At 43.8% G+C, this 115,343-nt stretch carries 86 protein-coding genes, 1 tRNA gene and 14 pseudogenes (2 of these 101 only partly in view); 76 read left to right on the top strand and 25 right to left on the bottom strand.

Annotated elements, in window-relative coordinates:
* A protein-coding gene (locus AC5YB3_RS01345) for a LysR substrate-binding domain-containing protein (protein WP_494526399.1) crosses the window boundary here: on the top strand, positions 1-873 show its 3' portion. Its footprint begins 36 nt before the window's first position; only the last 873 of its 909 coding nucleotides appear in the window; its start codon lies off the left edge, out of view; the stop codon is at positions 871-873.
* A gap of 254 nt (positions 874-1,127) precedes the next feature.
* Here AC5YB3_RS01345 and rnhA read toward each other — a convergent pair whose 3' ends face one another.
* Positions 1,128-1,598 carry a ribonuclease HI gene (gene rnhA / locus AC5YB3_RS01340; RefSeq protein ID WP_006081489.1) on the bottom strand — a complete coding sequence of 157 codons (471 nt, stop codon included), beginning with the start codon at positions 1,596-1,598 and terminating at the stop codon, positions 1,128-1,130.
* 70 nt (positions 1,599-1,668) lie between these two features.
* On the opposite strand from rnhA, the gene dnaQ reads away from it, so the two are divergent.
* From dnaQ to AC5YB3_RS01325, 3 genes are all read left to right on the top strand, one after another.
* Positions 1,669-2,397, top strand: coding sequence for a DNA polymerase III subunit epsilon (gene dnaQ / locus AC5YB3_RS01335; RefSeq protein ID WP_063884330.1), 729 nt, complete (start codon positions 1,669-1,671; stop codon positions 2,395-2,397).
* A gap of 10 nt (positions 2,398-2,407) precedes the next feature.
* On the top strand, positions 2,408-3,781 hold the full coding sequence (locus tag AC5YB3_RS01330) for a TIGR03503 family protein (protein ID WP_494526398.1): 1,374 nt from the start codon (positions 2,408-2,410) through the stop codon (positions 3,779-3,781).
* Positions 3,782-4,108: 327 nt separating this feature from the next.
* A tRNA-Asp gene (locus tag AC5YB3_RS01325) sits at positions 4,109-4,185 on the top strand.
* Positions 4,186-4,390: 205 nt separating this feature from the next.
* Here the strand turns inward: AC5YB3_RS01325 and AC5YB3_RS01320 are convergent.
* The 3 genes and pseudogenes from AC5YB3_RS01320 to AC5YB3_RS01310 all read right to left on the bottom strand — a co-directional run.
* Positions 4,391-4,847: pseudogene (locus tag AC5YB3_RS01320) on the bottom strand (transposase family protein); the annotation flags it as partial.
* 27 nt (positions 4,848-4,874) lie between these two features.
* A pseudogene (locus AC5YB3_RS01315) lies at positions 4,875-6,074 on the bottom strand (IS4 family transposase).
* Positions 6,075-6,842: 768 nt separating this feature from the next.
* Positions 6,843-7,943 carry a hypothetical protein gene (locus AC5YB3_RS01310; protein WP_494526397.1) on the bottom strand — a complete coding sequence of 367 codons (1,101 nt, stop codon included), beginning with the start codon at positions 7,941-7,943 and terminating at the stop codon, positions 6,843-6,845.
* A gap of 301 nt (positions 7,944-8,244) precedes the next feature.
* On the opposite strand from AC5YB3_RS01310, the gene AC5YB3_RS01305 reads away from it, so the two are divergent.
* Together AC5YB3_RS01305 and AC5YB3_RS01300 are read left to right on the top strand one after the other, a co-directional pair.
* Entirely contained in the window at positions 8,245-9,753 is a 1,509-nt protein-coding gene (locus AC5YB3_RS01305; protein ID WP_494526396.1) for a WH2 domain-containing protein, read from the top strand.
* Positions 9,754-10,530: 777 nt separating this feature from the next.
* A complete protein-coding gene (locus AC5YB3_RS01300; protein WP_494526395.1) occupies positions 10,531-11,082 on the top strand; it encodes a winged helix-turn-helix domain-containing protein in 552 nt (183 codons plus the stop codon).
* 332 nt (positions 11,083-11,414) lie between these two features.
* Here AC5YB3_RS01300 and AC5YB3_RS01295 read toward each other — a convergent pair.
* Positions 11,415-11,588 (bottom strand): annotated as a pseudogene (locus AC5YB3_RS01295) (transposase family protein); the annotation flags it as partial.
* A gap of 365 nt (positions 11,589-11,953) precedes the next feature.
* Between AC5YB3_RS01295 and AC5YB3_RS01290 the strand changes: the two are divergent.
* The gene (locus AC5YB3_RS01290) at positions 11,954-13,336 is read left to right on the top strand and encodes a hypothetical protein (protein ID WP_494526394.1); all 1,383 of its coding nucleotides are present in this window, start codon (positions 11,954-11,956) and stop codon (positions 13,334-13,336) included.
* Between the two features lie 470 nt (positions 13,337-13,806).
* Here the strand turns inward: AC5YB3_RS01290 and AC5YB3_RS01285 are convergent, their stop codons facing one another.
* Positions 13,807-14,109 (bottom strand): hypothetical protein, encoded by a 303-nt coding sequence (locus AC5YB3_RS01285; RefSeq protein ID WP_494526393.1) that lies wholly within the window; start codon positions 14,107-14,109, stop codon positions 13,807-13,809.
* 68 nt (positions 14,110-14,177) lie between these two features.
* Between AC5YB3_RS01285 and AC5YB3_RS01280 the strand changes: the two genes are divergently transcribed.
* Both AC5YB3_RS01280 and AC5YB3_RS01275 read left to right on the top strand, forming a co-directional pair.
* Positions 14,178-14,759, top strand: coding sequence for a hypothetical protein (locus tag AC5YB3_RS01280; RefSeq protein WP_494526392.1), 582 nt, complete (start codon positions 14,178-14,180; stop codon positions 14,757-14,759).
* A 47-nt stretch (positions 14,760-14,806) separates the two neighbouring features.
* Entirely contained in the window at positions 14,807-20,983 is a 6,177-nt protein-coding gene (locus AC5YB3_RS01275; RefSeq protein WP_494526391.1) for a TcdA/TcdB pore-forming domain-containing protein, read from the top strand.
* Between the two features lie 120 nt (positions 20,984-21,103).
* On the opposite strand, the pseudogene AC5YB3_RS01270 reads toward AC5YB3_RS01275, so the two are convergent.
* Positions 21,104-21,841, bottom strand: a pseudogene (locus AC5YB3_RS01270) (IS3 family transposase); the annotation flags it as partial.
* A gap of 140 nt (positions 21,842-21,981) precedes the next feature.
* Between AC5YB3_RS01270 and AC5YB3_RS01265 the strand changes: the two are divergent.
* Positions 21,982-22,755 carry a RhoGAP domain-containing protein gene (locus tag AC5YB3_RS01265; protein WP_494526390.1) on the top strand — a complete coding sequence of 258 codons (774 nt, stop codon included), beginning with the start codon at positions 21,982-21,984 and terminating at the stop codon, positions 22,753-22,755.
* A 142-nt stretch (positions 22,756-22,897) separates the two neighbouring features.
* Complete coding sequence (locus AC5YB3_RS01260) at positions 22,898-23,194, top strand: hypothetical protein (protein WP_494526389.1); 297 nt, start codon at positions 22,898-22,900, stop codon at positions 23,192-23,194.
* Between the two features lie 358 nt (positions 23,195-23,552).
* Here the strand turns inward: AC5YB3_RS01260 and AC5YB3_RS01255 are convergent, their stop codons facing one another.
* Positions 23,553-24,272 (bottom strand): hypothetical protein, encoded by a 720-nt coding sequence (locus AC5YB3_RS01255; RefSeq protein ID WP_494526388.1) that lies wholly within the window; start codon positions 24,270-24,272, stop codon positions 23,553-23,555.
* 573 nt (positions 24,273-24,845) lie between these two features.
* On the opposite strand from AC5YB3_RS01255, the gene AC5YB3_RS01250 reads away from it, so the two are divergent.
* The 24 genes from AC5YB3_RS01250 (at position 24,846) to AC5YB3_RS01135 (ending at position 48,348) form a co-directional block, all read left to right on the top strand.
* Positions 24,846-25,121 carry a hypothetical protein gene (locus tag AC5YB3_RS01250; protein ID WP_494526387.1) on the top strand — a complete coding sequence of 92 codons (276 nt, stop codon included), beginning with the start codon at positions 24,846-24,848 and terminating at the stop codon, positions 25,119-25,121.
* Positions 25,122-25,168: 47 nt separating this feature from the next.
* Positions 25,169-25,864 carry an EscR/YscR/HrcR family type III secretion system export apparatus protein gene (locus tag AC5YB3_RS01245; protein WP_494526386.1) on the top strand — a complete coding sequence of 232 codons (696 nt, stop codon included), beginning with the start codon at positions 25,169-25,171 and terminating at the stop codon, positions 25,862-25,864.
* A 1-nt stretch (position 25,865) separates the two neighbouring features.
* Positions 25,866-26,549, top strand: coding sequence for a type III secretion system apparatus protein VscT2 (locus tag AC5YB3_RS01240; RefSeq protein ID WP_494526385.1), 684 nt, complete (start codon positions 25,866-25,868; stop codon positions 26,547-26,549).
* Positions 26,542-26,832 carry a hypothetical protein gene (locus tag AC5YB3_RS01235; protein WP_494526384.1) on the top strand — a complete coding sequence of 97 codons (291 nt, stop codon included), beginning with the start codon at positions 26,542-26,544 and terminating at the stop codon, positions 26,830-26,832. The genes AC5YB3_RS01240 and AC5YB3_RS01235 overlap by 8 nt, the downstream gene beginning before the upstream one ends.
* The gene (locus AC5YB3_RS01230; protein WP_494526383.1) at positions 26,822-28,288 is read left to right on the top strand and encodes a secretin GspD/PilQ domain-containing protein; all 1,467 of its coding nucleotides are present in this window, start codon (positions 26,822-26,824) and stop codon (positions 28,286-28,288) included. Before AC5YB3_RS01235 ends, AC5YB3_RS01230 begins: the two co-directional genes overlap by 11 nt.
* 2 nt (positions 28,289-28,290) lie before the next feature.
* Positions 28,291-29,553: a type III secretion system ATPase VscN2 gene (gene vscN2 / locus AC5YB3_RS01225; protein ID WP_494526382.1), complete on the top strand. Its 1,263-nt coding sequence runs from the start codon at positions 28,291-28,293 to the stop codon at positions 29,551-29,553.
* Positions 29,531-29,902: a hypothetical protein gene (locus tag AC5YB3_RS01220; RefSeq protein ID WP_494526381.1), complete on the top strand. Its 372-nt coding sequence runs from the start codon at positions 29,531-29,533 to the stop codon at positions 29,900-29,902. The genes vscN2 and AC5YB3_RS01220 overlap by 23 nt, the downstream gene beginning before the upstream one ends.
* A gap of 4 nt (positions 29,903-29,906) precedes the next feature.
* Positions 29,907-34,754: a hypothetical protein gene (locus AC5YB3_RS01215; protein WP_494526380.1), complete on the top strand. Its 4,848-nt coding sequence runs from the start codon at positions 29,907-29,909 to the stop codon at positions 34,752-34,754.
* Positions 34,741-34,974 carry a flagellar biosynthetic protein FliQ gene (locus AC5YB3_RS01210; RefSeq protein ID WP_494526379.1) on the top strand — a complete coding sequence of 78 codons (234 nt, stop codon included), beginning with the start codon at positions 34,741-34,743 and terminating at the stop codon, positions 34,972-34,974. Before AC5YB3_RS01215 ends, AC5YB3_RS01210 begins: the two co-directional genes overlap by 14 nt.
* A 55-nt stretch (positions 34,975-35,029) precedes the next feature.
* Entirely contained in the window at positions 35,030-35,404 is a 375-nt protein-coding gene (locus AC5YB3_RS01205) for a hypothetical protein (RefSeq protein WP_494526378.1), read from the top strand.
* Positions 35,405-35,502: 98 nt separating this feature from the next.
* Positions 35,503-36,402: a hypothetical protein gene (locus tag AC5YB3_RS01200; protein WP_494526377.1), complete on the top strand. Its 900-nt coding sequence runs from the start codon at positions 35,503-35,505 to the stop codon at positions 36,400-36,402.
* A 255-nt stretch (positions 36,403-36,657) separates the two neighbouring features.
* Positions 36,658-36,903 carry a type III secretion system inner rod subunit SctI gene (gene sctI, locus AC5YB3_RS01195; protein WP_494526376.1) on the top strand — a complete coding sequence of 82 codons (246 nt, stop codon included), beginning with the start codon at positions 36,658-36,660 and terminating at the stop codon, positions 36,901-36,903.
* Positions 36,903-37,448: a type III secretion protein gene (locus tag AC5YB3_RS01190; protein WP_494526375.1), complete on the top strand. Its 546-nt coding sequence runs from the start codon at positions 36,903-36,905 to the stop codon at positions 37,446-37,448. The genes sctI and AC5YB3_RS01190 overlap by 1 nt, the downstream gene beginning before the upstream one ends.
* The gene (locus tag AC5YB3_RS01185; protein WP_494526374.1) at positions 37,435-37,953 is read left to right on the top strand and encodes a regulator; all 519 of its coding nucleotides are present in this window, start codon (positions 37,435-37,437) and stop codon (positions 37,951-37,953) included. The genes AC5YB3_RS01190 and AC5YB3_RS01185 overlap by 14 nt, the downstream gene beginning before the upstream one ends.
* Positions 37,954-37,982: 29 nt before the next feature.
* On the top strand, positions 37,983-38,474 hold the full coding sequence (locus AC5YB3_RS01180; RefSeq protein WP_494526373.1) for a tetratricopeptide repeat protein: 492 nt from the start codon (positions 37,983-37,985) through the stop codon (positions 38,472-38,474).
* A gap of 31 nt (positions 38,475-38,505) precedes the next feature.
* Positions 38,506-39,693: a hypothetical protein gene (locus AC5YB3_RS01175; RefSeq protein ID WP_494526372.1), complete on the top strand. Its 1,188-nt coding sequence runs from the start codon at positions 38,506-38,508 to the stop codon at positions 39,691-39,693.
* A 19-nt stretch (positions 39,694-39,712) separates the two neighbouring features.
* Positions 39,713-40,894 (top strand): hypothetical protein, encoded by a 1,182-nt coding sequence (locus AC5YB3_RS01170; protein WP_494526371.1) that lies wholly within the window; start codon positions 39,713-39,715, stop codon positions 40,892-40,894.
* A 149-nt stretch (positions 40,895-41,043) separates the two neighbouring features.
* Positions 41,044-42,087 carry a VspD gene (locus AC5YB3_RS01165; RefSeq protein ID WP_494526370.1) on the top strand — a complete coding sequence of 348 codons (1,044 nt, stop codon included), beginning with the start codon at positions 41,044-41,046 and terminating at the stop codon, positions 42,085-42,087.
* A gap of 14 nt (positions 42,088-42,101) precedes the next feature.
* Positions 42,102-42,905 (top strand): type III secretion system protein, encoded by an 804-nt coding sequence (locus AC5YB3_RS01160; protein WP_494526369.1) that lies wholly within the window; start codon positions 42,102-42,104, stop codon positions 42,903-42,905.
* A gap of 37 nt (positions 42,906-42,942) precedes the next feature.
* The gene (locus AC5YB3_RS01155; protein ID WP_494526368.1) at positions 42,943-43,470 is read left to right on the top strand and encodes a hypothetical protein; all 528 of its coding nucleotides are present in this window, start codon (positions 42,943-42,945) and stop codon (positions 43,468-43,470) included.
* Positions 43,457-43,876 carry a hypothetical protein gene (locus AC5YB3_RS01150; protein WP_494526367.1) on the top strand — a complete coding sequence of 140 codons (420 nt, stop codon included), beginning with the start codon at positions 43,457-43,459 and terminating at the stop codon, positions 43,874-43,876. The genes AC5YB3_RS01155 and AC5YB3_RS01150 overlap by 14 nt, the downstream gene beginning before the upstream one ends.
* Before the next feature lie 7 nt (positions 43,877-43,883).
* Positions 43,884-44,450 (top strand): hypothetical protein, encoded by a 567-nt coding sequence (locus tag AC5YB3_RS01145; protein ID WP_494526366.1) that lies wholly within the window; start codon positions 43,884-43,886, stop codon positions 44,448-44,450.
* Positions 44,451-44,750 (top strand): hypothetical protein, encoded by a 300-nt coding sequence (locus tag AC5YB3_RS01140; RefSeq protein WP_494526365.1) that lies wholly within the window; start codon positions 44,451-44,453, stop codon positions 44,748-44,750.
* Position 44,751: 1 nt separating this feature from the next.
* Complete coding sequence (locus AC5YB3_RS01135; protein WP_494526364.1) at positions 44,752-48,348, top strand: hypothetical protein; 3,597 nt, start codon at positions 44,752-44,754, stop codon at positions 48,346-48,348.
* A gap of 87 nt (positions 48,349-48,435) precedes the next feature.
* On the opposite strand, the pseudogene AC5YB3_RS01130 reads toward AC5YB3_RS01135, so the two are convergent.
* Positions 48,436-49,104 (bottom strand): annotated as a pseudogene (locus AC5YB3_RS01130) (integrase core domain-containing protein).
* A gap of 224 nt (positions 49,105-49,328) precedes the next feature.
* Here AC5YB3_RS01130 and AC5YB3_RS01125 point away from each other — a divergent pair.
* The 9 genes from AC5YB3_RS01125 (at position 49,329) to AC5YB3_RS01085 (ending at position 57,971) form a co-directional block, all read left to right on the top strand.
* Positions 49,329-49,853: a hypothetical protein gene (locus AC5YB3_RS01125; protein ID WP_494526363.1), complete on the top strand. Its 525-nt coding sequence runs from the start codon at positions 49,329-49,331 to the stop codon at positions 49,851-49,853.
* Entirely contained in the window at positions 49,850-51,733 is a 1,884-nt protein-coding gene (locus tag AC5YB3_RS01120; protein ID WP_494526362.1) for an FHIPEP family type III secretion protein, read from the top strand. Before AC5YB3_RS01125 ends, AC5YB3_RS01120 begins: the two co-directional genes overlap by 4 nt.
* A gap of 4 nt (positions 51,734-51,737) precedes the next feature.
* Complete coding sequence (locus AC5YB3_RS01115; RefSeq protein ID WP_494526361.1) at positions 51,738-52,784, top strand: EscU/YscU/HrcU family type III secretion system export apparatus switch protein; 1,047 nt, start codon at positions 51,738-51,740, stop codon at positions 52,782-52,784.
* A gap of 139 nt (positions 52,785-52,923) precedes the next feature.
* Complete coding sequence (locus AC5YB3_RS01110) at positions 52,924-53,649, top strand: OmpA family protein (RefSeq protein ID WP_494526360.1); 726 nt, start codon at positions 52,924-52,926, stop codon at positions 53,647-53,649.
* On the top strand, positions 53,639-54,034 hold the full coding sequence (locus AC5YB3_RS01105) for a hypothetical protein (protein ID WP_494526359.1): 396 nt from the start codon (positions 53,639-53,641) through the stop codon (positions 54,032-54,034). The genes AC5YB3_RS01110 and AC5YB3_RS01105 overlap by 11 nt, the downstream gene beginning before the upstream one ends.
* Positions 54,021-55,025: a hypothetical protein gene (locus tag AC5YB3_RS01100; protein WP_494526358.1), complete on the top strand. Its 1,005-nt coding sequence runs from the start codon at positions 54,021-54,023 to the stop codon at positions 55,023-55,025. The genes AC5YB3_RS01105 and AC5YB3_RS01100 overlap by 14 nt, the downstream gene beginning before the upstream one ends.
* A gap of 13 nt (positions 55,026-55,038) precedes the next feature.
* Positions 55,039-55,674 carry a hypothetical protein gene (locus AC5YB3_RS01095; RefSeq protein WP_494526357.1) on the top strand — a complete coding sequence of 212 codons (636 nt, stop codon included), beginning with the start codon at positions 55,039-55,041 and terminating at the stop codon, positions 55,672-55,674.
* Between the two features lie 3 nt (positions 55,675-55,677).
* A complete protein-coding gene (locus tag AC5YB3_RS01090) occupies positions 55,678-55,890 on the top strand; it encodes a FliM/FliN family flagellar motor switch protein (protein ID WP_494526356.1) in 213 nt (70 codons plus the stop codon).
* Between the two features lie 428 nt (positions 55,891-56,318).
* Positions 56,319-57,971 carry a hypothetical protein gene (locus AC5YB3_RS01085; RefSeq protein WP_494526355.1) on the top strand — a complete coding sequence of 551 codons (1,653 nt, stop codon included), beginning with the start codon at positions 56,319-56,321 and terminating at the stop codon, positions 57,969-57,971.
* 115 nt (positions 57,972-58,086) lie between these two features.
* Here AC5YB3_RS01085 and AC5YB3_RS01080 read toward each other — a convergent pair whose 3' ends face one another.
* Positions 58,087-59,229: an SGNH/GDSL hydrolase family protein gene (locus AC5YB3_RS01080; RefSeq protein ID WP_494526354.1), complete on the bottom strand. Its 1,143-nt coding sequence runs from the start codon at positions 59,227-59,229 to the stop codon at positions 58,087-58,089.
* A 375-nt stretch (positions 59,230-59,604) separates the two neighbouring features.
* On the opposite strand from AC5YB3_RS01080, the gene AC5YB3_RS01075 reads away from it, so the two are divergent.
* A complete protein-coding gene (locus tag AC5YB3_RS01075; protein ID WP_494526353.1) occupies positions 59,605-60,624 on the top strand; it encodes a hypothetical protein in 1,020 nt (339 codons plus the stop codon).
* Positions 60,625-60,722: 98 nt separating this feature from the next.
* Here AC5YB3_RS01075 and AC5YB3_RS01070 read toward each other — a convergent pair.
* Positions 60,723-61,284, bottom strand: a pseudogene (locus AC5YB3_RS01070) (transposase).
* A 96-nt stretch (positions 61,285-61,380) separates the two neighbouring features.
* On the opposite strand from AC5YB3_RS01070, the pseudogene AC5YB3_RS01065 reads away from it, so the two are divergent.
* A pseudogene (locus tag AC5YB3_RS01065) lies at positions 61,381-61,760 on the top strand (IS4 family transposase); the annotation flags it as partial.
* A 491-nt stretch (positions 61,761-62,251) separates the two neighbouring features.
* Complete coding sequence (locus AC5YB3_RS01060; protein ID WP_494526352.1) at positions 62,252-63,766, top strand: EAL domain-containing protein; 1,515 nt, start codon at positions 62,252-62,254, stop codon at positions 63,764-63,766.
* A 404-nt stretch (positions 63,767-64,170) separates the two neighbouring features.
* Here the strand turns inward: AC5YB3_RS01060 and AC5YB3_RS01055 are convergent.
* Together AC5YB3_RS01055 and AC5YB3_RS01050 are read right to left on the bottom strand one after the other, a co-directional pair.
* Positions 64,171-64,951 (bottom strand): IS5 family transposase gene (locus tag AC5YB3_RS01055; RefSeq protein ID WP_494526351.1). Its coding sequence is split into 2 segments (ribosomal slippage): positions 64,171-64,866 and positions 64,868-64,951, totalling 780 coding nucleotides; the frame shifts between segments, so codons are not numbered across the junction.
* Between the two features lie 440 nt (positions 64,952-65,391).
* Positions 65,392-65,517, bottom strand: a pseudogene (locus tag AC5YB3_RS01050) (IS110 family RNA-guided transposase); the annotation flags it as partial.
* 100 nt (positions 65,518-65,617) lie between these two features.
* Between AC5YB3_RS01050 and AC5YB3_RS01045 the strand changes: the two are divergent.
* The 5 genes and pseudogenes from AC5YB3_RS01045 to AC5YB3_RS01025 form a co-directional block, all read left to right on the top strand.
* A pseudogene (locus AC5YB3_RS01045) lies at positions 65,618-66,131 on the top strand (integrase core domain-containing protein); the annotation flags it as partial.
* Positions 66,132-66,680: 549 nt separating this feature from the next.
* Complete coding sequence (locus AC5YB3_RS01040) at positions 66,681-67,142, top strand: hypothetical protein (protein WP_494526350.1); 462 nt, start codon at positions 66,681-66,683, stop codon at positions 67,140-67,142.
* Positions 67,143-67,211: 69 nt separating this feature from the next.
* Positions 67,212-67,451 (top strand): ATP-binding protein, encoded by a 240-nt coding sequence (locus AC5YB3_RS01035; protein WP_494526349.1) that lies wholly within the window; start codon positions 67,212-67,214, stop codon positions 67,449-67,451.
* 204 nt (positions 67,452-67,655) lie between these two features.
* The gene (locus AC5YB3_RS01030; protein WP_494526348.1) at positions 67,656-68,429 is read left to right on the top strand and encodes a substrate-binding periplasmic protein; all 774 of its coding nucleotides are present in this window, start codon (positions 67,656-67,658) and stop codon (positions 68,427-68,429) included.
* A gap of 219 nt (positions 68,430-68,648) precedes the next feature.
* Positions 68,649-70,589 (top strand): methyl-accepting chemotaxis protein, encoded by a 1,941-nt coding sequence (locus tag AC5YB3_RS01025; RefSeq protein ID WP_494526347.1) that lies wholly within the window; start codon positions 68,649-68,651, stop codon positions 70,587-70,589.
* Positions 70,590-70,677: 88 nt separating this feature from the next.
* Here the strand turns inward: AC5YB3_RS01025 and AC5YB3_RS01020 are convergent, their stop codons facing one another.
* Positions 70,678-71,880 carry an IS4-like element ISShes5 family transposase gene (locus tag AC5YB3_RS01020; RefSeq protein WP_494526346.1) on the bottom strand — a complete coding sequence of 401 codons (1,203 nt, stop codon included), beginning with the start codon at positions 71,878-71,880 and terminating at the stop codon, positions 70,678-70,680.
* Between the two features lie 1,759 nt (positions 71,881-73,639).
* On the opposite strand from AC5YB3_RS01020, the gene AC5YB3_RS01015 reads away from it, so the two are divergent.
* The 4 genes and pseudogenes from AC5YB3_RS01015 to AC5YB3_RS01000 all read left to right on the top strand — a co-directional run bounded on the left by AC5YB3_RS01015 (position 73,640) and on the right by AC5YB3_RS01000 (position 77,900).
* Positions 73,640-74,647 (top strand): DUF1214 domain-containing protein, encoded by a 1,008-nt coding sequence (locus AC5YB3_RS01015; RefSeq protein ID WP_494526345.1) that lies wholly within the window; start codon positions 73,640-73,642, stop codon positions 74,645-74,647.
* A gap of 66 nt (positions 74,648-74,713) precedes the next feature.
* Positions 74,714-75,499 carry a hypothetical protein gene (locus AC5YB3_RS01010; protein ID WP_494526344.1) on the top strand — a complete coding sequence of 262 codons (786 nt, stop codon included), beginning with the start codon at positions 74,714-74,716 and terminating at the stop codon, positions 75,497-75,499.
* Between the two features lie 531 nt (positions 75,500-76,030).
* A pseudogene (locus AC5YB3_RS01005) lies at positions 76,031-76,791 on the top strand (IS110 family RNA-guided transposase); the annotation flags it as partial.
* A gap of 80 nt (positions 76,792-76,871) precedes the next feature.
* Positions 76,872-77,900 carry an IS4 family transposase gene (locus tag AC5YB3_RS01000; protein WP_494526343.1) on the top strand — a complete coding sequence of 343 codons (1,029 nt, stop codon included), beginning with the start codon at positions 76,872-76,874 and terminating at the stop codon, positions 77,898-77,900.
* 242 nt (positions 77,901-78,142) lie between these two features.
* On the opposite strand, the gene AC5YB3_RS00995 is transcribed toward AC5YB3_RS01000, so the two are convergent.
* Positions 78,143-78,367 carry a helix-turn-helix domain-containing protein gene (locus AC5YB3_RS00995; RefSeq protein ID WP_494526342.1) on the bottom strand — a complete coding sequence of 75 codons (225 nt, stop codon included), beginning with the start codon at positions 78,365-78,367 and terminating at the stop codon, positions 78,143-78,145.
* Positions 78,368-78,495: 128 nt separating this feature from the next.
* On the opposite strand from AC5YB3_RS00995, the gene AC5YB3_RS00990 reads away from it, so the two are divergent.
* Genes AC5YB3_RS00990 through AC5YB3_RS00980 form a run of 3 tightly spaced genes read left to right on the top strand, consistent with a single transcriptional unit; the run spans position 78,496 to position 80,771 of the window.
* The gene (locus AC5YB3_RS00990) at positions 78,496-78,711 is read left to right on the top strand and encodes a hypothetical protein (protein WP_494526341.1); all 216 of its coding nucleotides are present in this window, start codon (positions 78,496-78,498) and stop codon (positions 78,709-78,711) included.
* A 9-nt stretch (positions 78,712-78,720) separates the two neighbouring features.
* Positions 78,721-79,899 carry a tyrosine-type recombinase/integrase gene (locus tag AC5YB3_RS00985; protein WP_494526340.1) on the top strand — a complete coding sequence of 393 codons (1,179 nt, stop codon included), beginning with the start codon at positions 78,721-78,723 and terminating at the stop codon, positions 79,897-79,899.
* Entirely contained in the window at positions 79,896-80,771 is an 876-nt protein-coding gene (locus AC5YB3_RS00980) for an HD domain-containing protein (protein WP_494526339.1), read from the top strand. The genes AC5YB3_RS00985 and AC5YB3_RS00980 overlap by 4 nt, the downstream gene beginning before the upstream one ends.
* A 12-nt stretch (positions 80,772-80,783) precedes the next feature.
* Here AC5YB3_RS00980 and AC5YB3_RS00975 read toward each other — a convergent pair whose 3' ends face one another.
* Genes AC5YB3_RS00975 through AC5YB3_RS00960 form a run of 4 tightly spaced genes read right to left on the bottom strand, consistent with a single transcriptional unit; the run spans position 80,784 to position 86,452 of the window.
* Positions 80,784-81,422 carry a hypothetical protein gene (locus AC5YB3_RS00975; protein ID WP_494526338.1) on the bottom strand — a complete coding sequence of 213 codons (639 nt, stop codon included), beginning with the start codon at positions 81,420-81,422 and terminating at the stop codon, positions 80,784-80,786.
* Positions 81,367-83,868 (bottom strand): tyrosine-type recombinase/integrase, encoded by a 2,502-nt coding sequence (locus AC5YB3_RS00970; RefSeq protein ID WP_494526337.1) that lies wholly within the window; start codon positions 83,866-83,868, stop codon positions 81,367-81,369. The genes AC5YB3_RS00975 and AC5YB3_RS00970 overlap by 56 nt, the downstream gene beginning before the upstream one ends.
* On the bottom strand, positions 83,853-86,123 hold the full coding sequence (locus tag AC5YB3_RS00965) for a hypothetical protein (protein ID WP_494526336.1): 2,271 nt from the start codon (positions 86,121-86,123) through the stop codon (positions 83,853-83,855). The genes AC5YB3_RS00970 and AC5YB3_RS00965 overlap by 16 nt, the downstream gene beginning before the upstream one ends.
* Entirely contained in the window at positions 86,123-86,452 is a 330-nt protein-coding gene (locus AC5YB3_RS00960) for a hypothetical protein (RefSeq protein ID WP_494526335.1), read from the bottom strand. Before AC5YB3_RS00960 ends, AC5YB3_RS00965 begins: the two co-directional genes overlap by 1 nt.
* A gap of 638 nt (positions 86,453-87,090) precedes the next feature.
* Here AC5YB3_RS00960 and AC5YB3_RS00955 point away from each other — a divergent pair.
* The 8 genes and pseudogenes from AC5YB3_RS00955 to AC5YB3_RS00920 all read left to right on the top strand — a co-directional run.
* A pseudogene (locus tag AC5YB3_RS00955) lies at positions 87,091-87,225 on the top strand (IS5/IS1182 family transposase); the annotation flags it as partial.
* A 359-nt stretch (positions 87,226-87,584) separates the two neighbouring features.
* Positions 87,585-90,122 (top strand): hypothetical protein, encoded by a 2,538-nt coding sequence (locus AC5YB3_RS00950; RefSeq protein ID WP_494526334.1) that lies wholly within the window; start codon positions 87,585-87,587, stop codon positions 90,120-90,122.
* A 231-nt stretch (positions 90,123-90,353) separates the two neighbouring features.
* A pseudogene (locus tag AC5YB3_RS00945) lies at positions 90,354-90,664 on the top strand (transposase); the annotation flags it as partial.
* Positions 90,631-91,250, top strand: a pseudogene (locus tag AC5YB3_RS00940) (ISAs1 family transposase); the annotation flags it as partial. The pseudogenes AC5YB3_RS00945 and AC5YB3_RS00940, both read left to right, overlap by 34 nt.
* Positions 91,251-91,277: 27 nt before the next feature.
* Positions 91,278-91,568 (top strand): hypothetical protein, encoded by a 291-nt coding sequence (locus AC5YB3_RS00935; RefSeq protein WP_494526333.1) that lies wholly within the window; start codon positions 91,278-91,280, stop codon positions 91,566-91,568.
* Positions 91,569-91,628: 60 nt separating this feature from the next.
* Positions 91,629-92,258, top strand: a pseudogene (locus tag AC5YB3_RS00930) (IS5 family transposase); the annotation flags it as partial.
* 1,027 nt (positions 92,259-93,285) lie between these two features.
* The gene (locus AC5YB3_RS00925) at positions 93,286-95,268 is read left to right on the top strand and encodes a cation:proton antiporter (protein WP_494526332.1); all 1,983 of its coding nucleotides are present in this window, start codon (positions 93,286-93,288) and stop codon (positions 95,266-95,268) included.
* A 92-nt stretch (positions 95,269-95,360) separates the two neighbouring features.
* Entirely contained in the window at positions 95,361-96,650 is a 1,290-nt protein-coding gene (locus AC5YB3_RS00920; RefSeq protein ID WP_494526331.1) for an acetamidase/formamidase family protein, read from the top strand.
* A 383-nt stretch (positions 96,651-97,033) separates the two neighbouring features.
* Here AC5YB3_RS00920 and fadE read toward each other — a convergent pair whose 3' ends face one another.
* Positions 97,034-99,481, bottom strand: a complete 2,448-nt coding sequence (fadE, locus tag AC5YB3_RS00915) for an acyl-CoA dehydrogenase FadE (RefSeq protein WP_012587755.1) — start codon at positions 99,479-99,481, stop codon at positions 97,034-97,036.
* A 243-nt stretch (positions 99,482-99,724) separates the two neighbouring features.
* On the opposite strand from fadE, the gene AC5YB3_RS00910 reads away from it, so the two are divergent.
* Positions 99,725-100,504: a class II glutamine amidotransferase gene (locus tag AC5YB3_RS00910; protein WP_006081496.1), complete on the top strand. Its 780-nt coding sequence runs from the start codon at positions 99,725-99,727 to the stop codon at positions 100,502-100,504.
* 432 nt (positions 100,505-100,936) lie between these two features.
* On the opposite strand, the gene AC5YB3_RS00905 is transcribed toward AC5YB3_RS00910, so the two are convergent.
* Positions 100,937-101,728: a DUF3108 domain-containing protein gene (locus AC5YB3_RS00905; RefSeq protein WP_259569819.1), complete on the bottom strand. Its 792-nt coding sequence runs from the start codon at positions 101,726-101,728 to the stop codon at positions 100,937-100,939.
* 216 nt (positions 101,729-101,944) lie between these two features.
* Entirely contained in the window at positions 101,945-102,382 is a 438-nt protein-coding gene (locus AC5YB3_RS00900; RefSeq protein ID WP_006087286.1) for an MGMT family protein, read from the bottom strand.
* 294 nt (positions 102,383-102,676) lie between these two features.
* On the opposite strand from AC5YB3_RS00900, the gene def reads away from it, so the two are divergent.
* From def to AC5YB3_RS00885, 3 genes are all read left to right on the top strand, one after another.
* Positions 102,677-103,168, top strand: a complete 492-nt coding sequence (gene def, locus AC5YB3_RS00895; protein ID WP_006081499.1) for a peptide deformylase — start codon at positions 102,677-102,679, stop codon at positions 103,166-103,168.
* 264 nt (positions 103,169-103,432) lie between these two features.
* A complete protein-coding gene (gene rhlP / locus AC5YB3_RS00890; protein WP_259504996.1) occupies positions 103,433-104,278 on the top strand; it encodes a rhombotarget lipoprotein in 846 nt (281 codons plus the stop codon).
* Between the two features lie 228 nt (positions 104,279-104,506).
* Entirely contained in the window at positions 104,507-105,133 is a 627-nt protein-coding gene (locus tag AC5YB3_RS00885; protein WP_259515624.1) for a LysE family translocator, read from the top strand.
* A gap of 165 nt (positions 105,134-105,298) precedes the next feature.
* Here AC5YB3_RS00885 and proX read toward each other — a convergent pair whose 3' ends face one another.
* From proX to proV, 3 genes are read right to left on the bottom strand one after another with little or no spacing between them, the layout of a single operon-like run.
* Positions 105,299-106,333 carry a glycine betaine/L-proline ABC transporter substrate-binding protein ProX gene (gene proX, locus AC5YB3_RS00880; protein WP_259585694.1) on the bottom strand — a complete coding sequence of 345 codons (1,035 nt, stop codon included), beginning with the start codon at positions 106,331-106,333 and terminating at the stop codon, positions 105,299-105,301.
* Positions 106,330-107,181: an ABC transporter permease gene (locus tag AC5YB3_RS00875; RefSeq protein ID WP_494526330.1), complete on the bottom strand. Its 852-nt coding sequence runs from the start codon at positions 107,179-107,181 to the stop codon at positions 106,330-106,332. Before AC5YB3_RS00875 ends, proX begins: the two co-directional genes overlap by 4 nt.
* Positions 107,182-107,207: 26 nt before the next feature.
* Positions 107,208-108,434 (bottom strand): glycine betaine/L-proline ABC transporter ATP-binding protein ProV, encoded by a 1,227-nt coding sequence (gene proV / locus AC5YB3_RS00870; RefSeq protein ID WP_494526329.1) that lies wholly within the window; start codon positions 108,432-108,434, stop codon positions 107,208-107,210.
* Positions 108,435-109,483: 1,049 nt separating this feature from the next.
* Here proV and AC5YB3_RS00865 point away from each other — a divergent pair.
* The 5 genes from AC5YB3_RS00865 to AC5YB3_RS00845 all read left to right on the top strand — a co-directional run.
* Positions 109,484-110,317 carry a PRC-barrel domain-containing protein gene (locus AC5YB3_RS00865; protein WP_494526328.1) on the top strand — a complete coding sequence of 278 codons (834 nt, stop codon included), beginning with the start codon at positions 109,484-109,486 and terminating at the stop codon, positions 110,315-110,317.
* Between the two features lie 32 nt (positions 110,318-110,349).
* Positions 110,350-112,086, top strand: a complete 1,737-nt coding sequence (locus AC5YB3_RS00860; protein ID WP_494526327.1) for an FAD-dependent oxidoreductase — start codon at positions 110,350-110,352, stop codon at positions 112,084-112,086.
* Positions 112,087-112,321: 235 nt separating this feature from the next.
* Positions 112,322-112,822 carry a thiamine pyrophosphate-binding protein gene (locus AC5YB3_RS00855; RefSeq protein ID WP_494526326.1) on the top strand — a complete coding sequence of 167 codons (501 nt, stop codon included), beginning with the start codon at positions 112,322-112,324 and terminating at the stop codon, positions 112,820-112,822.
* Between the two features lie 5 nt (positions 112,823-112,827).
* Positions 112,828-114,057 (top strand): thiamine pyrophosphate-dependent enzyme, encoded by a 1,230-nt coding sequence (locus tag AC5YB3_RS00850; RefSeq protein ID WP_494526325.1) that lies wholly within the window; start codon positions 112,828-112,830, stop codon positions 114,055-114,057.
* A gap of 9 nt (positions 114,058-114,066) precedes the next feature.
* Positions 114,067-115,343 carry the 5' portion of an FMN-binding glutamate synthase family protein gene (locus AC5YB3_RS00845; protein WP_494526324.1) on the top strand. Its footprint extends 223 nt past the window's final position, so the window shows 1,277 of its 1,500 coding nt (coding positions 1-1,277); it begins with the start codon at positions 114,067-114,069; the stop codon falls past the right edge of the window.

Below are 115,343 nucleotides of genomic sequence, written 5' to 3'. Positions count from 1 at the left end.
GCTGTAGCGCGTAGCGGCCAAGTCGCAAAGGCGGCGGAGCAGGTTAATTTATCACCACCGGCCACTTCTATGGCCTTGGCTGAGTTAGAAAAACAGCTCAATGCCCGCCTATTCGAGCGCATTGGTAATCGATTACAGCTGAACTCACAGGGCAATTTACTGTTGCCACTGGCGACGGATTTATTGCACCGCGTCGAGCAAATTGAGCAGGCATTTACCTACCATGGCGGCGATTTGGTTGGGCGGTTAAGTATCAGTGCCAGTTCGACCATTGGTAACTATCTGATGGCGAAAGCCGCAGTGGCATTTTGTCAGCAGCACACTCAAACCCATGTGGATGTGGCGATCACAAATACTCAAGATGTGATCCAAGCGGTTGCGCAGTTCCGATCTGAAATGGGCTTTATCGAAGGTCATTGCACCGATAATCGTTTGAGTGTTGAAGCTTGGCATAAGGATAGGCTGCTGGTGTTTTGTCATCCGGCGCATCCTCTGGCGGGGAAAGTGGTTAAACCGGCACAAGTGAGAGGCCAGCCATGGGTGTTACGTGAAGAAGGTTCGGGCACACGCGAATATTTTGTCAATGCTGCCAATGAGTTGGATATGCAGCCAGAAGCCAAATTCTGCTTTACTACGCCGGATGCAATAAAACTGGCGGTGAAACAAGGTGCTGGGCTTGGGGTGTTATCTGAGCTGGCGCTGGAGAAAGAAATCAGCCGCAAAGAGTTAGCGTTAGTCACGATTGAGGGATTAGTGCTGGAGCGGCAGTTTTATCGCATCACCCATAAGAGCCGTCAGGCGACATCCCTTGGCCAAGCTTTTGTGCAGTTCTGTGAGAATTTTTTCAATATCGCAGGCGTGGAACCCAAATAAGCCGTTTGATAGCAATGGCCATATGCAGTGAGCTTAAGCGATTAATTTGAACTGTGGGTTTACGGTGAGATGAATAGTGAAATGAATGGTGAAATGAATCATCACGCCTAAGTGTTTAGCTTAGGCGTGATGGCATCGAACTCAATTTTCGAACTTACTTTCGAATTAGTTTTGTACGAACTTAACTTTTCGAATTTAGCTTGTATGAACTTAGTTTGTTCTAACTTTGCTTGTATAAGCTAAGGGCCACAGAGTTAAGGCTGGTAGCCTAAGTCGGGTTGGGTCGGTTTTGATTCTGCCGCAGTGCGAGCTAATACGTCGCATCGTTCGTTTTCGGCGTGGCCCGCGTGGCCTTTAACCCATTGCCAGTCGATGGTGTGCATCTGTGAGGCTTTATCTAAACGTTTCCACAGGTCAACGTTTTTCACTGGGGTACGGTTTGATGTCATCCAACCTTTTTTCTTCCAGCCATGGATCCACGTCATTATGCCTTGGCGCATATATTGGCTGTCGCTGGTGAGCACGACTTGGCAAGGCTCTTTTAAGCTTTCTAACGCTATGATCGGGGCTAATAATTCCATGCGATTATTGGTCGTGAGCGCAAAACCGTCGGACATCTCCTTTGTATGGCCTTTATAATTCATTACAATGCCATAGCCGCCAGGACCGGGATTGCCTAAGCAAGAGCCATCGGTGAAGATGTGGATCAGTTTTAGTTCAGTCATCAAATTGTTACCATAGCCGGGAATTTCGGCCGAGTATAACCAAAAATTGTCATAAGAAGCGCATAAAAAAATGAATATTATCTCTAACGCTAGCCGTCAGGTTATTTTGGATACCGAAACCACAGGTATGAACCAGGGCAGCGGCGCCATCTATTTAGGCCATAGGATCATCGAGATTGGTTGTGTGGAAGTGGTGAACCGTCGTTTGACGGGGCGTTATTACCACCAATATATCAATCCAGGTCAAGCCATCGATCCCGAAGCCATCGCCGTTCACGGTATTACCGATGAGCGCGTTTCCAAAGAGCCGCGTTTTCATCAAGTTGCTCAAGAATTTATCAACTTTATCGACGGCGCTGAAATCGTCGCCCATAACGCCAACTTCGACGTGAGCTTCATGGATCATGAGTTTTCACTGTTGCAGCCGCGTGGACCGAAAACCGCTGATATTTGTCAGATCCTCGACACCTTAGTCATCGCTAAGTTCTTGCATCCTGGTCAGAAAAACAACCTTGACGCCCTCTGTAAGCGTTATGGCGTGGATACGTCGCGCCGCGAATATCACGGCGCTTTGCTCGATGCCGAGATCCTCGCCGATGTTTATCTGATCATGACCGGCGGGCAGACAAAGTTTAATTTGTCCAACGAGGAAGCGGGGCAGGAAGCGGGTGGTATTCAACGTTTTGATCCGCAATCACTTAACCTTAAAGTGATCGGCGCATCGGCCGATGAATTGACTATGCATGAACAACGCCTTGATTTAGTCGCAAAATCAGGCAAATGCCTCTGGAGAGGATAGAAAAAATACTATGCCGATGTCGCGCCATAAACCCATTTTAGCGCTTTGCCTTGTTGTCACTACGCTGTTTGCCAGTGTGACGTCTGTATTGGCCGCCGAGGCTGAAATCGCTAAAAAAGTCGTCAAGCCGCCCAAGGCCGCGCCGATTATAGGATTGGAGACGGCTTCTGAGCTTAAAAACCGTTTTCGCATCGACCATATGGTCGATAACATGACGCTGTTAGTGGAGCGCGAATACGGCTCTGCGCCTGTGGTGATAGTGTTGCCCGATGGCAGTAAATGGTACGCCAATCGCCATCCCGAAACCGTCAAGTGGGTCGATGGCATTACCGGCGATATTATTTACATTGAGTCGCCTATGCCTGGACCTTGGCAGTTGGTGGGTAAAGTCGTCCCAGGTTCGACCCTCAAAAAACTCTCTAAACTCGAAATCGAAGTGCAGCCTTTGCCGCAGCCGCTATTCCAAGGTGAGCAAGTTAAAATTGTCGCCCAGTTGATGGGTGATGCCCAGCGTGTGCGCATGCCGGGACTCGACTTTCTGGTGGAATGGACGGCTCATTTTGTGAGTAAGCACAGGGCCGGCGATGAGAATTTTGCCGCGGGTGACATTATTGTCGGTTCCTATAAAGACAATGGTGAAGATTATGATGAAAAACCCGATGATGGCGTATTTACCAGTAATCTCAATGTAAAGCAGCCTTGGGGTGATTATGAGTTTGTGGTACAGGCTCGCAACAACGTGTTTGAGCGGCAGATTTCATTTCCGTTTAGATTATCGCCGCGGCCAATTAATTTAGAAGTCATTACCCCAGACGATCCGTTAACGGGGCAATGGAAAATCATGTTGCACGTCGATAGTGCTGTGCTGCAGCTAGCGGAAACGCATTTTTCCTTTGAGCTAGTGGGTCCAGCAGGCTTACAACTGCCTTTGACCGTTAATGGCCTTACTGAGCCGGACTCTGAATTAGATTTACCGACTGTGACTGAGTTTGGCAGTTATCGAATTAAAAGTTTCGTGGCGACGACGACGATTACTGGTCGAGAAATCGTACTGGATTTGCCAGAACTGTTTTTCAACTTAATTCAGCCGCCAGAGCCGCCACCAAGCGCTGAAGAGTTGGCCGCCGTTGCTGCACAAAAAGCTGCAGAGGAAGAAGCACTTGCGAAGAAAGATGCCATGTTCTGGATCATCACGATCAACGCTATCTTATTAGTCTTGGGCGTCGTTGGATTAATTGTGTGGCGTAAACGCCAAAGTTTAGCGCAGGCATTAGCTGCCGCTGAGTTACGTTTATTGGAGGAAGCATCGGCGAATCCAGCAGCTGCGCCGTCATTAGATGAAATCGATCTCACTATGCCAGATGAGGCGGATAAAGACCGTTAGCCAAGTGTCGCTGATGTGTTTGAGTTATGACTTTGAACTAGGGCGTAGCAGCAATATTTGGCACATAAATCAAGGTCGGAAATTGATTTGGTTTTTTTTTAACCAAATGATAAATCTAAGTAAAAAAACGGTTGACGCCCGCAGGGCTCAACCGTATTATTCTTCGCATCTTAAGCAGAAGCCTTGATAAGTCAGTTGAATTATCGTTCAGTTTAAAGAATCTGAAGCGCGGTTTAATTTTATTAGACTATTGTTTTGACATCAGCGGCCTGTCACGCTGGAGTTAGCGGGTTTGAAACTCGTCAGATGTTGGATATGGAAGAATTTGGAGCGGTAGTTCAGTTGGTTAGAATACCGGCCTGTCACGCCGGGGGTCGCGGGTTCGAGTCCCGTCCGCTCCGCCAATTTTAATAAGTCCCATGCTATTAAATTGCATGGGCTTTTTGATTTACATACATCCAATATTGCTATTTCTCTCTTCGTGACCGTGACCAAAACGTGACCATTTCGTGACATCAACTCAATTTTAACCGAGGGTCAATTTTTAGAATTTTGACATGTAGTATCATTTACATCAGGTACTGTTGATCTTTGCTGTACAAATGTTGTTCAGCAATACACCGACAGCAACATTAACGTAAACGCCTGTGACACCATACTGGCGTAATTTCTTGCTAGCTTGTCATATCTTTTTGATATTGCTCGATAGTGTTTAATCCTTCCAAAAGCATTCTCCATTAAATGTCGATACCAATATAAACACCAATCGATTTTCTTCCGAAGTGTATTCTATAGCGGCGCTTTGGTGTAATGATGTCCCGTCTTTGTTGGCGATAAATTTACGAAAACTATCGCTGTCATAACCTATATTTGCAATTACGGTTTCAACCTGCTTCAGGTGCTCAATTAAGCTAGGACGTGTGTAATATCGTTTTTTGGCATTCTGATAATTCGAAATAAATCAGTAATCATCCGCTGTTGTCTGCTAAATGGATTTTGGTTGAATTACCGCCTCGACTTTTACAATACTTTAATTACTCAGAGAAGCTGCCCCCGCACTGTGTTCTGTAGGATCCCCTCATAATTCATAGCCCTAACAACCATGAGTTAATGAGAGTTCAGCTAGTTTCTTCGCAGCACGAAGCAAATCATCTGCTGATATGGGGTAATCATGCCGTCGCCGCAGCAGTTCTTTGCCCATTCTGATTGTTGATAGCACATTCATTTTCTTTACCGTGTTGGCTTGGAAGTGCCGCTGTAATTGCTGTGTTTCTCCATATAATCCTACCCACCAAAATGCTAGTTGCACCAATAACGCTATCAGTAGCAGTATGTCCATCCTCGCCGCATAACGTGTTCTGCTATGACGTAAACCAAAGCCATAAGCGGGACTTTTTAAGTCTCTAAAGGTTTCTTCTATTTACATCCGCTTTTGGTAGATATTGACCAGTTTTTGAGGCGACATGGCTTCCATGGTCAAGTTAGTCACCAGCGCCCAAGGCTCTTTGGCGGTCAACTCATACGTCCATTGTGCCGTATGGTGACAGTCTGTTGTCGTACTTCGCTGACCTTTTCTGCCTTTACTTGGGGCCCTGAACAATACCATCTCACATAACAAAGGTTTCTTTACCGATAACGCCACCCGCCCAACATGTTTTGCGCGACGACGGGCTTGGGGATAAAGCGCTTTTAGTGAAAATTGGCGACCGAAAGGATGCGGCCGATAGACACTCAATCCTCTAACGCGACCCAGCCAATACCAACCGAGCTGCTCAACTTTTCGAAACCATGGATTACGAAAGCCCGCGTCAGTGACTATCAGCGGGGTGATGTTGTCAGGTAACACTTTTCTGAGTTCATTAAGAAACTGATTATGGGCGGTTTGAGTGCCTTGCAGCACTAACGGAAATGTTCGTTCGTAGAGCGTGATAGAGCGACCTTTGATAGCGATAGAGGCACGTAGCGCAATAAGCTCACGACCTTCACGCATATCTGACCAATCCACCAATATTGTCGGCATCGTATGTGCTGTTAGCAGCCATTTTGCATGCCACTGATAAACAGCCATTCTTTCATGGTGAAGATGCGGATTGCCCAACAATCTATCCATGCGTTTTATTGAGTGCTTAGTATGAGTGCTGGTGCCATCAATGTGCCGCCCTAAATGCGTTAGGGTGAGGCAATCCGCATTGATAAGTGCTCGGCAAGCAACCATGAGGGTATTGAGTCGCTTTTGATGGATTTCTGGACAATGTTGATAGAGAGATTGATGTAAGATAGTTAACACTTGCACCTTGAAGCCCTGTGATTGATGTTTGTTCGCACTTCCATCTGATCACACTTCAAGGTGCAAGTTCACTCCAATCTAACGATTTATATGAAAATCATCAGGGGATTCTTCAGCACTGTGCTGGTGAGTCCACACTATTGAGTTATCAATTAATACTCATTCCATATCAGCAAGATTTGCCCCGAATTCAACTCCGAAGTGCGACACTCGCCAATTAACCTGAGATCGGTTTAAGCACCATAACTGCAATAACATTAAACTCCGCGTTAGCGAGGTTCAGTTGTGGCTTATTGTCTTTCAATTGATAGGCTATAAGCCCCGCAATCATATTCAGCATAAAACCATGCACGCTGCAGTGTCTGGAGTGCTCTACTTGGGTTAAGTTTTCTATAAAACGATATTTTTAAAATAGTTTTCATGATTTTACGTATGGCAGTAAATCCTATGTACCAGATCTCCAGTTGTACAACACTGAGAAAAAGATACATATGATCCCTAAAAGGGCCAAAATTAAATCGAGTTCTAAATGATTCATTTTATCGCCTAATGATCCTTGTTAACGTGTGCATCTTCGTTCCTCTTGAATCATGCTACTTGTATTTAACATTTGAATATATAGAATAAAAAATAGATCCATACTGTTTATGGCGTACTACTTTTACTATTAGCTCTTGAAACTATCGATGAACTTAGAACAGAAGTTAGTTTCATAACCATAAAAAGGAAGTTATGGGTCTGTATATGAAATAGAGCTCCAAGTGCTTGTTGCTATTAGCGACTTGAGGCTGTTGATTGCCAATTAATCATATTGAGCAAAGGCGTTGAATCGCTATGGGCTCCTGGTAGCTTAAGTAATGATTCGGCTCTCGATTGATATTCAGGCTCGATGTGTTCTTGGATCCAGCCTTGGGCTCTTATTAGATCTTTACCCAATAGCCCGAAAATACGTTTTGGACAACCCACTGAGGTATTCTGGAAAAAATCACCGCTTGTAGCTTCAATTATACTCAATAGAATGGCGTAGTTATCGTGGTTTTGGTCGGCGAGAGGATCGCCGTTTAAAATAGCATTCGTTAAATGAGCGGTCGTATATGCTTGCGTACAAACAATGCCATTATCCCCAAAGTTATAATCCGCGGCTATCAGATTTTCCACATCGATATGACGCACATTTGTGCCGTTATAGGTTAGATTTTCCGGTTTTATATCGTGTAAAAATATCTCATTCCGATGCAATGAGCATAAATCTTCTAAGAGTAATTTAAAGTGAATTAAGGGTATCTTTTCCCCTTGTTCAATTAATTGCGCGACTTCCATACCACCGTTATGAGCAATGATGGTTGAATCATTAACATAAATAGAGGGACAAATAGAAGGATGATGTTTAAGTTGATTCATCACGAACTGATTATACTTACTCTTATCTATATCAAGCGTGTCATTATAAATATGAAGTTGAACAAATTGACTATCTTGACGTACTAATTGTTTGAAATTCCCTTTTCCTGCAGGTTGGAATTTAGTCGGTGTTCTTGCGACAAACTCATCATGGGCATTATAAAAATAACTACACGAGCCTTTGGCATTCGTCAGGGATTTAATGCCGACGGTATTGACCTCTGCGGCTGCTTTTTGCTGTTGATAAGCGCGATAAGTCTGTTGTATGAGTTCAGCCGCTTTGATCTTAGCTAGGTGTGGAGAACTTTTCACAGTATGAACGTTTGTGAGTACATTTGTCGTTTTCGCAGGTCCTAACTCGCTCGCTTGGCGATGGGAAAGCTTTATGATATTGAGTTGGTTAGGTATGGCAGCAAATTGGTTGTAGCTTTTATAGTTGGGAAAAATAGAATGAACATTAGCATGAATAGGCATGGTAGTATCTCAAATTTGAATAATGTAGTTAAATTAAATGAAAAATACCGTGAATAGTTAATGGTAAATGATGAATAAATATTGATTATTTAAGTGGTACGGTGTTGATGTATGATTAATTAATGATTACAGGTGTTTGTTATGGATATACGGAGTTAACGGCCGCCGCCACTTTTACTCAGAATATTTCAAACAAAGTCTCGTGTGTTTCTCGGCGACTTATATATCTTAATAAAGAGTAAATAATTACTTATCCACATAGTGATAACACTAGTGGGCACATGATCCAGAGGAGTAACAGATGCCATTTTCTAAATTAAATACCCATCGACAATCATTCGATAACAAGACTGAGAGCCCCAGTAGCGCTGAAGGAGCTAAATCATCAGGGGAACAACTCGAGGTTAAACGGGTTAGTAGTCGACCAAGTCTAAAAAAGATTTTCTCATCACTGCTCAACTCAATTAGGATTAGGCATAAGTCGCACCATTCCAGTGATAAATTAGCGCGATCGGCGAAGAGACAGACGCAATCAGTAGGCTCTGCCGTACTATCTAAAGTAGACCCTGCAGCCCCATCTACAGTAGCAGCCGTTAACGTTAAAGCAGATCAACAAAACGTGAATCCTAGGCAGCAACTAATGCTCGCCATTGAAAAAGGCGTTGAATTGAGAAAAGTCCCGGATAATGAAAGAGGAAGATCGGTAGCGGTTAATGCCGAATCACAGTTATTGCAAGCGATAAGACTCAGTCCAGCACTTAAAAAAGTACAGGACAGTAAAGATAGCTTACAAACTCAAAGGCCTGAACAGACTGCAGTCTCGGCAGCGACATTGCCTGTAATATCACCTGCATCGGATAATGTGCCGCTACCACCACCGCCACCGCCATTACCGCCACCGGCCCCCATTCTGCCGTTTAATCTCGCGCCAAACACAAGTTCTACTCCAGCAGTAGGAGGGAAGAATGCCTTGTTTGCAGCCATTAATACATTCGATATAAGTAAGCTCAAGAAGACGGAAGTTGCAACAGACGCTCAGCCTATACCAGCAAAAAAAGAGCTTTTGGATGAGCTTCACTCAGATACATTACTTAAAACGGCGCCTAGCATGGATGAGTCCAACAGAGAAGTTCTCTGCCAACAAATTAGCGACTATGTAGTCAGTGCCATGGAGGTTGATTGGGAAGGCATTTTACTTGAGCAATATGGGCAGTATGCGGATATTGACGCGCTAGAGGCTGCAATGAAGGGCCAGGCTGAATCGATTTCAAGCTATTGGGCCGAAGTAAAACGTTTCCCTGACTTATGGAAACAAGCCGATGTGGTGTCTGATCTTCCTTTTCAGACTAAGTGTAAAGGGGTCGCAGCTGAAGCGATGAGCCGCCTCGATTCGGGCAAAAATCGGCTTTTCCGCTCGGATAATACCCGAGGCGCTAATGAGATGAAAAAAGGGGAGGCGATTCTAGAGAGTGCTCGTCGTACCGCGAACCAACGGATGACAAGTGAAGAGAAATTGACTTTATTGGGTAAAAATTACCACCAAGCTGCACTTAAGGTACTCACTGAAATGCCTTTCATGGAAGGGTTTGAAGCCAAGAATGGTAAAGATGCGTTCGCAAAGTTAGAAAGGCAATTCATGGCAAGCATCCACGGTGTAGAAAGTCTTAACGCTGATATTTCGACATTTTTAACGGCCCATATGAAAACGGGATTTGCCGATTTTAGTTTCCTAGGGCAGGAAGCTTTAGTTGTAGAGCAGGCAGCTTTAATTAATGAATTGCAATTAAAGTTGGCTTCATTAAACAGCTAATTATCTTCACTAAAATCCGAACTGACAGTTAACTATTCTAAACTAGTCTCTGTCAGATCGGTTTTAAACAGATCCTCTCTTTTTTGCTTCAGAGAACCTTCTTCTCCTCCGATGTTATCTGTAGCAATCACCATCATGCTATTAGCCAATTAAGTAATGTTAATAGGAATGAATTCAGACTTGAATAATTTGAATTGTATTATTCAAGTTTCGTATATTTTCTTATTGAGAAAATCGATATTTAAAATATCAATGCTCAGGTTAATATTAAAAAATGGCGGCTGGTTAAATGTGTTGGTATTGTGGTTAAATTTAATTAAAGGGTGACATAAAAGTGGGTTGAAAATTGTTGTAAGAGTACTTTCGTTTAATGGTAAGTGTGAGTTGGTTTTGATATGGGCTTGTGAAGATTCTTGTGCTTTTGCGTTTGAGGTTTGATGCGCTTTTGTGGGGCGGAAGTTGTAGCAGGCGTAATTTAGTAGTGTATATATGTAGCAAAATGGATTTAATATAACTAATGCCGATTTTATATTGATTTTTGTTCTTTCGGTAACATTTTGCATCATTTGTTTAACGATCTGAGCCTGCTGTGATGACAATGTTCCGGTGTTATTATTGTGTTTTATTTGTGAGGTTCGCGAGTAAAATATTGAAATACTAGCGATTTTTGTATTACTTTTTCATGAAAAAAAATTCATAATGGAAACGCTCACAATAGAATTGAGCCGTTTTCTATCTTGATGCTGCATCATGAAAAATGAATTTAGGAGATAATATATGACAAGACGCTATGCATTAGGAAATCAAATTATTTACGATGTTCTTAAAAGGGAAATTAGTACTGATGAGCACGTGGTGAGCATAGGTGGGCGTGAAGCGGTAATTCTTAAACTGCTGTGTGATAATGTCAACCGAGTGCTCAGTAAAGATGATATACAAGAGAAGGTTTGGGGCAATGTATTTGTCAGTGAAACATCCTTAACTAAAGCCATTTCTAATTTGCGTAAATCACTCGCACAATTTGATTGCTTAGCCTGCGAAATAAAAACGATTTCGAAAGAGGGTTACATGCTGATTTTGGATGAAAGCACTACGGACATATTTATGACCGAAGTGCCCCCCATACTTGAGGTGAAAAATATCGTCAAGAGTGATAAACGCTACTTTAATCATTTAGCAATATCCTCACCCTCCATTGATGGAACGGCACAAATGCGTGAGGAATTTCCCATGAAAAGTATGTTTTTTATCTTAGTGGGTTTCGCTTCAGCTTTGCTTGCCGCTATGCTGACAACGGGTGCTGTAATGGTTCTTACAAAACTTAGTTAACTGCTAATTTTTGATAAATACGGTATTTTAGCTTGTAATAAAGCTTAAGTCATCGAACAATTATAAATTGTCATCATTCACTCAATTTGGGGTTGGGTTCATGGTTTCATGTCTAATAAGTAGAACGTGTTGATGCCATTGAAAGCGTATCAGGACATTCAACACTAGCGCGCAGGGATGCGTCTAAAATTGCAATGTCCCCATTTTGGAGAAAGGTTTTCCATCAATGGCAATTACTTGGCCTTGAGTCAGTTGTTGGGTTGCTTGCATACATGAAATAAAAGCTTGTTGCAACGCTTCTGGAGCAACTTTGCTGAAATCACCATACCTCTTCAGTAATTCCAAGTGACAATGGCCGACGTCTTCAATATCTTTCCAGCCCTCAGAGCCCCCGATGACCGCACCACTGTTAAGAACAATACATCGAACAAGGGATAAGTCACTTTGGCGGCCTGCCGATGGTCTTCAATAAGTTCAGTGTGCTTGCTAAGGGGAAGAAGGCTCATAATCGTGTCTCGGCAAAAGAGAATATAAGAGCAAAAATCCGTCAAATTGAGAAGTATTGCCCGTTTGAATGGTGAAATTGTTCGCGTTCTCACCCTAAAGGCAGGAGCTCTCATTTTTTTTCATAAGATTTCATCGCGCTTATTGTTTCAAATCTGCAATAGAACTCTAGTGTTATTCTCTTTGTATCATATCGGTTAAAGTGTGCTTCGCACGGTAATAACGGTAATAGAAGCTATGCTTGATGCTACTAGGTATTAAACACAACATGACAATTTTTCGCAGTATATATCAGGAGTAATCTCGTGATGTTAAATATGATTGGTGCATAATTCTTATGTTTAACTTTAATACTTAGGGGATAATTATGCCTATAAATAGCGTTGTAAAGCCAATAGCAATAAGCGAATCATTAGTTGTTAAGATTAATACAGAAAAACAGCATTTCAATATCCACCGTGTTGCTCATACGACGCAGCAGCCCATCATCAGTCCAAATCTAAAACTGTTGACTCCTAAGCCTTACTTTAAGGATGTGCCAAAACTTAAAAGTGGCAGAGAACTATTCTCATCTTTAATTCGTGATAATTTGATAACGAGTAACCGTTCAGCCACTGAGCGTGCACTCGATGCGGTAGCTTCAAGCTTGAGTCGTGTTCTGAATACTGCGGCTAAAGATGTGGATCTAAGTGGAAAGAAGATTTTTGTAAAAAACTTCCTGCAGTGTGATCAAAATGAACCGATTAAGGTGACTGCGGATCAGTTTAGCCCTGTTCATCAAGCAGAAATTTTTTCTCGATTATCGATTTGTTTTGATGGCTTTATGAATAGTCGTCCTGATGAGTTAAGTGAAAATTTGAATGCTATTAAGGCTAAACTCTCTAAGAATGAAAAACTGAGTACAGCAGAGGAAAACCAATTACTTGAAAAACTTTCTCAAGATGCTTTAACTGATGCTAAGGGTAATAGCCTTTATACCAATAAATTGCTCAAGCCTGCGAATCTAGTACTGGAATTTCCGGGGGATGCTGCGGTTGTTAAGACTGACACTGAAGCAAGAAATAATATGATATTAGTGGAACAGTTAGGTTTTCCTAGCAGTCTTTTAGAACGACCAAGTGCGAACCTACATGAGACGTATGCATTAAAAGCATTTATGAGTGAAAAAGGTGAGCCCGTGACGTTAGGTCAGCTTTTTGGTGGTGGATTGCAGGGGATTATGCGCGCACCAGTTGATCCAGGGAGAGATACTCAGGGTTACTTTAATGAGGAAGTGCTTGCTTCCGGTGGATTACATTTTGATTTCATACCCAATGACAAAATGTATCAAAATAATCTTGATTCCCTCGGGCGAGATATACTCGATTTAGCTGTGAACCTAAATATGGATAACTTCAGCCGACAGGACATGGAAGGTTTTACGGCAGGTGTATCAGGGAATGCCCTACACTATACCATTCAGGCTGCGAAGCATAGTCGTGGCACAAATACAGCATTTAATTTTGAACAAGTTGTTGATGTGTGCTTAGAACACTTGGTCGGCGATAGCGTCATGCAGCCAGTGCATCACAGTTTACCTGAAGTGATACAAGGGGCTTATATAGGTAATATGCTCATTAATAAGGGTATATTGAATCCGCAGTCAGAAATCATGAGGCATGATGAAATGCTCGAGTGCTTAAAAAATACCCTCTTAGCTGCTGATCATAAAGTCACTGACCTAATGGCAACGACTTACCATAGACAATGAGATAGTCTTTTATCGAGAATAATGCTTACCTAGGTAATCTTGTATATAAAAACCACTTGTCAAGGTGGTTTTTATATCTGTGCTGATTATGGGGGGATCTGAAAATTAGACTGCAGATTAACTCTGGCAATTTGGTGAAAGAGCATAATGTTACGTAATATTTCAATAATAATCGTTTGTAAATATATTCTCTCGAAGATGATGATAGGGCTCCTAATCGGTGAAATTAGAGGTGTATATGTCAGTTATTATAAATCCAGCCCTGAGAGAACAGTTCGGGTTAAATATATCGTCGAGTGAACTAAAAAAACTCGAAAAACTGGATGTGAAATGTATTCGTAATGTGGATATTTTACGTTTAAAGCAAACATTAAAAACCAGTCATAATGAGCTTAAAAATAGCATCATAGCTAAAGTGTTAACTAAGCTAGAGCAACCGCAGGTAAAGAGGCCTGAATTTCATCGGCTACCTAGGCCATTACGGCAACGGCCACAACTAGACCAGCAGGCGCAACTTCGGCCATTACCGCAACGGCCACAACTAGACCAGCAGGCGCAACTTCGGCCATTACCGCAACGGCCACAACTAGACCAGCAGGCGCAAATTCGGCCATTACCGCAACGGCCACAACTAGACCAGCAGGCGCAACTTCGGCTATTATCGCAATCGCCTCGTGCGCGCCTACAGCCAGCTCCATTACCGAGTGATGCTCAAGCATTGCAACTTCGGCTATTATCGCAATCGCCTCGTGCGCGCCTACAGCCAGCCCCACTACCTAGTGATGCTCAACCATTACAACTCAAAGAACAGTGTCAAGTCGATGGAATGCAACCCAGAAATATGGCTCCCCTTCATCCAGAAAAAATATCTCAATTAATCAAAGGGGCTAGAACTGGGAAATATAAAAAATTTGAGGGAACTAATCGAGAAGTCTTTATCGATCAAAAGACAGGACAAGGGTATAAGATCTTTAAACAAGATAGTTCATGGAAACAGTCAACCAATGCCGACTTACGGGTTAATGATATATATCATGACTCCCATTTTTATGGTGGTAAATATTCACGTTTCGGTTCCAACGAAATCATTACTATGCGGGATGATAGAGTAAGAGGCGCTCCACAAGTAAAAGTATTTTCTTTTCAACAAATTCCAGAGGCTAAGAATCTAAGCTGCGATGAAAAAATTCCACATTCAGTCTTAGTCATGATGGAGCAAGCCGGTTTTCGCCCCTTTGATATAAAGCCTGGTAATTTTATCAAGATCGCCAATTCTCACGGGGGCTATGACTATCTACCTATCGATGCGAAACAAATAGGATTAAAGCGGAGTAATAGCGGACGTTCTAAAGAAGTTCGACATTTTAAGGAACAATACGGTCCTTATTATTATGGACAACGTTTTGTTGACTATAAAAGATAAGGTTGTAGAGAAAACATATGGATAAATATTTAGCCAAAGGGAAATGCATGAGAAAAACCTTACTATCTGTTCTGATTGCCTCATTGGTACCGGCGGAACCCGCTTTTGGTGGTGGCAATGGCGCGATAACATCTGTTATTAGTCATGATGCAGGGACCTTACCCATCCAGGGAATAAGCAAGATGGGTGAGATGAGATTGTCAACTGATCTCATGGCTAATACGACACCGGCTATGGCAGACTTTGTGGCAGATCCTCACTCTTTTCTTACTCAGTATACTGTCGATGTTATTGAGCTAATTAAACATGGCACTTTACCTGAACAGGGCTTTGCAAAGTTAGCTTCGAGTTTTGGGGGGTATCAACTGCACTTTTCGGCGGTAGCGGGAATTGATACTGCTCCTGCCTATTTCCTTGGTTTCAATGGGCGGGGGAATCCAGTCCCCGCTTACGTTGACATCCCTAAGCTTGACTTGGAAGGGCGTTTTTTATTAACAGGGTCATTGACTGGATGCTCAGTAATCGTAACTGAGCTTAATGCGACTCACTATCGTGTTTTCCATGATGGACGAGTGGGCAGTTCGGTTTTATATGACAATGTGGTGATGTCGGTGGATTACGATGATTATCAGGGGGCGGCGCTTGATGATCGGGTTGCCGCTGCCTATATGTTGTTTAAAGATGGCCGCTGGCAAATGATGCTACAGCGACAAGTGCAAAAAATAGTTCCGGGAGAAGTCGCGGGCGTTAAATGGCTTAAACGTGAGGGGAATGAGGGCGAGCCCTATATCCAAACACCTGATTCTGCATCGAATAATCAAAGAGAAAGCCAGTTTGCCAACAAACGACTTATGGCCCAAACAAAACTGCTAAAAAATGCAGCGGAACTCAGAGTCGAGCTAGCACAGCCCCCGAGCGATCAGCCTATTCATCCCGAAGAACCGCTTAAGGTGGATGAGAATTCGGCATTGATTCAATGGCAGGCTTTACGCAATCAGCTTAATCAGGCGGTAGAAGAGGAGTTACGTCCTTTACGTGAGCGCAAAACCGCATTGTTTAGCAAACTAAAGCACGCTAGTCGGGAAAGTGAAAAGCAATATCGAGCAGAACTTAATGCTATTAAGGTCACTGAGGCATTTTATAAAGACCGCTATGGGCTTGACATTGAACGTTCTATCGACATGGATCGTATGTGGCTGTGGTTAGAGAAGAAGCAACGGAACGGCACTCAGAGTGTGATTGCAATTGATAGCCAGCTTGCTGGGGGTGTCGATTTACGCTTGGTTGAACGATATAACAACTTTCAGACTGTGCTGAATAATTTATCTGGGGAGAAGGGCCTGAGTTATCAGCAAGGGTTAGCCCATTCTGCAGGTGTTGAAGTTCCCGGATGGCGAGTTGATATGACGACGTTGCAAATGATGGGATTGTTATTCGATGAATCAAAAGAACTCACCTATCTGCACAAAGGTGCTTTAGTTGCGCGCATTAAAGATAACTATAAGCAAGAAGTGTATCGAAATGCTCTGGATAAAACCCAGCAGGTCGCTACCTATATTCGAAGTCAAGGGGGAGAAGTTGCCCAACTCATGCCGCAAGACTTTATTTTGTTAGCCAATCCGGGTCGGTGCTTGCCTCTGTCGCGTATGATGGCCTCGGCCATTGCAGGTAAGGGACCCGAGGGCATCCGTGAGTTTGCACTTAACCTCTATGGTGCAGCTGCTAATCCAGAAGATGTCAGCTCCAGAAATATCTACCAAACGATAGGGTATCTACATTCCAATACCGATGCAGTCTTGGCTGAAACTCGGCTGGGGAAATGGCGCATTTCGCAAATTGTCTCAGAGCTTCAGGCTGAGAGCTTGGGGGCGAATGGGTCAGTGTTAATGCTGATGAATACGACTGAGCATACTATGTTGGTGGGGAAAACAACCACGGCAGAAAAAGAGGCGTTCTATTTTTATGATCCTAACTTTGCGGTATTCAGTTTTGATAATGCGGCAGCATTCAGTAAAGGACTGAATGAGCATCTGATTAAGAAATCTTATGCGAGTTTTTATTCCGCCTATGGTGATAATAAGCACTTACCTGAATTTGAAATGCGTCGTGTCAATACCACCGCTATGGCTCAAATCCGGCTTTCGAGCGGTTTATCTGTGTCTGATATTATTAGTCCCAATGATAGGGTTGCAAATCTTGTCGCTCATCAAACTGCCGCAGCAATAGAAAAAACTAAGGACAGTCTAGAAGCCGATCTTAAGTTAAAGTCGGGACTCTCTCTGCTAGAAAGTATCAATCTTGCCGAAGATTTTTTTACTGCGACAGAGAAACTTTTTAAACTCGAGGGCCTCGATCATAACTGGCTCCCAGTGTTTGAGAATATCACCGATAAGGGAGATGGCAGCTATCGTATTCCGGTTATCAATCGCAAAGATCCGGAACTAGTACGTGAACTCGTGACCAGAGATAAGCGAATTTGGGCGTTTAAACGCCATTATGAAAATGCCTTAGATACAATTAAGACCCGCTATACCTATAGCGATGGTGCATTGTTGCCTCGCCATGGCGTTGCAGAGGTCGAACATGTTGATGGTTTAAATTCAGCGTTTGCAGTACAGAGTATTATTACTTGGTTTCAAAATAAGAGTCGTAGCTCAGCGACGGGTGGGAATCTATCTCAAGGTCTGGGTCAGGCACTGGCGGTGCACACTTATATTAACCTCGCTCAAATCGCCTATGGCACCATATTAGATGCCGCAAAAATCGTAAAATTATATCAGGTAGCTATTCACCAAGGTGAAGCAGTTACCAGTACCACCCTATTGGCGGTGAGTCATAAGGTAAATGAAGGTATCAGTCTTGGATTAGGCTTTGCAAGTGTAGTGCTCGATAGTTATGAGTTAGCCCATGCACAAAACGAGGTGCAAAAGGCAGTTTATGGTACGCAGCTCGCTTTCGATTCTGCCAGTGTGATCACGAGTGCTGCTGGTATTGGGGCTGGATTGCTGGGGGCTTCAACTGCCGGAGCCGTTTTGGGCGGTGCAGGAGTGATTACGGGAGGATTGGCGATTGGCTTTACCGCTCTGGCGCAGGCATTTGGTGAAGTGGCAGATGATGCAAAGGCTGTGGGCAAATATTTTGCCGCGGTAGATACCGCTTATCAGCATGGAGGATATATTCAGGTTGATAAAATATTAGCAGATGGTGCTCATTATCACGGTATTGAGCCAAGGGATGGTGCGGTTATTGCCGAGTTGGACTTCAATTCGAATCAGCTTAAATTTGATAGCCAATATATTTACCGAACGCATCATGGTGTCACGGGGTCGGGTAAGATTAATTACTTCTTTTGGGCAGGCGATATGCCGCGTGAAATACGTGATAAATCACAAGCGATTAATGTGAGAGCCGGAATTGGATATGCTGATACTGCGGATTTTCATCCTGACAATCGCGTTCTGGTGTTGCCCGCGACCCCTAAGTCATATATCAGTTATGACTACCAAAATTTGCCCGGCTCAACTACTCGGCATGATTCGGGGTTTGATGTTATCCGCCGCCTAGAATCGGATTATCGATTCGATTATGATTTTTATGTTTTTCCATCGGAATATATTATCCGTAAAATCACTCAAGAATATGTGCATACGCCAATTCGAATTAATTTGGATGATCAAAATCGTCAGATTCAAATGCGCCAATTAGGCCCTGAATTGCAGGGTAAATTGAGCTATCAATTTACTGGACGTCGAGGGGAGTACCATATCGTCTTGCAGCCTGGCGCTGAATTGTCTTTAGAGGTGACTTCACGTCAAGTGCGTGGCACTCGCTGGGTGCTGGATGCGCGTCATTTAAGTTCGGACCACATCATTGTCCAGCCAGATCACATTAGCGTAGGGGGCGTTAGAGTGAACTTAGCGAGCTTGATGCTAGGTTCAATCACAGTGCTCAATAAGCGCAATGAAGTCTTTTATATCAATATGGAAGAGCAAAAAGCGGTATTGATCTTCGAAGATGGCAGTGCTTGGGACTCGAGTCTGGCTTTACAGACTCACTTACACTCTCTGGCAAACGATCAGCATTTAGAGAGTCAGTTTGTGGCAGTGGAGAATTACCAGCCACAAAAAGGCAGTTTTGTGGGCCAAGCCTTCTATCAAGTGAGTGAAAATCGCTTCATTTATACGAATAATCCTGCAAAGAGTGAGTTTTTGGCTCAAGCCAGATTAATCTCCGTTAAACAAGATAAGGCGTGGTTCAGCCATAGAGCCGAGTTATGGCAAGTTGATATCATGACAGGGCAAGTATTAAAACAATACCGTCCATTGCGTTTGGGCGTGGATCCGGAGCTGATCGAAAATAGTCGCGCCTGGGAGGAGGGTGAACATTTGTACTTCGCCATAGAGCAAAGACAGAGCTCTGGTCATAGCGTGATTTGGACTTATCGTGTAGACGATGACCAACTTAAACTCATCGCTGTGCAAGGTGATCTCGGTTTGGTCGCGGCGGTAAATAATCCAAGTGTCATGAATTTAATTGATATCGCTCAGATATTTCCTGCACTCGATCAATGGCTAACACCAACAGAAGATCTTGAGCCTCTAACTTGGGTCAATGCTAAGTTGGATCGGGTGATAACCTTGTCCGCTAAGCTGGGTGAGTTGAATAAACGCTATTGGATCCGGCCTGGCAATCTCGGTTTACATGGTGTCATAAGCGCCAATGTTGATACTGATATCCCTTCCGATTTGATGTTGGCTTTTGTGACTCCAACGGAAGACCCGAGTCAAAGTGCTTTCTACTTTTATAGTCACAGTGAACAGAGCCTGTATTTTCAAGCTGACAATGGAAGGCTAGGTACACAGGCAGTGAAGGTCGATATCAGTTCACTTAAGTCTGTGTTTACAAACAATAGCCAACTATTTGCTCTACGCTTGGATGGCAGCTTATTTCTGCTCGACAACTCAGGCACCGCGAGATTAGCCGGGGTCAATTCGGATTGGCTTAAAGCACACAGTTCATCGCTACTCTCTTCACTGAAAGATCTCACAACGCTGAATGATCTTAAATTGGAGAACTTAGCTTTACTGGGGTTAAAAGACACTGATAGTAAGGTAATTAATGCTTGGTTCGATGTAAAACAACAGCGATTGGTTATGGGGGGAGCAAATCTTGAACACCACACTTTATCCTACCTAGGCTTAAGCAAAGATGAAAAGTATGCTTGGATCTTCGATGCGAGTGAGCAAGCACTTTATAAACAACCTTTAGTGGATCCAACGCTGTCGTTACAGCTAAATGATACGTTGGAAGTCACCGTGAATGTTGAGGAGGCTGAGCGTTACCAACAATTAGGTCAAGGGATAGTTAGAGCCGAACGCCAAGGAAATCATCTGCAGTTGACTACCCCTGAAGGATTAATATTTAACCTAAGCAACCATGCTGAGTTGTTAGATGAACCGACGTTAGTAGCCGTAACTACCCGTTGGAGAGAAGAGCATCAATCTGATTTAAAAGGGAGTTTGGCCTTTCTAGATTACCCAATGGCAACGGCTGTGAAACTACAGGGGCAAGCGGTAAGCGCGCCTGCTTGGTATTTGAGTCAATCGAAGCAGGTTATTAGCTCGAATGCATTGAATGCAGCCCATTATCTTGAATATTTGGGACAAGATAATGTCGATGCAAATCGGTATTTTGTGTTTGATAAAACGACTAATCAGTTATTGCGCGTCAGTGGCAACAGTGCCGACTCAATTGGCTATTATAGTTTTGTACAGTTAGAACAGGCGAGCGTATTAATATTACAAGCGGACAAAAACCATCGACAGGCGCAACTGAATGTGCCACGTCTAGCAGGCGTGACGAGTCTGATGATTACAGCGGAGAAAGAAGGGCAAACATATGTGCTTACCGCTGCTGACTTGGCTCACTACCATCAAATCGTGATCGACGATCACGCCGAAAAGGCGCAGTTACAGCTGGATGTGACAGATGCAAGTTCAATTTTGGTGCAAAAAAGAGCGGGAGATCTCGTGTTGTATGATATTCGCAGCCAGACAGGGATCATCATACGTAACATAGAAGAGGCGAGCTTACGTAAATTTAAATTAGAGATTTCAGGGAGAACAGTGTCTTGCTATGCATTATTAGAAAAAATGAAGCATTTTAAACGCATGGATAATCAAGTTATTAATTTAGGAGAGTTAATGGCACCCAGCCAGCTTTAATCGCACTTATTTTCAGGATCTTTAGTGCAGTAAAAGAAAGATATAAATGGTTCTTGGTGTTGTGCTCTCGTAGTGCTCGAACCAATGACAGCAGCAAGAGCCATTATCAGTGTGTTTTGGTCAACTCAAACTGGACACTTTTACTTGAGAATTCTCAAACTCTACAGGCGACAGAGCGTCATTAGCAGAATGAAGCCGCTCCAATTTGTAATATTTCATATAAGCCGTCACATCTTGCTTCATAAACTCACTTGTTGGTTGATTTAGATTAAAAATCTAATCGTGTTTCAAGCTACCAAAGAAACGCTCAACAACGGCATTATCCTAACACGCACGCACATCATCCATGCTGGCTCGGATATCATAGCTCAATAGCGGCCTACCGAATTGTTTACTGGTATATTGCGAGCCTCGGTCACAGTGGAGTACCAGACCTCTGGCCGGTTGGCGCAGGTTGTAGGCTTTCATTAATGCCTCAGATATCAAATCCGTGGTCATGCGTTTGTCTATGTGCCATCCCACAATCCGGCGTGAATATAAATCCATCACCAGAGCTAAATACATCCAGTCCTCACCTGTCTTTAAATAGGTCACGTCACCCGCCCAAACTTGATTAGCCGATATTGGATTAAAGTTCATGTGCAACAGGTATCAGCCACTGCATCTGAGTGTTTCCGCTGTGTCGTCACCTCGTAAGCACATCGCTGGGTTGCTTACGAGTCGAAGGCGGTGCATAATTTTACGAACGAGATAGCGACCAACCTGGTAGCCTTCCTTGCGCAATTGCTTCACCATTTCACGATCCCCTAAGCTGCCTCGACTTTGCTTAAATAGCTGTCGAACAAGGCGATAAAGCTTCACTACATTGTCACGAAGCATGTGCATATCATAGCGGTTTAATTGCAAAGTATTCCTGAATATTTCAGGAATAGTCTCGTGAGCTTGAGCATTATTTAGAGATAATGATGTACCAATATTTTATAAAATAAGGATAGATTATGAATCTAATTAACAATTTTCGAGCTCATGTATTGCATCATTCAAGTGTTGCTGACAAGTTAGGTAAGCATGATCTCGCTCTGGATATAGTGCGAATAAAGCAAGAAAAAAATACTAAAAAGATTGCAAAAGTTATTTTAGGAGTGTCGAAGGATAAAGCCATATTTGTCAAAGCAAATAGTAAGCTGAATAAACTTCTAGATAAGGATACTAAATATCATGCAATTATCGCAAGAAATCCTCATTCTGAAACTGTGATGCAGCTGGTGGCTCTTTTGGAAAAGAGCCCTGATGCCCTGAAGCATGAAGGGATTTTCAGAATATCCCCAAGCTCAGAACAAGTGAATAAAATAAGCAGTCGCAATATGATACAGAACTTTGACGAGCTAAAGAGTATGAACAATGTACACCACATCTTTGCTCATCGGATCAAGGTTGAGCTACAACAGTCTATGATGAGCCAAGATACTGACATTATTGATGATGCGGTAAAAAAGTGTGCTAATGATGCTACGTATATCCCGGCATTGGAAGAATTACCAAAGCAATTAGCCACAGTCGTGAAGCTTTGTCAGCAGGTCATTTTATACACTGACGAAAATAAAATGACGGCTAAAAGCTTGGCAATAGTATTAGCCCCTAGGGTTGAAAATAGTAAAAATGCCCCAAGTGAAAGTCAGGATTTGAGTGAAAGAATAAAAAAATCAGTGGAATATACTGAAACATATCAGAATTTTTTAGAGCGATGCATAAGCCAGACAGTGGCTAAGTAACTGATTAAGTAAGTTGATAATGGTATATGAAGGGCTACAGAGAGGGTGTTAAATTGGTTATATTTAAAACTCATTTAAAGTATTGTCTATTATCCCTTTAAGTTTTTGTTGATGTTTAGTTTTTTTGGAAATAGGAATTATTATGTTTGTAAGTTCAACTGTAAATAGAGAGTTATTGAGTCTAAATGTGTCAACGCGTGAACTATCTAAGTTAGAAAGAATGGATATCAAACAAATAAAGCAGATTGATGTTAATCGGCTAAAGCAAACACTCTCAAGCACAGAAAACCAAGTTAAACAATCACGGATATTAAAAATCTTAAATAACGCGGGGCAGTACAATGAAAATGGCATCCATATGTTAAGTAAATATTTGCCACACACGATTATCGATCTACACCTGCACAGGATTTTTAGTGCAGGGATAAGAGGGAAATAGCATAGTTGCGTTTTATGTGTTCAGATGAAGTGGCTTGACCATTGAACTGCTCGATAGCAGTCGATCCCAAGAATCATCGACACACTGGGTATAGATAGAAGAGTCAGTTGCCGATAAGCTTCTGGCTCTCGCACGTAAGCAACTGACCTTAAAGGCTGAGATAACAGCTGTTAATTACACTGCCACTTTTGGGTTTATCACCGCTAATGCTTATTTGGGGCCCGTTTTGCTAGGTTGAATACTAACTTGATTGCGCTCCGAAGTAGAGGAGCGCCGAGTTCTGGCTTGGTAGTCAGATGAACACAACTTGCACACCTGACTGAGTCCATGTTATTTAGGCATCAGTGATGCTAAAAAACTAATCATTAGAAATGGCAATATTTTTGATACAAAATTCACCCTGCCTAAAATACTCGACTAGTGAATCTCGCCACTGAGTTGGCATTTGAGCCCCTGTAGGTACAAAGCCTGATGCATTTAAAGCAGTTGCTCGTGAAAAGCTATGATTAATCATAAAGTCTGGTTTATCACCGTTTAAAGAAGTCGATGTTGCTTTCATTTGTGCGAAATCATCATTAATTTTAATGAGCGTAAAACCTAAGGAGCTTTCTTTAGAAAAGCCCGCTTCTAGTGCAACCGCCATATGATGTGTCATTCCTGCTGGTCTTTGCTTTAAAAAATCAGGCATCATAGAATTTCCTTGGCGTTCACCTAAGGAACCTGAAGCATAACGATTCATTCCTTGCTGTGATGTATTGGTCAATGTTTGCTCATCTAAATGTCCCATTGTGCGATCAAACACATTTACAGGAATGAGTGAAATTGATTTTTGTGCCGTATCTAGTACTCCGATAAACCATTGTCCAGGTTTAGCTACTTTCCAATCATGTAAACTCTTTCCTACAGAACTCAATTTTGAGCTTGCATCTGTACAATATTGTGGTGTCGTTAAAGATGAAGTGGACAGATTTCTAATTGACTTTACATTAGATGCAAAATCAAATTTAGTTGCGGTACTACTGTTTAATAATGGCTGAGCTGATGATGTTACTGATGAAGGCATAATAGGTCGTGGCATAATATCCTCAAGATATTTAAATTATTTGAGCAGACATTGTCCTTCCTCTGATTGATATCATCACTATATTATTTATGAAATTTCAAACCACACTCTATTCTTAAAATTTAAGAGAGATATGTTGTTGTACATTATCGCTCCATGAAGAATTCAATCTAATAGATATAAAGCTTACCATTCCTTTCATGTTAGAGGCATTTATTTCACATATTAACAGGTTGGGATTTTCGGTAGTAAATAAGTGATATCAATCATAACTGTTAAGTAGCTAGCGAAATTATGTTTAGTCCATAGAGCAATAGCTTAGCTCTCCTTGTTTTCCGTTTTTATCAGAAGTTTTCACTAGCCCCCCCGTGCTTTAATGCTTATTATTTTGGCTGTCACTAGATGTTTAGTTGCTCGACAACAGAGATAGTCTCAGCAATTACCCTTACCCTAGTGGTTTCATTGCCCAAAATGCTAGAACGAAAATGACAATGGCCAGCTTTTGTAAGCGATTAGTCAGATACGTCGCGGTTGACATGGGCATTCTGCAATAAAATTTATGAAATTAACACATAGGAATACATTTAGATGTCTCAATTATCAACAGGTTATGTTAGTGGTGTGTTTGGTGGTTTAGTGAACAATGCTGATGACAGAGTTAGCGATTTTATTACTGATCATACTGGGACTGTCGGTGCAGATGGAGCTTTTACACCTGACCCAAATGGCACACTTATTTTAAGTGCTTCAGACTCACTCTCGTTACAACAGCTGATGGCGGATCAGAGTATTACAGCACAAACATCAACATCGACATTAAAATCGATCAAAGATTCTATTTCTGCTGCGGCGAGAAATATCTGATCTTTAATAAGATTTAATGGGTTACCGGTATATAGAGAGTGCTATCGATGTTGCAATTATTGAATCCGGATAACGCGTTTTCAGGAGCAAATTTAATTTTGCTCCTGACTCTGATCTTGTTGTCTACCGTATTTTTCATCTGTTTCTCAGGGTATGTTAAGTACAACATAGTGCTTAATATCATTAAGAATGCGGTGGGCACACAACAAATTCCGCCTACAATCGTAGTGAATCTACTGGCAGCATTGATGGCGCTCAATAGTATTTGGCCGGATGTAAAGCCTGGGTTGGAGCGAATAAAGCCTTATTTTGTTGAGCAGATCAATGTCGGCGTAGAACCCGATCTAATGCAGTTGTCGCCTGAGTTAGAAGATAAAAAACCAGCAAATATTACTATGTATTATCTGGTCAGTAATGCATTTGAATTTTTTCCTGAGCTCTTGGCAAGGGCTGAGCGCAAAACCAATGAGTTAGCTGGGATAATAGATATTCCACTGAATTTTGATTCGGGTAATGATACCTTGAAGTATTTTCTTGGGAATTTGATTCTAGACTTATACCAAGGATTCGAGTTTGGCTTAAAACTATACATGATATTTGTGAGTATCGATTTTTTAATAGCAGTGATCCTAAGTGGCGTTGGTATGACCATGTTATCACCGACGGTAATATCGACACCTGTAAAACTCGCGGTATTTTATTTCTCTGATAGTTGGACAATTTTATTTAGGGCGCTGCCGTGATATGGACACGCTTCTCTTTCCTAACTGGATGTTATTTGCGGGCATATTTTTATTCTTAAAAATTTATAATCCAACACGACTATATCTTGATAATTCAACGGCACTCGCTATTGCCATAGGGCTTGCTATTTTACTCGAAGTTAGTCCCTTAGGAGCCGCACCTACACCTTTCTGGGTAGTGAGTGTCGTTATTTTTGCTATGTTTGCCTCCGTACCTTATTGGCTCAGTGGCATGGTGGGTAGCGTTATACAGCAGCTTTTGTTGCTAAACGAACAGTCGGTACAAGATAGACGTTTTACCGATGAGTCTGAAGCACTCTCTAAGATAAGTTCTTTGGTGTTCTTGATGTATGCCTTGGATTCTGGCGTGGTATTTAGACCTCTATTGGCTGTGATTACTGAGAATATTGAACAAGGGGCGAATGTCGGTTTCGATACCTTATATTTTTATATCACAGACAGCCTGACAATGATGACTATTGTCACAGGGAAATACATTATCTTGTTGTTATGTATAACGATTTGTTGTGGGTATGTCGATCTTTTTTTCAAGAAAGCATCTCTATCTATGAGTACCACTGCAGATATTAAAGCCATTACCGTAATTATTATTCTTAACCTGTGGCTTCTACAGGACCAGTTTTATGTGTTCAAACAAATAATGAAAAAGGCAGGGTATGAGTAACGTTAATTTTATGAATGTCACATTGAATAGTCAGCAGATTAAAAGCACGTCTGAAAAAGCAGAGCTAGAGTTTGAGTCAGAGCTCAAAGCTGTCGCTGGTGAAATGCAGTTAACAGGAAAGATTGCCGATGGTCAGATTAAGCTCAGCGATCTCAAAAAAGCTGATTATATCACTGCTGAAGAGTTTCTCATGAAGTTGCTAGAGCAAAACATTATCAGAGATGGCATTAAGCAAATGAAGGCGAGTGAAGAACGTCTGAAGGAGATCCTCGATGAAGCCTAGTCTCTTACTCATTTTCTGCCTATGTACGGCGTTTACTTGTCAGGCTAAGGTGTTCATCAAGCAGTCTGATATCGACTTGAAAGGCGCTTTGACGGCCATAGCTAAAGATATGCAGGTTAAGTTAGTAGATGATGTAGAAGAAAAAATAGCAAAACAGTCCATTACCCAAGATCTATCGGGTGAGGGCCTCGATTTGTTGGATCAGTTATCGGATGTGTATGATTTTGATTGGTATATTTATGGCGGCACTCTCACAGTGTCTTCTGGACAAGCATATATAAATCATGCATTTAAACCTAGAAATATTTTGCCTGTCAGTTTATTGGAAGAACTAAAGAGTACGTTTAGCACTAATAATACGACGAAAGTTGAACTCGTTAACCAGGGGCATTCTGTTTTTATTTCTGGGACGCGTAAGTTTGTCAATGATGTTGTTATCTACGCAAATATGATAGATAAAAATCAGTTTTTAGAGAATGGTAATAATTTGGAGTTGGCACGGATTGAGTTTAATTATTTATCCGTAGTTGACCGGCAGATTAATTCTTACGATGGCAATGTTACCTTTCCTGGAGCTCAGTCTTTAATCTCAGCTGCGATTGAAAAGATTGGTCAGTTTGAAAATATTAGCGATGGTGAAATGGTTAAGCGCGCCTACAAGCTTAAGCTTAACCAAAATGATAAACAACAGCTCGAGGAAGATGAGTTCACTTCTAAAGTGCAAGTGCTACCTGGAAGTAACGCATTACTGGTGCGTGGTACTCCTGAGGAAATCCAATTAGCGAAACGTATTGCGACGCTGATCGATGTTCAGCGGCAACAATTATTATTTTTCTTGCGCGTTTATGATGTATCGGTAGAGCGTACCGAAGCACTCGGTGTTAATAGCTCATGGCTGAATGGAAGTCGAGGTTTGTACGATATTATCGTTCCTCCATTTACTGATACGGTCGATTTCTTCAAAAATTTTCAGGCATTGTATAACAATAATATGGTGAGGGGCGTGTACGAAACCAATCTATTAATATTAGAGAATCAACAAGGTCACTTTGGGAAAAAGGAAACCGCAACTGTGGTGCTGATTTCTGATAAAGAGGTTTCAACCCAGAAAATAGAAGCAGAAAATAGTCTCTATGTGACCGGACGTTTATTACCATCGGGTAAAGTTCAGGCGAAATTCAGTTATATAGAAGAGTCGCTCGATGATAATAGCAATACTGATGGCGGCACATCTCAAGCGCCTAGAGTGAACTCCCAGTCTTTAACATCAGAAGTATATATTGAACCGGGTCAGACCGTTATTCTCGGGGGCTTTGATAATACGGTAACTGATAGTGTTGAGAGTGGCGTGCCTATTTTATCGAGTATTCCTTGGCTAGGTGAGTTATTTAAGAATAAGAAAGAAACTAAGCGTAAATATAAACGTTACGTCTCGGTGTCGTTCAAGGTGATCTAGCTATGCTTAAACACTTTTTTAAGGTTAAAGAATCTTATCAAGATACAGTGATTTGTCATGTCAATATGAATGCTTTTGTCGGGCAGGAATGTTTTATCAACACAGTTGCCAATGAGTCTATTCGTGGTGAGGTGATGAAAATTACCGGTAAAAGAGTGGAAATTAAGCTATTGCAACCAGGATCAATTCAGCGTGGCAGTAAAGTTGAAATTACCCCAAGGCGGTTTTGTTTTCCACTTAATGAGACGGCTCTAATCGGTAAGGTCATTAATTGTTATGGCGAGTCATTATACGGTGATAAATATCTTGGCGCTGAGGGGGACTATTATGACTTACCTATTATCGAGAAACCGATACCGCTTAATATTCGTGCACCGATTGATACTGTTTTTCCAACTAAGCTTAAAGTGATTGATGGTTTATTCACTATAGGGGTGGGGCAACGTCTCGGTTTATTTGCCCCTGCGGGAGCAGGGAAGACCACCACGGTTTCAATTATGGCGAATAACATGGACGCCGATGTGGTCATTTTTGCCATGATTGGCGAGCGTGCTCGAGAGGTGGTTGAGTTTCTTGAGGGTGAGATTGGTCCCGAAGTGATTCAGAAATCGATCACTATTGTGTCAACTTCCGAGGCAAATCCGCTGGAGAAAGTGAGGTCGGGTTTAGTGGCTGTCTCTATTGCTCGACACTACATGGCTCAAGGCAAGAAAGTGGTGCTCTATTTCGACTCATTGACTCGTTTTGCACGTGCTCAGGCGATGTTAGATGGCACGCCTATCGATGGTGGGATCCCTATCGGGGTCTCACTGGCGCTGTCACGGCTGGTTGAGAATTGTGGTAACTCTATCCACGGTTCAGTGACGGGCATTTTTACCGTATTAATTGAAAAAGAAATCGATGAAGATCCGATCGCTCATGAGGTTAAGTCTCTGATTGATGGACATTTAGTTTACTCAACGACGATAGCTTCTACTGGACGTTATCCTGCGATAGATATCCTTAAGAGTAAGAGTCGCTTACAGAATAAAGTTCAGGATTCTCATTACGTTAGTCTCTCTGAAAAATTCAAAGATATGGTCTATCGTTATTTTAATGTCGAACTGTTAATTCGAGTCGGGGAGTATGAGAAAGGCAATGACCTTGCCACTGACGAAGCGATTGAACGCTATCCGTACATTATGGAATTTTTGAAGCAAGGATACGATGGGGTTGAGTATGAAGAAACCCTCCAAGCGATGGATGGAATTTGGTCAGCTTATTGATGTGGTCAATATCAGGATCGGTAAGCAACAACGTAAATTAGCTAAGTTAAATGTACGGCATCAAGACTTGCTCGATGCGATAGATGAGAAATGGGAATTAATCGCTAAAGAGCAACAAAAGCTTAAAAGTCTGGTCGTTCAGGATGAGTTTAATGGGCTTTCTCGGTTGTTTTTACGCAGAGAAAGTGTGAAATCATGCATAGAATCTTTGTTTTTTGATGCGTCAGTTGCCCAGCAAAATGCTAATGAATTGGCTGCTGAGATTGCCCAAGTTATTGCTGAAAAACTCAGGTTAGAAAAAAGAAAAGATGCGCTAACTGAGATCCAAGAGCAGTTAAGAGATGAGTGACAAGATGACAAAAATAGACAGGCCTGCCTTAGTCGCTCAAAAGCACTATTCAAGCAAGGTTGAAAGTGAGTTTGAACAGCTTTTGAATCTGCCAGAACGTCAGGTTTCTTCCCATGATGCTTCTATGTTTGATGGTGAAAACGAGGCCGTTGAAAATAATGAAGTGGAATCTGAGGAGGGAAGTGCTTGGGGTCTGCACAATATAGCTCCACTCTCTGCCCAAGTACCACTTTATCAAGGTGCCAATAAAGTAGCCAATGTAAATCAGTCTATGGCAGTGAACGGCAGTGGCTCTAAGTCTCAGCTCAGTGACTCACTTTTGAGTAAAGCAAGCCTGCATGGTCCTATGCAAAGTGAGCCACAATCCTCTTCGAGTGCAAGACCCATGTTGAACACTAAGGTTCTTAATTCTCAGGTAACTAGTACTCAGGTTTCTAGCACTCAAACTGCTGGTACTAAAGCAGCTAGTTCTCAAGGCCCTGATATGCAAGTGTTGGGTCAGAAGGTCGCTATTATCAAGGTTTTTAGCATCACAGCGTCTGTGGCTCAGGGAAAAATCCAATCAGGAATGAGTATAGACGAGAATACTCCAACCGAAATGGTGGAACGTCAATCGAGTTTAACTCCGTCGAAGTTACACCAGCCAACTCAGCGGAATAATGCCTTAGGGCGCGTTCCCGTGGCTAATGCCGCGGTGCTTATATCGAAAGAATCTGTGTCGAAAGAGTCAACGGTGGCAGGCCACGCGTTGGTGAGTAAGTCAGTGGGGCAGTCCGTGAATCAAGTGGAGTCTGAATCGAGAGCGAACCAAGCCATTAGACTTCATTCTGTTTTGACGCCACCTAAGTCAGAAAATTCATCCGTCGCGGTGGGGCTAGATGCCCCTGTGCTTATGTCGAAAGTGCCAGTGCAGAAAGAATCTGTGTCGAAAGAGTCAACGGTGGCGAGCAAGCTTGTGGAGCCGTCCATAGGTAAGCTCGTATGCAAAGCACAGTCTGACTCGAATACGAACCAGCCCATTGCCAGCGAGGCGACTAAAGTTCAGCCTGTTTTGACTCCACTTACGCCACATCAGCCGAGTAAAGCCTTAGGGCACGTTCCCGTGGCTAATGCCGCGGTGCTTATATCGAAAGAATCTGTGTCGAAAAAGTCAACGGTGGCAGGCCACGCGTTGGTGAGTAAGTCAGTGGGGCAGTCCGTGAATCAAGTGGAGTCTGAATCGAGAGCGAACCAAGCCATTAGACTTCATTCTGTTTTGACGCCACCTAAGTCAGAAAATTCATCCGTCGCGGTGGGGCTAGATGCCCCTGTGCTTATGTCGAAAGTGCCAGTGCAGAAAGAATCTGTGTCGAAAGAGTCAACGGTGGCGAGCAAGCTTGTGGAGCCGTCCATAGGTAAGCTCGTATGCAAAGCACAGTTTGAGTCGAATACGAACCAGCCCATTGCCAGCGAGGCGACTAAAGTTCAGCCTGTTTTGACTCCACTTACGCCACATCAGCCGAGTAAAGCCTTAGGGCACGTTCCCGTGGCTAATGCCGCGGTGCTTATATCGAAAGAATCTGTGTCGAAAAAGTCAACGGTGGCAGGCCACGCGTTGGTGAGTAAGTCAGTGGGGCTGTCCGTGAATCAAGTGGAGTCTGAATCGAGAGCGAACCAAGCCATTAGACTTCATTCTGTTTTGACGCCACCTAAGTCAGAAAATTCATCCGTCGCGGTGGGGCTAGATGCCCCTGTGCTTATGTCGAAAGTGCCAGTGCAGAAAGAATCTGTGTCGAAAGAGTCAACGGTGGCGAGCAAGCTTGTGGAGCCGTCCATAGGTAAGCTCGTATGCAAAGCACAGTTTGAGTCGAATACGAACCAGCCCATTGCCAGCGAGGCGACTAAAGTTCAGCCTGTTTTGACTCCACTTACGCCACATCAGCCGAGTAAAGCCTTAGGGCACGTTCCCGTGGCTAATGCCGCGGTGCTTATATCGAAAGAATCTGTGTCGAAAAAGTCAACGGTGGCAGGCCACGCGTTGGTGAGTAAGTCAGTGGGGCTGTCCGTGAATCAAGTGGAGTCTGAATCGAGAGCGAACCAAGCCATTAGACTTCATTCTGTTTTGACGCCACCTAAGTCAGAAAATTCATCCGTCGCGGTGGGGCTAGATGCCCCTGTGCTTATGTCGAAAGTGCCAGTGCAGAAAGAATCTGTGTCGAAAGAGTCAACGGTGGCGAGCAAGCTTGTGGAGCCGTCCATAGGTAAGCTCGTATGCAAAGCACAGTCTGACTCGAATACGAACCAGCCCATTGCCAGCGAGGCGACTAAAGTTCAGCCTGTTTTGACTCCACTTACGCCACATCAGCCGAGTAAAGCCTTAGGGCACGTTCCCGTGGCTAATGCCGCGGTGCTTATATCGAAAGAATCTGTGTCGAAAAAGTCAACGGTGGCAGGCCACGCGTTGGTGAGTAAGTCAGTGGGGCAGTCCGTGAATCAAGTGGAGTCTGAATCGAGAGCGAACCAAGCCATTAGACTTCATTCTGTTTTGACGCCACCTAAGTCAGAAAATTCATCCGTCGCGGTGGGGCTAGATGCCCCTGTGCTTATGTCGAAAGTGCCAGTGCAGAAAGAATCTGTGTCGAAAGAGTCAACGGTGGCGAGCAAGCTTGTGGAGCCGTCCATAGGTAAGCTCGTATGCAAAGCACAGTTTGAGTCGAATACGAACCAGCCCATTGCCAGCGAGGCGACTAAAGTTCAGCCTGTTTTGACTCCACTTACGCCACATCAGCCGAGTAAAGCCTTAGGGCACGTTCCCGTGGCTAATGCCGCGGTGCTTATATCGAAAGAATCTGTGTCGAAAAAGTCAACGGTGGCAGGCCACGCGTTGGTGAGTAAGTCAGTGGGGCTGTCCGTGAATCAAGTGGAGTCTGAATCGAGAGCGAACCAAGCCATTAGACTTCATTCTGTTTTGACGCCACCTAAGTCAGAAAATTCATCCGTCGCGGTGGGGCTAGATGCCCCTGTGCTTATGTCGAAAGTGCCAGTGCAGAAAGAATCTGTGTCGAAAGAGTCAACGGTGGCGAGCAAGCTTGTGGAGCCGTCCATAGGTAAGCTCGTATGCAAAGCACAGTTTGAGTCGAATACGAACCAGCCCATTGCCAGCGAGGCGACTAAAGTTCAGCCTGTTTTGACTCCACTTACGCCACATCAGCCGAGTAAAGCCTTAGGGCACGTTCCCGTGGCTAATGCCGCGGTGCTTATATCGAAAGAATCTGTGTCGAAAAAGTCAACGGTGGCAGGCCACGCGTTGGTGAGTAAGTCAGTGGGGCAGTCCGTGAATCAAGTGGAGTCTGAATCGAGAGCGAACCAAGCCATTAGACTTCATTCTGTTTTGACGCCACCTAAGTCAGAAAATTCATCCGTCGCGGTGGGGCTAGATGCCCCTGTGCTTATGTCGAAAGTGCCAGTGCAGAAAGAATCTGTGTCGAAAGAGTCAACGGTGGCGAGCAAGCTTGTGGAGCCGTCCATAGGTAAGCTCGTATGCAAAGCACAGTCTGACTCGAATACGAACCAGCCCATTGCCAGCGAGGCGACTAAAGTTCAGCCTGTTTTGACTCCACTTACGCCACATCAGCCGAGTAAAGCCTTAGGGCACGTTCCCGTGGCTAATGCCGCGGTGCTTATATCGAAAGAATCTGTGTCGAAAAAGTCAACGGTGGCAGGCCACGCGTTGGTGAGTAAGTCAGTGGGGCAGTCCGTGAATCAAGTGGAGTCTGAATCGAGAGCGAACCAAGCCATTAGACTTCATTCTGTTTTGACGCCACCTAAGTCAGAAAATTCATCCGTCGCGGTGGGGCTAGATGCCCCTGTGCTTATGTCGAAAGTGCCAGTGCAGAAAGAATCTGTGTCGAAAGAGTCAACGGTGGCGAGCAAGCTTGTGGAGCCGTCCATAGGTAAGCTCGTATGCAAAGCACAGTCTGACTCGAATACGAACCAGCCCATTGCCAGCGAGGCGACTAAAGTTCAGCCTGTTTTGACTCCACTTACGTCACATCAGCCGAGTAAAGCCTTAGGGCACGTTCCCGTGGCTAATGCCGCGGTGCTTATATCGAAAGAATCTGTGTCGAAAAAGTCAACGGTGGCAGGCCACGCGTTGGTGAGTAAGTCAGTGGGGCAGTCCGTGAATCAAGTGGAGTCTGAATCGAGAGCGAACCAAGCCATTAGACTTCATTCTGTTTTGACGCCACCTAAGTCAGAAAATTCATCCGTCGCGGTGGGGCTAGATGCCCCTGTGCTTATGTCGAAAGTGCCAGTGCAGAAAGAATCTGTGTCGAAAGAGTCAACGGTGGCGAGCAAGCTTGTGGAGCCGTCCATAGGTAAGCTCGTATGCAAAGCACAGTTTGAGTCGAATACGAACCAGCCCATTGCCAGCGAGGCGACTAAAGTTCAGCCTGTTTTGACTCCACTTACGCCTGTAACCAAAATGCAGCCAAAACCGAGTGCGAACAGGTCCGTTGAGGTGAGGGGAGATACTCATGTTGAAAAAACAGCTGTGTTAGTGCATTTAAATTCGGAAGCTCTGGAGAATGACACACAGGCAAGTGTGGTGCTAACTCAAGAAGTGTCGGCAGTATTAAAGACTCGTATGGAATTATTTGGTTTCGGGGCCAAACTTGCCGCTGGGCATATGCTCACGAGTGTTCAGCCTGTATTGTCTTCGCCCATGCTGCATTACCAAATCGCTCCTGAGTATTTTACTCACTATGTACAGCTGAATACCTATCGTGTTTTTTTCCGTAATAAGTATTACCTATTCCAATTTGAGGATCATAAAGTGACTAACTTTCTTGAGGTTTATTATGACCGTCATTGATGTTACAGCGGCATGCTTAGATATACTTAAGGATGCAATTATTATTTTCTCACTCAGTTTTGTCGTAACAGGAGTTATTGTTGGCCTGCTTCAAACGGTATTCAGTGTGCAAGACCCTGGTTTACCTATGGCGGCAAAACTAGTCGTGTTCATCGTCTTACTGACACAAGTAGGGGGGGGGATTTATGATCAATTCCACCTTCTCTTTAGGCAACTCTAGCATTAAAGCGTTGTATCACCCATTACCCATTATTGACCTTTAAACGGAAGATATTATGAAAAAACTCAGAGAAATTGTTTATAAAACACTTGTCGATAACTTTAACATTTCCGCTAATTTACTGTCTCGGATAGAGGGGGATGATCCTATTGCGATTGAGTTAAAAGGTGGGGAAGAAATTTTTGTTTATCTTAATGACAGAACATTACAGACATTCATAGAGATACCTTTACGTGATCAACGTATGCTCAAAAATAAAGCGCCTAAAATAATCGAAAGCCTGATGTCAGATGACGAAGTATTTTTTAATATAAAGAAGGATAAATTGATCGTGGTGACTGAGTTTTCTGCTGACGTCGCTAATGTAGAGCGAGTTTTGGCTGATAAGTTTCTGCTCTTCAATAATATGATCGCATATATCAAAGTGTAGTCAGTTATTTGTATAAGATTTCAAGAATAGTATTGCTGTGGTTGATTGATGCAGATGAATAATAATGATTTAGGTAATTTAACTATTATAAGGTATCTATGCCATTATTATCTGTGCATCAAGCTTCCTCTGCACCATTAGCTAATCAGGTACGACAAGACTCTGAAAATTTGGTAAGTGATCTTAGAACCAATATATCGCTTGTTCGTCATGTGTATAATGGTGTTATCTATAGCCCCTTTAATAATGAAGACATGGTTGTTCAAGCCATGGGTATTAATACTGCTCGAGTATTAAATGGAAAAGAGCCGTTACCTATAATTTGCTCTATGTTAAACCGAGTGGAATTGAAATCTGCAATAAATGAATTCAAAGATAAAGAGTTGCAGGGACGTTTAAAAGATGGTGCTTCCTATGAGGAAAAAATTAGTCCCTATATTAAATCTTTGGGCGTTAAAAATGTTCATGATGCTTTTCCATTAGAAACAAAAAGGCTTGGAGAGTACCAATCTATTAATCGACTCGAGGTCGTTGATCCAAAAAGCATATCGAATATGAGTATTGAGAATATTTATGTCATAGGCCATGGTGAAGCCGGTCGACCACATTTGTACGAGACGGTAAAGTGCGATAGTGGGAGTAAATCAATAGCGGATGTGATTGGCGATATCAATAGTCTGTTGAGACTGAAGGCTAAAGTCGGCGTGAAAATAAAAATGACGGCATGTGAAAGTGCTGACAGAGAAACATTAGCGTCTTTTGATAAGCAGGATGACATTGTACAACGAAGAAGGGGGATCGAACCTTTAGCTAAAAGTGCAAAAACAGAGGCCGCTAAGCTCTTTCCTGAAGCTCGCGTATTTGGATATCACGGGTTAGGTATTAGTCGTGGTAGCGATTATATTTCGAAAGCTCGATGTCTGGATGCGGATTTTGATAAAAAGACTGGCGAGGTGTCTCAATGGATAAAAGCGAGTTCTGTTAGAAAAGAGTTTTAAGACCATCAACAGAGATCGCCATAAGTGCTCTTGCCAGCATGTTAAGCGTTTTAACCTAAATACATAGAATGAACGTGCGTCAGTTTTGATTAAATTCTATGCAATTCTAGTTGCATAAGTTATTGAAAATAATGATTAATATTATTTGTCGGAAATTTCATTATGATTCCGGTTTGTTCATTTGCTTCTCAACCATGATAGCGATTAAATACTGAGTATTCTAACGCGTAATGATTTAAGGAGCTTTTAAAAAAAATGATAGATTTAAATGTGCAAGCAATTCAGCCATCCGTATTCGAAGATGCCTTTAATAATATTGGTGAAGGTTTTCAAGAGATCATGGATAATTTACAGAAGATAAATGATGGGAAAACGATTACTTTGCAGGACACGTTAGCATTACAGCAATCGGTATTTCATTACAGCATGCATCAGGAGATAGTGACTAAGATTGCCTCTAAATCTGCGACTGCGATTAATGATGTTATGAAGGCACAGTGATGAAAAAATTGTACTGGTTTGTGTTTCTTGTACTCTTTGGATGTAATGAGCGGGGCAGAGTAGAAGTGGCAAATTTCGATTCTGCTGATGCGGCTAACAAGGTAATTGTGCTGCTCGCTCGATATCAAGTTTCGGCTTCCCTATCGATGAATAAGGATCGGCATCTCGTCTATGTGGATGAAGATAATTTAGCGCAGGCTAGGGAGGTGTTAACAAAATTCAATTTCTATTTTGAACGAGAAGACCTCAATGACTTACTAGAGTCTAAATTTGCAAGCTTGAGTAAGTTAGAGATAGTGAAAGGAAACTTACTCGAAAGCCGGGAGATATATAACAAAATCAGTGTTATTCCCAATGTACTGCGGACGAGTGTTGTTGTCACGGGTGAAAAAAATAAGCGTGTGTCAGTGATTATTTTCAGCTTTGATGAAATTGATCTTGAAAATAAATCTAATATTGAGCGTTTCTTGAAAGGGTTGGTTTCAGAGTTAGACACATTAACGGTTAGTTATTTCTTTCAGAATACGGCTAATGAAAAAGTATAAAAAACTGCATCAAACTTACTTGCATTATTTACTGGTCAATCGGCGACTATCTGTTGATGAATATAATGTGCTCACATCGTTAACTGAGAGTGAGATAAAGATGTGGTTCACACCTAGACGGTCAAAAATTACTAAGCTAGTGCAAGTATTGGGCAGTGCTGTTATGTATCAAGTAAGAAAAGATTACGCCTGTGATCGGTCTTGGCTACTGAGCCAGCAGTGCCTTAATCAAAAGCAATATCTTTGGTCTAACACTCTAGGGATTGAGTTGGATCCGGAGGGCATGACAAGTATGTGTCCCCAAAACTTAGGGTTGGCATTGTTGGCGGAGCACAATCCGCGTAATGCTTTAATATGGGCGATGAGACTCGGCGTATCAGTGCCTCTATCTGCATTAGTTGTGCGATTCCCTGCACGGCTGGCGGGGTATATTACCCAAGTTGCCAAGGATACAAGTATCGAATTTTCTATATCAAACTCTCAGCCTCAAACTAGGCGGGGATAAATGACGCTTCAAACTTGGATTGAATAAAGATGAAAAAAAATGCGCTACGGCTAGGTGAAACCTGTGATGACTTTTTTGAACTGCTGACCGGTACTGCGATTGAGCAAGATATTGCCGCTATGCGTAAGTCGCAGAAAATCACAATAACTCAGTTAAAATCCATTTATGAGTTAGGCGTAAGGTTTTATAGTGACTTCCAGTTTAAGGAAGCTGAAATTATATTTTCGGCTTATATTGGTTTGAATCCTTATGATCATCGAGGTCCAGGTTGTTTAGCGGCGATACTCTTGGAAAAAGGGCAGTTTAAAAAGGCGCTGGAAGTGTTGAATATCTTAAAAACATTTCCGACGAATGATTTCGATGAAACGATTCTTAATATCTCCTTGTGCCATTATAAATTGAAGGAATATACAGAGGCCTGTGTCACGTTAATCATAGTGAAAACAGATAACTTAAATGACTTTTATTTGAAGCGATACCACTACCTTAAGTTACAACTACACCCATATTTACCTTCCTAGTGGTTAATGGCACATATTGGAGACTCTATAAATGATTGCGATGAATTCATGGGCGTTAACTGGCTCGATAAATGTCGATAGAAATAACTCACCTCAGCCTGAATTAAGTCAGGCAAATCTCAATGAGATTGATCGGTTAATTAAATCAGCCGGTCAGCAAGAGGTTAAGTTAGACCAAACACTGCCTTTCACTCAGCGCGATGAGGTTCCTACTCAGACACTGGCCGTTTTTGTTGCCCATCAAAAGCAGTTAGTCCTCTCTATGGTCAGTCAGAATCCGGAAAGCGCTATAGCATTAGCGTTGGCGGGCAGCATAGAAACATATGGTAAGCAGTTGACTTTGCTTCAGGGATGGACAAATGGTGGCATGCCTATGTTCGAGAGTGCCTTGCAAGTGATGTTCGATGGCTTACTTAAGGACGGTGTTACGGGGAGTGAACTTGAAGACTTATTCCAATTAGCCATCATGGATTACATCTCGCACTCAGCGGACTATCCAGGGCTAGATCAAAACATGATTAATCAGATGTTGCACTACTTAGAGAGCACAGGTTCCGGTTCCCATGGATACCATGAAGGCTGGGATGGGGCGCAATTTGCGGCGAGTAGCACGGCGATTTTTAACGCTATGTTAGCTAATGCTCCCAGTGGTAGCTTGTGCCATGAAGTTTTGACATATATGAAAGATACACAAGGTGCGCCCGCTTCCTTGGTTGCACAGTATAAAAATAATTTCGATAAAAATGGGGGCTTTATTGGCGATCCAAGCTATCCGAGTGATGCCGGCATGTCTCCCATGTTACGCATGGCACTGATGGCTGCGTATCTGGAGAAGTATCCTGATGTGAAGCAGGAAACGATAGAGATGTTCTTAATGGCGCCAGCGGGTGAGTTGAATGCCTTTATTGTCAATAACACCCCTGGTGAGACCTATACCTCGGCCATGGATTTCCTGTTTAAGAATGATGGTCAAGCGAGTGGTGGAGGTTGGCGTGAAGTCGATCAAAATGGCCATAAAGTCATTGATTGGGTCGGGACTGGATTGGACGCGAAATATTTTAAGGATATTTATTCTGATTTCCCGCCGCGCGCATTGACTGATGAAGATATTAAAGAAATTAATCGTATTGGCGATCAAGTCAAGATGCTGCAGCAGACTCTCAAGTATTGGTTGCAGATTTGCCGTGATGAACAATTAGCCGTCGCCCGTAATATTTAACACTATAAGGACTTTTTATATGAGTATCAATGCTATTTCTATTTTTCAGTCCCAGTGGCCCGTGACATCAGGCCCCGACAATGCCTCGCCTAACGCTCAGCCCCCGGTCGTGGCGGAACCGATGGAACCTAAGCTGGCGATTGCCGACCGTGCGCTGGCGAAATTCGATGCTAAAACGGGCGATGTCACCCCATTGCTTATGGTCGCGGCGCAGCAAAAGCAAGTGGTGATGGCAATGGCTGGACAGAATGCTGAGGCGGTAATCACCTCGGCCCTGGCCTCGAGTATTGAGGGCTATGGACGTGAACTCGACATAGTCAATAAGTGGACCAATGGTGGCAACGCGGCGTTCGAGGCCGCCATTCAGCAGATGTTCACGGCCATGAACGAGGGAGGACTCAGTGGTATAGAGTACGAAAACATGTTCCAACTGGTGTTGCTCGATGTATTGAGCAATAGCAAAGAGTACGGTTTAGAAGATCCCGCATTTTTGACAGAACTGGGATTCTTACTGGAAAAAACCGGTAGTGGTAGCCACACCAACTGGGATTTCACCCCTGAGCAGCTGGGGGCGAAGGTTAACAGTGTTTGGAATACCATAAATAACGCCATTCAAAGCGGAAAAATCCCAAAGAATAGCTTAGCTTATCAGGGTATGACTGCATTAAGTGGCGGTAATATCTCATCGACGACGCCCACAGAGTTATCGCGTCGCTTCACCTCGGCTGTGTATAACGATGCCAATGGCGGCGGCTGGATCACTGGCGGTCTTAGCGATATTAGCCCTATGGCTCGAATAGTCTTACTGAGCGCGTTAAACGGCGACCAAACTGTATCGGCCGACGAGGTTGAAAATATTCTCACTGGCAGTAAAGCCGACGTCGATCGACTACTTGTCAAACTAACCAGTATGGACTCTATGGAGTACTTATTCAGTGCTAAGTGTCCCGGTTGGCAGGATTCTTCTGCTAATAACATACCGTTACCGCCAGGGGTGACTCAGGCCTTCGATTATGATGGAACGATTGCGGCACAATATTTAGTTGACCTGTATAACAATTTTTCACCCAGACAGCTAACCGATGAAGACATTAAGGAAATCAACCGTATTGGCGATCAAGTCAAGATGTTGCAGCAAACCCTTAAATATTGGTTGCAGATTTGCCGTGATGAGCAGTTAGCGGTCGCCCGTAATATCTAAGTCGTGTTTATGGCGACAACAAAATAGAAGGGCATGGTAACACTGGGGACATGCCGCTCGCATCGCGAGAGTCTAGCTGGGCCACTCTCTTGCTACAAGATAGTTGGCTCGCAGCTATTCCCAGTATCGTCACATGAAAGGAAATAAATATGAGTACATTCATGATCACTATCGCTGCACCGAGCTTGATAGGTACAGTCGATGAACAGAGCCAGAGTGTTCAGCGCCAGAGCGCTGAAGCACCTGAATCGGCGAAGCCGAAGCAACCTTTGCCAGGCAACGCTATCGGTGTGTCCGATAGTCAGCTTTGGCGTATGGTGCAGGAGAGTATGAAACTGGCGGCAGAAGCGTTTTCTGGCACAGGTAAAGAAAACTCTGAAGCGAAAAAGTCGCTGATCCAGCTCCAAAAAGATACCCAAATTGAAGCACTCAATGAGCGTATGGCGCAAATTGAAGAGCAGAAACAAGCCCAGAAGAGCCAAGGCATTTGGGGCAAGATTGCGATGGCATTCGGTTTTCTAGCGGCTATTATTATGGCGCCCTTTAACCCTGTGATGGCCGCCGTGATGATAGGCGTCATGATTGCTGCGATCGTGGTGCCTAAAATTGTCGATAAGATCATGGAAGCCGCTGGTGTTTCGGAAGAGGTCCGCGGCTATGTGTCTATGGGACTGGAGATCGCCATCGGTATTATCGGCATGATCGTCAGCTTTAATCCCGGGAATTTGATGGCGAGCGCGGGTAAAGCGGCCGCCAGTGGCGCTGCAAAAGTCGCTACTATGGTTGATAAAGCGGTTGATGCACTCAACACCTTCAAATCATTCAGTACCTTATCTACGAAAATTCAAAATACGGTCAATAAGATTATGAAGTTCGTTGAGCCATTACAGGAGAAGCTAAAGTCTTTTACCGAGGGTGGTGAAAAACTGGCCGCAATAATTGGGCAGGCAAGTTCGGTGAGCTCAAATGTAACGTCTGTCGTGAGTAGTGGTTACGGGATCAAGTCGGCCGATGTCGCCAAAGATGTTGAGATAGCGAAAGCCAATCAAGAAGAGCTGGAAACACGTATCCAACAAATCTTGACCATGTTAAATCAAGCATTGCGCGCCGTCAGTCATGCGTTTGAATCACTGTTTAAAGTCGATAGTGATCAACGTGAATACAACGACAAGATCATTTCAATCAATATGTAAGAGGAAGTTAAGTTATGGCAATTCAAATGAGTACACTGTCGTTACCCACGGCAATGGCTGAAGAGACTTCTTCTACGAATCACTTTAAGCCAATAGATCAAAAGTCATGGGGCAATTACGAAAATTCATTGAAGGAGGTCAATAAGGGCTCGGTCTCCATGGCTGACTTGTTGGCACTCTTATCGCAAATCATAGAGTCATCGCAGCAGGTTCGCGCCCAAGTGATGAAGAATCGCATCGGTGAGGCGATGGCGACCTCGGCGCTGGCAACTATGCTAGCGCAGGACAAATGCGGTGATGCCAAGATGCGTTTCGGTATTACCTTAGCCTCATCTGTGGTGAATATGGGGATGACAACGGCGGCAACGGTACGCATTGGTCAGACTAAGACATTGAAGGATAAGCACTTATCTAAAATGTCCGATGCGGGTGGTGCTGATGCGGGTGGCGTAAAGTTATTAAAAACGACGGATCTCGAGTCTGGCAAAGTCACTAACGTCGATAAGTCACCCAAGGTCTCTGATTTAACGCCAAAAGAGCTGAATAAATACACTGCGAGTCTGCAGCAACAGCGCACGGCCAAGTACAACTCTGTCACTCAGATGGGGGGAATGGCCGATGGTATGGTGGGCAATGCGAATGAAATTCAAAATGCCGAGCAGGTGAAAGTGCAGGAGGAAACACAAGCGAGCAAAGACTTGAAAGAAAAGTTTGACGCTCAGCTTGATCAATATCTTCAAGACTTGACCGCCGAAGCGGTGAAGCTTAATGAGATTCTCGAGTCAATAGCGAAAGCGAGTTTAGTGACTAACCGATAATAGGGAGCAGAGCGAGCCTAGCTCGCTCTGATTGACTATGCTGAGACCCGCTTATTTTGCAATAACACAACGCACCGAAAAAATCTCGGATATCACTCGGACTCAGCAGACGCGTGAAAATCGTCAGCCGCGTCGCGTTAAAGATATCAAGCAAGTCGACAAGAAGACTAAAAAGTATCCTCGACTATTTAGGGTTAAACGTAAACCGTTAACCTTTGATCAACAAAGGCAATTTGCTCGGCAGCTCAATAGCTATCAACTCAAGGCATTACGCGATTGGCATGGTTTTTCCGATAGTTTGCTCGATGCTCAATCGTTAAATGATGCCCAACGTTGGATACTGCATGCGGCGGAGCATTGTGAGCATTTATACCCGTTGACATTAAGAAAATTGCTTAAAAAGTATATTACAGACTTTCAAGCATCTGGGGGTGAAATGGAAGCGAATGGGCAGACGCTGCAACAACTTGTCGCCTATGAGCACAATCTAGATGGTTTACTGTCATTGTTAGTGTTATGTCGACGTTACTATATTCAAGAGTCGAGTGAAAATGTCCGTAAATAAACGCCATAGTCGTATCGCTCATTGTCATTTACAGGGGAAGAAACTCGACCCATACCAATTATTAACTGCGAAATCAGAACGTCTGAGTTGGAATCAATTATCGGACGTCGAAATATATGCCGATAAACAAGCTGTAATAGAATGGTTTGCGATATTGCGAGACTATTCTGAAGCGACGGTTAAGGCTATAGTGGTGGAAGGAATATTAGATAGTCAATTTCATAAAATCACATTTATTTTAACACTCGTACAAACTGGGGATTTTGAGGCGATAACATCGAAAGACGCATATCAGCTGCTCTATGAGTTTGTTTGCCAAACACCCGCTGGAATACGTGATTGGATCGATGAATTAGATTTTAAGATGAGTAGAGACGTATTAGCACTTTTATCTAGGAATCGATAAGGAAGCTATGAAACACGACAAAGTGATGTTTACCCCTCGCGATCAGATGGGTGCCGATATGTACCAAATAATCAATATGTTGGCTGGAAAATGTTTTAACAATCAATCTATTGCAATTGAAATGGGTGCTGTATATAGAGGCAGTCAGCCACAAGACTTTATATTACTCAGTTTAAGGCACTTAGGTATAGAGGCTGAGTTATATGTTCCTCTAGCAGAAGCGGGCAGATTGCTCGGCCTGGACTTGAAACACCTTGAACATGATTATATCGCATATGTGATAACACAAGGACTAAGTCAGTATGGTATTGAATTTATTGCCTGTCTTGGAGCGGATGAACAGGAATTGCCTCTGTTGATGACTTGTCAGCTAATCATGGGTGAAATAAGTATTGCTGCTTTATTACAGATGGATCCACTCGTTATCGATCCAGATTATTTACAGTCGAGTTTTGTTTCACTACCTAAAAACTTACATTTGACTACGTTTTGCACACTATTTGAAACTAGTTTGAGTGTCGATGAAATTCGAGACTTGAGTGTTAACGAACTCGTATTGGTTTATCCAAAGTAAATGAAACCTAGACCGCGTGATTATATTGAGCAGTTTTTGCAACGTCTCGAAAAGCATGAAGCCATTATTTTAAAAGACTATCAAGATAATCTATTACTGCCTATTTTTCCTTTTTTCCAGCTAGTACATGTTGTTAATTTGGAGGGCATTATAGATTTTATTTTACAATTTGAAATAGCAACAAAAGGTGTGTTTATTCGTGTTGATGGATTCCTGGTTCTCACCATAGCCGAGCAAGATTATTCAGAAGATGATGTGAGACGTTTAAGCATTAATTTATTTGAAAAGATGAGATTTTAATATGGCACTGACTCCTACTCCCATACTGACCCGCAGTACCTCTATGCCTGAGTTATCACGCTTAGGTCACGAGACCCTCCCTAGAAATTTAACACGTTCTGCTTCTTTGTTGGACGTTAGCACGCCAACACCCTACAGTGCGGAACCCCAAAACCCAGACATGATCTGTTCAGCTCCTACTATGTTGGAAACGGGAGAGCCTAAATCGATTTCGGAATCGAAGCCTGAAAAGCGTAAAAAAAGTAGTAAAAAATCCAATAAAATCAGCACTGAGAAGAAGGCCATGCTGCATTTGGCCGCGGTCACTGGCGCCGTAACGATTGGCGCGGCATTGGCCCCTTTCACCTTAGGATTCAGTTTATTACCTACGGTATTCGTGGTGATGTATGGTAATGCCTCGGCTATGGCCATGTACGGTGGTTCGCAGTTTGTGACTGGCGAGCAAGAGAAGAAAAAACCAGAACCACAGAACACCGTATCCACGCCTACGCCTGATACGGCACCTAAGCATCCTTTCCCATTTCCTCCTTTGGCTGCATTACCGATCCCCAATGACAGCAACGATACTGAGACGGAAACCGGTGTTGGACGAGGAGATACCTTTAATAACTGTTTCAATAATGTGAATAACTACCATAACAATTGGTATGTTTTCATCAACGCTCCGAATGCTCCGGCCAGTCACTTAGTGCCGGAGGAATTGGGCCATACACCCACTGAGCCTAATGCCACTACCAATATTAGAACTCCCCAAACGACAGATACCTCATCGATTGAACTGATCACTCGCCCCTTTGCCGATGCCGTTACTGTTACAGAGATGACTGCCCATGAACGTCAAGCGCGACTGAAGATTTTGATTGCTGGGCGTACAGAGCAGACAGATCCTAATCTATCAAGCTTATTACGCTCCCTGGACCAAGGAGATGATACCTGTGTCCAAATGGTTGAAATAATAGGGAAGGATGGCGCCATTGCTTATGCGGTTATTCCTAAGGGCGACATATTAGTTCCTCACGGCCAAGACCTAGGCACTCAAGTCGAGGGCAGTGGTGATTCAGTTAACAGGCCTATCTCGACTCAAACAGACGAAACCTCGACTCAAACTATTGCGACGCAAACAGACGAAGCACATGTTGTGGCGGCGACTGAGGCAATGGGTACGGAAACGATAAAGGGTTATATCGGCCGAAAATGGCAGGTGAATATCCCGACGCCTGTGAGCCTGACAAACGGCGCACAAACGGGTAGCAATTATACTCAAGGGCCTAGACACAACCTTAATTTAGGTCCAAGTGCAGTGCTAGAGCTAGCTTCAGCTGTGATCCCTAAAGGCGACATATTTGTTCAGCACGGCCAAGAACGAGGCACTCAAGTAGTCGGTATTCAGGCCGATGGCTCTCAAACAGAGCGCGCAGACGATTCGGTTAACAGGGCCGTAACTGCCTCGACGCAACCGATGACGACCCAAACGGGCGAAACGGGCGAAACGCATCTTGCGGCGACCGAGGCCACCGGCGCGCAAACCATTAAAGGTTACAATGGCCGAAAATGGCAGGTGGCTATGCCGACACCAGTGAGTCTGACAAACGGTGCGCAAACGGGCAGCAATTATACTCAAGGGCCGAGACACAACCTTAATTTAGGTCCAAGTGCAGGGCTAGAGCTAGCTTCAGCTGTGATCCCTAAAGGCGACGTATTTGTTCAGTACGGCCAAGAACAAGGCACTCAAGTAGTCGGTATTCAGGCCGATGGCTCTCAAACAGATCGCGCTGACGACTCGGCTAACAGGGCCGTAACTGTCTCGACGCAACCGATGGCTACCCAAGCGGGCGAAGCGCATCTTGCGGCGACCGAGGCCACCGGCGCGCAAACCATTAAAGGTTACAATGGCCGAAAATGGCAGGTGGCAATCCCGACACCAGTGAGTCTGACAAACGGTGCGCAAACGGGCAGCAATTATACTCAAGGGCCGAGACACAACCTTAATTTAGGTCCAAGTGCAGGGCTAGAGCTAGCTTCAGCTGTGATCCCTAAAGGCGACGTATTTGTTCAGTACGGCCAAGAACAAGGCACTCAAGTAGTCGGTATTCAGGCCGATGGCTCTCAAACAGATCGCGCTGACGACTCGGCTAACAGGGCCGTAACTGTCTCGACGCAACCGATGGCTACCCAAGCGGGCGAAACGCATCTTGCGGCGACCGAGGCCACCGGCGCGCAAACCATTAAAGGTTACAATGGCCGAAAATGGCAGGTGGCAATCCCGACACCAGTGAGTCTGACAAACGGTGCGCAAACGGGCAGCAATTATACTCAAGGGCCGAGGCACAACCTTAATTTAGGTCCAAGTGCAGGGCTAGAGCTAGCTTCAGTTGTGATCCCTAAAGGCGACGTATTTGTTCAGCACGGCCAGGAACGAGGCACTCAAGTAGTCGGTATTCAGGCCGATGGCTCTCAAACAGATCGCGCTGACGATTCGGCTAACAGGGCCGTGACTGTCTCGCCTCATAAGATCTCGACTCAAACCTCTCCGGAATCTCTTGGCCATGATTTAGGTATTGGTACTCAGACGTTCACGAGTGTTGAGCGAAGTGAGGCAACATTACGGCTCGACAGAAAACAAATTCAGCTCCATCAATCTGAGCTTTCAGAGCTAACATCGACGCCGGGCAGCAAGGTTGACACTAAACAAAAATGGCAAGTGGCTATCCCGACACCAGTGAGCCTGACAAACGGTGCGCAAACGGGTAGCAATTATACCCAAGGGCCGAAACGTAATCTCAATTTAGGGTCAGATGCAGGACTCGATTCAGGGCAAGCTCCTTCCTCCTACGGCGCTGAGGATTTATCGGTGCTGCTGCCTAAGGATGAGATGTCGATCTCTGCTGATCAGTTTACTAATGAGATGAATATTGGCCTTGGTGCTTTCGAGAGTGTTGAGCGCAGTGAGGCTGAGATACGCGTCATTAGACAGCAACTGGAGATCAAGACTCCTGCTGGCGCCACCTTGACTATTGCCCAGGCGGCCGCACGGCAGCTTGCATCGCCGACGACATCGAGAGTTACATCGACATCTAAAGCTACACTAAAGGCGGGCGTCTTGGCGCCGCAAAAAAGTGCGCCTAAGCCAGCACTTGATTTAGACAAGATAGAATCACGTATCGTGGGGCGTTCGGGTGGGCATATTCAATATAAGGTGCCTAAGTTCTTAGATCGTCCAGAAGCGGGCACCTTTATGGGGTCTTGGCGGCCGATCCCTGAGTCACTTCAGGGGAAGCGGGATTCAGTCGAATTTGCGGCGTGGCGTGAAAATGATTTAGCACAGTATTTGAAGAGCTTGAATACTAAGGTCTTATTGACTCAAGGGGCTGTCAGTATGCGAGGCCAAAATCATTTTGCTGGTAAAATGAATAATGTGCGGGAACGAGCTGAGATCAGGTCTCAGTTAACGCCAATGAAGCACATGAACAGAGCCGATTACTTGCAATTCACGGGTTTAAATAGCTCCAATGGTCGTTCACATTTACTCGAAACTCCCAGTGGAAAATTACGTGTTACGCCTCCAGTTACGTTAAGCAATTTGGTTTCAGCGCCTTGAATTAATGACTCTCTTCTAGACTGAACATCAATTGAGAAAGATGCCTCATCCTGAAATAAGTTGACACTTATTTTCTACCTAAAACGCCTAATGAACTTCATCGGGCGTTTTATATTTTAAGGCCAAATGTGGCCGTCGTTGATTATATATGACGACCGCTTCTGTCACTCTCTGTCGCGCCTCCTGCAGCGTTGCTGGTTTATGTGTTAAAAACTTCTGCTTATATATGCCATTTACGCGTTCTGCTAATGCATTTTGACAGCAGTCATATCCGTCCGTCATTGAGCATGTAACACCATGATGTGTGTGAACCGCTTGATAAGCGTTTGAGCTGTATTGTATTCCTCGAACTGAGTGGTGTATCAGCGGTTTATCTTTGTATTACCGCTGACATTGCTGTTAATACGCCTGACGGCTCCCGTTGTCAGTTCTAAGTTTTTCGACAATGGCTTCGAAGAACGCGGCTTTCATGCGGGTATCCTCAGGTTCGGCTTCGAGTGCTTTTATCTTTTGCTCGGGAGTGAGTGTGGTGGGCTCAGTCATTAAATGTCCTCGCATTGATGTAGATGGTGTTCCTTGGGACCAATCCAGTTTTCCATGTTTGCTAAGCCAAACTAACACGGTGGAACAACTTTGATTACCTTACTTATCTTGGGCCTGCTAATAAGTCAGCTCGCCTTCTTCCACATGGTCGACAAAGGCCAATTTAAAAGCGAGGGAATAATCACGTTGAGTTCGTTTAATTTTTGAAGCCATTACACTCTCCCAAATGAGTTTGAAAAGCGTCAACGCTATTTAGGACAGGTCAAGATTAAATCATAACAGTTCAGGTTTAGTCTTTTTTTTTCTTTTGTAGTGAGGTTTCCGGATTGAGTAAGCTTAAATTCCAAATCAGAGTGAGGTATGTCTTGTATATAGAAATCAATTCATCGCATCGATTGCTGCCGCAGATCGTTTTTAAAAAAGATCGCAATTCAAATGTGATCAAGAAGTCTGATCTGCTGATTTATAGCGATGCTAAGGCATTACTTGCCGCGTTAGAAGACAGAGTCGAGCAATATCAGAACATGCTTGATGAGCAAGTGGTAACGCTGATTGAAGAGAAAGAGTTGGCGCTCAATCTGCACGTTACGACTTTGTCTAATGAGATGGCTGCAGAATTACAGGCTGATCAGGAGCGTTGGTTTGACGAGGCGAATCAGCGACTCGTCGATCTGGTGGAAGAGCAATACCATAGCCTTGCCCAGCTAAAAGTCAAATTAAAACAGAGTGTTGCAGCAGCCGTAACATTACGTCTAACCGAACTGAGCATGAATGAGACGTTGATTGATCATCTGGTGGAATTGCTCCATGCAGAAATAGACGATGAGGCCAAAAACTTGGTGGTAGAGCGAACCTATGTCGATGGATTTGCCGTGTTGACGATCGAAAATGAGGATAATGTGATTAGCATAGAGACAGAGGCTATTGTCGAAGCACTGCGTTCTAGTTTGGAGTCGATATGATTCAGCGTCTTCGTCGGCTTCCTAGTCTGTTCAATCCTAGCAGCGTAATCATAGCGTTTACCTTGCCAACCATTATTTTATTCACCCTCCCCGGCGGTGTGATCGATCTATTTATTTTAATTAGCTTCATCAGTTCTGCGCTCTTACTGGTAATCATGCTAGAGAATGACCAACCTTTGCGGGTGACCTTTTTACCAACGATAGTGTTGTTGCTGACGACCTTTCGTTTGTTATTGTCGATTGCAACCACCCGTAACATCATTGCCAACGAGGATGTTGGTAATGTAATCGAAACAGTGGGTGAATTTGTGATGGGGGGGAACCTTATTTCGGGGCTACTTATCTTCATCATCATCACTATAGTGCAATTTTTGGTTGTGACCAAAGGCGGTGAAAGGGTGGCAGAGGTGGGGGCTCGATTCTCACTGGATGCGTTGCCCGGCAGGCAGATGACGATCGATGGGGATTTAAAGAGTGGTCTCATCACGGGTGAGCAAGCGCAAAAATTACGTGCAGATTTAAGCACGGAAAACCGCTTATTTGGTTCACTCGATGGAGCAATGAAATTCGTCAAGGGAGACGCTATAGCTGGAATCTTGATCAGTTTAGTGAATCTGTTTGGTGGCATTTATGTGGGGGTCAATCAATTTGATCTCTCCCTATCTGACAGTGTTAGTCGATTTTCGGTACTGACAATTGGTGACGGCCTGGTCTCACAGATCCCCAGTCTCTTGCTGTCTATTGCTTGTGGTGTGTATCTCACCCGTATAAAAGGGGACGAAGAATCTAGCTCATTTATGGGGCAGATGGCTAAGCAAGTGAGCCGTTTTTGGAAAAGCCTATTGGTCATCGGTGGCTTGATTCTGGTGTTAGGTTTACTGAGTCCTAGTCTTTTTTATGTATGCATCACGTTATTTGTACTCTGTACGCTGAGCGCCTTTTTATTGTGGCGAGTGCAAGGCAAGCCCAAAACTGTGATAAGCACAGGGATTGCTGGCAGTGGATTATATGAGTCGCTCACCTTTGTGCTGCGCGAGCCTCAACATAGTGCTCTGGTAAACATGAGTCTCGATCAGCTTGAGCAAGCACTTTGGGGACAGGCTCTTGGGGCCCCTTTTATTACAGTAGACGAGCAACTGAGCGCTGATATCGAGGTCCATATTTCGGGTATTCGCATTTACTCTTTCTCACATGATGAGTCGTTAGATTTGATCGAAGTGCTGGGTGATGAGGTGTTTGTGAAAGATGCTGCTACTCAAAACGTCGCCACTATAGTGCAATATTTTTTGCATAAGTGTTTGGTTGAAAAATATAACCTCCAATACACCAGCAATATTATTCAAGGGCTTGCGAATCAAAGCGAAGTGATTAAAAACGAGATTGATTCGGCGCTCGGTTTGAACCGTGTTCATGATGTGATTAAAGAGATGATCCGTGCGCGGGAGTTTTATCTCGATAGGGTGACTTTCTTTGAGGCGTTAATCTATTGGTCGCGCATCGATAATGAGCCTAAAAATTGGTTAAATCGGATCCGTAATCAAGCTAAGTACGAGATCACCTCTCGCCTAATGAATGCAGAAGGGAAAATTTATGTTGCCCTGTTGAGTTCTGAACTGACTGAGTGTATTGAAACTTTTGTCATGGGGGAGAGCGAGGATCTGGACAGCTTAATTGAGCTTCAGTCAGCAGTACGTAAGGAAATTTTGCGTATGACCTCACTCTATGGAAGTAAACCGACCATAGTTGTTAATGGCAATGAAATTAATTCGGTTAAGTCCTTTTTCCAACAGGTAGTGTCAACGATTTCAGTGTGTAGTCATGGTGATATCGCCGACCCTAGTTGTGTAGTGAGTTCCGAGCCACTGCAAGTTGTGATCTAACCTTATGTCGAACGAATCAACTGAACCCAAAAAATATCCACCCACTGAGAAGAAACTTAGGGACTTAAGGAAAAAAGGCCAGTTTCCTAAAACGGAATTAGCCGAGCCGACCATGGAACTGGTGGTATTTACTCTGATATTTGTTGGTAGCATTTATTTTATATTTGATTCGGCCAATGAATGGTTCGAGGTGATGCTGTATGCAGATGTCTCGATGGGTTTAGACATTATTTATGTTGTGATTGCCTGGAGCATATTTATTCTATTAATGATTAAACTTGTCATGGCAACCATTAGTTGGGTGATGTTGAATAAGAATGTGATTAATACTGAGTCTTTAGGGCTTAAAATGGAAAAAATTAGCCCAGTAACTGGGGCTAAGAATATATTCGGTATTGAGGCCATATCTCGTTCACTGCGTAAGGTTCTTGAATTAGTTTTTTTGTTATTGTTATTAAAATATGTCTCAGATATCGGCGGCAGTGAGTTAACCGTATTAGCACAAATCAATAATACGTCTTACTTTATTTATAACTTAATGCTATACATCTGTTTAGTGTCATTATTGTTTTTTGTTTATGGAGTGAGTTTAGGTTGCGTGGACTTTATGGTGGAGACTTATCACTTTAACCATAAAAACCGTATGACTTTTACCGAAATGAAAAATGAAATGAAAGAAACCGAAGGGTCGCCAGAAATGAAATCTGAGCGTAGACGACAAATGCGCGAAGTCATGGAAACACCTATGACCAAAGGGCGTAAGCCAACCTTTGCGATTGCAAATCCGACGCATATTTTAGTGCCTATTTGCTATGACCGCTGGATAGATAAAGTCCCTGTGGTGCTCAAGATCACTACGGAAGCATTTGCGTTAGAGGAGCGTCGCAGATTAGAAGCGCTTAACATTCCCATCTTAGAACATAGAGGGCTAGCGAGGGCATTTTATAAAAGTATGCGCACGGGAGAAGATTATATTCCTAAAGAGTTTTACCGCGACATAGCGATTATTCTCTTAGAACTGAACAGGCAGGCAAATGCAAAAAATAGGTAAAACTTGGATTTTGATTGGGATGATGCTTGGGCTTACATCATGTGCTCATAATGTCCGAGAGGATTCAATTATATGGGATCATGAGTGGAAGCAAGATATTTATAATCTACTGTTTTCTGAGGTTGATGATATTGACCATATGCGTTATTGGGTAAAGAGAAAACCTGAATATGTCGATGGCTCACCACATCAGACTGCGTGTATTGAAGTCTCTGTGCCTTCTCACCCTAGTCGACACTATTTAGCGAATTTGCATACCTATGCTTTAAGCGAGGTTAAAAATTGTGAAGCCGATTATTGGCGCTATTCAAATCTTGTCGGCGCAATGAGCGGAAATACATTGGCTAGACAGGGGGGCTCGACGGCTGCAGCCTCAGATAGGCAACAATCCACGGGCGGAGATAATTTAAATTCGACTAATGAGGAATCTTGGATATCGGACGATGGTGTGTCTTGGATATTAGCCGATAGCGCGGCTTGTGCGGCAGCTAATGGTGTCGATTTCTGTCGTACACGCTCGAAACATCAGCGTTTAGTGTTCCAAGGGTTATTTCTGGTAAATGAGTCTGTGCTCACGCCAACAGGTAAGAATATGTTGGTGCGCATGATGGAAAATCTGCGAGGGCAACCCGTGGAAAGTCTATTGGTTTATGGTATTGCCGACTCATCGGGGCCCTATGCGACTAATCGACGTTTAGCCGATGCGCGGGCCAATAGCGTGAAATATTTTTTACAAACTGAAGGTATGGGAGATACGCCCATCTTGTTACGTGGCAGTGTTGAAAACGGTCTGCCTACTGCCGAACTACGTGTGACTCAGCGGCGTTTTATGATTGAGATGAAGTTTAATTACGATGAAAAATAAGAAATTTACTCTATTAATGATGGAATTTACTCACTTAGTGCAAGGTGCATCGATATCGTTAGATGAACATCAAGCATTACTGTGCCGTTTTGGTGAAGTGAAATGTCGGATTGAGGATGCCGCTCGGGTCGGCCTCACGAATACCATTCTGATCATGGTTCAGCTCGATATTGATGGCTTCCCCTCCGAGGTCGCATTAGAATTAAATTCAGATTTTTCAATGACATTTGGTGGTTATATTGCCAAATTTAAGACTGATGGCTATTTCTATGTACTGGGTATGCCTCTGCCGGATCATCCGCAAGGCTTGTTAAAAGCCTTGAGCGATACTGTGGTCATGGCGAATACACTGAGACAAGAGTTGAACTTGCATGTGGCTAATTGAATTTGTTGAAGGGCATTTGCATGGTGTCATTCTACCCATAGAGCCTAAACTGGTCATTACAGGATCGAATGAAGGGATTGATTCTGATACCCTTTATGTTCCAGAGGTCCTGCCAGCAGGCACATGTTGGGAGTTTTTTAATGATGGCAACGGCATCGTCATTAAAGGAATAACAAAGGCTGGCAAGTCGAAAAAGCTACGGGCAGGGCATGTCTATCGCCTGCGAGGCATAGCATTTTTTGTCTATCAACAGGGCAAACGTAATCCACAATGGATGAGTTATCGCACTCGTAAATACAGCGCAGTGATTATGTTGACCTTGCTGCTGAATATTGGCTTAGGCGTAGGGATGTCAATGGCATATCAAGTTAATCAAGATGCGCTGCTGGCTGAACGATTTACTCACCTTAATGGTAGTTACATTAAAAATGGCAAACTTAAGGTGCCCAATATTTCTGCTTATGGCGCTTTGCCTCTGGCTTGGCAAGCCAATGCCGACCTCGTAAAGGGGACGAACTTTCAGCAGCTCTCGCAACCTGTGGTGGAAGTGGTGTCAAGCTATTCGAAAATGCCTATTACTAGCAAGGTCATAGAAAATACGGATCGTGACCAAATCCAAGTCGAGACTTTTGAGGCGGATAATCGCATCATGGCGGTTTTAGGTGAATATGGATTGTCATTTAATAAACTCAATGGCACTTGGTTTGTCAGTGATAGTGCCAAGGCGGTAATAGTGTTGCGGGCAAACGGCTTACAGGAGAGTATTCCCTTTATTTCGGCAAGAAACGACAGTACTCAAGTGATAGACAACGCCAATTTTCCTTATTCGATTTTCTATTCATCGACATCCAGAGGCTATTTATATGACGCTAAGTACCGTTATTGGGTTGGCAGTAATGTGCCGCGTCTAGGCGTAATTCAATCAATCTCACGTGACAAGGTCGTTTTTAAAGACAGTGATCAAACGCGCGTATATTTTATTCAACCATAATAGGAAAATTCAAATGTTAGATATCCAAGCAAAACCTATGACTAGTGTTATGTCTGCGCCCGAATCCGAGTCTAAGGCACTCGAATTGGCATTAAGTCAGAGTCCCGTTGCGGCTAAGGCCTTTAAAGCTGCACCTTCAAGCTATTTATTTTCAGCGAGTAGTCGAGACCCTCTGAATCTAATTGATATTATCTTGACTAAATATATTTCTGATCAAACTCAAAATGCTGAGGCTAAGGCTGATAATATCTCGCTAAAGTCAGAGGCCATTGCCGAGATTAACCGCCTATGGGGGTTAATTATGAGTGATCGATTACCCAATACTAAGCCGGGTGATAATAAAACTACTAAGTTAAATGAAGACAAGGCTGCGGGTTTTTTGAGTGAAATTGATAATATTATTAAGACTAAACTCGGTAATCCTGCCGGAGTAGGAGAGATTGCGGGTACTGATTGGAGCACTAAGAGCGTAACTTATGATCAACTTCAATCGATGAATGCGACTATGACGGCATATTGCGACACCATACAAGTCGATTTGGATACCGAACAGCAAAAATTTAAAAATACAATGACTGAAATCACTTCTGCTCAGGAAGAGGTCCGTGATGTGCGTCGTTCGATTATCTCTGTTTCTCAGGGAGGCTAAATAATGCGTATCGCGATAGATGTGGTTGTTGCTAATTGTATTATGACACTGGATGAGCTTAATCGCTTACAAACAAGCCAAATTAAACCCGTAAACGATTTTGTTCAATCCGAAGTTTTATTAAAAAGTGGCAACGAACTGATAGCGACAGGAACCTTAGTTAAAGTTGATGACCAGTTCTATGTTTCTATCGAGCAAGTGAATAAATTTAACTGATTGTATATTTATCTACTAGTTTTTATAGATGTTAATGCAGGCTTAAAATCTATTCCCTATACATAAATCGATTATTAAAGGCGCAAATTTATTCTTCTAGGATACTTTGTGCCTTTCTTTTAGCTAGTGAATTGGATTAGTCTGTATTTATCGAATACAAAGCTAAGCTAAGGAGGGCTTTACAATAGTTAGTTTATCGTCTTGTTTGAACTTATGTGTCGGCCATGTGCAGCCTCAGTCACGGAATATGCTGTACATCAAACAATAACATAATTGTAGAGGCATTAAATTAGGCAAAAGTTACAAACATAAAAAATCTAGAGTAACATTTTAACGAGTTATTAAGATTGTCGAACATGCGTAGTTGAACTGCACCAATTTTTTTAACTCGATTAAGGTTAACCACACATTTATTTTGATGAGGACGTATGCCAATAAATGCTAATTTACCTTCTATTATTTCAGCGAAGATGGACCTTCAACCACTCCAAAATCTAAGACCCGAGATAGACATTGCATCGGTGAGAAATTTATCCAGAGAGTCTGTAAGTCCTCTTCCTTTAATATCACCAAATAAAAAAGAGAATAAAGGGAAGAGTCGAACTCAGAAAAAGATAACCAAGCCTACTGCAGGTTCTTTATTAGCAAAAAGAGAAAAACACTCCTTCAACTCAATTGGCGCACTATCTCGATCTAAACCCACAAGTGGGCAAAGTGATGAAACGCATAAGCCACTGCATTTACCGCCGATCATGAAACCAGCAGCAGAGACTGGAGGTTCAAGTAGGGAGACAGTCAATATTCTCGACAAACCCTTACTCGAAAAAAGAGGTGATATTGCTTGTGGTATGGTCAAAATGTCACACGATAGTGAAAGCATTACGTCGAGTATTGTTGACTCTTCTACACCTCACGTTAGCAGCTTAACAACAAGAGGTTACGAGGGGGAGTTCTACGTGACAGATCAATGTAACGCCCCAATACCACTTGTCCATGTTCCCCTTGTGCACAGTACAAAAATGTGGGGGGGATGTCGATTTACCCTTGAAATTGACAATGATAGTGTAATGGAACTGATGACTCCACCATTTCTAGAAAGTGAAAATGTTAAAGGTCAAGACTTTTCAAATTTAGTTAAAAAATATAGAACGGATGTAGGTAAACTTCTGCAGGAAATATCAAAAGCATATGATACAGACTTTGAAGTTCACCCAGAATGTGAAGAAAAAATAAGAACCATGCTCTTTGATTCAAAGAAATATAAAGATTTTGAAAAATCAAAGGGAAAGATTGCTCATTTATCAGGAAATGCGCTTGAAATGAGAAAAGAGAGCATTAAACAGGACGAAAAAAAATGGGAAAGTGGCAGAAAGCTTATTAGAACAATTCGTGGCCTTAGTGATAAACCTTATGCCTTAGCAAGCAAGATGGCGACAAATCTAACGGGTGGAGTATCAAAAACGGTTCAAGTCAATGTCGGCCAACCTTATAAAAATTTGGTGAGCTGGGTTAGTTTGAATGCCGAGGCCATATCGACAACGAAGGGAAACAAAGAAGAGCTACAAAAGCTAGCTGGTGTAGCAAGTCAATGTAAATTTCAACACTCACATAAAGATACCATGCAAGGATTTGTTCTGCATTCACTGATAGGACTTCAAGAATTGAATTGTAGGACAAATGGGGTGCAAAAAAATGTAGGGGTAATGTTTCATCCAAAAACAAGCCCAGAAGATGGCTTTTGTGCTCTGCCTATGATGAGCGAAAAGGCATTTAAAGAGATAAAGATTGCATTACTCGAGGCCAACAAATCAATGAGGGGGGAGTTAAAATACGTCAATCATTTGATTGAAAACTTAAATGATATTTATGCTACGCGATTAAAACAAGAGGGCGGAACACTCATCATCGAAAGAAACAGAGAGTTTAATGATGTAGAAATTAAAAAACAAGAGAGATGGCATACAATGAACCGTCCAGACACGAGAGTTTCAATCCCTATAATGAAAACTGGTAGTGCGATTGAAATAGGGACTGTATTTGAAATAAGGGATGTTAATGCACCTATTAATGTGGTTACATAAATAAGAGGTTGTTTGAGGTAGAGTTAAATCAAACTTAGCTTGTTGTTTGTCTTCCTCTGATAATGTGCCTATTGCCATGTTTTAGCGGGGGCAATAGGCTAATTGCTATTCTCGCTTACACCATGTTGCTAGGGACACTTGAAACTTTAGCAAATTTATCGGCAATATAGTCACTCATTCGAGATGCTAACATTTGGTGTACCTCTTGGCTCGGATGGACTTCGTCATGGAATACATGTCGATGTGCAGGATCAAAAGCGTGACTCGAGCCACAGAGATCCACATATCCGACATTATTAGCTGTGTGAGTGTCGTAACCTACATAATCCGCTGTATCTAATAATTCATTGAATTGATTATCGAAATCGAAAAACTGTATGTTCACTCCTTCGGCTTGATATCGCTCTGCGAGTGTTGCTATTTTTTGACTCAGGCTAGTATTATGCTCGCTGGCCAGAGCACTATTAGTGACGCGATATGCTTCGTCTTGTTTTTGGGCGTAGGGCGTCTTCGAGTAATCAGCAATTCCCGTCACTAGAATATGCTTCACTTTTTTATTTTCTACCAATTTAGTGATTTGTTTCTCGTAACAGCGTACCACCCTTTTAGTGTCTTGCTTATCAAACGTCATATAATCATTGCTGCCAAGAGCAAGTATGACTAAGTCATCGGATTTAAAATCATGTTTTTTAATTTGGCGTTCCATATTAGAAATAAACCAGAAGGTAGGATTTAACTTGGAATATTTAGCCGCTACCGCCCCACCTTCGGCATAATTCACCAGTTCTTTATTTAAGTAGGCTGGTGAAGAGATAAAATCGGGCCATACAAAGCCATTGGTAAAGCGGCCATCATGATATTGCTTAGACGAAAGCATGATGCCGAATGTTTTCGATTTCATGCGACCTTCGGAGTCTGATAGGCTGTCTCCTATCACCACCAAACGTTTAATATGATCCAGTGTTGTTGGCGGAGGACTTATTGTATTCGTGGATAACATTTTTGGGCGTGCTTTGTGATGATTTATTGCGACTTCAAATAAGGGTGGTTTCAAGGTGACAGGTGCAGTGGGTCCATCAATGGTATCTTGTAATGACACAGTATCCTCGCTACGTAGATGATAGTTCGGTAGTGGGTATGCGGGCTTAAATGAGTTTAATAGCGGTTGGATCTGCTTAATGGCCATTGTTGGATTGAGATTTTGAGTATGAGCATTGAGAGGGACGAATATTTTTCCGCGAACGATACTAAGTGGCATATGACTATCTCCTATAGGTTATCTATCTGTCGATATGACTATCAAGTTTTTGCGTCAAATACACACCATGAAAATAATGAAATATTGTGATGCTAATTGAATTTTAAATGCTATTACATTTTTCTCTAGTAAATGCAAACTGTCATTGATGGATATTTCTATGCATTAGGTGTTAACGAAAAATGCTGTTTTGTCGTTTGTGCCAGATTTTTATAAATATAACGGTCATAAGCTTTCGATGAATTACGCCTTGATATAATAGCGCTCACTTATCTTTCTATCTCAAGATGAAAACATAAATTACTGATACTTTTACTTTGTAGGTATAGATTGGCAGAAAAATTCAACAATACTCTAATGACAAACAAATGGTAATTGAAAAATAATACTATTTCTTTTTATATATATGAGTATTATACATTCACGAACATATTCCTTAAACCTTACCATACTAGTCGAGCAAATCATCCAAACCTTGAAAAAGCATCTTCATCTTCGGCGCTTAATTTAGGGAAGTTGGAGCTGGCAAAAAGTATTGTTAGTGTCAAACAAGTTCGCGATGACAAAGAGTTGACTCGACTTAAAAGTGAGAGAAATGAAATTTTTTCTCGCTTTGACAAAAACAATGTTGCAAAAATTAAATTGATAGATAGTTTAATAGAAAACATAAGAGGAAAAATCGATAAGAGAGAGCAGCGATTGCGTGAAATGGGTCAACAACTTAGTCAAGTATCTCAACTGCCCCAAATTGGTCTTGCCACATTGTCCACTCAAGGCACAACTGTAAGAGCTAGTTCACCGAATTCAACCTTATTAGACGCTAAGCATGGACAAGAATCTTTTGATACATCCAAACATGAGTTGTTAGGCAAAGGAAGCCGAGGAAATGTGTATCGTTCTGGAGATATGGTGATAAAAGAGTTTCATGAGGCGTCTTCGTGTCAAATTTCCCATGAGCTGAACATGTGTAATGCGTGGCTTAAAGAGAGTGGTTATAAAGACTTTCAAGCCAGTTTGTACGGAAAAAATCATCTTAGGATGCCATATCGAGAAGGTGAGTTTCCGAGTAATGAGCAGGTTAGAACTGTCATCATAGACATGTTTGAAAAAGGATTTATGATAGGTGATCCAAGGAGTAATAATTTTGTATTAGATCAAAATGGAACGATACATCCGATCGATTTTGGTTTGGTATTCAGACATTCAGATATAAACAGTGTTACAAGTGACTGCGCTGCAGAAATAGTTAGGGATTATGTAAAGGGTGGGTACCGATGTGTTCCTGCTGAACTAAAAGCCGATTATGCAAGCTGTATTTCGCAACTAGACTCAAAATGTCGCGCTTTAGGAAGATTGAATGTCATGGAACTGAAAAGAGCTGGTTTGTTAAACTGAGGCTGCTCATAATTCTGTGTCAGGTTAATTTCACAGAACGATAGGGTTTTCTAAGCACCCCTCAAAATGGATTAATAGCTGTGATAGGGCGTTGTTGATTAAATCATGTCATAGAAGATAATCATTCTAAGGCTCCGGCGGCCGATTAAGCAACTTACTGGTGAACGTGCATGAACAGTCTACTGACTTTGTTCATAGCCTCATACCGGCCTATGCCTTTGCGACTTGCCCATTGTAATCAAGCAAACTTAGCATTGGACTATTCAACTGTTTATATCGGCCCATGGCGGTCTCTGCTAGAGAGCGCTCGGTGGTGATAGCCGTTATCGATTTTCCATTGTTTAGTTGACCGGCTTTCCGTACTTTAACCGCTTCATTGCGTGGATGCTCCTTTTCCAATAACCCCGTATTGAGCGGGCTCGAGTAGAGAAAGCCTTCTAGCACACGCAACGATAAACTAAAGATGCCTTTGATCATCAACACGGTTTCAATCGCCACATGACTATAGCTAAACCCGCGACCACGCCCGCCATGATGTTCATGGTAGTACCACGCATTATTAATGCAGCTTCATCCAGAGAGTAGGTGAGCGAGTCACTGCTCACTAATGCTCGCTTGTATTGCATCCAATTAACGATTTTTTCGTATTGATTTCCCTATGTTGCCGTACTGAAGGTGAGTCAGGATATCTGATCATGGCAACACCGGTTAGTTCACTGATTTGTTCAACAACGCAATATTGCTGGATTGATCAGATTACGTGTAGGGCGTGAGCTTTATTGCGCCCTTATCGCAATCACGCTCTACGAACGAACATTTAGGTTAGTGCTGCAAGACACTCAAATGCACATAATCAGTTTCATAATTAACTCCATAAAGTGTTACCTAACAATACTTAATCGCTGATAGTCACTGATGCGGACTTTCGTAATCCATGGTTTCGAAAGGTCGTGTAGCTCGGTTGGTTTTAGCTTGGGCGCGAGGCCGCATCCTTTTGGTCGCCAATTCTCACTAAAAGCGCTTTATCCTCAAGTCCGTCGTCACGCAAAATATGTTGGGCGGGTGGCGCGTTATCGGTAAAGAAACCCTTGTTATGTGAGATGGTATTGTTCAGGGCTCCAAGTAAAGGCAGGGAAGTACGATATCCGACAGTCATTATACGGCCAATGGAATACTTCAATAACAGGCAAAATATATGGTTGCAATGAACTATTCTTAAAGTCGCTATGTAGTGGTCTTGTAAACAGGATGGGGTCCATATCAGGGGTTACGGCATGGTTTTTGGGAGCAATGGTGACAGCCAATTCACCAGTGCTCCAGCATGTGATCATGCCTGCTAATGGGTCACCGTGATAGTAAAACCACTGTGTTCTAACTGCTGGCGCTGAGTGAAGAACGCCATAGCTTAGTGATGAATGCTTGGCCGTGTGTATCCAATAGCATGGTCTTAGCTTCATGCACCTAGGTTTGCCGGTTGTGTATCTCTTTGTATCTACAGTGAAACACAACTTAGCCTGTAAATAAAGCTGACATTTGCCGAGATACAAATATACACAGGTATTGCTTCATAGATTTTGATATGATTTTAATCGGGCGCTATGCGGATTAAGGAACTAAACAGAGAACGATGCGAAGAAAAATAGCAAAATTAAATCTGCCATTGTGGCAATGGATGGCAGTGATATTGTTTCCCATTGGGGTTGCTGTGGTCGCAAGTTATCTCTCTGCACTGTATTTTGTGGAAGATAAAGTCAAAGGTGTGGGGGCTATTTATGTAGATCACATAGATACGTTGATCTCCCATGCCGATGAAATCAGCCATTATGCATTAGCGCTGAAGGACACTGAGTGCAGAGAATTATACAACTATATGTTGTTCCAGCCTTACTTTCGCTCGGCTTTAAAATTTGATTCGCAACGTGTTTATTGTTCATCTAAAACAGGTGATATCGACGTTCCTTTAGGCATAGTCAGTGCCACTGAAAATCTTGAAATACCTAACCAGTTTATAATTGCGGGCACTCCGTTTATGCCTGAGGTGCCCGCTATAGTGTCATCTAAATGGGACCTTAAATCTAAACACGGCGCCGCTGTGATTATTGAAGGGAAATATTTAGTAGATTCCTTTGTACAGCCCAATGTGTTTCCCAGTGCAGTGAGCAATGTCGCTTTATCTATAAACGGTAAAACGATTCCAGAGTCACTCGTATTTATAAAAAATGAGGTGATGACGCTCGATTCTGATAAGCACAATTTTTCAGTGTTGCTAGAAATGTCTCCTGCTTTTTTCTGGCATTTCTTTTGGATATTTTTGGCCATTTCTTTGCCCGTTAGCATAGTCTTGATTACGGGTACTATCCTATTTGCGCTCTATTCAAGGGTTACTCGCCATTCCCTTGCCGATGACATTCGCAGTGGGATAGAGAACGAAGAGTTTTTCTTAGTTTATCAGCCAGTGATTTGTGCCGAGGACGGCAGGGCAAAAGGCGTTGAGGCATTAGTTCGTTGGCAGCACCCACAAATGGGCTTAGTACGACCTGATTTGTTTATTCCCATCGCTGAAGAGGGCAAGTTAATTGTCCCATTGACCAACTATATTTTTGAGCGGACATTAAAAGATTTTGCAAATATGAAGGTCGAACCGGGCTTTAGAATTGCGTTTAACGTGGCGCCAGAGCACTTTACGCAGGATGATATCGAGTCGAAATTTATTCATCTGCGGGACTCCCTGGAGCGTATTGGCGTTAAGCCGTTGATTGAAATCACCGAACGGCAATTGTTAACGCCGGATATTTGTCAGCGCATTGAAAGCTTGCGACAGTTAGGAATACTAGTGGCAATTGATGACTTTGGTACAGGGCAAACCAGTTTATCCCTGCTGCAAACGATGCCGTTAGACTATCTGAAAATTGATAAATGCTTTATCGATACCATAGGGCAAGATTCTGTCACTTCCCATGTGCTCGATACTATTATCGAGCTTTCCCACAAGATGAATTATGTCGTGGTGGCAGAAGGGGTTGAGACGCAGGAGCAGGCGGATTATTTAACCAGTCGCCAAGTGCATTATCTACAAGGGTATCTCTTTGCTAAACCGATGAAGCTGGCGGATTTAAAGCTATGGTTAGTAGAGGATTGTTAAACGTTAGTATTATAGAATCAGACAGCAGAGCGTTAATCATAAATTTGTTCATGGTCGTTCAGCTAGAAAATCTAGCCAGTGAATCACTCTAGGGGGCAGTTTGGATATCGAAAATTATTGTACGTTAAGAGTAAAATTTGTTTAGCTCATAGAGCTAACCTATTGATTATCTCCGCAGCTTATCGTTTTTAAGCTGTCGCATTCAAGTTAACGCATTAATATGATTACATGCTGGAACGCCTTATGTCATTGGGCTACACCAAAATGAGAGAAGTTACATCAGAATCCCTACCGTACAATAATTGTCGATATCCAAGTTGACCCCTTGTTCATCTGTTGATGCGCGCAGGTAGGCCCGAATAAACATTTTGCCTCATTTGGTGTTTTTAGGGGGGGGTATGATACTAGGGTATGTTGATCTTTGCTGTGCAATACATCGGCAGCCACATTAACGTAAACACTAGTGACACCATACTGGCGTAATGTCTTGCTAGCTTGTCATATCTTTTTGATATCGCTCGATAGTGTTTAATTCTTCCAAAAGCATTCTCCACTAAATGTCGATATCGATATAAACACCAGTCAACCTTCTCCTGAGGCGTATTTTTATAGTGACGCTTTGGGATAACTGATGTCCCGCCTTTGGCTGCTATAAATTGACGAAAAGTATCACTGTCATAACCTTTATCTGCAATCACGATATCAACCTGTTTCAAGTACTCAATTAGGTTGCGAGCATGCGTGTGATATCGTGTTTCTGGCCTTCTAGATAATTCGGAATAAATCGGCAACCCTCCACTGTCGACGGCTAAGTGAATTTTGGTTAAATTACCGCCTCGACTTTTACCAATACTTTCATTACTTAGCGTCGCTGCACCCGCACTGTGCTGGTAAGCCCGCACTATCGAGCCATCAATAAAGACCCTTTCCATATCAGCAAGGTTAAGGCTTTGAATAAAAAAAGCCAGAATGCCTTTCTTAGACCATAAATGAAACCACCTAAAGACCGTACTCCAATGACCCAACTCTTTAGGTAAATATCGCCACGGGATACCAGTTCTAAGGTGGTAAAGAATACCTTCGAATGTTTGTCTATGTTCCCGGTTTGTTATAAACACGGCCAGTGCTCTTCATTAAATGAAATAGCTTTACCCAGCGTGCATCGGTTAGCATAAGTTCTTGCATGGCTTGAGGTTATGGTTACTTTTGGCGAAGCAAATTATAACGTCTTGCCATGCTGTCTAAAAATCACTCTCGAAAGATCAACAGACCCTAGTGTGAGTAGGATCCAAAATCAATATATAGCGAACCAATTGGCAATGTGATATGGCTGGTTTACTTGGGGTATACTTTTAAGAAACCGAACGTTTTGTTAGGCTAATCTTGATCTATTCATCGAGTTAGTCTTGATATTCCCAATAGAAAATTTAATGCTGCGCCAACGTTGCAATGGAACCATTGTATTTACATATCATTAATAGCTGCTTTAATTCAACTAAAACTAAGTGTCTGACTATTGTACGATGTTTTATTTTTATATTAATGATGCGGAACAGAATATGGCTAAGAAATCAGGTTCACTGACAAGTCAATGTAGGTACCATCTCTCTGAACCGATTACAAACTTAATTTAAAGCTAATGCGGACTGATATCTTGTTTGGTTCTTTATCACCCCAAAACAAATTTGAATTAGCTTTCTCATTGCTGCACCTAACGCTAGCATCTTTGTTTTCCCTGCGGCTAGAAGTCGATTTGATGGTATCGATTTCATTTTCAAACTCTTGAATTTCGTCTTCTAAAATCCTAATAATACGAGTAATTGCTTTCGACCAATGTTAAGTTCGTAAAATATGTACCGCCTTCGACTCAAAGCAAGCCAGCGATGTGTTTACAAGGTGACGACACAGCGAAAACACTCAGGTGCAGTGGCTGATAACCTGTTAAACATGAACTTTAATCCAGTATCGGCTAATCAGGTTTGGGCGGGTGACGTGACCTATTTAAAGACGCATGACCACAGATTTGATATCCAAGGCATTAATAAAAGCCTACAACCTGCGCCAACCGGCCCGAGGGTTGGTATTTCACTGTGACCGAGGCTCACAATATACTAGTAAGCAATTCGGTAGGTAGCTCTCGATTTAGGGTATCCGAGCCAGCATGGGTTATGTTGGCGCGTGTTGGGATAATGCTGTTGTTGAGCGTTCCTTTGGTAGCTTAAAACACGATTGGATTTTTAAAGTTAATTAACCAACAAGTGAGTTTATGAGGCAAGATGTGATGGCTGACATGAAATATTACAACTTGGAGCGACTTCATTGTGCTAATGATGACCTGTCATCTGTAGAGTTTGAAAGTTCTTAACTAAAATTGTCCAATTTGGGTTGACCAGTACACTCTCGCTTTGCCTTGGGGAGCGGAGGTGGACGATATGTTACACCCGAGACAAAGCGTAATATCAGTAACCTTGGTGGCACGCCTATGTTCTTTCGCGCGGGCAACTGGCAATTTAAGACGACTTTTCATACGGATATTAGTAACGTGCATGGAGGTAGTGAATGGGCCAACAACTTACGTTATCTCACCCAAATACAGAGTGTCGACGTCTCTGCAATAATCGGTGTACGCAGATTTGACAAACAATATAGTAATGACTACTTTGAATATAGTAACTACTATTTGGGTTTAAGTGAAGAGGACACGGATGGTGTGTTAACTAATTCGCCAGTACTGAGTGGTCACTCTCGTTAAAATTAGACTCAGTAGGGAGATCAGATCCAATTTTCTTTCGATTGGTAGTTGGAGACGGGAATGGTTAGCTGATGAATATCAGTAAAGTTACTTGATTGATAGTAATACCCAAGATATTGGGTTTATCGGAGTGATGAAAATATGGTGAGATGGGCGTTTATCTTGAATTTACTTTGTCGTAGCGCCTATGGTGGGAAGATCCTCTGTATCAATAAATTGCAGCCGCCGGACAGATTCACCCAGGGCTTATATCTCGCCTATGTATTTTATTTATTGTTATTTTTACTGAACCGTAATTTATTCCGTGATATTGAAACTTTACGTCGCTCGGCGATCTCTGAAATTAAATTTGGTAAGTTTCTCGCATTTTCTCTGAGCCATAAATCCTATTTGGCACCCCTGGAACAATCGCTACGAAATATGAAGAACATTGATCAATTAAATCAATTTCAGGCCGATGTGGCTGAAACTGTCTGCCACGATATTAAAACCCTACAGGTACGCATTAAATTCTTAAGCCATCTGATGACTGCCGGCAATATAATGACTACCCGAGAAAAGCTCAATAACATTAGCGATACCGAAGATAATATCTATGACTATTTATCCTTGCCCGAGAATTAGTATTGTGAGGTAGGCAATGAGAAATGCACCTTAGAATTAAGCAAGTTTATTCGTGACCAAATTGCTCTAGTGCCAAGTGATAATGATATTGCTATTAAGCTCAATATTACCGAGATGATTGAGTTTAGCTGTTCCCCTAATTTAATGAAGCGTTTGGCGAATAGTCTCTTGGCCAATTCACTACGTTACGCCGTATTGACGGTTAGCATCAGTTGTTATCGCGATAATAAAGGTGTGAGTATCGATGTTGAGGACGATGGGCCGGGTTGGGGCACTGAGGAGATACAAGCGCAATTAGTGCTCAAATAGCATAAATTGCGACTATCGATAGTGTGGCGAGTGGGGGCGAAACATCAAGGTCAAATACATTTAGATCAGTCTGTGCTTGGAGGTGCTAAGGTGATCAAACACGACTAAGGTAGAAGCTTAACCTCAGTGGTATTGTTTATTGTGGGATTTTGTTGAATCAAGTTTTCATCATGTAACTTATTAATAAATAAAAGGATGAGTTAAATGAATTGCGATATGTCTTTTTGTGAACTCCGTTTATGGCGTTATATTTCGCTAATGCTACTGAGTAACTTGGCTTTTGCTGCGGATAAACTGCCGATTGTGAGCATGTCTGCCAGTGACACTATCGCGCCTTATTTCCTTGATGAGCACCATGGGCTCCAATATGAATTGGTGCAAAATATTCTGTATCGTGCGGGGCTTAGGTTAGATCGATTAGTGCTAGCACCCAATTTTCGATCGCTGCGGTTATTATCACAGGCTGAGGTTGATTGTTTTATCAATGCCCAGAGCGGGTTAAATGGAATGTATTACAGCCTGCCGTACCACAGTTTTCACAATGTGGTCGCCGTTCGTGCCGATTCAGATCTTAATATTAACGCGGTGGCCGATCTTAATGGGCTCAGAGTGACCGGATTCCAAGATGCAAAGCAATTTTTAGGGTCCGACTTTTTACATTTCGCCCAAGACAATCCCCGCTATATCGAAGTGCCTAATCAACTCAATCAAGTCAATATGCTAGTACATGGTCGGGTTGACGCTATAGTGATTGAAGAAGGGATCCTCTCTTGGTATTGGAATGAAATCGCCAAAAAATCCTTGAATAAGTCGCCTCAATTGACCATTTTTCCCATTTTTCCAGCTATCGAACTGCGAATTTCCTGTCGGGATCCTAAGCTCATAGAGAGTCTAAATCAGGGAATTAGCTCGATGCGGGCAGCGGGTGAGGATAACGCCATCATAGAGGCATTTCGTCGACAGCATCAGATGTACTAGGTCGTGACTGAACGCGCTTTATGGCTAGAACGGACACTAAGGAAATGGGCTTATGCCAGACTTTTTCGCAACGGTTGTCAGTGCTTTGCTCCGATGGGGTAGCCACCTGTTGCAACATGGATTAGTAAATTTTGATAGCGGTTTTAAGTTTTTGATATGGCAATAAAAATAATTAATTAACTCTGATGTACTCATAACTAAAATCTAATTGGAGTGAAAATGTTTAATTTTAATAAGTTAACTATAAAGGCTGTGGTCGCAGTCGGTATGGCAAGTGCGCTCTTTTTGTCGATGTTGTTTTCAACACTGATTTATATCAGCCAGTTTTCCAACATGTTTTATCTCTCGACCGAAACCAGCTTATTACCCGCGCAATTAGGTAAGGCGACCGCGGAAATTAATACCGAATTAACTAAATATTTGACTATATCGGAGGACTTGGCTCACAACACTTTTATGCGTCAATGGCAAAGTCAGGGTGAAAATGAGGCGACCCGTGGTGATATTATCAATTATTTGAAAAGTTTTATGAGTCAAGAGGGCGTTATAGCCGCATTTTGGATTTCGGTCCCAACGGGTCGCTACTACACCAGTGAGGGTATACTCAAAACCCTTTCGCGCCAGAATGAGCGTGACCGTTGGTTCTACGATTATTTGAGTCGTAACCCCGCCCGTGAACCTTCATTGGACACCGATGAAAGCCTAGGTAAATTAACTGTCTTTATTAATGTCTCGGTGCGGGATCCCAGCGGCAGTATTATGGCTGTTGCAGGCGTTGGGGTCGATGCGACTAAGATTTCTGACATAGTGAATCAGGCGAATATGGGGCAATCGGGTTATATGTTTATGCTTGATGCCCAAGGTAAGTTTGCCGCCCATAAGAACAAGTCCTTACTCGACCAAAGCATAGCAACGATGGCTGATTACCGGCCCATAAAGGCAATGCTGGACACACGCCAGGGCAGACAGCAAATTGCATCGACTGAGTTTCAGGGAGAAGTAATTTATCTGGGCATTGCGACACTAAATGCAATGAATTGGACCCTAGTCGGGGTGATGCCCAAAGCGGAGATCAGTAGCCAAATTAATGATGTCATTAGCCTATCCGTGGGGATTAGCATAGTGATTGCCTTGTTATTTATCGGTTTATCTTTCTTACTAGCGGGTAATGTTAGTAAAAATATTTTGGCAGTAAGCGACAGTCTATTAGCTATGTCCAAAGAAGGCGGGAATTTAAGTCGCCGCCTAGATGATAGTTATAACAATGAAGTGGGCCAATTAGCCAAAGGATTTAATGCCATTATGGGGAAAATTGGCACCTTAGTTCAGGAGATTAAACATGGTGAGCAGGCCATTAATCAGAGTGTGGGTTTACTGAGCAGTTTCTCCCAGCAAACGGTCGAGCACGCTAGGTCCCAACGTGCCCAAACCGAGCAGGTCGCCACAGCGATCAATGAAATGGGACAAACGATCGCCGAGGTGTCATCGGTTGCCCATCGTATTGCCACTGATACCGAATCCGTCTTGAAAGATGTTTACTCCACCAGTGATGTGATGATCAATCTGGCGGGCACTATGGAGTCATTATCTACCTCGATGAATGAGACCCAAACGAAAGTGCAGGACTTAGCGGTGCAGGCAGAAACCATTAATTCAGTGGTCGAAGTGATTAGCAGCATTTCTGAGCAAACCAATCTTTTAGCATTAAATGCAGCAATCGAAGCCGCCCGAGCTGGCGAAATGGGCCGCGGTTTTGCCGTTGTGGCGGACGAAGTGAGAACATTGGCCAGTCGAACTCAATCCTCGACATTAGAAATCCGTGGGCAAATTGAGCAGTTGCAGCACGCGGTTGGCTTTACACGGCAAAATATCGCCGAAGCGGCCAAGCAAAGCACTTCATTGGCCCATGATGCGATAGCCGCAACAGAGTCATTAAAATTAGTGAAAGACAAGTTTGACGATATTAATCGGGGCAATCATCAAGTGGCCGCCGCAACGGAAGAGCAAGCCAGTGTGGTCGACCATATTAACGAATCTGCCCATGTGATTGCCGACACCGCCGAAAATATTAATGACAGTGCGCTCAAATGTTTCGAGGAGATAAATCATCTCCATAGACAGGCAGGACGGATGTCTAAATTAGTGAAGCAATTTGAATAAGCCAAAGTTTAGCATAGGTTTTGGTGCTAAATTTGGCGGTAATCTGTTCCTGCGATTCGGCGATATACATTTGTGCTGGGTGATCCCCTCATAATTGGGGTCTTCCAGCGTCATGAACTAAGTTTATATATTCGATTAATGCCCAGCGAAAAATTGTCTCCTTTACCGGATATTTGTCTCTTTTGCGTACTTCCTTTCCAAGTCTAACAATTGATAGCACTGCACGCTTTCTCACTGTATTGGCTTGAAAATATCTTTGCCATCCAAGGTGTTGTGCCGCTAACCCAATACACCACAACACGATTTCAGCCAGCATAGAGATGAGCAGCAATACATCATATCGCTTTGGACAACGGCTGCGGCTTTGTCTAAGGCCCATGCCATATTGCGGACTTTTTAAATCGCGGAAGGTTTCTTCAATTTGCATTCGTTTAGCATATAAATCGACGACCTTTGAAGGGCCAAAGTAGTCCGGAGGTAGATTTGTTGCAAGTAGCCAAGGCTCTTTACTCCCTAAGCTGTAACTCTTTTGTGCGGTGTGATTTCGCCCAGCTTTAGAAAAGCGTTTATCCTTACGCAGCTTAGGTTTAGCTTTAAACAAGTGCAGGTAACATTGTAGCGGAGACTTGCGCGCTAACTTGACGCTACCTATGTATTTCGCGGTTGAATTCGCTTTAGGGTAGAGGGATTTATTTGACTGCCACGATGTTTGGCCGTTGAGCATAAAACTGACATCACCGCGAACTCTCCCTAGCCAAAACCAGCCATGGCGCTCGACTTCCCTAAACCAAGTATTGCGATAACCTGCATCGGTGACGATGAGCGGGCAGCATCCTGGCGGCAATACGTTAGCAAGCTCAGCTAAGAAAGCGTTATGACTGCGCGGGGCATTGTAATCTTCAAATAGAAAAGTGCGTTCGTACAAAGTAATGGAGCGACCTTTAACACTGATTGATGCGCGTAAGGTCATCATTCGCAGTTGTTCGCGCACATCAGACCAATCCACAAGAATAATGGGCATCGGATTTGAGCCGCAGAGATACTGTGCATGCCATTGATAAATAGCGAACTTATCTTTGACAACATGTAGATTTCCGAGCAGTCGGTCAATGCGCTTAATATTGTGTTTTGGTGCAACGTTACCCGTTATGTTCCGTCCTAACTGGGTTAACGAGAGTTGATTGCCATCGAGTAAAGACTCAGTAGCAACCATCAGAGAATTAAGGCGTTTTTGGTGTATTTGAGGGCATTGTTTTTTGAGTAAATCGTGTAATATGTCGATATCACGCATGATGTTGAATCTAGTAGGTTTTTGGCGAAATTGATTAGATCAAACAGCATCATGCGTGTCTACTTATTTGAATCCCATCGAATTTATCTGGGGATTCGCTAGACATTTGTGCTACAATGGGACTTTTGGTTTGCGCGTAAATCCCTTTACCTTGGTAAAGCTATAATTCATAACATTCCCAAGAGGCGATATTGTCCTAATGTTCATCATCGCCCACTAGGGCAATTTTGACCTTATATTTCCCCTTGAGCAGATTGCGAATGCTGGACCCGGAGGAACTTGGGTATATAGGAAAATATGATTAGCTTGAATTCTCACATTGAGATTCTTTTCTCTATGTCGCCATTCATGGTTTTTCAAGATATCCGCTCAGGCTGTCTTCTTAAAAGCTACTGATATTTTTATATTTACTGGTAGATATAGATTGGCAGAAAATTTCAGGAATACTCTGGTGACAAACAAATGGAAATTGAGAAAAATACTATTTATTTTTTATATATGGGTATTATGCCTTTATGAACCTATTCCTTAAACCTTACCAGATTAGTTGAGCAAATCATCCAAACCTTGAAAAAGCATCTGCATCTTCGGCGCTTAATTTAGGGGGCATGGAGAAAGCAAAAAGTATTGTTAGTGTTAAATAAGTTTTGACAACAAAGATTTAACACTATTTCAAAGCGAGAGGAATGAACTTTTTTCTCGCTTTGACAAAAACAATGTTTTAAAAATTAGGCTGATAGATAGTTCAATAGAAAACATAAGAGGAAAAATCGATAAGAGAGAGCTGCGATTGCGTGAAATGGGTCGACAACTTAGCCAAGTATCTCAAGATACTCAAATTTGTCTTGCCACATTGTCAACTCAAGGCGGCTTTGTTTCCTAAAAGCACAAATAACTACAGAGTGCTTCCTGATCGCCAGTATGGCGCTTAAAACCCTTGTTTCATCGTCAGTCGTTTATCTGTAATCAGAATATTATCTTGATTTAAACCCGACTAACATTGGATTTCACTATTAGGAAACAAAGCCACTCAAGGCACAACTGTAAACGCTAGTTCACTGAATTCAACCTTATTAGACGTAAGCATAAACAAGAATATTTTGATAAATCCAATCATGAGTTGTTAGACAAAGGAAGCCGAGGCAATGTGTATCGTTCTGGATATATGGTGATAAAACAGTTTCATGAGGTGTCTTCGGGTCAAAACAAGTGACGGCGCTGCGGAAATAGTTAGGGACTATGTAAAGGGTGGGTACAAATGTGTCCCTCCTGAACTAAAAGCCGACTATGCTAGCTGCATTTCGCAACTATACTCTAAATGTCACGCTTTAGGGAGAGTGAATGTTATAGAACTCAGAAGAGCCGGTTTGTTAAACAGAGGCTGTTCATAATTCTGTGTTAGGTTAATTTCACCGAACGATATGTTTTTCTAAACGCCTCTAAAAATGGATTGAGTGTCGCAGTTATTATCTGAATTCCGAGTTAAACATTTTTTATCCCGAGTTCAGGTTAATGAAACACAGTTCTATAGGTTGATAGCGTGAGTTATTATCTGAAGTCTAGACTATGTCTAAAAAACAAAAAATACGCATAAGAAAAAGTTATTCGAAATGGCTATGATTAATTTATTATCAGGGAAATGATAAGGAGCATGCTGTGGATAAGTGTTTTCTTAAGAACGTTTTCTATAGCCTCGTTATCCCGCAGGTGGCGTTACCCGCCAATTCTTCGATGATTATTGCATTAAAGGAGGTGAAAAATGAAGTTCAGTTTCAAATATTTGCTCGTGGTGGGTGTTCTGCTCATTCATTCGGCAGGCTACGCTGTGGAGCTCGTCACGGTCGACAACTTCGTCCGTGCGGAAACCGACATGACGTTGGCCCGCTACGTTAAGCAGGGCGCTTTCGGCAAGCTCCTGCACATTCGGCAACCCACGCCGATCGACAAGCAAGACGTCGTTCGCATGAACCTCGATACGCTCTACTCGGTTGGTGTGTTCGACCTTCGCGCTCCGGTTTCCATCATCAAGCCGGATTCCAGTGATCGCTTCCAGTCGATGATGGTCATCAGTCAGGACCACTCGACACTGCCCGTCGAGCATGATGCTGGCGAGTTCACATTGACCAGCGAAAGAGTTGGGACACGCTTCGCATTCGTTATCTTCCGTACCTTCGTCAATGCCAATGACCCGCAGGACATCAAGACTGCCAATGCCATGCAGGACAAAATCTCCGTGCGGCAGAAGAACGTTGGAACGTTCGAAATTCCGGATTGGGATGAGGTGTCGCTGAAAAAGGTCCGTGATGCGATCAACGTTCTGGCGGCGACCCGAACTAGTGCCAGAGGTATGTTCGGCGACAAAGCCAAGCTCGACCCGATCAGCCATCTTTTGGGCACAGCCTCCGGTTGGGGGGGAAACCCTGAACAAGCCGCCATGTATGACAACGTTGCCCCGGAAATGAATGACGGTAAGATACCTTATCGTTTAACTGTGAAGGACGTACCAGTCGACGGTTTCTGGTCCATTACGGTCTACAACAAGGCGGGTTATATGGAGAAGAATGACCAGAATAGCTATTCTTACAACAACGTGACCGCTGAAAAGAATGCGGATGCAAGTATTACGATCAATTTCGGCGGTGGCCCCAGCGCCATCAACAATCTGCCGATTACTCCCGAATGGAGCTACACTGTGCGGATGTATGAGCCGAAGCAGGAAATTATCAGCGGGGCATGGAACTTTCCTAAGGCTCAGCTGGCAAGGTAAATCGCGATGATCGCAATCGAGAAGACGACCCCACCTTCACAAGGCGGTAAACACGAGGAAATAAGCATGAAGATAAAGACAACCACGACAATGAAAGTAACTGCACTGGCGCTTGCGCTGATGGGGGGCATGATGCCGGCCTTGGCCGAACAGCAAGTAGGCCTAAAGGATTCCTGCCCAATTAAGATTGATAACTGGCGCGGCAAGGCCTTTTACGAAATTCTGTTCATGAATCGCCAGGCCAACGGCAGCGGTGTCGGCTACTACTACAATTCTCTCGGCAATGACCTTGAGGCGTCTAACGATGTGATGGACGCCCGCTTCCGAGCTCTGAATGCGGATGCCTTGAAAAAGGAATACGGGAGCGATGGCATTCTCTTCAATGGTCCGCGCCGTCTCGTGGCGAATGGCATAACCGGGATGGCTTGGGATAGCTGTAAGGAAAGAGTGATCGCCACGATCCCCTTGCGCGTGCTAGGTATCTTCGAAACCCCTGACCTCAGTAAAGCCGTTTCCGGAACACTGCCTTCTTACAAAGTGTTGGTCTCTAAACGTAGCAATACCTTTAGCTTCAATGCGGGCGAAACAGTGTATGAGTTGATCACCCCCGAGGGCGCCGTGTACACTATGTTCAGTCTGTCCCTGAAGGCCGACGCCAAGAATACAATTGAAAACCTACCCACCCTTGGTGAGCGCCTGACTTTACCGAATGGGTGGAACTTCAGAGCACGTAAGTTGGAGCAGGACATGACTCTCACGTCCGCCGCTGATTCCAACCCGCCTAACACCATCGTTCTCGACGAGTTTGAGGGTAATTATCAGTACAACGCTGCTGCCAGCGCCAAGAAGTAGCCTCTTTGCCGCCGGTGAAGATTTCAGCCTCGCCGGCGGTGATGCGGTCGCAAAGCCCTGCTCAATTCAAGTTTTTTGCTTCCTTTAAAATGGCAAAGTTGATGATATCATTAGCTTTGGGTGTGCTATTTTCGTATTCTGATTTAATCATACTTACGGTATTTATTTGCTCATTTGACATTAGTTTCGAGTCATTGAGAGTTGAACCTTGTAAATAAAGTTGGAGTGGTCTTTGGGCGTAACCCTGAAGAATCCCCTGATGATTTTCAGATAAAACGTTAGAGTAGCGTGAATTTTGACCTTGAAGTGTGATCAGTGGAAGTGCAAACTAACATCAATCCCCTATCAACAATTATTTATAAATCCATCAAAGCGATTCAATACGCTCATGCTCGCCTGCAAAGCTCTCATCAACGCTGATTGCCTAACCGTAACCCTACGCATTGTAGTGATGTGATGGACGCCTCGGCACCTAAGCTTTCAGTATTATGCCAAACTTAAAGCTGACAAATAGTTCAGGAGGTTTCCATCATGTATATTGAAGTTATTGGTATCGATTTAGCAAAAAATGTTTTTCAAGTTTGTCTTTGTCTTATGGATAACTCAATCATCAGTAACAAAAGATAAACAAAAACCAGCTCCTCGATAAAATTAGACAACACCTCGAAGGTAGCCTTATTGCTATGGAGGCCTGTGGGACAGCTCATTACTGGGGAAGAAAATTTCAAGCACTTGGTTATCAAGTGCAACTGATCCCTGCTTAACATGTTAAGCCATTTGTTGCAAACTAAAAGAATGATGCCAACAATGCCCTCGGGATATGCGAAGCTGCTTTCAGACCTAGTATCCACATGGTTCCAGTTAATAATATTGAGCAACAAGGCATAAAAGCATTACGCTGTGTACGTAGTCGCCTAGTTCAAAATCGAACCGCAATGGTCAATCAAATTCGAAGCCTAGTGAGCGAGTTTGGTGTGATCTTTTCTGTCGGCAGATTGCAACTACAAGCGTCACTTAGCCGCGTTTTAGCAGACAATGAGCATGAACTGTCTCATAGGCTTCATTACCTGTTAAAATTTTTGTATGAAGATTTATGTGTTTTAAATGAGAGAATTAATCAAATCGAGTACGACATTGAAGCGCTATGTCAAATCCAACCTCGCTATAATTGTCTTGCTGTCGATCCCTAGCTTTGGGCAATTATCTGCATGGTGTGGCTTAGTGTCATCACAATCGAGTTCCTGAGGAAAAGTTCGTTAGGGTCGATAACGAGAAATGGCTGCTCAGAACTTAATGCCGATCGTTTTAAGTAGCTGAACGATCTTTCAAGGGCTTCATAATCAGCCGCAACCTAAGTTGCGGCTGATTTTCTATGTCTGAATTTTGCCAATCGCAGGATATTGATGTATTCGCCAAACATGTTTCCATGGATTGGGTGGCTGAGGCTGTGCAACAAACTGGCAGAGCATCGCTTCGAACCTGCCGTTTCCCTGCAGAGCAAGCTGTTTGGTTGGTTCTAGGCATTGGTTTGATGCGTAACCGCTCGATTCAGCAAGTCTGTGATACGCTCTCAATGGCGTTTCCCGACGCCAAGGGAGAGCTCCCGCCACTGGCGACCAGTAGCATCATCAAAGCCAAAGAAAAGTTGGGTTCAGAGCCCATGCGTTATCTGTTCAAAACAACCGCTGCACAGTGGGAAACACAGTGCGAATTTGATGAGATAGCGGGATTGAAATTGCTCAGTGTTGATGGGACGTATTTTAAGACGCATAACACTGAAGAAAACCATCACTTTGGCTTTGCACAAAGCACGGCTTCTTTTCCCTCTGTGCTGGCGGTCACCTTAATGTCTACTCGTAGCCACTTACTTTCTGATGCGGCTTTCGGGCCTGTTACCCACAGTGAAATTCACTATGCACAGCAATTGGTTGGCTCAGCTCCCGAGCATTCGCTCACGTTGTTTGACCGTGGGTTTATGTCTGCCGATTTGCTCAAGGTGTATTGGCAGCGATGGGAGATAGAGAGGGGTTATGGTGAGCTAAAGCAATATCAACTGGAAAATAAACCCGTCCTGCGTAGTAAGAAGAAGGATGGGGTGTATCAAGAATTATGGGGGATCTTGACGACCTACAATATTGTTCGGCTAGAGATGGCTGCCATGGCAGTGCAGCATAAAGTTGAGCCACAGAGGATAAGTTTCATTAATGCCCTGTTTTTAATCCAGGATGAGTTTGGTTGGAGCGACAGAGGGAGTCCTGGAGCGATCCCACAGCACTTAAAACTACTGAGGGAAAATGGCAAAAGGTTGATTTTACCCCCGAAGAGGAAACGACCCAGCTACCCGCGTGTGGTGCTAAAGAAAACGGTGAAATATCCAAGTAAAAATGCCACTCGCTCTTAAGCGAGTGGCATTAAGCTCAGAACTGCGCGTTTTACTCATCCATGGCCTCAGAGCCGTTGGCCGATTGCGAGCACACGTGATGATAGACTGGGGCGATGGTTTAACGCTCATTAAAAAGTTAGTGTATGCGAGTGATTAACATATGTGTCTAGTTGCGTCTTCGTTATCTGTTGACACTGTGGCGATTATAGTCAGTAAAAAGATGAAGCACTTTTTCAAGTTATAAAGCAATCACACCAAGATTAGTAATGATGGTGCTTATCTTCAGTCTTCTCAAGTTCGAACAGATCACCGATCTGTACATCTAAGTACTTGCATAGTACCTCAATCACATCAAGCTCCACCCTTGTTGCTGTTTCATTGTACAACCGGTGGAGAGTATTTCTGTTTATACCTGTATCTCGTGATACTTCAGCAATTTTCTGTTTTCTCTCGCCCAAAATCCGGGAAAAGTGACACTTCACCATAAAATCCTCTCTAAGAATAAAAAATACCTGCAGAAGACAAAAAAGACTTGCAATGATTGTTTTTAGTGCTAAATTCTCTCCTGTGGGTTATTTTGTTTTTATAAGAGAAAAAAAGCGAGGGTTTGATTATGCCATATACTTATCTTACAACAGAAGAATTATCTACACGTATCCGTTATGACGTTCGTACTATCCGTCAGTGTTTGAAAGATAAACAACTGTTTGAGGGAGTGCACTACATTCGGCCATTCGGTGGACGGAAATTACTCTACATATGGGAACGAGTTGAGGAGTCTATGTTGCTTGGAGCCTCTGCCCATGATCTGATTAATCAGATGGAGTAGGTGGTTGCCATGGGAACAGTAAATAGCCGTGATGGCAAACTTTATCTGGATTTTCGCTATAAGGGGGTGCGCTGCCGAGAGCAGACGAGTCTTGTTGATAATTCAACTAATCGGCAGAAGCTAAATAGGTTGCTAACGCTACTCGAACAGCAAATGAAGGCTGGTAGCTTTGATTATGGGCATCATTTCCCTGATAGTCCTAAAGCTGAGTATTTCAGACAACTTGCTAAAGTTAGCCAACTTAAAGCTTCGGGAGGACGGATGCTGTTCGGCACTTTCGCCAACCTTTGGTTAGTTGAAAAGAGAGTTGAGTGGCGAGCCAGTCAAATTGAGACCGTTGAAGGTATTTTGAGGTGTCATCTGTTACCTGCAATGGGGGATAGTATGATTGCCACTATTAGTAAGACTGACATTCTTGGCTTTCGCACTAGGCTGTGCGAACCGGATCTGGTCACCTTAAAAATTTTATCAACCTCTCGCATCAACCATATCATGACATATTTGCGATTGATCCTGAATGAGGCTGCTGAACGTTTTGAATTTCAGAGCCCGTGGCGAAATATCAAAGCGTTACCTATGCCGAGAAGTGAAATCCAGCCATTTTCTCTCAACGAGGTATACAGAATTGTAGAGAATGTGAGAACAGATTTCCGTACTTACTACCTCGTTAAGTTTTTCACGGGGATGAGAACTGGGGAAATCGATGGCCTAACTTGGGAGCATATTGATTTTACAAACAGACTGATCCACATCCGCCAGTCACTGGTTCGTGGCAGCCTTGGCCCAACTAAAACGCCTGGTTCATGCCGAGCTATTGCAATGAACCAGCCTGTATATGAAGCACTTCAGACCCAACGTGAGCAAACTGAGACTCAGAGCAACTTCGTGTTTTGTAACCAGCGTGGTGACGCACTGAGTCATCACAATGTCACCAAACGCGTTTGGTATCCACTGCTGAAAAGTTTGGGGCTCGAAAAGCGAAATCCTTATCAGACAAGACATACAGCAGCAACCCTTTGGCTCGCTGCTGGAGAGAGTCCGGAATGGATTGCTCGACAGTTAGGGCACGCCAATACTGGTATGTTATTTAGGGTTTACTCGCGCTATGTACCTAATTTATTGGGGCAAGACGGTGCAGCATTTGAACGGTTGATTGGCAATGGACCCAAAGGGGAGTCGTCAAAATGAATATCAGATCCCGAACAAATAATGCAGATGACTTGGCCTGGGTTCATCTGATTGAGCGCAGAGAACAGGTAGAGTTGTGGCAATTTAGCTGCTTAAGAGAGTGTTATACTCTTGAACTATCCCCTAATGTTATGGAAGGTGTAGAACCAGACGGGCAACTAGTGATGGTTCAATGGAATCATTGTGATGATTTGCAACGGGTAAAAATAACTTTGAGTATTCCTGAGGTCACTGATAAAGCTGTTGTGCATCATCATTTTAAACTCGTACCAGCAGGTTGTGAGTCGATCATTATCGATATCTGGGGGATTTTGGGGCTGATCCATGATGAGGCATTGAGACGTTTTTACTTAGCAGTGTTACTTAACAATGAGTTGATGGGGCAGTTTTTTACCGCCAGAGCGAGTCGTAGTCACCATCATAATCATTCTTGTGGATTACTGGAGCATAGTCATGAGGTGGCGGTGACAGCGGCTATGCTTTGCTGGCGTTATAATGTAGGGCCCTTGAGTGTATGTGTGGCTTTCATTGGGGGTCTTTTGCACGACATAGGTAAAATTCACCTTTTTTACAATACAGATACTCGAGATGGCATTGCGGGTTCTCACGAGTCTTACAATTTTATGGTGTTGGCTGGACCTTTGGAGGCATTGCATCGTAGTTCCCCCAAGATTTTTGAGGCCTTGAGTAGTTGCTTTTCGGTCAAGGTAGGGCGCCGCTCAGAGGCTTATCTTCCATCCTCTATGGTGAGACTATGTGACAATCTATCCATGGAAGTATGTCATTGGCGCACCGCTTTTGCAGACGTGCCTCCCCATCATTGGTACGCACATTCCGCCATGAACGATCAATGGTATAAGCGGCTTGGGTGAGGCGTGGGGGCATTATTTCTGCTCCCATTGCCTTATTTGTTCCGCTTTGAATAGGATGATCGCCAGTCGGTGGAATACGGTTTGCAATCCCGGGGAAGAATATTGGCTTATTGCTTTGCCACCGTTGCTTTTGATGTGTTTTTGTTCATTGGTATGACGTAAAAATAATCTTCCAGCTCCTTCTGGATATTCGTTTATTTTCTGTAATGTGTCGCGAGTTATTTCGATATCGGGGTGACATCGCCACTGATTATATGTTTTGCCATATTGGTAACGCAGTTTAAGATGCCAGCGCTTACAGGTAAACAGTTGGCTTACCAACGCCATAAATCGCTGAAACTCTGTCGCTTTATCAAAGAAGATCGACGTGTGGCTGCTGGTTGTATGCGTCAGACAATACTGAATAGCCCATCGTAATTCGACTTTTCCTTCTTTGCTCGACTTGAGCTTGCTACATGCTTGTAACGCTGAATAAATATCCTTTCGATCAGCAATGTCAGTAGGTTCTGCGGGTAGCAGTGCATAGCAACGTTTTTTTGAAAATAATCGGTCAATGTCTTGTGGTGTTTTTAACATCCGAAGTGCAGTTGCAGCATCAAGCCAGCGTTTGACCTGTTCTAGGGGGAGGCGGTGCGACTTCTTGATAGTCATGACCAAGCTCAATCCTCCTGAGTATAGCCAAGGCCTGAATGTAGTGACTGCTTTTTTCAACCTCGTTGTTCTGAAGGACTGTACTTTGACGAATGCTGTTCACTGGGCTCATAAAAGGTGAGAGCCGTTTTCTAAAGAATGGCAGTAAACGTACAGGGGTTATGTTTCCTGATTTTTGCATCACTCTATAACGATAAGGGCGTACTCCAAGTACCACTTTCGCGGTGCCAGCAGGTATTTCTTGGGCATTTACCGCCAAATGGCTGCCCAGTAGTATGTCGGTGAAATGTAAGTAGCTTCTGAATGTTGTGTCTGGGCTGCTATGGCCTGCAAACACAGCCAGTGCAGAATACCTGTCACGTAACCGTCCTTCACCAAATACCAACTTACGTATTATCTTCCGTTGCGAGGGAGTGTACGGCAGCATAGCCTTCACTACTTCTGGCAAGCCGATCAGGTCATCATGGGCAAGAAGCTGAAGTCTGGACAATGCCGTATGGCGTAGATGATACAGTCGATAATAAATACCGCCGGTTAATTGAGACAATATCTCTTTCATCATCAAGGATATTTGACGAGTGTTTAACACTTCAAAGGGATTTCCATCTGCGTGAATGAGCAATTCGGCATAGTGGTTATGGCAAGCCAAAAGACGTTCACTAAGATGGCTTTCCACCAAAAGCTTTTCGTTGTCAGTCAGTAAAGGCAATAAAGGCACTTTTCGAAGCGCTGAGTCGGTTTTGTTATGTCCGTGGCGACTTTCACGAACAAATAGCCAGCCGATAGAAGAGGACTCGATGTCTTTTAGACGCAGTTTGGCGACTTCTCCTGGTCTGAGACCAGTTCGATAAGCAATGATGAGAAAGCACTTTAATATCCGTTTGGCAGCATGGTTTAAGTCTTCTAAATAATCAATTTGACGCAGCAGGGCTGAAAACAGTGCCTCATCAACAATGGCGGCACTCACATGGGGAGTAATATTGCTCCCTTCGCTTAGCGGCTGATTAAGAGGAGGGAGATCAAATTTCTGTTGTGCGAATGAGTGTAGGTTCTCAAATCGACCGGCCTTATAGTGCTGTTCCCGCTGACTGTATGTGCGATTCATAATCTCTTGATAAATATAGATAAAGTCGTTACTACTCAAGCTGTGTAGGTCAACGCCTGCGGTCGCAGCCAACCAGTGGCCTCCAATTGCTCCAAAGTACCTATTAGCTGTTGATACTGCATTTTTCTCAGTATTCAGGTGGTCAATTAGCCATTGAAGAAGGATCTCTTCGTTTAGTCGGAGGCTTGGTTGTGTTAGATCCCGCAACTTACTGACAACATGAATCTTTCCTTGGGATTTTGCGTTATTTTGCTTAAGTATTTCTCTTATTTGATTCGGTAGGTATCGGTTACCTAGCTGAGAACTGCGTGATGACGGTGTTGCTGAACTGTTTGTTTGCGTTAGATCATACCATTGCTTGAATTGAGAAAAGCTCCTTACATTGCAGGATCCCGTTGTGCCTTTCAACAATCTGAACCAGTAAACACTTGGTAGAGATGCGCTTTTTTGACGTCCCAACGAATACTCTACCAACACTTGTGGTAGATCGACATTTAGTTGAGTCTCTGCAAAACAAACCCCGCCTTGTCGAAGTTGTGTTATTGGAAGATCAAGCTTGAGTTCAGACTTGATTATCTCTAAACATTTTGTAATTGATTTGGGGTAACGCCAATTTTTGGGTCTGAAACTTAGGAATAGCTTCATCAGACCAAGGCTTATCGGGTCGGGGAAGAACTGAACTTCCACCTGAGCTTCATTGGGCCCCATTCCGTCGTGATCGGTATAGAGGTTACTGGCAAAGTCCTTCCCATGATTTGGCCTCAACTTTAGCCAGCAAAGGTCCTTGTTGCCATTTAATGGTTTATCATCGGTTAATGCTTTAGCCAGAGCAGGCCATAGTGCAGGTCGGTTCAGGCCTCCATAGCAAATACAACTCATCAGCAATCTGGCAAAACATTGCTGGGGATCAGATGTTTTATCAAGATTGTCCAGCAAACCGTGAATTTTTGAAGCGAAATTAGAAGTATTGTGCTGCCAGGTCAAACTTCTCAGCGGTCGGACCCTACGAAGGGTGAGATAGTCTGAAGGTGGATTGATCTGCCAAAGTCCTTGTCGGTTACCCGTTTCTAATTGTCTGCAGATAAAAGAATATCCTCGGCGGTATGCTGTTTCCGATTTGAGGACCTTTCGCAGATCCGAGTCAACCTGTGGCCAAACTGCCGAAAATCGATCGTATTTCGGTTGTGTTTCAAACAGTTCAGGTAGATGTTGTTCAAGCACCGCCAGAGCTTGTTTTATTATCTTTATATGACTTTTTTGCCGAGTAGCGGTTCTCGATTGATGCCCCAATAGCTGTACTAGGGATTTTTTTTCAGTTGGGAGAATCAGTGGGTTTTCCATGCATCAACCACCGTAATTTCATGAGTGTTCAGTAGCGATTCGATATGCTGAGCGATGCGGTTGAGGTATTGAGTTGATAGCATGCTATGACGACCCATTGACTCTTCTCCGATATCTTCATGTCCCATCCAACCATCAATTTCTTCCGGAGCAACACCGATACGCTTTAATTCGCTGCGCATGTGATGTCTCCCCCAGTTGGCAGGCCAAGGTAACTGGTCGCCAAGAAATGCTTTTACTCTAGCAGGTGTGAGTTCTTGCGTAATTTGGGGGATGTTGTCCTGTTCTTGATGCTTTATAAAAAATAGAAGATTTCCGCTACCTGTAATCGCCTCGTCTGCACGATTGAAAATATCTTCTACGATGAGTTGACTGCGTTTTTTCAACTCTTGAAGATGTTGTAGATAGTGTTCAAGTTGCTTCACTGCAGTCTTTGGGAGTATCAGTGTTCTAGCTGATAGCCCATGACGGTTTTCTTTATCGCTTATCCACCAGGTGTTGTTATGGCTGTTGAAATCTGTACGCTGTCCCATCGGCGCGTTAACATCACGATGACCTGTTGCAAAAGTCAGTAGAGCCCATACGTAGCAGGCATAGTGATTATGTAGTGTCGCGAGTTCTTCTAAAGAATGCTTTCGCGGGTGAGGAATTTGACTTCTCAGTATGCGGAAAAAATTGTGCAAAGTCTGGGGAGGGAGATGTAATGCACTGCCCAGTTGCTTTTTGATGGGCTTAGCTACAGGGAGTTGCGGGTCGATCTCAGCCATGTTGAATATTGAAATCACGTAAGCGCGGTAGTTTTCAATCAGTTTATCTGCATCGAAATTTGAATAACTCAGCGCAGGCTGGTTTCGGGGGGCTCGCCCTTTTATCAGTCCAACTTCGGCTCTATCCTGCCCGTTATTGAGATACCAGTGCTCCATAAATCGGGTAATTCTTCCAAGACTTAAACGGCATCGATGTCGCTCGTTGATATCATTAATGACTGACTTTAAGTATTCCGTGCCCACGTTTTGAGTAAGCTGACCTTGTAATATTTTAGGGAGAGGTAGTACCAAACGATTTGTTGTATTTTTCAAGCACTTTTCTAGTCTTCCATCTTGTTTACTTGCTGGCACAGAGTAGCTTAGATACAGGCAAGGTTGATTTTTGTAGTGTTTTAGAAAAAATGCATTTGAAGATTGCGCTAGTGAAATAGGATCTCGACCACATAGAAGACTCAGAAGCAGGGCTGAACAGCTTTCGGGGTCTGCTCCATTCATAATTCCATCGGTCGTGAAGCGAATGAGCTGGCGTATATCCCATTCGGTAAGTTGATTGTAACTGCAGCTTAACGATAACTGCATAATGCTCAATTTTTCGGTCAGACATTGATGCTGTATAGCACGGACTGCTCTTGATAATGGGGAACGGTTTGTTTTTTGATTATGTGTCAAGGTACTCTCTTCAATACGAAATGTTCGGCCTGCGTTTATCGATATAGCCTCATCTCGTTCTTGACCCGTCGTCGCTTTTGGGGAGATGACACACAGTTCTTTAACCTCTTGACCAGCGTCTTCAAATGCATCAATGGGATTGAGTTCGATGAAGGTGTCAGAGTCCGAAGTAGGAGGAATTCTAATTCTTCGTCGTCTTTCGGTCCAAGATAGTGCGTCTCTAAGCACTAAATCCAAGTAACCAATTCCGTATTCATGCAGGGCAAAATACTTATGCTTCCGTAGATCTTTAAGTTTTGACGTCAGTACTTCAATTGATGATGTTTCATCCAATTCTGGCAATATATCCAATAGCTTCCGATGTCTAGGGTCCATCGCAACTAGACGTAGCTCTCGTAATGCATTTTCATTTCCTGAGGTTGCGAGTTGCTGATCGTGGGTATAGCGGATGAAGCAGGCGATGAGAACGATAGATTGGTATGCCGTGTATTTTGTTATCCATTGTGGTGTTGCATTGGGTGGTAACACTGCACTAATTGTGGCAGCAAATGGGTATGATGTAAGATGCTTATTTTTCTTTAAAATTCCAAATATTTCAGCGTTGCTCACTGGGCCTGAAGACGTTTTTGTTATCAGAACCTTTACTAGCCTATGTATCAGTTCAAATTGTTCCCAATAGCCTGCTGGAAATGCTTGAATACTGTAGGCGAGTTGGATTAACAGAGTTTGCTTGAGCTCTGGATTTAAATGCTCTGGCACAAGCCATTTGTTCAATAATTCCTTTAATTTTTTGCTGATGTTACGTGCCGGAGGAGTCATTATTTAGGCTCCCATGGCATTGTTAATTCGGAGACAATATCGACAGAATCAGATGTTGGACATTTAGGAGACTGGCGTTGCCGCTGCTGAACCAGGGTGCCTCTCGAGATAGATAACAAATCACAAAATAGCTGGTCAGGTAGTGTATTTCTCTCAAAGAGTTCGCGTGAAAACTGCTCTGGCAGTCCTTGGCGCCAGGCATCAATAAAAGCTGCAATATTTTTAGAATTGATGGATAAACTGAGCAGTTGGAATAGTGACAACCACGCTTTTTTCTCAATTATTTCAGGCGTCAATTGGTCTTGAATATTTGCTTCGTAAATCAGCAAAGTACCTTCTGGTGGACGTCCGTTATCCCAAAAACTTGCTGCTCAAATAGGACTATAAAACTGAAATGTTCTGTCGCGATGTTTTGCCTTATTGCTTTTTACTCTCGAATCTATGTGCTCCAAACAATATATTGTTTGGGAGGCAAATTCAGACCTGATACTTGCAGGTAGGGCATGTCGATTACAGAGCCCAGGGAATGATTGCATTACATCAAATGCTTTTCTCACTGCGGGATGTAAAATCAACTCATGCTTGTCTTGGTACTTTAAAATCATTTGGGCCATCAGAATTCCATTTCGTGTTAGTTCTCGTCTCCTTTAATATAGCGATAACTTTTTAGCACCCAAGACAGATCAAATATCGATCAGTAAAAAAGATCGATTTTTGTGACAGTGATCGGCTTTGATGTGATGGGTGCACCTCCTTTATAGCGTCGTCATGCAAAACACGTTTGACTGGTGGAGTTATCGGTAAAGAATCCTTTGTTATGCAAGGTGGTGTTCAAGGCTCCAAGTAAAGGCTAAAAAGGTCAGCGAAGTACGACAACTGACAGTCACCATAAGGCGTAATGGACGTATGGGTGACCATATATGGACGCCTCACCTTTCACAACACTTTTGAATATATGGTAGTATAGACCGCCATGGGCCAGTATAAACAGTTGAATAGTCCAATGCTAAGTTTGCGTGATTATAATGGGCAAGTCGCAGCGGCGTTGGACGGAGTGAAGGCGATGAACAAAGTTATTAGACTGGGCATGCCCGTCCGCTAGCAAGTTGCTTAATCGGCCAGAAGCCTTGGAATGATTACCTTCTATGAAATGATTTAATCAACAACGCCATAATAAACACCAGCAATCATTATTAATTCATCATTTATCATTAACAATGCATAATATTTTTCATTTAATTTAACCACATCATTCAGTTTAGAAATATGGCCATGCCTCTATACTCTAGCGTTCATTCTAATTTTCCCAACTATAAAAGCTACAGCCAATTCGTAGCCATACCTAGTAAGCTCAATATCGTGAAGCTTTCCCAACTCCAAGCGAGCGAATTAACACCTACGGAGACAATAAGCGAGTTAACACCTACGAAGACGATAAATGTACTCACGGATGTTAATACTGTGAGAAATTCTCCCCACCTAGCTAAGATCAAAGCGGCTGAACTAATACAACAGAGTTATCGCTATTATCAACAAAAAACACACTTTAAAAATACCGAAATAGATAACAATAATCCAGTGTTTCAATGGGGCAGCCTAGAAGGTGCTGATAGCTCACCTCCTGATGAGGGGGGGGGGCTACCGGCCGGAAGCGACAATGGCCGTTTATTCTCTTTTCTTCGTGAGACGTACCAGCAGGAAGCCCAGGAATACAGGCTGGAATTTTTGCCTGAAGGCACTTCACCGCAAACATCGACGCCCTTTCATGAGGAGGATATTGATACAAATCTTGTATCCAGATATTTAAATATACCAAGTCAAGAAACCCTTGAGGAGCGCATTCTAAGCGATGGTGAACGCTTGCTAAGAGAATATGCCGCACTCAAGCACCCCATAATGAATACTGCTGACTTTATAGATTCACATATTAAACGTGTAGTAGCTGCCATTAATAATCAAAAAGGTACGCAATTCCCCTCGGATCCCAATCATAAAATCAGCATAGACCTAACTCGCCAGGTTTATGTAGGTGGGCGCGAAAAATTCGTTCGCAGAGTGTACATGACCAGAAGTTATACGCTAAGGGAGATCGTCACGGGTCAATGTAGAGTCGATCTAAACGACAAGCTATCGGGAGACCAGCCCAAGGCAGTATATAAAAATGTAAATGAGGAATTCCTTGTTGATGTGCTATGGGGAGTCAACTTAGAAAAAACCATGCTGGATGCAGTGAAGGAGTTTCGTGGTGCTGGTAATAATGCACAGAAGAATGGATTGCGAGCACTGTATAATAAATCAGCCAATCTACGCTGTTATGAGTATTTGAATAGTAGAGATCCAAAATACAGCAATGTGGTAGAGGGATTTTTAGCGGGTTCAACTCAAGCCAGCGAAGTGTTCTTTAATGACATCGTTGTGGAGGGGGTGTTCATGATCCCTGATGGTGAATCTAGCGGTGTTTTGTTTAATATCAATAAGCCTGGTTTTTTCGAAGTTGTTAACAGTGCTCCTCACTATGGTCGTGGTTCATGGGGGATACCAAGCAGAGACCCTGTTTATTTCCCCAAGTTGCCTGATGCACCAGAACTTAGGAAGTGGATCTTCGAGGGAATGCCTGCCGTTGAAGCCAATCAATATAAACATGCCTCATTTTCAGGTACCCTCAGCGCAGGCGCCCCACAGGGATATAACTTTCCTGGTTCAGCAAGTAGGGAAACTCGCCCGATTACGTTCGGGCCAACTCAGGATCGCACTCACTGGGGGGAAATGGTATTCCACCGAAGAGTGGAAAACTTGGAACAAGAGATCGACAGAATGGTCCATTCCGTAGATGAGGCAAATACTGCTCTCTGGTTGGAGAGGGCCAAAATAACTATCGGGGTTGCAGCGGCAGCGGCTGGTTTTGCGCTGCCAGGAGTGGGGAGCACCGCAGGCCGAATTGCTCTGTTTCTTACGAGTCTTGGTCTCGATGCCAGCTATGTGGCAATCGTTGTACAGCAAGCCCAGAATGCCGAGACTCCAGAAGAAGCCGCTGCCTATTACAAAGAAGCCATTATTGCTGGTGTATTGGCGGGGGTGCTTAATCTTGGGCCCGGCTATAAGTTGTCTCGCCTAGGTATTACGAAGGCTCTGAATACCTACCGAGGGCTTAAAGCTGCGGCGGATACAGCTGTTCCCAAGCTTCTATCCAATATGCAGTGGGCCAAGCTAAGTGACCAGGGTAAGATTGACTTTTTAGTTAAATCGCTGAAAACTTCCGATGATGCAAGAGAACTGGTTCGTCTGAGCGGTTCTAATAAGGCAGTTGAGCAATCAATAGATCTGGGGCGAGCGCGACAACCTTCAGGTCGATTAAATAATTGGCAAAGTCCTCTGGATGAACTGAACCGGGCTCGAGATAACCTAAAAAAACACGCGCAGATCTTCAAAATGCCCTCGCGTTCGGTCATCGAGGGCAATCCGACTGCCATCCTGCCGGAAGAGATGTCTAGCTATCTGCCAGAACTGCAACGGCATCCAGTTATCGGCCCAAACATATTAGATCCGACGGGAAAGTGCGCAGTATCAATGGAGCCGGTGGCCAATTTCATGAGAGAACAAGGAATGACTGATATCAAGTTCAGGGGGATGTTTGGATGGAAACTCCCCAATGACACAGAAAGCTTCAACCATTTCGTGGTACTAGGCAGCAAGAACGGCAAACAATCTGTGTTCGATCTGACCGCAGGCCAGTTTGCAAGGGAGGGCATGCCATTGCTCAATGGTCCGAAGATCTTGTCCGAAACAGACTGGACAAAGCTCTATCAAGAGTCCGCCGGTAACCAAAGGCTCTTTGTGTACAGAGACTTTACCTCTTCGACGGAGGCCGCAAATATGTTTGCTCGGCCACCAGCAACGCTCTTTGAGGCGCTGGAGCAAGGAATGAGTGGTGCAACAGTGTTAAAAGAATCACGCTGGTATCAGACTTACCTGAGGCAGAAATTCCCCTTGGGTAACTGATGCTTTGGGTAACCTCCGAAACTTGAGACGACTCAGAACGTTCTGTGCTCGGCTTGAAATTGGCGCGGTTGCCTAGGTCGGTGGTTTGGATAGGCCGAACGACTGCTGATTGTTCTGTTGCACTAAGGAAGGTGCGATCAAGTGGGTCGCACCGTTATTGATCTGATCCAATACTTTTGGATACCACGCTAAGTGAGTAAAATGACTTAACGAGGTGATTATGACTACCCCAAAAACCGCAAGACCCATACTGCTGAATTTAAAGCTGAAACCCTAAAATTTGCCGAGCGTGTTGCTGAAGCTGCTAGGCAGGTCAAAATCTATGAATCGCAAGTCAATAATTGGCGCTCTGCCATTATGAAAAAATCTTTAACCAGCCAGCGTGAAGCCGAACTTGCTGCCGAATTTGCCAAGTTAAAACGCCAATAGGCTGACTAAGCAGAGAATTTAGCCATTCTACAAAAGGCGGTTACCTACTTCGCGAAGAATCAAAAGTAAACCGATTCAAATGTATGCTCGAACACCAGCATCCGCTTCGCCTATAACCAATAGCGACGGTGCTTGCCTATTTGAACACTTGAAACTCATCGAAGACCCTCGCTCTCACATCAACCTAGACCATGATTTAGTGGATATTATTTGTCTCGTTTTAGCGGCAACCGCTTTAGGTTGTGATGGCTGGCAAGCTATCGAAGAATTCGGAAAAAGGAACCTATCTTGGCTGCGTAAACATCGAGAGTTTGACAACAGGATCCCTACTCGGCGTTCCATTGCTTGGATGATTAACGTCATCGATACCGAAATACTGGTTTTGACGCTCTTTAGTTAGGCAAATGGCTTAAGAGAAGCCTCATCTAAGCCATTGATCACTATCGACGGCAAAAAACGTTGTGGGGACAGCGAATCCACATGACGCTAAACATGCGCTATACCTCGTTTCGACCTTTGATACCGAACAAGGAATTGTACTGTATCAGCAAGATACCAAAACTAAAGGTAACGAAATAGCAACGGTTCAGACGCTGTTGTGACGTTTGATGCACTTCACTGCCAGCGAGAAATGCTTCAACAAATTATCAAAGCCAAAGGCGACTATATGTTCAGGTCAAAGGTAACCAACCTCTACTTTGTAATAGAACACTATAAGGGGAAATTATGTACAAGAGTAAACATGATGCTAAGTCAACTTTGGTACCGGTACATAGAAATACTGATGTGAATAATAGCGGTATGGAATTTACAGGGGTGCGAGAAAAACTAGGTGAAGAGTTTAATTCATTGTTAACACTGGCTAATAGAGTGAAAAATAATAAGATCCAGATTGGCGAGATAGGTAAAGAATATTACCGTTTGTCACTAGAAGGGATTCAGACTGAAACTATGACAAATGGAGATGCTGAGAAGCAATTTAGATATCTGGTTGATATGGCTTTGTTTCCTAAATAAGTTGAACCAAAACCGTAGCCGCTGCTCTGATCGGCATCGCCTATCAACTTACCCATCAACCGTGTCAAAACCGTCAAGATTGCTTTTAAAACCAAGGCTCGTGGCACCATTGAGCACTTGGCTATCGACTCGACAGGCCTGAAGGTTTATGGCGAAGGCGAGTGGAAAGTGAAGAAACATGGTACAGATGGTAAGCGCCGTGTGTGGCGTAAACTGCATATTGCCGTCGATACACATAGCCACGAAATTATTGCCGCAGAACTGAGTTTATCCAGTGTCACTGACGCTGAAGTTATGCCGAATTTGCTCAAGCAAACCTATCGAAAAATCCGCAATATCTCGGGTGATGGTGCATACGACACGAAAGCCTGTCACGAAGCCGTTCGTCGAAAACGCGCTTTAGTGCTCATTCCACCGAGGGAAGGTGCTGCGCTATGGGAACAAGGGAATCCACGAAACTTAGCCGTCAGTTGGCAACAGCTTCATGGCTCAAATAAGCAGTGGAAAAAACGGTATGGTTATCATCGGCGGTCAATCTCAGAAACTGCTATGTACAGGATAAAACAACTGCTAGGAGGTACGTTGAGCATGCGGAATTATAACGCTCAGGTGGGAGAAACTTACGCGATGATTAGGGCTTTGAACAAGCTTACTGGGCTAGGTATGCCTGAAACCCACTATGTAGCTTGATATTTGAACAATGATGAGAGTTTTGTTCTAGGAGGCAAAGCCGCTGAAAGGCATTTATAATGCGCGCTGAGGCTGAACAATGACTCTTAACAGAGCTCTGTATTGAAGTTTTGCTAAAAGTAATGCATTTTAATGCGAACATAACTTTGTTGTCATAGTTTAGATTGTTACGTAGCTAAGCCGAAGGAATTCTCGGCAGAAGAGCTGGTTTTTGCTCTTTTTGATTCTGGTTCGCAAGGAGTGTTACCCCTGTACACTGTAGAAAAGGAATTTTTTATGGCGGTGTTTCGGTTGGCACCCTTTGGCTTTGCTATCTGTTTTCTCCACGCAGTATACTGCCAGCGAGGCGAATTCCGATCAGACACTTTCAGGCAGAGCATGCAGGTCATGAAGTCCTGACAGGGATTGCATCACATCGAACGCTTGCCTTGCGGCGGGATGCAAGGCGAATTCATGATTGTGCTGGTTTGCAGTATTTGGTGAGCCACCTGAATCCCTTTTCTTGTGAGTGCCAACACCTTTTAATTCAGCCTAGCGCTGAACAATAATTGATCAATCAAAAGACAGGTTTTCGTGACCGTGACCACCAAGTTGTCGTTAATTGTCATTAATTTACAGTCCGATGGTCACGTGAATAATGTTAATTAAATCAATTGACAACAATTTAGGTAAAATAGGTAACGCACTAAAATCGATATCTGCACGGCCTGTCACGCCGGGGGTCGCGGGTTCGAGTCCCGTCCGCTCCGCCAAATAAATAAAAAGGCCTTACAGCAATGTAAGGCCTTTTTATTTCTATCTTTTTCATCAAATAGTTGCTGCGTAAAATCGCTGCAGCTTGCAGTCCATCGCTGTTGCGCCTTGGTTTCACTTAGGTCATGCAGTCTTCGATAAACTTTATAGCGTTTATGCATTTGCTGCTATTGTTAAGCGAAATAGATAATTTCCGAGCCATTATCATGCTCATGTCATCTATTTCATTAAAGATAATGCGAGCTCATTGTTTTCCTCACCTAAAGGATTTTTTATGGTTGAACAAATCACGGGTATGTTAGCGCTGATTGGGGTGTTATCGCTTTTTTGTCAATGGCTTGGTTGGAAACTGCGGTTACCGGCGATTTTGCCTTTACTGCTCTGTGGACTCACCCTTGGCCCCGGACTTGGCTTCCTTAATCCCGATGCTATTTTTGGCAATTTACTCTTTCCGATCATTTCTCTCGGGGTTGCCGTGATTTTGTTTGAAGGTGCATTGACTCTCAACTTTAAAGAAATCAAAGATCATGGTCGTATGGTGACGCATCTTGTGACCATAGGGACAGTGATCACTTGGGCTTGTATCAGCACGGCCACCTTTTATTTACTCGATTTTAGTTGGGAAATTGCACTCCTCTTTGGCGCATTAGTGGTGGTGACGGGGCCGACGGTTATCGTGCCTATGCTCAGAAGTGTGCGTCCAAAATCCCAGTTGGCGAGTATTTTACGCTGGGAAGGCATAGTCATTGACCCTATAGGCGCGCTGCTCGCAGTATTAGTTTTTGAATATATTACAGTTTCAGGCGATCAGACAACGCATGTGCTTTATGCCCTAGGTTCAATGCTTTCTTTAGGATTAGGGCTTGGAGCGGCAGCAGGTTACCTCACTGGGCAAATATTAAGACGCAACCTGTTGCCACATTATTTGCGCAATACCGCAGTCTTAACCTTAATGCTCGGCATCTTTGTCGGCTCGAACCTATTACAGGAAGAGTCGGGTTTACTGACTGTGACCGTTATGGGCATTTGGCTTGCCAATATGCGCGGTGTGGATATTGCTGAAATCCTTGAATTTAAAGAGACCTTAACCGTACTACTGATTTCGGCATTGTTTATTTTATTGGCGGCAAGATTAGATTCTAATGCCATGCTCGATTTAGGTTGGGGTGGACTAGGCGTTTTAGCGGTCACTATGTTGTTAGCGCGGCCACTGAGTATTTGGGTTTCAGGTATCGGCACCTCTTTGTCGAGGGCCGATAAGTGGTTTTTATGCTGGATTGCGCCGCGAGGCATAGTCGCTGCGGCGGTATCGTCATTGTTTGCGATTAAGTTAGAAGCCAACAATGTGCAAGGCGCCGATGCGATTGTGCCCTTAGTGTTTTTAATTATTATCGGCACGGTCGTTATCCAAAGTTTAACCGCGGGACGTTGGGCGCGATTCCTTGGTGTCAAAGCCGATTCTGCCCAAGGTTTATTGATTTTCGGTGCTTCTAAATTTTCCCGTGAGTTAGCGAAAATTTTAAAAGCCAAGGATGTCAAAGTGCTATTAGCTGATAATAACTGGGATAACATTCGCCTGGCTCGTATGGATAATATCCCAGTGTATTTTGGCAATCCCGCATCGGAACATGCTGAAACCTATATGGATTTAACTGGGATTGGCCGCGTGTTGATCATTTCCCCTTATCGACAATTGAACCCTTTAGTGAGTTTCCATTTTCAAGATTTCTTTGGCACTAAGAAGGTCTTTGGCTTAAATAATACCGAAGTGGGCAGTGCGCGCCACCAGCTCTCAGAAACTTATAAGCAGCGTTTATGTCTGTTTGGTGATGCCGTGGCCTATGCCAAGATAGCAAGCCTGATGGCGAGGGGCGCTCAGCTTAAAGTGACTAATTTAACTGAAAACTTCAGCTTTGAGCATTTCCGTAAGCGTTACGGTGAAACGGCTATGCCACTGGTTTATTTAACCAAGGAAGGTAAGGTCGTCGTAGTGTCAGGTAATGATACTGTGTTCCCTAATGGTATTGAGCTCATTAGCCTGTTGCCGATTGAAGCCTTAGAAGAAGCCAAAGTACAGCAAGCGATTGCAGAGCGAGAAGCACAGGAAGCCCAAGAGAAAGCCGCTGCAGAAGCCGCTTTAGCAAAGGCAAAAGCGGAAGAGGAGGCTGAGCAATTAAGGCTTGAGAAATCAGACGCTAACACTGTAATAAATGACGAAGCTGACAAGGGTGTGGTGGATAACATGATAAAGAGTTAACTTGAGCATGTCATAAGGTATCACTGCCATGTTTTATCTTGTTGATACGACAAACTCACTCTCATATTCGCAAGTTAAACTGGAGAATACCGATGTTGAAATGTTCCACACTCATGTGCTTGAGTCTTGTGTTTGGACAGGCGCACGCAGCTGAACAATGGCTACTAACAGCGGATCTCTGGGGTAATCCTGTATATGGCACACTGACATTAACATCCAAGGGTGACAATCTCAGTGGCGATATTGACGGTGACAAGCTGAGCGGACATCGCCAAGGTACAAGTCTTACCTTTGAAAGCACAGATGCGAATGGCGCGGTCTATCACTATGAGGGCAAGATGCAGGATAATACCATTGAAGGAATTGCCGATTTTCCTGATACCAATCATCCAAAAGTTCGGGTGAAACATGCCTTTTCGGCAAGGAAAATAGCCACGCGTCCAGAAGGCCAACCGCGGCGTTATGAATTCATGCCGACAAATTATTCCAATCTATTTGATCCTCATCGCACACCCGTCCTCACGATTTGGCCTGGGGATACAGTACAAACAAAAACGATTGACTCGGGTGGGGTCGATGAGCACGGCGTCACTAAAGCTCTATTTGGAAATCCACAAACTGGCCCTTTCTTTATTGCCACCGCAGCGCCAGGGGATACGCTGGTCATACGGATAAATCGACTTAGATTGAATCGAGATTATGCTGATAGCTTGGATGCGATAGTAGGGCGCGCATTGGGGGCAGGTTTTGCAACTCAAGCGGACGAACTTGGAAAGCCTGTGCGCTGGAAATTGGACAGAGAGCGTGGAATGGCGAGCTTGGAAACGCCAACAGAGCATTTAAAAGACTACACAATTAAAGTACGGCCTATGCTCGGTGGGCTGGCTGTTGCACCAGGTTTTGGTTCTGCGCCCGTATCTACGGGTGATACCGGACGCTTTGGAGGCAACATGGACTTTAACGAAGTAGTTGAAGGCAATATCGTTTATTTACCCGTGCAACAACCTGGTGCTTTACTCTATCTTGGCGACGCTCATGCGTTGCAAGGGGATGGTGAAACCTCGCAGTATGCTTTGGAAACCTCTATGGATGTTGAATTCACGGTTGATGTGATCAAGGCTAAATCGATAGCGATGCCGCGTGTTGAATCACCGGATCAGATCATGGTCTTAGGTCAGGCGGGATCATTAGATGAGGCATTACGTTCGGCGACAACAGGTCTAATTCAGTGGTTACAACAAGATTATGGATTGACGCTGCCAGAATGTGCGATTCTCCTCGGCAGTGCTGCTCATTATTCTGTTCCTAATCTCGCAGGGCGCAGCGTGGGCGTTGCCTTGAAGCTTGATAAGTCACGTCTTACTATGCCTCGTTTGCAGTAAGTATTGATACACGACGCAGTGCATTTAAGCTTGTATTAACGATGTATTCTTAGTTTTAAAGCACAACGCTTTGCACTGTCTTCACGCCATTACATTGTTATTTTTGTTCCGCGGTACTAGCTGTTATGCGACATCGTTTGCAGGATAAAGGATAAGCTATGTTAACGCTGAATAGCTTTCGTCATCTGGTTGTGAAGCTTTATCTGATTGAGCTTGTATCATATTGAGCGGTTGATTCGTGACGGAGGCAGATAGACTTGAGTTACTTGATGTTGTCATAAAGAAGTCCTCTTTATGTCAACGTATTTCAGGACGGGACAACTTGTTATAAAAAAGGAGGCTAATTAGCCTCCTTTTTGTTGGTTTAAATCTTACTGAGTGGATTACGCTGCGCGTTCCTGTGAAGTGGTAGAAACCACTTCTGGACGCAGTTCAGCTGGGTCAAAGTCATCAACGTTGATTGACTTCATACGACCGATTTCAGCTCTTTCTAGCAAGTTAACTTCATCGTCGCTCAGCACGCCCAGTGCTTTACCTTCAGCGGCAACTTTATCTAACCACATGAAGGGTAGACGTTTACCGCTCGCTTTACAGACTTTGTCATGCAGAGGCTCAGATGCAATGATGTCCAGTAGTGTTTGTTCTTGGATACCCACAGCATTGTGCTCAGAGTTGGTCCAGAACTGGCCTTTACCTAGACGGTCACGGCTTTCACACGGTGTTTGCATGATCTTAGCGACTTTATGATCTAACACATCGCTTGGGCGTTTCAGTGGACGACCGAATGGGAACATCACCACGCGTAATGCGCCGCCAAGACCCATAGGGAAGTTATCCAGCAAATCGTCTAACGAGGCTTGTAACTTGTACAGCGCATCTTCAACCGCCCATTGCACTAACGGCAAGTCGTCAGTTTGACGGCCTTCATCTTCATAGCGTTTCAGCGTGGCAGATGCCAGATACAGTTGGCTCAGTAGGTCACCTAAACGGGCAGAAATACGCTCTTTACGTTTAAGGTTGCCGCCCAAGGTTGCCATGGCTAAGTCAGAGAGCAGGGCAAGGTTGGCACTGAAACGGTTCATCTGTTGATAATAACGCTTGGTTTTATCTGAATAAGGCGCGTTAGAGAAACGGCTTGATGTCAGACCTAACCAGAAGCTACGGATGAAGTTACTGGTCGCGAAACCAATGTGACCAAAGATGGCCGCATCGAAGTTAGCTAAACCTTGACCCGATTCGGTATCAAACGCTGACTCCATTTCTGCAAGCACGTACGGATGGCAGCGAATTGCGCCTTGGCCATAGATGATCATAGAACGGGTCAGGATGTTTGCGCCTTCAACGGTAATCGCGATAGGCGCAGCTTGGTAGCCACGGCCTAAGTAGTTATTGGGGCCAAGACACACGCCTTTACCGCCGTGAATATCCATGGCATCGATAACGCATTTCTGCATTCTGTCTGTCAGGTGGTATTTCACAATCGCAGAGATAACCGACGGTTTTTCACCTAGGTCGATACCTGTGGTGGTTAACGTGGTTACCGCATCCATCAGATAAGCGTTACCGCCGATGCGTGCCATTGGCTCTTCGATACCTTCAAGCTTACCGATAGGCAATTTGAACTGACGACGGATGCGCGCATAAGCACCTGTTGCTAGTGCCGCGGTTTTCACGCCGCCAGCTGAGTTTGATGGCAGTGTGATACCACGACCCACTGATAAACATTCCACCAGCATGCGCCAGCCTTGACCTGCCATTTTAGGGCCGCCAATGATGAAGCTTAATGGCACAAACACTTCGTTGCCGTGAGTTGGACCGTTTTGGAACATACAGTTGAGCGGGAAGTGACGACGACCGGTTTCAACTCCTTCCATATCGGTAGGGATCAAAGCACAAGTAATGCCGAGTTCTTCTTTATCACCAAGTAGATGCTCTGGATCGCGCAGTTTGAAGGCTAAGCCTAATACTGTCGCGACAGGAGCTAAAGTGATGTAACGCTTGTTCCAGGTCAGTTTCATACCCAGAACTTCTTCACCTTCCCATTGGCCTTTACACACGATACCAAAGTCAGGAATAGAGCCTGCATCGCTACCGGCTTCTGGGCTGGTCAGTGCGAAACAAGGTACTTCTAACCCTTTGGCTAAACGCGGTAAATAATGGTTTTGTTGCTCTGGCGTGCCGTAATGTTGTAGCAGCTCTCCAGGGCCTAAAGAGTTAGGCACACCAACAGTTGATGCCAACTCACTGCTCAAACCTGCGAGTTTTTGTAACACGCGCGATTGGGCATAAGCTGAATATTCTAAACCGCCGTATTTTTTCTTAATGATCATGGCGAAGAAGCCATTATCTTTCAGATATTGCCATACGTCGGCAGGCAGATCGGCAAGTTGATGTGACACTTGGTGTTGATTCACCATGCGGCACACTTCTTCAACAGGGCCATCAAGGAAGGCCTGTTCGTCTGCACTTAAACGCGCAACTGGGTAGTTATGTAGTTTTTTCCAGTTAGGGTTACCCGCAAACAGATCGGCTTCCCACCAAGTGGTGCCGGCTTCAATCGCTTCTTTCTCTGTTGAAGACATTTCCGGCATGATGCCGCGATATACTTTCATCAGTGGACGACTGATCACATTTTGTCTAAATGCACTGATATTTAACGGCAAGGCTACCACAAGGAAAATGATCCAAGAGATAGGGCCGACAACATCGAGTGTCCATCCTGCTGTCATCACAACAGCGGCTGCAATAGTGGCAGTGAGCAAAGATACCCGAAGGTAAGCTAGGGCTCCTAGCACTAAGATCATGGCGATGATCCAAAGTAGGGTAGTCACTGTAATTCTCCTTAAATATGACCGAGTGCCAACCACAGGTCATAGAGTGTTTTGTTGATTGCGATCACAATTATAGTTTGTGGTCAGACCTGTGTCGCATAAAAGTTAAACCTAAGACAATTTTAATACAAGTATTTTTCAAACAATTGTTTAAATTATTTGTCAGCTTTGATCATTCCACAAATGTCATCAACTAGTTACAATGCTAACAAGTGGATTTTTGATTGATGATGGGCGAGAAATATGTGCGAGTTACTGGCGATGAGCGCCAATGTGCCAACCGATATTGTGTTTAGTTTTACGGGATTAGCACAACGTGGAGGCGTAACAGGTCCCCATGTGGACGGCTGGGGTATTACGTTTTACGAGGGCAAAGGCAGCCGTACTTTTAAAGATGCTTGCCCGAGTAGCGAATCGCATATTGCAAAATTGATCAAATCCTACCCGATTAAAAGTGAAGTGGTGATAAGCCATATTCGCCAAGCGAATCGCGGTTGTGTGTCTTTAGAGAATACTCATCCTTTTACCCGCGAATTATGGGGACGTTATTGGACCTATGCCCACAATGGCCAATTGACGGACTATCTGCCTAAGTTCAACGTCTCGCGCTATCAACCCGTTGGCGATACTGACAGCGAACTCGCTTTCTGCTGGATTTTGGAACAAGTTGCCCAGAAGTTTGGCGGCACTAAACCTGAAGATATGTTGGCTGTGTTCCATTATGTCGCAACCTTGGCCGAGCAAATCCGTGCCTTAGGTGTGTTCAACATGATATTGAGCGATGGCGAGCATTTGATGAGCTATTGCAGTAACAACTTATGTTACATCACTCGCCGCGCGCCGTTTGGCAAAGCGAAACTTATCGATACCGATGTGGTGATTGATTTTGATAAGGAAACCACGGCCCACGATGTCGTGACTGTGATTGCGACTCGTCCATTGACTGAGAACGAACAGTGGCATGTCATGCAGCCCGGTAACTGGAAGTTGTTTAGATTAGGCGAGCTGTTAATCGATCTTTGATGTTATCCAACAGCGCTAACACCAGCCCAGCATCTGCGCGAAAAATGGGTGCGAGCAGATTTGCGGCTGATGTTGCTTTGTTCAGGTCACTTTTTAAAAAGATTGAGTCAGTATCCAACACATCTTCTAGCAATGAATGGTTAGTGATAGACCATTAGCAACGAACATGCGGTAACGAACTGTTCGCTATGAACTAGTAGTGCAGGAATATTGGTTCTGAACTTTGGCAATGAACCATTAGCTATGGGCGTTAACCGAACTTAGAGGCTGGCCCTAGGTTCGGTTAAATATTAGCTCGGTTAAATATTAGCTCGGTTAGATATTCATTCGGTTCGGTATAACTTCGGTTTGGTTTTATCGGTGTGAGTTCAGCTAAGGCTTTGTATCATTGAGTTAAGTTGATTCCCTTAACTTAACTCAATGCTTTGCCAGTTAACCTTCCGTCGTGCCGAGCAGTTTTGGTACTTGCGGTTGCTCAGCAATATCTGCCGGCGTGCTTTCTTGGCTCACAACTTCATCGAAGTGATACTTCAGCAACTTGATATCGAGCTGCTTACTGCCTTTTTCAAAATGTGTTAACCGCACGGGCAGGTAGGCTAAATCCGGTGCCATCCAGAAGAAGGTTTGGCGCTTTTTATTGTCACGCACCACTTCAATTTTGACTGTGTCGTAACTGCCACTGTCGATGTTCATCCGTTCTCTGCCAATCACATGGAACTTGTATTCATCCAGTTCGTTGTCTTTGACCATCTTGTAGTCAAGCGCTTCTTTGCCCGCGGCCATATCGAGCCTGAATTGCAATTGCACCATTAATGGATCGAAAATCTCGCCTTCATAGGGGAATTTGCCTTTCTCGTCTTTATAACGGGTATGAATAAAGCCCTGCGCTTTGGCGAACGCGGTTTGCTCTGTGTAATTCGGGCCGACACCTTGGCGCTGCTGTAAGTAACGCAAAGGGCTGAGTTGACTATTTTCTTGAGTAAATTCACTCAAAATGTGGCGCACATCAGTTAACAATAACAGGCTAAGATCGCTGTCAAAACGATACTTATATACCCCATCTTCTGGATTGGGCAGCGTGTATTTAGCTTTACCGAGTTCGATATCCCCATAGTTGACTTGGTATTCGGCCGTCTGCGGCGTGAGCGGCGTCGGCGCGGCGATGGCAAACATACTTTGGGTGAGGGCAGTTAAGCTCACTAATAATGTGGGAATGGTACGCAAAGAATGCTCCTTGGGTCGCAGGTTTTCACCTTGTATCACTACAAAACGCTCAGTAGTGGTTGATAAAAAAGTGTCGAGTAGCATGCTTACTTACACAGTTCAGGGTAAATCAGTTCAGCGTAAATCAAAAATCGGAATCGACGGTTAGCAGGTTATAGCCGAGGCCGACACTTCTGTAAATAGCGATGTAAACAGTTTATGGATCAGTATATTAAACTAAAATGGCATTGCCATGACTAAAGTGACCAGATCGGGACGCCACTGGTACTCAGACAAACTAACTTTGCCGCAGTTCACTGTTATTCCTTCGATTCTTAATAATTCCATCTGTTCCTGAAAGGAGACTGAATTTTTCTCGAAGGAGATTTTACCCTGACTATTGAGTACTCTGTGCCAAGGCAGAGACAAATGCTCGGGTGCCGATTTGAGTGCCTTGGACACATAACGTGCTCGCCCCGGTAATCCCGCATAATCGGCAATTTTGCCATAACTGCTGATTTTCCCCTGCGGGATCATAGCGACGATATGCCAGATTTTCGCCATGGGAGACAAGTCCACCGCTTGGGGCTGGTGACTCGCTAAATCCTGTTCATCTTGTTTATCTTTTTCAAGATAGCGATATAGCGGCGATTTGTCTTTTGGAAACGATGCCATTGAATACTTGGCCCTCAGCAAAATGCGTGTTCATGCTCAGAGAATCACGCTTAAAAGGTACACTGTAAAAATCTTACGCGACGAGGTTGCGCTAGTGTAACGGCAAAGTCTGGTTTAGCGGAAGAAGTGAGGGCATTAAGCGTTCAATGGATTATGCATTACTCGACATTTTTTATCGACTATCTCGATTGCTAACAAAATATTTAAACTGTTTTTAGCTTAAATATTGTGTAAATGGTCAAATAGTCCATAATAGCGCCAATTTTTTTGACTCGATGAGAGAAGATAACTGGCATGGCTGTACTCGATATTCTAACAATTCCCGATGAGCGCCTTAAACGTAAAGCGCAACCTGTAAAAGATATTGAAGCTGTTCAGGGATTTATCGATGATTTAATCGAAACCATGTATCACACGGATGATGGTATCGGTTTAGCGGCAACGCAAGTCGGCAGTACGGATGCAATTATTGTGATCGATTTATCTGACGGTCGCGACCAACCTCAAGTGCTGATCAATCCTGAAATTGTCGAAAAGTCTGGCGAGTTTGTGGGTGAAGAAGGGTGTCTGTCGATCCCCGGTTATCGCGCTAAAGTGTCACGTTTTGAGAAGGTCAAAGTGACCGCCTTAGACAGAACGGGCAAGGCTATTGAAATCGAAACCGATGAGTTTTTAGCCATAGTATTACAGCATGAAATCGACCATTTACATGGCAAAGTGTTTATCGAACATTTATCCATGTTAAAACAACAAATTGCGCTTAAAAAAGTGCGTAAATACGCTTAAGCCTATTGCATAAAAGCGTGCACAAAAATGTGTATGAGCGCTTTTGAGCGCGTGTTGCACCTCCTGATTAGCCGCATTTTATGATGCGGCTTTTTTGTATCTAAAATTGGTATGTAAAACCTGAGTTTGAATGTCATTGACTTGATATGTGAACATAACGACTTGTTTTAACTGTAATGAGTGGATAAGGTAGCCAGCAATATCCGCTAGCAATAAATTCAGTAGCATCATTAGCGGCAGTGTAGGGATACGGTAGGGAAACAGATGAAACTTAAGATCATAACCAGCGGCATAATCTCACTCGCAATGCTTTCACTCAGTGGCTGCAGCGCGTTTTTTAACGGCAATACCACAGATAAAAAGGCGGTATCGAGTAGCTTAGTCGAATACTTATACCCAGATGAGAAGAGCCGCCAAGCCCAGCAGCCATCCTTACCTGTGCTGCGTTTGCCTATTACCGTCGGTATTGCTTTTTTACCTTCATCCCATTGGCAAGCCGATGCCATAGACAGTCGCGCCCAAGTCGCTTTGCTCAACAAGGTGAAACAATCCTTTATTAAATACGATTATATCGATCGTATTGAAATCATTCCGAGCACCTATCTTAAAAATGGTAAAGGTTTTAATACCTTGCAGCAAGTTGCCCGCCTGCATGACGTCGATGTGATGGCGCTGGTATCTTACGATCAACTGATGCAAAGCCACGAGAACAAATCCGCCATCCTTTATTGGACTATCGTGGGCATGTATTTAATCCCCGGCAATGAGAATGCAATCCAAACCTTTGTCGATACTGCGGTGTTCGATATGCGCAGCCAAAAGATGTTATTTAGGGCGCCGGGCATAAATCAGTTAACTGAAAGTTCAACCGCTGTTGGCGTGACAACAACTTTAAGGGAGAAATCCTATGAGGGTTTTGATCTTGCGGTGAACGATATGATAGTCAATTTAGACGATGAACTCGCCCGCTTTAAAACACGGGTTAAAGAAGAGCAGGTTGCCACCATAGAACATAAACAAGGTTACAGCGGCGGTGGCAGCTTATCGCTATTGATACTTTCACTACTGGGGATTTTTGCGCTGCGCCGTTTAACGATTTGCCGTGAATAAATAATTAAGCGCCAATTAAGATCGTTAAGGATGAGCAAATTGAGGTTTGCTTTGAATCAAGACGTGGGCAAAAAGTATATAAAGTTGAGCACAGGCTCTGGTTATCAACTTACTTGTAGTTAACGTTTTGATTTTATTTTTAAAGTGGTTTGCTGAGGCTGCGGTATTGCGTCGGACACCACTTACGCGGGCGTGATACATTAGGCGTTTAACAAGGAGAAAAATTAAATGGATTTAAATTCACTATTACTGTTTGCAGTTGCTTGCCTTGCTATCAATCTTATCCCTGGACCCGATGTTATCTACATTGTATCTAACACAATGAAAGGGAAAATGATCAGTGGTCTTAAAGCTGCGATGGGTTTAGGTGTAGGTTATTTCGTTCACACGCTTGCTGCTAGCTTGGGATTATCTGCCATCATTCTCAGCTCAGCGTTGGCTTTTAGTATTGTGAAGTGGTTGGGGGCCGCATATCTAGTGTATTTAGGTATTCAAGCGTTAATATCAATGTGGCGTGGCAACAATAAAATTGTGGTCGATGACAATAGCAAACCAAACGGCAACGTATTTTACCAAGGCATTGTCGTTAGTGTACTTAATCCTAAAGTCGCTTTATTTTTTCTCTCTTTTTTGCCGCAGTTTATTGATCCGTTAGCAGGTTCAACGTCAATTCAGCTGTTAACCCTTGGTCTTATTTTCAGTTTGTTAGCGACCCTGTGTAACGTCCTTTATGCGTCGGCAGGAAGTTGGGTATTTAGTCGGCCCAATTCCCAGCGTTATTCCAGAGCCTTAGAGGGAATATCAGGTGTGTTGCTTATTGGCTTGGCCAGTAAAGTCATGACCAGTGATAGATAGTGGAATATGGTTAGGCCGCTAAGAGCTGGGACATGGCTCAAATAAGTGGATCTGAGTTGATGAAAGACCCTGAAAGCAAGTGCCAGTGATGATAGAACGCAAACCGAAAGTGGATGTTGTTTGCGTTTTATCATCACTGGCCAGATTTAGGGTTACAGCTTGAGACTATTGAGCCGCGTTTCGTGCTTCAGTAAGCCAACCGTTCCATTTATCTTGGTTCTTGGCAATCCACCCATCTACGTGGTGTTGAATATCTTGCTTACTCTTTTCACCGTCGTTCATACGCGTGTTCTGCTCGTTGATATCGGCGAGCGGTAGTGTGAATACCTCAAAAAACTTTCTCGCGGCGGGATTTTGTTTAGCGAATTTTTTGTTGGCAACGATCTGGATGTCAGAAGCGACAAACCCCAGTTTTATCGGATCGGAAACCGCGCCTTCGAGTCCCTTTACCGTCATCCGATCAACGGCAGCACTCTGGGCTTTTGTTGGCTTGATTTCAGGCACGTTTATCCACACCACGTCCTCGCCTGGCTTCATTTTAAAAATGGTCCAGTTGGGCGCCCAAGTATAGAAAAATATCGGGCCACCATTTTTATAACCCGCCATAGCGGATGCCATCCCGGCTGCATAGGCTGCTTTTACCGGATTAATCGAATCTTTCAGACCGTAAACATCCATATGGTGAGTGATGATTTTTTCGCATCCCCAACCAGGAGGACATGCAGTCAAATCCGCTTTACCATCTCCATTAGTATCAAATGCTTGTTTGACTTCAGGGCGTTTAAAATCTGCAAGAGAGGTTATATTGTATTTATCGGCTTCTTTTTTAGAGATTAAATATCCGCCTAATCCACCAGCTTTAATAACATAACCAATCTTTTCAGCTTTCTCGTCGAAATTACTCGGTAGCTGATCGTTATGCATTGGAAACCAACCATTGGCCCAATAGTCAATGTCACCGAGTGTGACGGTTTTATAAAAGATGGGATTGACCAATGTCTTAGGTTTTTCGACATCATACCCAAGCGTTTCAAGACCGCGTCGAACAAGTGCTTCCTGAAAAAAACCTGTGTCCCATGTCGCCCGAGCGGGTTTAACGGTTATCCCTTCCCCTGGCTTGAGAGTATCTGCAAGCGCTGCGGATCCCGTCACTGTCATTGCAGCTAACGCTGCACCCAGTATTACTTTTTTAAGTCTCATTTTACGTCCTTATTTTTTTTGGTCGCCATTGATTGGGTGATCCTATCGAGAATGATGGCTAATAAAACAATCGCTAGACCGCCCACCGTGGCCAAACCAATATCAAGTGTATTTAAGCCCAGAACGACAGGTGCCCCGAGGCCACCCGCGCCGATCATCGCAGCGATGACCACCATGGAGAGCGACATCATGATGGTCTGATTCAGGCCCGCCATGATGGTCGGTAAAGCAAGGGGGATCTGAACTTTCAGTAAAACCTGCGAGCTTGTTGCCCCAAAGGCGAGCGCAGCCTCGACTAACTCTGGGTGTACTTGCCTAATCCCGAGACTGGTTAATCTCACCAAGGGTGGCAGGGCAAAAATGATGGTTGCCAGCACACCCGCGGTATTGCCAATAGAAAAAAGCATCACAATGGGGACCAAATACACAAAGGCTGGCGTCGTTTGCATCGCGTCCAAAATGGGTCGTAGAACGTTGTTAACACGATCACTGCGTCCAGCCCATATCCCAAATGGCACACCAACAAGGGTGCAGAACACCACGGATGAAAAGACCATGGCGAGGGTTATCATGGTTTCAGACCAGAAACCGAGCAGACCGATGAGCACCAATGATAACAGCGTAAAGATGGCCAGTTTTAAACCTGACACTCGCCAAGCAATGGCGCCAAACAGGGCAATAACAAGCAGAGGGGAGGTTGCCAGTAGACCGTCTGACACACCAGACAGAATAAAGTCGACGGACCATTTGATCAGTTGAAAAAACCATCGATAGCCTTCAACCAACCAGTTAACTACATTGGTGATCCAAACATCTAAAGGAATCACTCTTTCATCAAAACTGAACATGATATAAAACTCCTGAAGTGAGTATTCTAAGATGCTGATTGCTCAAAATAGGTCCCCTTTTCTGCACGGTTTAAGGTACGAAGAAACAGATTTTTAGAAACAACGCCGCGATATCTACTTTCTGAGTTTACAACTGGAATAGGCCAAGCATGGGAGGCGACCAAGGGTAAGATATCCTGAAGGCTATCTGTTTCTTGAACTGATTTAGCGTCTGTCAGAAAAGCATGCTCAAGTTTGCTAGCACCATTTCCTTGGTCAACAGCGTCGCGCAGGGAGTCTGAAGAGACCACACCTAAAAAGCGGTGTTCTGAGTCAAGTACATAGGCAAACTCGCGATCTTTAATGCTTAACATTTCTAGGGTGGCGCGTGGGCTACCGGCTTTAGTATGCCAAACAACGGTTGGCTGACTGTCGCGGGCAATATCCCCAGCGGAGATAACACCGGTTGGATCCACACCACGGAAAAATGCGCGTACATAATCATCCGCGGGATTTTGCAGGATTTCTTCCGGCGTCCCAACCTGAATCACACGCCCACCCTGCATAATGGCAATTCGGTCGCCAATCCGTAATGCTTCGTCTAGATCATGGGAGATAAAAATGATGGTGCATTCATGACGATCTTGCAGTTTCAGCAGTTCATCTTGCATCTCAGTCTTGATAAGCGGATCAAGCGCCGAAAATGCCTCATCCATGAGCAAGATATCAGGATCAACCGCTAAGCCTCGCGCTAATCCCACTCGCTGCTGCATACCGCCACTTAACTCATTGGGATAGGCCTTCTCCAAACCTTCGAGTCCGACTTGTTTTAAAGCATCTAGGGCTCGTTCTTCACGCTGTTTTTTATCCATGCCATCGAGTTCGAGGCCAAATGCGGCATTCTCTAACACTGTTTGATGGGGCATAAGCGCGAAGGATTGAAACACCATACTGGTTTTACTTCTGCGAAACCTGACCAGTTCATCCTTATTCATGTTGAGGATATTTTGGCCATCGACTAATACCTCTCCCGACGTGGGTTCAATGAGCCTGTTTAACATTCTTACTAAGGTTGATTTTCCTGAGCCGGATAGCCCCATAACCACAAAAATCTCACCTTTATTTACGGTAAAGCTGGCACCTTGTACGGCAACCGTCAGCCCTGTCTGTTCGTAAATTTCCTCTTTGCTTTTCCCTTGTTCAAGTAACTTCACCCCCTTGCGAGGCTCAGCACCAAAAACCTTATACAGGTTTTTTATCACTATTTTTTCCATAACATTTTCCATGACGCTCTTTTACGCCGTTCTGCTTTTTTGCACTAACGCTACATAAAAAACACATGAATAAATTCTGCTCGATTAAACATTGAATGATGAACTCACAGAGTTCATAAAAAATGCACAGCACGAGTAGTCTCTTTCTACACTAGTGTCTTACAGGCCTATCTGTCAACGAATCCACGCAATTAAGTAGAATGTAAATTATTGAAAATAAAAATATTTATTTATTTTCCTCGTGCGTTAACATTTTTTTGATGACTCAGTTGGCGGCTAAAACCTTGAAAGGCTGAACGATTCCAACAACGAAAAAAAACGTAGAAAACTGAAAGTCATCCAAGAAAAAGAAAATGCGGGTGCAAACACAAAAACAGCGACAATTGCTCAGTAATCTGTGTTAGGAAGCCATGTAAGGCATGTGGTGGACAGCGCCAACAACCGTGGAAAAATTCACTATGACACTCATTCACTATAACAATAGAGGTCGAGTGATCGAGTGATTGGGACATACTTATACGTGTCTGACTATAAATGTCATGACATGCCTGCATAGTTGGATTTATCGCTGGGATCTCGTGTGAACATTTTAAACAGGAACGACATTTATCTAGTGGTTGTCAGCACCTAAAAGCGGACTGACGCTAAACGACTCAGTACATTCGCCTTGCTTGAACCTAAACCCAAAGTGCGTTATGTCATTGTTAATATTGATTTCAACATTGACCTAAACATTGACCTCAGAAAAAACCTCAAAAAATTTTTCTATAGCCATGAACTCCACCGTTTTAGACATTACCGATTGTCTTTCTCTATGGCGAATGACTTGAGGTCTGGTGTCAGTGTGATTCTGGTCTCAGTGTGATAGTGTGGATTTAGCTGCGAACTCGACGCATAGGCATTTGGCAGCGCATCAATTGCATTAATATCTGCATTAATATCACTCCCATGTTCTATAGCGCACCGACAGCAATACTGCTTTTTGCATACCATGATTCGTAAATCGCATCCTCTGTTAAAAAATCAAGCATGTGAAGGATACAGTACTTATGTTACGCACCGTTAAACATATGGAAGACTACGTAATCAGTGCTACAGATGGCAATATTGGGCATGTCAAAGATGTCTATTTTGATGACGAAACTTGGTGCGTTCGCTATCTTGTTGTTGATACAGGCACTTGGCTTTCGAGTCGAAAAGTATTGATTTCGCCCATCTCGATAGGCCAAGCAAACAGGGCGGACAAGCAATTACCCGTCTCGATCACAAAAGAGCAAGTCGAGAACAGCCCCGACATTAACACTCAAATTCCCGTCTCTCGCCAGCAAGAAATCAGCTTACTTAAGTACTACGGCTATCCATATTATTGGGGCGGTTATGGGATGTGGGGCGACAGTGTGTACCCGAATTTGATGTTAACGGGATACGTCGACTTGGTTTCGCGGCCCAATGACGAAGATCCACAAGCGGTTAAGGCGGTTAAAGCCGAGCAGCACCAAGATGACGATACACATCTGCGTAGTTGTCAGGCGGTAATCGACTACCGCATTCATGCTAGCGACGGTGACATTGGCCACATAGAGGACTTGCTTATCGATGAAGAGACTTGGGCCATTCGATACCTAATAGTGAATACCAGTAACTGGTGGCTAGGCCATCAAGTGCTCATTCCTGCCGATTGGATTGAAGATGTGAGTTGGCCGGATGCCAAAGCGTCGGTCAATCTAACACGACAGGCAGTGAAAGACGCTCCGCCATATAACCCATTGATGCCAGTGGATCGTAAGACTGAAATGGTTATCTACCGTCATTACGGTCGTCCCGGTTATTGGCTGGATGAAGAGCAACATGAAACTGCAAAATCACACCCTAGCACCGCGTAAGAGCGAGCGGTGACAATATTAATAGGTGATCAATGGTAGCCGAATCTATGTCTACATCTACAAAATCAGCCACAGAATCATTAATAAAATCAGCCACAGAATCGAAAAGTGTCGCAATTTTTGGTGGTGGTATTGCTGGACTAACGGCAGCCCATGAATTTGCAAAACTTGGCTACCAAGTCAAGGTGTTCGAGGCGAATGCGGATGTGGGCGGTTTTTTTAGAAGTGCCAGAAGGAAAGAGGATCAGGGGATGCCTTCTGAATACTCTTGGCATGGAATGGGCCCTTGGTATAACAATTTTTTCGAACTCATCAAGGAAATCCCCTTTGATGAGCACTCCAGCCTCTATGATAATATTCTTTCACGGCCTGTGGTATTCGGCTTAGCGCCTAATTCAGGTTCGGCTCATTTTGGTGACTCTCACTCCGGCAATGTCGATGTGGAAAACCTGTTTAGTATGACGACCAAAGAAAAATGGCTTTGGTGTTGGCTAATGGGAAAAGCATGGTGTTCAAATACCCGAAGTAGCCAAAAGTACTGCAACATCAATGCGAAAGAAGCTTGGCGACCTTATTTAGCCGCTTCGACACTGAGTACCTGGAGTTCCACTTTTGGCCCTTGGGTAGGTTCCGACTGGTGTCATGTTTCTTTCCATCATGTGGCGCATTTTTTCCGTAAGCAATTAGTCACCAAGTATTCGTATCATCATCAAGCAGACAGTGAAGGCGGGCCGTGGGAACACAAGGCTCGTATGGGATGGTTGCTGCTTAACGGACCCAGCAGTGAAGTTTGGTTTGATAAATGGGTCGATGATCTGAAGAAAAAGCAGGTCGAGTTTCATTGGCAGACCCCACTTCATCGTTTGTGTTTTGAGAATAACAGCATCACAGCGGCAGAGCTCGCCAATGGCGAAACCGTTCAGGCCGATATCTATGTCCTCGCACTCAATCCCTTTTCTGCGGCAGATATCTTGGCAAGAACCCCGCTGCTTCAAAATAAACCGCAACTCAATCTTTTTAAACCCTTGGTACAACAGGGGCCGCATACCCAAGTGTCATTCAGAATTGGCTTCAAAGAAAAAATGTCTTGGCCACGAAAACGATGCGCGCTGGTTATTTCAGACTCCGCCTTTAACCTGACACTGTTTGCTCAGGAACAAGCGTGGGGAGAGTCGAGTCCTCTGGGGGACGATATTCAATCACTGTGGACTGTCACCGCGTGTGTTTCAAAAGTCCCAGGCCCAGTCCATGGCCTGTGTCTGGAACAATGCACTGAGGAACAATTTCTGGATGAAGTGTTATTTCAATTAAAACAGAGTCATGCCCTCGATGAATTGGTCAAAAAGGCTAACGGCGGTAAAAGCTGGCAAGATTTTTCCATCGTGAACATCACCGTTTGGCATGAATGGGCGTTTTCTCCAGAAGGCATAACATCGGCGCAGCCCAAGTGGGTGAATTCGACCCACACCCAACAATATCTACCACAGCAAAAGACGACCATACCCAACCTTGTACTTGCAGGCGCTCACACCCAAACGACGGCGGATGTGTGGAGCATTGAGGCGGCGGTCGAGAGTGGCAAGCTGGCGGTAAAGGTTTTTGAGCCGCAACTTAAGGTCATTCCACAGTCGAACTTTCTGGTGTTGACCATCCTTGGGAAAATTGATGATGTGCTTTATTACTGCAAACTTCCTAACGTGTTGGATGTTGGTTTGGCAGTCATTGTTATTTTGTCGGTGAGCGCCATTGCCTTTGGGATTGCCGGATAAAGACTGGCTGATATAAAACACAAATAACGCAGGGCATATGCATGACCATGAGGCTAATGCTGGCGGATAAGGTCGAAGTGAATTGCTCAACAGCGATTTCAGACGTGGATTGCGACCATGGGCATCCTCTTTTATCTGGCAGGTTTTGTCTGGGGCAAGATAAACCGCACTTTATAGGTGCAGGCTAGCTTGGTCATTAATATAGAAATTTTTTATCTAAACGTTGGAGCCAATTATGTCAAAAAACGTATCGGATCATTTAGTCGAAATGCTAGTAGAAGCGGGTGTTAAGCGAGTTTATGCCGTGACTGGCGATAGTCTTAATCCGGTCAATGATGCTGTACGAAGGGATGGCAGACTGCAATGGATCCATGTCAGGCACGAGGAAGCGGGCGCCTATGCGGCATCTATGGAAGCTGAGCTCAATGGTATCGGTTGTTGCATGGGCAGCAGTGGTCCTGGGCATGTTCATTTAGTCAATGGACTCTATGATGCCAATAGAGCTGAAAATCCGGTTATTGCGATTGCTTCAACTATTCATACTGAAAAATGGGATTGGACAATTTTCAAGAGACAAGACCCGAATCGTTATTTCAAGATTGTTCAAAATATGTGTTTCTCGCCAATACCCCTAAACAAGCTGTCAATGGTTTACAAACGGCGATTCAGCATGCCATCAGCAAGAAAGGGGTCGCTGTGCTCGGGCTTCCCGGTGATGTGGCTTCAGCAAGTTTAGAACCTGTGCATACGGCGAATAAAAATTTCTATACTCAACCCAGAATAACTCCCAGTCATGAACAGCTTCAAGAATTGGCAAGCGTCATTAATGAACATGACAAAGTGATGCTGTTTTGTGGCCATGGTTGTCGCTATGCCGTTGAAGAAGTGATGGCATTGGCCGAAAGGCTTAACGCCCCTTTGGGATATAGCTTTCGAGGCAAAATATTTTTTGAGCGTAAAGAAAATCCATATGCCGTTGGATTAAATGGGCTGTTAGGTAATAAATCTGGTTTTGAAGCCATGCATCAAGCCGATGTCCTTTTGATGCTGGGCACGGATTTTCCTTATAGTGAGTTCCTTCCCGAAAAATGCAAAATTATTCAAATCGATACTAAACCCGAAAAATTAGGGCGTAGAGCTAAAGTAGATTTTGGATACTGTGGTGATATTAAATCAACCCTTGAAGATCTCATGCCTTTAATCGATGCCAAAACGTCCACGGATTTCCTCGACAAAACCCGTTCACTGCATCAAGAAATTGAAGCTATCTATGAGAGCTATGTAAAAGAAAAGGGCTCTGAAAAAAACATTCACCCAGAATATGTCGCCCATTTGGTGGATAAACTCGCCGATGACGATGCGATATTTACCGTTGATACGGGGATGAGCGCCGTGTGGGCCGCGCGTTATTTAAAGGCGGGAGCCAATCGCTATCTGACCGGCTCCTTTAATCATGGCTCAATGGCGAATGCCATGCCTATGGCGATGGGGGCTGGTTTATCACAACCAGACCGGCAAGTGATTGCGTTTTGTGGCGATGGCGGTATTTCAATGCTGCTCGGCGACTTAATGACCATTAGCCAATATCAAATTCCTGTCAAAATCATCATCTTTAATAATCGTTCGTTAGCTATGGTGAAACTTGAAATGCGGGTAGAAGGTTATATGGAGTGGCAGACGGATATGGTTAATCCTGATTTTATAAAATTGGCAGAGGCGATGAACATTGCTGCATGGGAGGCGACGGAGTCCAAAGATGTGGAACTCGCACTGGTAAATGGATTCAAGCATAAGGGACCTGCGATAATCAATATTTTTACTGATCCCAATGCCTTGGCAATGCCACCCACCTTAAACTTCGAGCAAGTAAAAGGCTTTGCAGCATCGATGACAAAATTAATGGTCAATGGAAAATTTGCCGAAATCGTCGATACGACCAAGAACGATTTAAAATACTTACGGGAGTTATGATAAAACATCATGAAGCAAGCCATTCGATTCACCACAATTGTCCTGGTTATTTTTGTCGCCATCATCGGCATTATACTCTGGCCTTTAGCGGGTTTGATTATGCTGGTGGCTTCGCTCGTGTTGCTTGGATTGTATGATTTATTTCAAACAAAACACTCGATACTGAGAAACTTTCCTGTCATCGGTCATATGCGTTATCTATTAGAAATGATAGGCCCAGAGCTGCATCAATATTTCGTTGAGTCCGATACTGATGGCAAACCCATTAACAAGAATCATCGCAATTACATCTACGAGCGAGCCAAAGAGCAAAATCAAACACGCCCCTTTGGCACTCAGCTCGATGTATATGATGATAATTATAAATGGATGCAGCACAGCATCTATCCGGCGAAGAAAATGGACACTCCGCCACGGGTTGTGATTGGTGGCAAAGATTGCCAACAACCTTACAGTGCCAGCCTGTTTAATATCTCAGCCATGAGTTTTGGGGCTTTGAGCAAAAATGCAATCCAAGCCTTAAATTTGGGCGCTAAAGCAGGTGATTTTTTTCATGATACCGGCGAGGGCGGAATATCCGAATACCATTTACAAGGTGGCGATTTAGTGTGGGAAATCGGCACAGGGTATTTTGGTTGTCGCACCGAAAATGGCTGTTTCGATGCGGAAAAATTTAAACAAAAGGCCAATTGGGAGCAGGTGAAGATGATTGAAATCAAACTCTCACAAGGTGCAAAACCCGGGCATGGAGGGGTACTTCCCGCAGCTAAAAATAATCAGGAAATTGCTGAAATAAGAGGTGTTCAACCCCATACCGATGTGCTTTCACCTCCCGGCCATTCCGCTTTTAGCGATGCAGAAGGGTTATTGCAGTTTGTTGAGCAATTGAGAGTGTTATCCAACGGAAAACCTGTCGGCTTCAAACTTGCCATAGGCAGTAAGCAAGAGTTTATTGAAATATGTGAAAAAATGCTCGAAACAGGTATCAAACCCGATTTCATCACTGTGGATGGTGCGGAAGGGGGAACGGGCGCAGCCCCCATCGATTTCTCAAACTATGTCGGTATGCCTTGGGAAGATGCACTGATTTTCGCCGTGGATACGCTCAATACCTACAAGCTTAAAAAAGACATAAAAGTGATTACGGCGACTAAGATATTTACCGCTTTTGATCTGTTTAAAGCCCTTTGTATTGGTGCTGATGTGTGTAATTCCGCTCGGGGTATGATGCTGGCTTTAGGTTGTGTTCAGTCCCTGAAATGCAACACCAATGAATGCCCGACAGG

Source organism: Shewanella sp. 1311 (genome assembly GCF_059338235.1).
Note: the sequence above shows the minus strand (reverse complement) of the source record. Positions and strands in the feature narration are given on the sequence as shown.

Excerpts from the sequence above, each read along its gene's own strand:
- rnhA (WP_006081489.1), bottom strand. The coding sequence starts at position 1,598 with ATGACTGAACTAAAACTGATCCACATCTTCACCGATGGCTCTTGCTTA.
- dnaQ (WP_063884330.1), top strand. The coding sequence starts at position 1,669 with ATGAATATTATCTCTAACGCTAGCCGTCAGGTTATTTTGGATACCGAA.
- AC5YB3_RS01330 (WP_494526398.1), top strand. The coding sequence starts at position 2,408 with ATGCCGATGTCGCGCCATAAACCCATTTTAGCGCTTTGCCTTGTTGTC.
- AC5YB3_RS01310 (WP_494526397.1), bottom strand. The coding sequence starts at position 7,943 with ATGCCTATTCATGCTAATGTTCATTCTATTTTTCCCAACTATAAAAGC.
- AC5YB3_RS01305 (WP_494526396.1), top strand. The coding sequence starts at position 8,245 with ATGCCATTTTCTAAATTAAATACCCATCGACAATCATTCGATAACAAG.
- AC5YB3_RS01300 (WP_494526395.1), top strand. The coding sequence starts at position 10,531 with ATGACAAGACGCTATGCATTAGGAAATCAAATTATTTACGATGTTCTT.
- AC5YB3_RS01290 (WP_494526394.1), top strand. The coding sequence starts at position 11,954 with ATGCCTATAAATAGCGTTGTAAAGCCAATAGCAATAAGCGAATCATTA.
- AC5YB3_RS01280 (WP_494526392.1), top strand. The coding sequence starts at position 14,178 with ATGGCTCCCCTTCATCCAGAAAAAATATCTCAATTAATCAAAGGGGCT.
- AC5YB3_RS01275 (WP_494526391.1), top strand. The coding sequence starts at position 14,807 with ATGAGAAAAACCTTACTATCTGTTCTGATTGCCTCATTGGTACCGGCG.
- AC5YB3_RS01265 (WP_494526390.1), top strand. The coding sequence starts at position 21,982 with ATGAATCTAATTAACAATTTTCGAGCTCATGTATTGCATCATTCAAGT.
- AC5YB3_RS01260 (WP_494526389.1), top strand. The coding sequence starts at position 22,898 with ATGTTTGTAAGTTCAACTGTAAATAGAGAGTTATTGAGTCTAAATGTG.
- AC5YB3_RS01255 (WP_494526388.1), bottom strand. The coding sequence starts at position 24,272 with ATGCCACGACCTATTATGCCTTCATCAGTAACATCATCAGCTCAGCCA.
- AC5YB3_RS01250 (WP_494526387.1), top strand. The coding sequence starts at position 24,846 with ATGTCTCAATTATCAACAGGTTATGTTAGTGGTGTGTTTGGTGGTTTA.
- AC5YB3_RS01245 (WP_494526386.1), top strand. The coding sequence starts at position 25,169 with ATGTTGCAATTATTGAATCCGGATAACGCGTTTTCAGGAGCAAATTTA.
- AC5YB3_RS01240 (WP_494526385.1), top strand. The coding sequence starts at position 25,866 with ATGGACACGCTTCTCTTTCCTAACTGGATGTTATTTGCGGGCATATTT.
- AC5YB3_RS01235 (WP_494526384.1), top strand. The coding sequence starts at position 26,542 with ATGAGTAACGTTAATTTTATGAATGTCACATTGAATAGTCAGCAGATT.
- AC5YB3_RS01230 (WP_494526383.1), top strand. The coding sequence starts at position 26,822 with ATGAAGCCTAGTCTCTTACTCATTTTCTGCCTATGTACGGCGTTTACT.
- vscN2 (WP_494526382.1), top strand. The coding sequence starts at position 28,291 with ATGCTTAAACACTTTTTTAAGGTTAAAGAATCTTATCAAGATACAGTG.
- AC5YB3_RS01220 (WP_494526381.1), top strand. The coding sequence starts at position 29,531 with ATGGAATTTGGTCAGCTTATTGATGTGGTCAATATCAGGATCGGTAAG.
- AC5YB3_RS01215 (WP_494526380.1), top strand. The coding sequence starts at position 29,907 with ATGACAAAAATAGACAGGCCTGCCTTAGTCGCTCAAAAGCACTATTCA.
- AC5YB3_RS01210 (WP_494526379.1), top strand. The coding sequence starts at position 34,741 with ATGACCGTCATTGATGTTACAGCGGCATGCTTAGATATACTTAAGGAT.
- AC5YB3_RS01205 (WP_494526378.1), top strand. The coding sequence starts at position 35,030 with ATGAAAAAACTCAGAGAAATTGTTTATAAAACACTTGTCGATAACTTT.
- AC5YB3_RS01200 (WP_494526377.1), top strand. The coding sequence starts at position 35,503 with ATGCCATTATTATCTGTGCATCAAGCTTCCTCTGCACCATTAGCTAAT.
- sctI (WP_494526376.1), top strand. The coding sequence starts at position 36,658 with ATGATAGATTTAAATGTGCAAGCAATTCAGCCATCCGTATTCGAAGAT.
- AC5YB3_RS01190 (WP_494526375.1), top strand. The coding sequence starts at position 36,903 with ATGAAAAAATTGTACTGGTTTGTGTTTCTTGTACTCTTTGGATGTAAT.
- AC5YB3_RS01185 (WP_494526374.1), top strand. The coding sequence starts at position 37,435 with ATGAAAAAGTATAAAAAACTGCATCAAACTTACTTGCATTATTTACTG.
- AC5YB3_RS01180 (WP_494526373.1), top strand. The coding sequence starts at position 37,983 with ATGAAAAAAAATGCGCTACGGCTAGGTGAAACCTGTGATGACTTTTTT.
- AC5YB3_RS01175 (WP_494526372.1), top strand. The coding sequence starts at position 38,506 with ATGATTGCGATGAATTCATGGGCGTTAACTGGCTCGATAAATGTCGAT.
- AC5YB3_RS01170 (WP_494526371.1), top strand. The coding sequence starts at position 39,713 with ATGAGTATCAATGCTATTTCTATTTTTCAGTCCCAGTGGCCCGTGACA.
- AC5YB3_RS01165 (WP_494526370.1), top strand. The coding sequence starts at position 41,044 with ATGAGTACATTCATGATCACTATCGCTGCACCGAGCTTGATAGGTACA.
- AC5YB3_RS01160 (WP_494526369.1), top strand. The coding sequence starts at position 42,102 with ATGGCAATTCAAATGAGTACACTGTCGTTACCCACGGCAATGGCTGAA.
- AC5YB3_RS01155 (WP_494526368.1), top strand. The coding sequence starts at position 42,943 with ATGCTGAGACCCGCTTATTTTGCAATAACACAACGCACCGAAAAAATC.
- AC5YB3_RS01150 (WP_494526367.1), top strand. The coding sequence starts at position 43,457 with ATGTCCGTAAATAAACGCCATAGTCGTATCGCTCATTGTCATTTACAG.
- AC5YB3_RS01145 (WP_494526366.1), top strand. The coding sequence starts at position 43,884 with ATGAAACACGACAAAGTGATGTTTACCCCTCGCGATCAGATGGGTGCC.
- AC5YB3_RS01140 (WP_494526365.1), top strand. The coding sequence starts at position 44,451 with ATGAAACCTAGACCGCGTGATTATATTGAGCAGTTTTTGCAACGTCTC.
- AC5YB3_RS01135 (WP_494526364.1), top strand. The coding sequence starts at position 44,752 with ATGGCACTGACTCCTACTCCCATACTGACCCGCAGTACCTCTATGCCT.
- AC5YB3_RS01120 (WP_494526362.1), top strand. The coding sequence starts at position 49,850 with ATGATTCAGCGTCTTCGTCGGCTTCCTAGTCTGTTCAATCCTAGCAGC.
- AC5YB3_RS01115 (WP_494526361.1), top strand. The coding sequence starts at position 51,738 with ATGTCGAACGAATCAACTGAACCCAAAAAATATCCACCCACTGAGAAG.
- AC5YB3_RS01110 (WP_494526360.1), top strand. The coding sequence starts at position 52,924 with ATGCGTTATTGGGTAAAGAGAAAACCTGAATATGTCGATGGCTCACCA.
- AC5YB3_RS01105 (WP_494526359.1), top strand. The coding sequence starts at position 53,639 with ATGAAAAATAAGAAATTTACTCTATTAATGATGGAATTTACTCACTTA.
- AC5YB3_RS01100 (WP_494526358.1), top strand. The coding sequence starts at position 54,021 with ATGTGGCTAATTGAATTTGTTGAAGGGCATTTGCATGGTGTCATTCTA.
- AC5YB3_RS01095 (WP_494526357.1), top strand. The coding sequence starts at position 55,039 with ATGTTAGATATCCAAGCAAAACCTATGACTAGTGTTATGTCTGCGCCC.
- AC5YB3_RS01090 (WP_494526356.1), top strand. The coding sequence starts at position 55,678 with ATGCGTATCGCGATAGATGTGGTTGTTGCTAATTGTATTATGACACTG.
- AC5YB3_RS01085 (WP_494526355.1), top strand. The coding sequence starts at position 56,319 with ATGCCAATAAATGCTAATTTACCTTCTATTATTTCAGCGAAGATGGAC.
- AC5YB3_RS01080 (WP_494526354.1), bottom strand. The coding sequence starts at position 59,229 with ATGCCACTTAGTATCGTTCGCGGAAAAATATTCGTCCCTCTCAATGCT.
- AC5YB3_RS01060 (WP_494526352.1), top strand. The coding sequence starts at position 62,252 with ATGCGAAGAAAAATAGCAAAATTAAATCTGCCATTGTGGCAATGGATG.
- AC5YB3_RS01030 (WP_494526348.1), top strand. The coding sequence starts at position 67,656 with ATGAATTGCGATATGTCTTTTTGTGAACTCCGTTTATGGCGTTATATT.
- AC5YB3_RS01025 (WP_494526347.1), top strand. The coding sequence starts at position 68,649 with ATGTTTAATTTTAATAAGTTAACTATAAAGGCTGTGGTCGCAGTCGGT.
- AC5YB3_RS01020 (WP_494526346.1), bottom strand. The coding sequence starts at position 71,880 with ATGCGTGATATCGACATATTACACGATTTACTCAAAAAACAATGCCCT.
- AC5YB3_RS01015 (WP_494526345.1), top strand. The coding sequence starts at position 73,640 with ATGAAGTTCAGTTTCAAATATTTGCTCGTGGTGGGTGTTCTGCTCATT.
- AC5YB3_RS01010 (WP_494526344.1), top strand. The coding sequence starts at position 74,714 with ATGAAGATAAAGACAACCACGACAATGAAAGTAACTGCACTGGCGCTT.
- AC5YB3_RS01000 (WP_494526343.1), top strand. The coding sequence starts at position 76,872 with ATGTCTGAATTTTGCCAATCGCAGGATATTGATGTATTCGCCAAACAT.
- AC5YB3_RS00995 (WP_494526342.1), bottom strand. The coding sequence starts at position 78,367 with ATGGTGAAGTGTCACTTTTCCCGGATTTTGGGCGAGAGAAAACAGAAA.
- AC5YB3_RS00990 (WP_494526341.1), top strand. The coding sequence starts at position 78,496 with ATGCCATATACTTATCTTACAACAGAAGAATTATCTACACGTATCCGT.
- AC5YB3_RS00985 (WP_494526340.1), top strand. The coding sequence starts at position 78,721 with ATGGGAACAGTAAATAGCCGTGATGGCAAACTTTATCTGGATTTTCGC.
- AC5YB3_RS00980 (WP_494526339.1), top strand. The coding sequence starts at position 79,896 with ATGAATATCAGATCCCGAACAAATAATGCAGATGACTTGGCCTGGGTT.
- AC5YB3_RS00975 (WP_494526338.1), bottom strand. The coding sequence starts at position 81,422 with ATGACTATCAAGAAGTCGCACCGCCTCCCCCTAGAACAGGTCAAACGC.
- AC5YB3_RS00970 (WP_494526337.1), bottom strand. The coding sequence starts at position 83,868 with ATGGAAAACCCACTGATTCTCCCAACTGAAAAAAAATCCCTAGTACAG.
- AC5YB3_RS00965 (WP_494526336.1), bottom strand. The coding sequence starts at position 86,123 with ATGACTCCTCCGGCACGTAACATCAGCAAAAAATTAAAGGAATTATTG.
- AC5YB3_RS00935 (WP_494526333.1), top strand. The coding sequence starts at position 91,278 with ATGTACAAGAGTAAACATGATGCTAAGTCAACTTTGGTACCGGTACAT.
- AC5YB3_RS00925 (WP_494526332.1), top strand. The coding sequence starts at position 93,286 with ATGGTTGAACAAATCACGGGTATGTTAGCGCTGATTGGGGTGTTATCG.
- AC5YB3_RS00920 (WP_494526331.1), top strand. The coding sequence starts at position 95,361 with ATGTTGAAATGTTCCACACTCATGTGCTTGAGTCTTGTGTTTGGACAG.
- AC5YB3_RS00910 (WP_006081496.1), top strand. The coding sequence starts at position 99,725 with ATGTGCGAGTTACTGGCGATGAGCGCCAATGTGCCAACCGATATTGTG.
- AC5YB3_RS00900 (WP_006087286.1), bottom strand. The coding sequence starts at position 102,382 with ATGGCATCGTTTCCAAAAGACAAATCGCCGCTATATCGCTATCTTGAA.
- def (WP_006081499.1), top strand. The coding sequence starts at position 102,677 with ATGGCTGTACTCGATATTCTAACAATTCCCGATGAGCGCCTTAAACGT.
- rhlP (WP_259504996.1), top strand. The coding sequence starts at position 103,433 with ATGAAACTTAAGATCATAACCAGCGGCATAATCTCACTCGCAATGCTT.
- AC5YB3_RS00885 (WP_259515624.1), top strand. The coding sequence starts at position 104,507 with ATGGATTTAAATTCACTATTACTGTTTGCAGTTGCTTGCCTTGCTATC.
- proX (WP_259585694.1), bottom strand. The coding sequence starts at position 106,333 with ATGAGACTTAAAAAAGTAATACTGGGTGCAGCGTTAGCTGCAATGACA.
- AC5YB3_RS00875 (WP_494526330.1), bottom strand. The coding sequence starts at position 107,181 with ATGTTCAGTTTTGATGAAAGAGTGATTCCTTTAGATGTTTGGATCACC.
- proV (WP_494526329.1), bottom strand. The coding sequence starts at position 108,434 with ATGGAAAAAATAGTGATAAAAAACCTGTATAAGGTTTTTGGTGCTGAG.
- AC5YB3_RS00865 (WP_494526328.1), top strand. The coding sequence starts at position 109,484 with ATGTTACGCACCGTTAAACATATGGAAGACTACGTAATCAGTGCTACA.
- AC5YB3_RS00860 (WP_494526327.1), top strand. The coding sequence starts at position 110,350 with ATGGTAGCCGAATCTATGTCTACATCTACAAAATCAGCCACAGAATCA.
- AC5YB3_RS00855 (WP_494526326.1), top strand. The coding sequence starts at position 112,322 with ATGTCAAAAAACGTATCGGATCATTTAGTCGAAATGCTAGTAGAAGCG.